Origin of the sequence: Pseudoalteromonas sp. 0802 (assembly GCF_013350085.1) — a bacterium.
GTDB lineage: Bacteria > Pseudomonadota > Gammaproteobacteria > Enterobacterales > Alteromonadaceae > Pseudoalteromonas.
In genome coordinates, this window is sequence record NZ_JABVXE010000002.1 from 518,236 (window position 1) to 633,578 (window position 115,343).

A 115,343-nucleotide genomic window follows, 5' to 3' on the forward strand; every position below is an offset into this window, starting at 1 on the left:
TATTGTGGCCGAACTTAATAACTCTAAATTGCCCGTTCATGTTGCTGAATTAAAGTTTGCACTTGATAACGTACCCGCATACGTTTACATAAAAAATGAGCTCGGGCATTACGTTTATGCTAATAAGCTTACCTTGGGTTTATTTGCTTGCTCTGAGCAAGAATTACAGCATAAAAGTGATGTGGACTTTTTCCCAATTCCTGACGTAAAAAAGCTAGCAAAAATAGACAAGCGGGTGCTCAGCGGTGAGCGTACTCGTGAAGAAGTTGAGCTTACCTTTCCTGACGGACACCAATATATTTTCTGGGAAGTGAAAACCCCTATTATTTGCGACACAGAGCCTAATAAAGTCATCGGCATTTTAGGTATTGCAACAGACATTACCGAACGAAAACACCTTGAAGAACAACTCCTCTATGCTGCCTCCACCGACCCGCTAACTGAACTTTTAAACCGCCGCTATTTTTATATTCGCTTATCGCTTGCGTTACAAATGAGCAAGCGCGACCAAAACTATGGTGCAGTAATATTTATCGACCTTAATAAGTTTAAAAAATTAAACGATCAATATGGCCACAATACCGGCGACGCTTATCTTGTTGAGATTGCTGAAAGAATGAAAACCGTTGTGCGCGAAAAAGACTGTTTAGCCCGCATTGGTGGCGATGAGTTTGTTGTATTACTTGAAGGGCTAAGCCGAAATGAGCAAACAGCCAAACAAAATGCCTATCGCGTTGCCGATAAACTGCAAACAGCCATCGAAGTTGAGTTTATTCACCAAGATCTTAACTATAAGGGCTCAGCCAGTGTTGGCGTCACCATGTTTTTAGGTACACAAAAAACAGCCGATGAAATTGTGGCGCAAGCTGATCAACACATGTATTTGATAAAACATGCACTGAATTATTAATACAATGCATAAAGAATAAAACTGCACTTAAATAGGTAACGATTACAAATCAATAGCGTGCTTTGCTTTGTGGTGGTAATCTGAGCAGTGAAAAATAATATTAATTGTATTAAGGAAAGTACATGGACCCCGTTTCTAGCATTTTAGACCTTTTGTTAAATGTAGAAGTCTTTCTTCTAATTTTTGTTTTAGTGCTACTAAAAAGTAGCGTTAAATTTGTGCCGCAAAATCGTGCCTGGTTAATCGAGCGTTTTGGTAAGTACCATTCGACCAAAGAAGCCGGCTTAAACTTTATTGTGCCATTTATCGACCGTATTGCCGCTGACCGCAGCTTAAAAGAACAAGCGCAAGATGTGCCTTCGCAGTCTGCTATCACCAAAGATAATATCTCGCTTATCGTCGATGGTGTGCTGTATTTCCGCGTGCTTGACCCGTATAAAGCTACGTATGGTGTTGATGACTATGTATTTGCGGTTACTCAGCTATCGCAAACAACGATGCGTTCTGAACTTGGTAAAATGGAACTAGATAAAACCTTTGAAGAGCGCGACATGTTAAACACCAACATAGTTACCGCGATTAACCAAGCATCTGAGCCTTGGGGTATTCAGGTTTTACGTTACGAAATTAAAGATATTGTGCCACCTAATTCTGTAATGGAAGCCATGGAAGCACAAATGAAAGCTGAGCGTGTAAAACGTGCGCAAATTTTAGAGTCTGAAGGTGACCGTCAGTCTGCCATCAACGTGGCTGAAGGTAAAAAGCAAGCCCAAGTCCTTGCTGCCGAAGCTGAAAAAGCCGAGCAAATTTTACGCGCTGAAGGTGAAGCGAAAGCGATTATCGCCGTTGCTGAAGCACAAGCAGATGCACTGCGTAAAGTAGGTGAAGCCGCCGATACAGAGCAAGGTCAAAAAGCAATTCAACTCGACCTAGCCACTAAAGCCATTGCCGCTAAAGAAGCAATTGCTCGTGAGTCATCTGTGGTATTACTTCCTGAAAGTGGTACTGACGCAAGCTCGCTTGTAGCTCAAGGTATGTCTATTATTAACTCTTTGAATAAAAAGCAACAAAGTTAGGTGGGCTGATGGCATTTTTAGATACCCATTTAGCCGAAGCACTGATGATTATAGGTGTTATCGCGCTAATTGTTGAAGTTGCTGTACTGGGTATGAGTACCTATGTACTACTGTTTTTAGGCTTATCTTTATTTGCCAGTGGCTTACTAATGAATATAGGTCTACTTGATACGACTTACACTACCGCGCTTTGGAGCAATATCGTGTTTACTCTTGGTTTTGCTCTCGTGCTTTGGAAACCTCTCAAACGCATGCAGGATAAAACCGATACTAAGCCGATACATAGCGATTTTGCTGAGCTTACCTTTGTCGTTAATGCCGATGTTGATGATAAAGGGTTAACCACACATCAGTATTCGGGTATTACATGGCAATTAAAAAGTCAGTCTCCCATTGCTGCTGGTAGCACAGTAAAAGTAACCGACAAACAAGTTGGTGTACTTTGGGTAGAGGCAGTATAACTCAGCAATAGCTAAATCTCATTTAGAGTCAAAACTCTATTTAGTTTTGTAACCGTGTTTGCTATGGTTAGAAGCACTCACGGTTACAAGCAAGGTTGCGAAAATGAACAATAATAAGGCACTCGTTGTAGAAGGTGGCGCAATGCGTGGTATTTTTGCCACTGGCGTACTAGATGCTTTTATTCAAGCCAATTACCAACCTTTTAATCAATGTTATGGTGTTTCTGCCGGAGCCACTAACATTGCTGCCTATTTATGCGCCCAATACAAACGTAACCATGCAGTGATTACCGATTACTCTTGCCGACCTGAATTTATTGATTTTGTTCGTTTTATCAAAGGTGGCCACCTGTTTGATTTAGACTGGCTATGGCAAGAAACCATCCGTGATATTCGTCTAGATCTCGACACCTTCGAAAAACAAGCCAGTGAGTTTTATATAGTCACAACCAATATACAAACTGGACAGGCAGAGTACTTAAAAGCAAATGCAACACTTCTAGAAGAGCAATTAAAAGCCTCTTGTGCGCTGCCGATTGCTTATCGAGAATTTCCTGTTATCAACAATTTGCAACTCACTGATGGTGGCGTGGCAGATTCTATTCCTATTCGTAAAGCATACGAGATGGGTAATAAAGAAATCACCGTTATTTTATCTCAGCCTCTTGGCTATAAGAAAAAGCCTTCAAAAGCGCCTTGGTTCGTTAAACGTCTTTATAAAAACACCCCTGCATTAGCAGAAGCCACCTTAAGACGCGCAGAAAATTACAATCAAAGCATTGATTTTATTACCAACCCACCAAGCGATTGTAAAATTAATATTATTGCACCGCCACCCAACTTTGCTGTTGGTCGAACAACAAAATCATTTGAAAAACTCAGTGCGGGCTATGAAATGGGTTTAAATGCGGGCTCAAATTATTTAACTCAAGTTGCCTAAGCTAACGCTTTAAAAACAGGAACAATTTTTAAGCGTTTTTGATGGCATTGGCTATACTTTTAAGAGTTATGTTAGCCAAGGATTGACCATGAAACTCCCCCTACCTTTTTTTATTGCCTGCAGGGTTTTAATACTCTCTTTTCTGTGTTTATTTTCATTTTTTAGCCAAGCTATTGAGTGGCCTCAACAAGTGCAAACATCACAAGGCACACTCATTGTTTACCAGCCACAACCCGAGAAACTAAACGGTAATACTTTAACAGCCCGTGCAGCAATGTCATTTTCGGTTTCAGGCAATGACGCCGTGTTTGGCGTATTTTGGTTTAGAGCTAAATTAGATACTGACCGCGAAAACGATACCGTCACCGTTCGCAATATGACAGTCACCGATGTACGCTGGCCTGAATCAAAAGATGCAGGAGAACAAAAATTTACTGCTGTCGTTAATGAAGCAATAAAAGCCAGTCAATTCGAAACCTCGCTTTCGCAACTCACCGCCAGCCTTGAAAGTGCAGAAGCAGCAGAACAAAGTTTAACGCAGTTAAAAACCGACCCTCCAACGATTATTTTCAAAGAGCAACTGTCGGTATTATTGAGTTTTGATGGTGAACCTAAGTTTAGTAAAATTGAAAACAGCCAATATGAGCGTGCTTTAAACACCGCCATGACAGTGATTAAAGATAGCAAAAGCAAACTTTGCTATCTCACCGATGGGCAATTTTGGTATCGGGCAAAACAAGCCAAAGGGCCTTATGAATATACTCAGTCGCCACCGGCTGAACTTGTAAAAATGCTTCCTAAAGATACCGAAAGCTCAGATCTAAGTGCACCACCAGCCATTGTTGTAGCCACTAAACCCACCGAACTTATTGCAACTGATGGCGCAGCTAAATGGAAAAGCTTAACCGGTGGCGAGCTCATGTATGTGTTTAACACTGAAACCCCGTGGCTACGTGAAATGCAAACGAATAACATGTATGTCTTGTTATCTGGGCGCTGGTATCGCGCAAAACAACAAACAGGCCCATGGACATTTGTACGCGGCGACGAACTACCCGAAAGCTTTACCAATATTCCACCTGAATCAGATTTAGGGGGCCTCAGAGTTTCAGTTGCTGGCACTGAAGAAGCTGACGAAGCAGTATTAGATGCAAAAGTGCCGCAAACAGCGGCTATCAGCCGTAAAGACACCAGTTTAACTGTGTATTATGATGGCAAACCTAAGTTTGAACGTATCCCGGGCACGCAAGTTTCTTATGCCATTAATACGGATGCACAAGTGCTGCAAATTAAAGGCAAATATTATGCAGTCGATAATGCGGTGTGGTTTAAGGCAGATTCCGCACAAGGGCCTTGGCTTGTTGCTGATAGCATTCCAAAAGATAACATCGCAAAAATCCCTCCAAGTTCCCCCGTTTACAACGTCACTTATGTCGAGATATACGAGTCAACTCCTGAGGTTGTGTACGTTGGTTATTACCCCGGTTACATGTGGTCATACCCTTATTATGGCGTGCCAGTGTATGGAACGGGTTGGTATTACCCGCCATACTGGGGCGGTGGCTACTACTACCCTCGCCCACCAACTTGGGGGTTCAATATTGGCTATAACAACTGGACGGGTTGGTCGTTTGGCTTAAGTTGGAGCAATGGCTTTTTAAATCTAGGTATGAATTGGAATGTTGGATGGCCAACCCATTATCGACCTTATCATTGCTGTAATGGCTGGTATGGGGGTGGTTACCGCGGCCCAGTTATTATTAATAATGGCAACATCAATATTGGTAACAAAATTAATGTCGGCCATAAACCTGGCCACCATAATAAACAACCAAGGCATAATATTTATAAACGCGATCAGAGTAAGTCTCGTCTCGCTTCAAAGCAGCAAGTGAAACGCGATTTAAAAACAGCCATTAGCCAACGCGATAAAGCAAACAACGTGTTCGCCGACCAAAAAGGTAACGTGCTCAAGCGTGATGCCGATAAATGGCAACAACGTGTTGAAGGTAAATGGCAAACTCTCCCCGCTGATAAACAGCAACAAATCAAAGATCGGGCACAAAATATTGACCGCCAACAAGTGCAAAATAAATTGCAAAGCATAGATAAGAGTAAAGCGAAGCAAACATTACAGCAACGCCAGCATACTCAAAATAGGCAACAAAATCGTATGCAGCAATTAAATAGGGCAAATAGAGCACGTCAGCAAGGTATGCAGCGCCAACAGATGCGCCGCAATACACAAAGACAGATGCCTCGGCAAATGCCTAATCGCGGTCATTAATGTACAAATAGGAACAAAACAAAGCCAGTGTAAATACTGGCTTTGTTATCTTAACCAGAGCCAACGCCCCTCTGTGGCTACCTTTAACTCGTAATAGATATGTCTCTTAAGAAAAAGCCTGCAAAACAATTGCAAAAACTTGCTTAAAACTATTTCTCTATTAGTTTTAATACTAAGTCCTTACAAAATTTTGCACGCTCATGTTAAATAACTACACCGTTCGTACGCGATTAGCCGTCTTGGCTTTGTTACCGGTTACAGTTTTTGTGATCACCTCTATTTTTACAATGTCTATTATGTCGGGCATGGTAAAAGGCATCGACAGTTTGTATGACGATAGAGTCATCCCCCTTGAGCAGATAAAATCAGTATCGGACAATTACGCAGTTAGCATTGTTGATCTATTCCATAAATACCGCGCTGAGCAAATTTCAAAAACTGACTTTCTATCCGCCGTTGAAAATGCAAAAAATGTTGCTGATAGCAAATGGAAAAGCTACTTAGGGACCAAGCTAACCACAGAAGAGCAGCGCTTAGTTAATATCGTGGAAAAGAATCTAGCTGTAGTAGAAAGCGAACTAAGCACATTTTTAAACCAAGTAAAAAGTGACCAACTTAAAGCAGTACCTAACGAGGTATTCGTAAAAAATCTTTACGGTGTGTTTGACCCTCTCAGTGAAAGCTATCAAGGGCTAATAAGCTTACAAATCAATGAGGCTAACAAGTTCAAAAACGCCGCAGATAAAGATTTTGCTCAAGTCAGTATCGCTATGACTGCCTCTATCACTATATTAATAATTTTATTATTGGCTATTGCCTTTATTATATACCGCTCTATCCATAACCCATTGTTGTCGCTAAGTGAAACGATAGGTTCTATCTCAGAAAATGCCGATTTGCGTCTGCGCGCCAAAACCCATGGTAATGACGAAATAGCCCAAGCAGCAAACCACTTTAATACCATGATTGAACGCATTCATGCACTTGTAAATGATGTAACCAGCGCAACCCTCACCCTTTCATCCGCTGCAGAGCAAATGAACTCAATTAGTGACCAAGTTGCAAGCACTGCCACAGAGCAAGAACATCAATCGGCGATGATTGCCACCGCTATTACGCAAATGAGTAGTGCCATTGAGCAAGTGGCCGCAAATGCATTATCAACATCAGAAAAAGCCACTCACACTGATAAAACAGCCAAGCTGGGTCAGCAGTCTGTGCAAGAAAATATCGACGCAATAAACCGTCTATCACATATCGTTAATGCGAATACAAAATTAATCAATGAATTAAATACACAATCAACCGATATCAATCAAGTCGTTATGATGATCCAAGGCGTTGCAGAACAAACCAATTTACTTGCATTAAATGCGGCCATTGAAGCAGCACGGGCAGGTGAGTCGGGTCGCGGTTTCGCAGTAGTAGCCGATGAAGTAAGGCAGCTTGCACACAACACGCAAAAAGCCACAGCCAGTATTAACGAAATGATCAGTAAACTACAAACAATGGCGCAGCAAGCCGTTACCGCCATGGGCAATGCAGACGAAAGTGCTAAACAAAGTGTTGAATATGCAGAGCGCTCATCACAATTACTGACTGAAATTACTCAAGAAATGGCTCTTATCGCCGATATGAACAACCAAGTATCCACCGCAACGGATGAGCAAACTACTGTTGCTAACGAACTAAGTTGTAATATTAATGAATTTAGTAGTAGCATTTCACTGGTTAGCGAAAGCTCGCAACAAAATGCACAAGCCAGCCAAGAGTTGGCCTCACTGGCTTCGCGTCTACAACAGCAGGTGCATGTTTTCAAAGTATAGTCGTATAAACCTGCGCTCAAAAAAGGACTTAAATTAATGAACAGAGCAATACTGATATTTTTAATGGCATTTGCTCTGTCGAGTCTACAAGTATTAGCTAATGAACAAATTGTTATTCAGCTTGCTAAACCTAGCTATAACGATGCGGCGAAAAATCAATATATTCACGATATTCTCGACAAAAGTTTTGCCGCAATGGATGCGGATGTAGTGCTGCTATACAATGTTAAGCCAATGAATAACAAACGTATTGTAGAGCAGCTGAGTCACAATAAAACAATTACCTTAGCATGGCTTTCTTTACCTCACGAGCAAGCTGATTCTCTCGTTAAAACGACAATCCCACTCTATAAAGGGTTACATGGCAAGCGCTTACTGATTATTCGCCATGAAGATCAAGAAAAGTTTAGCGGCATTAAAACCCTTGCTGAATTAGCTCCCTTGGTTGGCCTACAAAAACAGAGCTGGTCTGATTATACCGTACTGAAAAACAATGGTTTAACAGTCAATGGCGAGCTTGATTACCCAGGGATGGTAAAAGCCCTTGAAACTGGACTCGGTGATTACTTTCCACGCTCAGTACTGGCTATTGGTAGCGAACTAAATAAACTAAAGCAGTTCAATTTTGTTATTGCACCAAACATTATGTTGCAATACCCCAGCGACTATTACTTTTACCTAAGCAAAGAAAATCAACACATTAGAGATATGCTAGAACAAGGTATGCAAAAACTGCAGCAATCAGGTGAACTTGAGAAGCTCTATTTGCAATACTTTGGTGATGTTGAAAAACAATTTTCTTTAAAGCAACGTCACATCATAACGCTAAAAAATAAGGAGTAAGCATGCTAAAAGCGCTGCTAATTATCATTATGACATTGGCGATTTTTGCTGCGGGTTTTATAGCTGGAGTGTACAGTTTACCTATTTTAACTGAACAACCAGCACCCGATATTGCTATTTTGAAGCAGCACCAAGGTCGATCGCAGTTTAGTGCAACGTTTAAGCCCGATCTCAAAGGCTCAGATCGCTTGCATTATGGTGATGGCAAGGTGTATCTAACGAATGATGCTATTTCTATGCAGGGCACGTTATCACCTGGGCCTGACTATCAACTTTATCTATCACGAAACTTTATTGATAACGAAGCCGATTTCTTAGCACAAAAAGGCACAATGCAGCGTGTTGCAGGAGTGCGTTCGTTCAATGGCTTTAAATTAGTTGTACCACAAGGTATCGATGTCAGTGATTACAATACAGTAGTTATTTGGTGTGAAAGTTTTGAGGAGTTTATTACTGCAGCGCAGTATCAATAGCTGTACTAATAAAAAACAAAGCCGCCTTTGGAGAGGGCGGCTTTAAAGCGGCAACTATGGGTGTGAGCTGCCTAATCAAGAGTCATTGTTTATGCAACTAATTAGGCTGCATCTTCTGTGCTTTGAGTCTCATCGCTGTGGCGAATTAAGTAATCAAATGCACCTAAACTTGCCGTTGCACCACTGCCCATAGCAATAATGATTTGCTTAAACGGCGTTGTTGTTGCATCACCTGCCGCGTAAACACCCGGTAATGATGTTGCACCTTTGCTATCAATTTCGATTTCGCCAAAGCGAGTCAGTGATAACGCTGAATCTTTTAACCATTCAGTGTTTGGCACCAAGCCGATTTGCACAAAGATACCGGCAAGCTCAAGTGATTTTTCATCGCCAGAGATGCGGTCAATATAGCTTAAGCCTGTTACTCGTTTACCATCACCCACAACTTCTGTCGTTTGCGCGTTTTTGATAATTGTAATGTTGTTTAAGCTATTTGCTTTACGAATAAGTACTTCATCAGCACGTAAGGTATCAGCAAACTCCAGCACGGTGACATGCTCAACAATGTTTGCAAGGTCAATTGCAGCTTCAATACCTGAGTTACCACCGCCGATTACTGCTACCGCTTTGCCTTTAAATAACGGACCATCACAGTGAGGACAATAAGCAACGCCATGACCACGATACTCTTTCTCACCGGGTACATTCATTTCACGCCAGCGTGCACCAGTTGCTAGTACCACTGATTTAGCATTTAAAACCGCGCCATTTTCTAGCGTAATTTGATAATTATCTTGCTTAGTAAGCGATGCCGCACGTTGGTTTTGCATAACATCAACATCGTATTCTTTTACGTGCTCTTCAAGTTGTGCAACCAATCTAGGGCCTTCGGTCGCTTTAACTGATATAAAGTTTTCAATTGCTAATGTGTCTGATACCTGACCACCAAAACGCTCTGCAACCACACCCGTATTTAAGCCTTTACGTGCTGAATAAATTGCCGCAGAAGCGCCTGCAGGGCCACCACCAACAACAAGTACATCGAATAACTCTTTATCGTTCAGTGCTTCGGCTTGGCGTGCAGCCGCTTTGGTATCTACTTTATTTAGAATGTCGGTCAGGTTAACAGCGCCTTGGCTGAATAACTCTCCATTTAAGTACACAGCCGGTACTGCTAACACATTACGCTCATTCACTTCGTCTTGGAACAAGGCGCCATCAATCATAGTCGCCGTAATATTTTCATTGTGTGCCGCCATCAAGTTAAGTGCTTGCACTACTTGCGGACATGTTTGACAACTTAATGAAATATACACTTCAAAGTTAAGCGGCCCAGGCAATGATTTAATTTGTTCAATTTCAGTCTCTGATGCCTTGCTTGGATGACCACCAGTGTGAAGAAGTGCAAGGATCAAGCTTGTGAATTCGTGGCCCATAGGCACACCCGCAAATGTGATTTGCGTATTGTTAATAGGTGAAGACACCACCATAGACGGACGACGTACGTCTTGGTTAGGGTTATCTCGCACCGAGAATTTGTCGCTTAACGATGCTAAATCGTTCGCTAAGTTTTTAAGTTCTGTTGATTTATTGCTGTCATCCAAGGCGATAAGCAGCTCAACAGGGCTGGTAATAGAAGCAAAGTGGCTTGTTAATTGGTTTTTGATATTCGTATCTAACATGGCTTAGCCCTTGAGTTCAGAATAAATAATCTAGAAAAATTTTAGGGATAACTGCCCATCACCCGCTAATGTGCTTAATGTGAGTTGTGATGGGCAATTAGGGTTGCATTGAGATAGCAAAGCAAAGCTTTGCTATCGTTTAATGCTGTGACAAATTAGATTTTGCCAACTAGGTCTAGTGAAGGAGCAAGTGTCTCTTCACCTGGCTGCCATGATGCAGGGCATACTTCACCGTCGTGGTTAGCAATGTACTGTGCAGCTTGTACTTTACGTACTAACTCTTTCGCGCTACGGCCGATACCTAAGTCGTGAGTTTCGATTACTTTGATTTCGCCTTCAGGGTTCATTACGAATGTACCGCGAAGAGCAAGACCTTCGTCTTCAATCATCACACCGAAGTTACGAGTAATACGACCTGTAGGGTCACCAATCATTGGGAATTTGATTTTACCAATTGTGTCAGACGTATCGTGCCATGCTTTGTGAGTGAAGTGCGTGTCAGTTGATACTGAGTAAACCTCAACACCCATTTCTTGAAGCTGCTCGTAGTAATCAGCAACATCACCAAGCTCTGTAGGACACACGAAAGTGAAGTCTGCTGGGTAGAAGAAGAAGATTGACCACTTACCTAGCACGTCTTTTTCTGTTAGTTCTACAAAGTCACCGTTGTGGTAAGCTGTTGCATTGAATGGTTGTAGTTTTGTGTTAATTAATGAAGTGCTCATAATATTCCTCATTGATGTATTTAAAAAAGTTTAATTAACGCAGCCTTGCGTCTGCTTGGTTAATACAATAGAGGTGTGAGCGATTAAAATAAAATTGATTGTTTAGATTAAATTGATTTATTTTTTAGATTGAAAGGTTGGGAATACCAAAAACTATAAAGCCCTCAATCACTTATGTAATCAAGGGCTTTCACTTCAGGGAATAAAATTACTTACTAAAACCATATAAACTCTTTGGTTTAATGTAGTTAGGCTCAATTCCTTGCTCTTTTGCGGCTGCTAACATCACTTGCTCAATCCAACCTGCATCCATAATGTTCATATAGTTACCATCTGGGTCAAAGTTAATGTTAGATCCCATAACCACCATAAAGGTATCGGTCACTTCAGTATTGTCTGCTGGTACTTGAAATTGATGAATAGAACCGCCTGGCTCAAACAAATAGCTACCAGCCACTTGTAAATCGTCAGGGTATTCTGTGTAGTGCCAGCTGCCTGCTAAAGTATATAAATGTACAACCCCAGTATGAAAGTGCTTTGGCAAAACCGTACCCGGCTCAAATAAAACACGTAATACCCATACCCCATTTTCAGAATCCAGCATGAGTGGATAAATGTGCACGCCTGGTAAAGCGTTTTTAATTAGCTTTTCATCATTTGTATGAATAGTCAGTAAGAAATCTTGATGATTAATAATATCTGGTAATGCCATATGTGTGCCCTCTTTTCACTTGCTTTCAATAAGTTAACTAGTTGCCTTTAATTTGCTGTGGCGGTATCTGTGCGTGGTTCTTCTTTACACAGCCCTTGTTCATACGCCCACTGCAATGCATGTTGCATACCTTGCTGTAAGGTAAATTCAGGTTTATAACCAAAAATGTTCTGCGCCTTTTCATTACTGTACGCTGCACTTTTACGACTTAGCATGCGCATGGTCGACGGATTGATATCTGTGGTTTTACCAACAAGGTGATAACACCACTCAATGAACCCTGTTAGCTTTAACGCTAAAGCCAAATTCACTACTGTGACGTGATTTTTCCCTTGTGCCTGTGCCAAGTAATTAAAATAAACTTGATTAGTCACTTGCTCAGGGCCTGATAGATTAAAAATTTCACCGCTTGCATCGTCGCTCATGGCACTTTGGTAAATGCCTTTGACTAAATCATCAATATAAACAGGCCCAAACATGCCCTCTGGTACCATGAACTTGCCTTTGGCAATTTCTTGTAATGGGTAGGCAATCCAAGGTCTTGAACCGGGGCCATAGACATCGCCAGGGCGAATTATTGTGACATTGAGTTTTTTACTGGCGTGATAGCTTAGTGATAAATGCTCGCTCATCATTTTCGAATCGTTATAGGCTCTGCCATCAGGGAACAAAGGCGCATCTTCTTTAATATCAGTTTGCCAATCACTACCATAGACGGCGGTCGACGAAATATGAATAAAGCGCTTTACTGTGTTTGCAGCCACCGCTGCATCGAGTAAGTTTTTCGTCCAACCCACATTCGCCTGCCATGTTTGTTTATAGCTAAACGCATTTGAAACAATTGCCGCTGTATGAATAACTAAATCGCATTCATTCATTAATGAGCGCCAACTCGCTGGCTCATTCAAATTACCAGCAACAATGTTAAATTCTTCACAGGGTGTTAAATCAACGCCGCATACATCGACCCCATGCGCTTTAAAGTAGCGTGCGAGAGTGCGGCCAATAAAACCATTGCCGCCACTGATAAAAACTTTTGAATAGTTCATTGTGTGTTCCTCTAAGCACGTTACAGCCTTAATTGCAGTCAACAGGCCAATCAGTTAATACATTGTTAAACTTTAATGACCTGTATTACTTTACTTTTCACGCAATTTTTTTTACTTTTTACGCCAGCGCACTAGAAAAGAGCACATTATGCCCCGTTTAACACAAGCACCTGATCTTATTAGAGTATCTGCTCTACACGGTTATATTGAACTGATCGAAAGTAAATTGGTGAACCCTGACGCACTATTATCGCGCGTTGGTTTAGACAGAAAACAACTACAAGATGCCAATAACTTTGTGCAGTATCAGCAACTCATTCAGCTATTAGAGATCACCGCGAAAGAATTAAACCTTCCCTATTTCGGGCTAGAGTTAGGCCGTTGGCAAAGCTTGAATATTTTAGGGTCTGTTGGTTATTTGATGGGCAATTGCGACACCCTTGAAATGGCGCTAAAAAATTTAACTAAGTACTATCATGTTCATCAAAATAGCGCTGACTTACTCCTTGAAGTAGACCAAGACTATGTAAAGCTATCGTTTTTTGTTCGCACGAGCCTAAAGGTGAGCGTTTATCATGGTGCCGACTTAGCTTTAAGCGTCGGGGTCAATTTATTAAAACAATTAACCGATGATCAAATAAAACTCCACCGCTTGGAGCTTCCCCATAGCTGCGATGAAAATCCGAGTGTTTATCGTCAAGCTCTTGGCCAAGTTCCGGTATTTAACTGTGCACACACCGCAGTGGTATTTGAAAGGAAATACCTAAAGCTCCCTATTAAGAACTCAGATAAGCAATTGTTTTCTATACTTAGCCAACAGCTTGGACAGCCAGCAGACACAAAACGCGAAAACATTGCAGATCATGTTGAAGTACTGATCAAACAATACTTACTCCACGAAGAATTTGGCGTAAACCTAATAGCCGAAAAGCTATCAATGAGTGCTCGCAGCTTGCAGCGTCACTTAACAAAGCATGACACAACGTTTCGTGAATTAGTCGATGATGTACGCTGTAATCTGGCACATCAATATTTAACTGAATCTAGCCTCAGTTTATCGAACATCTCAGATATCCTAAGCTTTTCTAATTACAGCGAATTTACTCGCGCTTTTAAGCGCTGGTATGGCATTCCACCAAAAGATTATCGTAAGACACACTCGAGTTAATGGCGTAAAAAGTTAAAAACGGGTCGTTTAAAGCTAAGTTTTCTGTTAACAATTTATATATATTGACTAGCTAGTTTCGCTAATTAGTGGTCGTGCAATGTTAAGAAGAGTGTTTATTACCGGTGCCAACAGTGGCATTGGGTTCGAATTGGCAAAGCAATATATTAGCCGTGGTGACGATGTCGCTTTATTCGATTTACATTTCAACGAACAAACAAAACAATCGTTAAGTGAGCTTGCTGATGATTACCAATACATTGAGTTTTTTGCTACGCATATCTGCGATAATGAAGCGCTGCAAACTCAAGTAAATAATGCAATCGCAGCGATAGGGAATCCTGATTTAGCTATTTTTAGCTGCAATATCAATGAGCAACTAAGTAAAGAAAATAGTATTGCTTGTCAGCACTTTGCAACACTAATAACGCCACACTTAAGCATGAATGGCCACCTAGCAATTACATCCCCCCTTATTGATGCAACTAAATTTACGCCAGAGCCAAACGCCTTGATTTTAGCCAAAAAGCTACGCAAGAAATTTAAGCCAAACAACATAAAAATCAGCTTAATTTGCTCAAGCAAAACATCTAAAGCCATAACAAACCCAGCCAATACTGCAAAACACATTTTGCGCAGCTTAGATAAACAAAAATTAATGGTGATCCTAAACTTACAATCTAAACTAACCTATATCATGAGTCGTTACTTACCGAATTGGATAATGGGTTCTGTGATGGATCGCCTCATAAAACAACAATTAATAAGAACAACACGCTAAGGAATCCCCATGAACACACATGATAACCTAACGCAATTAATTGAGCATACGTGTCAGACTTATGCCGAACTTCCAGCCTATAACAGTGCGGGAAAAACGCTCAGCTATGCCCAAGTTGAACAACAGTCTCGTTACTTAGCACAGTGGTTTCAGCAGCAAAGTGGCCTTGTTGCTGGAGACAGAATAGCTATTCAACTACCTAATATTGTTGATTACCCTATAGTTACCTATGCAGCATTTCGTGCAGGTTTAATCGTAGTCAATACCAACCCGCTTTATACTGCCCGTGAAATGCTACATCAGTTTAATGATGCAGATGTTAAAGCCATTGTTATTCTTGATGCTCTTGCCGATAAATTAGCAACGGTTATCAATGATACATCAATCAAAACCGTTATTGTTGCAGCGGCTGTTGCTGAGCCAACATTGCAAGAGGGTCAATTTTCGTTAAACGAACTCATTCGCCAAGGTGAAAGACTCGCCCCTCTTGATGCTCATCAAGCAAGTCGTGATGATATTGCTGTTTTACAATACACCGGCGGTACCACAGGGGTTGCCAAAGCTGCGATGCTTAGTCATGGCAACATTTTAGCCAATGCCGAGCAAATGAATGAGCGCTTTGACGATATTTTAAAGCCAGGTCAAGAAACCGGTATTTGCCCGCTTCCGCTTTATCATATTTACGCCTTTACAGTGAATATGGTTGGCCTATTTGCCATGGGGCAATTTAACGTACTGATCCCAAATCCTCGTGATTTAGATGCGTTAGTAACACAAATCGAACCATTTGAGATTAATTACTTTTCAGGTATTAACACCTTATTTATTGGCTTGTGTATGCACCCAGGGTTTAAAGCACTGAATTTTTCAAACCTAAAAATGACCGTTTCAGGGGGCGCAGCTTTAACACATGCTGCAGCTGATGCGTGGATGAGCACCACAGGTTGTACAATCACAGAAGGCTATGGCTTATCAGAAACCTCGCCTGTTGCAACGTTAAACGACTTTAAAAAAGAAGAAATTGGTAGTATTGGCCGCCCACTCTCAAACACTACTGTGGAAATTTGGGATGAAAACGACGAGCCTGTTGCAGATGGTGAGTCAGGCGAAATTGTTGTTAAAGGCCCGCAGGTGATGATGGGTTACTGGCAACGCCAAGACGAAACCGACAAATGTATGAAACGAGGTTTTTTCAAAACCGGTGATGTGGGTCTAAAACTACCAAGTGGTAATTACAAAATTGTAGACCGTTTAAAAGACATGATTATTGTCTCTGGCTTTAACGTGTACCCTAACGAAGTTGAAAACGTACTTTGTCAGCACCCGGCTATCTGTGAAGCAGCCGTTATTGGTGCAAAAGATGAAAAAACCGGTGAGCGTGTCTGTGCCTACATTACCTTAAAAGAGCAGGTTGATGAGCAACAAGTGACTGACTATTGCCGCGAAAACTTAAGTGCTTACAAAGTGCCTAAATCAATCATTTTTATGGAACAATTGCCTAAATCGACGGTAGGCAAAATTCTACGTCGAGAATTACGCCAATAATAAAGCGATCGTTTTAGCCGCCTAACTGGTATAAAATAACTACGAGTTATTTTATACCAGTTAGGCAGCTTTAAGGTCATTATGGAAAAGTTTATTAATCACATTCAACTTGGTTACTTAGGTTTACTGCCGTTTTTAGGCTGCGTAGGTTGGCCACTTATTGCAGGAAGTAATGCCGTCAATTTAGACTTTTTCACTTTTTATAGCATCGCTATTTTAGCCTTTATGGCTGGTAACTTATGGCATGCAGGTCAGCAAACGCATGCTGATGCTATAAAAGCAATTGTTCCTATCTTACCGATTGGCTTTTTAAGCTTTTTACCAGCAACTTGGACACTGGCTTGGCTCGCAGCAAGTTTTTGGTTAGTGCTGTTATTTGAAAAAAGCTCACCGCAGTGGCAAACCTATCACGTTGATTATCAAAAAATGCGTTTTGTTTTAACGTCAGTGGTGTTTGTATGCCACATATTTGTAATTGGCATGAGTATCTATCCTGAGTAGCCCTTTTCTTGCGTTTGCGGTAACATCCGCGGCTCAGTTTTTTAAGGACTTGCTATGATAGATCAACTGCGCGCTAAACTAGACCACCTTGGCGAAAATTACGTAGAAAAAAACGCCCACTTTAAGGTAAAAGTGATCCCATTTTTTTGTGCGATTCACATTAAAAAAGATCATAAAAACCAAGGCAGCTTAAAGCTATATTCTAATCAGTTGATTGAAATATTTTTAGCTACCATGTTCTTGTTATTCGGCTTAATGCTTTTTGACACAGACGCAGGTTTTACCCATGGTCCTATTCATATCGTTATTGCCGTATTGATTAGTTTTAACTTAATCTTTAAGCAAATAGCCATTGAAGGGCTTAAAACTCGCTTAGCCCTTTGCCCTGAAATCGCACAAGAAACAACGCCAGCACAAGGCAAATAACAACATGTTTTTAGACCCTAGTTGGCGCATATTAACGGTTGGCGATGGTGATTTATCATTTTCACACTCTATTGCGCGTTATATAAAACCGGCCAAGCTTGTTGCTTCAACTTATGATGATGCAAACACCATAGAACAAAAATATACCGACAATGCACTTAGCGCTTTGCAACAACTTAACATTGAAACACTCACTAAGTTTGATGTAACAAATCCAGACTCGTGGCAGCGCTTAGGTGGCGCTTGTTTCGATGTGGTTATTTTTCAATTTCCACTGATACCTGCATTTAAAGGTGAAGCTGCATTTAAAGCTAATACCCAACAAGGTGGTATGAATGTATTAAACCGTGCTTTGTTGCATCGCTACCTAGACTACGCAAGCCAGTTCGCATTAGATAAAAACGGCCCAATGCTCTGCTTCATCACCTCTAAAGATGTAAAACCTTACCGCGAATGGAATATTGAAGGCAGCTTAAATCAAGGGCTAAACTGCCATTATCTTGGCCAAATGCCATTCGATATTAACTTATTCCCAGGCTATAAAATTCGCAATGTAGACCGCGATAAACACGTTAAAGACACCAGTGGCATTACCTATGTATTTAGCGAAAAAACTGACAATAGCATTACTGAAAAGCTGACTTTACCCGCTTATTTAGGTGATAAACACTGTGCATTATGCCGAGTAGGCCCTTATATGGCACAAGAAGATGAAGACAAACATTTGTTAAGCAAAAAACATAAACAAATGGAAAAGTTTGAACAGGATTGGCAAGCATGGCTTGCACAAAACAACGAGGAGTAACCATGAACTTTGTGATTGTAGGTACCAATTTTATAAGCGATACACTACTGAGTGCAGCTAAACAAATTGAACAATTCTCCTTATATGGTGTGTGCTCTCGAGAGCAGCAAACAGGCGAAGCTTTCCTTGCAAAGCACGATGCTCAAAAGGCTAAGGTGTTTACCAATATTGAGCAAGTATGCCAAGACCCATTAGTCGATGCCGTCTACATTGCTGCGCCAAATAGCTTACACAAAGACTATGCTGTAATGTGTTTAAAAGCCGGTAAACATGTTTTAGGTGAAAAGCCTTCGGCTGCTAACAGTAAAGAACTAGAGGCCATCATTCAGGCGGCCAAAACACATCAACGCTTATACATGGAAGCGATGATGACCACCCATTTACCAAACTTCGCACGCTTAAAAAATGCCATCGCAAAGATTGGCACACCCCGCAAATATATAGGTCAATATAGTCAGTACTCATCACGTTACGATAAATATAAAAATGGCGAGCGACCAAATACTTTCTTGCCAGAATTTGCTAACGGTGCATTAGTCGATTTAGGTATCTATCCGCTATATATTTTACTCGCATTATGGGGCGCGCCTCAGAGTGTAAAAGCCAGTGGCGTGTTACTTGAAACCGGTGTTGATGGGGCCGGTGACGTATTATTAAATTACACTGATAAGCAAGCGGTGATCAGCTATTCTAAAATCTCGCAAGGCGATAATTTTACTGAGATCCAAGGTGAAAAAGGTCGTATTCGTATCGAAGCAGTCTCTTTATTAAAGCGTATGCAATTTATCGGTAACGATGGCACGGTTGAAGAACTCTCTGAGCCATTTGATGAACACTTTATGCGCCATGAAGTAAGCCACTTTATTCAAGCGGCCAATGCCGGACAAATTGAGTCTTCAGTTAATACTCATACGCTGTCAAAACAAGTTATGGCGGTGCTTGATGAAGCGCGAAGCCAGCTTGGGGTTGTGTATCCTGCAGACCAATAAATTTAATTTTCAAGGGCAGTTGACACTGCCCTTGTCATTTTAAGCCTCTTCATTACAAGCTTAAATGATGACCTCTAATTAACTTACTCGTAATTTTTATTGAAATTAGATTTTTGTACTATGGTTAATAATATTTACTTTCAATGAGAAGGGTAATATTTTGACTATTCGCTTTTTACTCAGAGCTGTTTTCGCAGCAACCATTGCCCTTGCAGCAGGCCTACTCCTCATTATTCTATTTTTGCAATCAGGCCAAGACGAAAGTATGGAGTCGGCCCAACAGCGTTATGAACTGAGTCATCTTGCTAAGTTTTCATCTTCAAATTCGATTCACCTTACAGAACTTGCTCGTCAACATGTTGTAACCTTAGATCCTCGCTATGAAGCTGAATACCATCAACTTGTTGATCAAATTCAAGGCAAAGCAGCTTGGCTAAATGGCGAAAAGAAAAGTTATGAACAGCGTTTAAAGGCCTTTAATGTAGCTGCTGAGGATTTAGCCCTATTAAAAAAATCTAACGATTTATCACTCAAATTAGTTGAAACAGAAGAAAAGGCATTTGGCTTAGTCAGTGATTTACTTGGCCGTGATACAAATAACTTAACCGTCAGTGAGCACAAAAGGTGGGTACAAGCTATCGAACTTTTAACTAATGATGCTTACATGGCCGAAGTTGAGAAAATTCAGCAACCTGTACAAGCATTTTTAAGTTCAATTGAGAAAAAAAGTGCGGCTGAAGTCAAAAGCAATCACGATCGTGTGGTCACCTTAAGTTTAATTAGCACCGTGTTAGTCCTGACTATTATTGCTACCTTGATAGTGTGTTACTGGCAATTAGAGAAAAAAGTAATTAAAGCAACCCATGCCTTAATTGATGAAGCTAAGCGTATTTCTGAAGGGGATCTATCTCGCTATATTGACCACAAAGCCGATGACGAAATAGGCCAGCTTGCGAGCAGCTTTAATATTATGGTTGATAAACTGTCTCAGCTTCTTAAAGAGATACATGATCAATCAGAGCAAGCGCAAGTGGCAGCAAAAAGCCTAGATGAAATTTCACAGCAAGCTAAAACGCTAAATGATATTCAAAGCCAAGCGATTGAGGTGATTTCAAGCTCAGTCTATGAAAACTCAACGGCCGTTAAAGAAGTGTCTCAAAACTGTGCAGAAGCGGCAAGCAGTGCCACCGCAGCTAATCAGAAAACCCAAGAAGGTCTACAGGTTGTACAACAAGGAGTTAGTTCTGTTGAGTCAGTGGCCGATACACTCACCAAATCACTAACAGACCTTAACCAATTAGAAGCATCAGTAAATGAAGTCACGGTTATTTTAAGTGTTATCAGTAATATAGCCGAACAAACTAATTTATTGGCACTAAATGCCGCAATCGAAGCTGCAAGAGCAGGTGAACAAGGCCGGGGTTTTGCCGTTGTTGCTGATGAGGTAAGAACTTTGGCTAGTCGCACGCAAAGCTCTACTCTTGAGATCCAAGATAAAATTGACTCATTGCAATCTGCAACCAATGCTGTGACGCAGAGGATACGCTCTAGCGATAATCAAATTAAAGAAGCGGTGATAAACTCAGAAAAAGTGGGCCATATGCTCGATGAAATTAGCGTACAAGCAAAAGCCATTTCTGAGGCCAATATGACCATTGCTTCTGCATCTGAACAGCAATCTCAAGTGACAGAAGAAATCGCCCAGCGCTTAAACGAAGTACAAGATACCAGTCGAAAGTCGCAGCAACAAACGCAAAGCATTTCGGACTCATCGAGTAAGCTGGCTAACTTGGCGAATAACTTAAACGGGCAAATTAATCGCTTTAAATTAAGCTAGTCGCTGATCCAGCTCAGCGACTAGCAATTAGTTTAAAATCGGTAAGTAACAGATGCACCGATAGTTTGCGGGTTAACCACTGCCACATAGCCTTGTGGGTAACGACCACTGACAGGTTCTTGTGAGGTATACGCTTCTTCATCTAAGGCATTGTTAATGAAAGCACTTATCAACCATTGTTCAGTATCATAAGTCATCGATAAACGCGTAATGGTGTAATCACCTGCTACGCGTTCTTCTGTGTTTGTTAAGTCGCCATAAAACTCATCAACATAATTGGCGCTTAAATTCACTTTTAGACTATCGGTAAACCAATGCGACAGACCTAAACTTGCCGTTAACTCCGGTGCAGAGTTTAAATCATTGCCAATGGCATCAGGAAAGGCTGATGATTCATCAATTTTAGTTTTCAATAAACCGAAACCGCCATGTAACTGCCACTGATCGCCCAACATGCTGTAAGCTTCAACTTCTAAACCATAGCTATGAGCATCTTCAATATTAGTGATTTTACGCTCAGAGCTAAGCGCTTGATAGCCGTTGAAGTTATTGTAAAACATATTAGCACTGATATTCATGTCGCCATTATTTAAAACGCTGCGCGAACCAATTTCATAGGTATTAACGGTTTCTTCGTCGTAGTAGTAATAATCTTCAGCGGTAAAATCGAGTGCGCCACCACCCGCGTTGTAGCCACGACGAGCACTGGCAAATAGCGTCGTTTCGTCACTAATATCATATTGAATCGCGAGCTTTGGTAAACGAAGAGTGTGTGAATTATCAAGTTGCTCAACGAGCATATCACCACGAAATGCCATATTGAAATTACGTAATTGTTCTTCACGCTCAATGCGCAGACCCGCTGTTAACGTTAATTCGCGGCTTAAGTTAAAGCTTGTTTCACCATAAACTGCGGTCGATTTACTGCTATCGTCGCCGTAATAGTTGGTTGCTCCCACACTTTCAAAATCTTGGTCACGATCAAAGTAAGCAAGACCAACAAAGCCTGAGTAAAAATCATTGCTTAAACCAAAGTTAAGCTTGGAATCGACAGTGATATTACTCTCATCCATTGATACGTCAGATTCTGCGCTTTCAAGTGGCTCGTATGCTTCAAATCCCCATTTGTAATCCATGTAAGCAACTAAAACATCTAACGATAAATCATCGTTAATTTTGTAATCAACATTTACTTGCGTGGTATCAGATTCAGTATCCATAATACGTTGATATAGCGGCTCATAATCAAATGGCTCATCCGCTAAAAAGTATTTACGACCCGAATTACCTTCTTCACTGTAAGTTGAATAAGTTAGCTGTACAGCAAGATCTTCATTTGGTGTGTAAAGTAACTTAGCGCGTGTGCTGCTGGTATTTAACTTGTTTAATTCACGATCAGTTGGATTTGTTTCGTATACCGATGGATTTGAAAACGTTTCGCCATCAACATACTGAGTTGATAACCGAAATGCTAATACATCTTCAACTAACGCCCCTGATACCACTGCGGCAGTATCTAGGTAGCTATCTTGGTTACGATAACCAACGCGCACTGCCCCTTCAAATTCTTGAGTAGGTGCTTTAGTTGTCATGTAAACAGCGCCCGCAATACTATTACGACCATTACTGGTTGATTGCGGCCCTCGGTAAACCTCAATTTGCTCTACATCCCACAGACCCGTATCACCGGTTAAATCTGCAACAAACGGTTGGCTAACACCATCAATCAAGGTTGAAACACGGGCCTTTGAACCACCACTAAATGAGTTAAAACCCGTTGCACCACCATTACCTGATACGCCTCGCATATCTGGCACCGAGCCGGTTAAGACAACGACGTTCGCCATTTCTGACAGCGCTTCAGATATCGAAGCAAGTTGACCGTTTTCTAAAAGCGACTTATCAACAACCGCCACTGACGACATCGTCTCTTTAAGTGACTTCTCTGTTTTTTCACCTGTAACAACAATGGTATCCATTGATTTTCGACTGTTTTGATCGTCGTCAGCCCATGCTGAACCTTGTGTAACAAGTAATGATGCAAGCATAACTTTGGTGAGTGAATTAAGTTTAAATGCAGTAGCCAATGTCCTTTCCCCGTAAGAGATTATTAGAATTAAACAAATTGAGTTTGATAAAAAAGCGCTAGGAAATTAACACAAGCTTAATAATATTGCAATTGAGTTTAGTTATCATTTACAATTAGATTTAACATCAACTAAAACTATAATCTTATGCTCATTTTTACCGTTACCCTGCTTGTCGTTTTAGCTGTCAGTATTTTCTACTTCACCAGAAAGCAGCAGCGATTTTTTAAAAAACCAATAAAAAAACAATGGCGATTACTTTCATTTGCGTTAACCGTTTGCGCATTAATTCTTGCCTTTAAACAGCTATCAACCACTGCAGCCGTGTTCTTCATCATCTTGAGCATCATGCTAATGTTGATGCTGATCCCTTTTATTAGCCTGCTGAAAAGAAAAGGATAATTCATGACACGCTCATCTAAACGCCAACCAACTTGGTTAGGGAAAACCCTAGCGGGTGCATTTTTAGGGCTAGCCCTCTCATTTATTTTCGTTGCATTTTTTGCTTGGTATGGCCCAGGAGGCATTGATGCTCGCGATAAAGTGCAATTTAACATGTGGATGATCACGCCTGTTTGGCTAACCATTTTTAGTTTTAGTTATTTATTCAACTCGGCAAAGCAAGCGTGGCTTGTGCTTGGCAGCTTAACTGTGCTGCTTTATGGCGTGTTTTTTATGCTAAGGAGTGCATCATGAAAGTAAGATCGGATATTCTTCGCACCTATCAAGGTGTACACACATGGACAGGCATCATTGCAGGTTTAGTGCTGTTTATTGGTTTTTATGCAGGCAGTTTGACCATGTTCAAACACGAAATCCAGCAATGGGCAGCACCTATTCAAGCTCCTAAAATCACCAGCTCTGATTATGACTACCAAACCCTAGTAGATACGGCAATTAATGAACATGGCGAACAACTTGCTAAAGGCTTTAACCTTGATTTACATACCCAAGATGCACCTCTTTCGTGGTATATCAAAGGCAATGCCCGAGGCATGGAGCTTGATAAACAACTCAACTTCGCCCATCTAAATGCTGATGGCAGTTTAAACGTCAGCGCACAAACCGAAAACGAACTTGCCGATTTAGTTGATTATTTACACCGTACAGCTGGTTTTATAGGCGAAATTGGCCATGACCAATCTGGTGTTTATATTCTTGGCATTGCCTGTGTTTTGTACTTTTTAGCTTTGGTCTCTGGGGTAATTATTTTACTGCCGACATTAGTTAAAACCTTTTTTGCACTGCGTAAAGAAAAAGGGCCTAGTCGATTTTGGCTCGATAGCCATAACCTTATTGGTATCGCCAGTTTACCGTTTCATTTAGTCATTGCATTTACTGTGGTGGTGTTTGCGTTTCATGATTTTATTTATGGTGGTTTAGCGCAATTTTATGATGGTAAGCCATTGTTTCAGCGCCCTACACCTGCCGCGCAAAGTTTTCATTTTGAAAACTTACCACGTGTAGATGAGCAAGTACTTGCAGCGAAAAACTATGCCCCTGGCTATGAGCCAATCCATATTCGCTATAGTAATTTAAATTCAGCATCACCTTCTGCGGTGTTTATGATGAGTAACAATAATGCGGTAGTACGTGGCCCAGATACTGATTACTTATTTATGAACCCGTACACATTAGAAGTGGTTAATTCAAGCTATCCGCAAGGCGAAGATGCGGTGTGGGGTAACATGGTTGCCAGTATTTTCTCACTCCATTTTGGTACCTATGGTGGAGACTGGGGGCGTTGGGGCTACTTTATTATGGGATTACTTGGCGCCTTCTTATTCTATTCGGGTAATCTACTGTGGATAGACAAACGCTTTAAAAAAGATCCCAATAAACGCAGTACCTTGTTTATGGCTAGGCTCACTATTGGTGTTTGTTTAGGGTCTATGATAGCCGTCGCTTTCACACTCGTTGCTGCCAAATGGCTATCTGCTCTTGTGAGCAACACAAACTATGCCACCCTGTACAGTTACTACGCAGCATTTTTTGCTTTTGTGATATATAGCTTCTTAAAGCCTGTACAAAAGGCAACCACTGCTGGCTTTTACATGCTAGCGAGCCTGTGTGCGTTAATGGTGTTATCTACACTTTTAAAACTTGCCTTAAGTGACGTTAATTCGCTTTTTTACTCAAGTTATATGGTTGATATTGTCGCTGCTATATTTGCTGCTATTTTCTTTAACATAGCCAAACGCCAGCAACAAAAACAGACCACGCAAACCATCATGCCGGCCTTTGAACAAGCAAGCCAAATTTAAGCATTCTGAGTATGGGTATCAAAGCAATTTGATACCCATACTTTTGCTTTATCGAAAATCTGTGTCCGTTTAACGAAAAACATTTCTTCTCCAATAAAACATCAGTAGAATCGCCGCAAACTTGAGCTATTAACTTTCATAAGGACAGTGATGCAGCGCACCATTCCACCGTTTTTTATTGCTGTTATTTGCGTGCTCCTCGCAATGGTTACCATTCAATCTGGAGCCTCTGTTGCAAAGCAATTATTCCCTTTAATTGGCCCTGAAGGCACCACAGCACTGCGCTTAGGCTTTTCAGCAGCTATTTTGTGCCTTGTGTTTAAACCTTGGCGCGCATTTCCGCCTATTGGACAACGGATGCCTATCATCGTTTATGGCTTGAGTTTAGGTGGCATGAATATTCTGTTTTATTACGCGATTGAACGTATTCCTTTAGGGATAGGTGTAGCGCTAGAGTTTACTGGCCCCCTTGCGGTTGCTCTTCTTTCGTCACGTAAAAAACGCGACCTATTTTGGGTAGCCTGCGCCATTGCTGGCATAATTTTATTACTCCCAGATATGACAGGCGAAGACAGCCTCGACCCAGTTGGCGTTATTTTAGCCCTTGCGGCGGGAGCGTGTTGGGCGTTTTATATATTGTTTGGCAAAAAGACCGGAAACCAAGGTTCAGGCGGAATGACCGTTGCCATGGGTATGAGCGTCGCCGCGATTGTACTTGTGCCTTACGGCGCTGCTTCTCAAGGAGTTGCACTATTGAGTTGGGAAGTTTTACCGCTCGGTATTTTAGTTGCAGTCATGTCAAGTGCACTACCCTATACGCTAGAAATGGTGGCACTACGTAATATGCCAGCGCAAGGCTTTAGCATTATGATGAGTTTAGAGCCGGCGGTTGCAGCATTGGCTGGCTTTATAATCCTAGGTGAATTTTTAAGCGTGTGGCAGTGGCTAGCTATTTTATTAGTGATTACCGCCTCGGTTGGCAGCTCAATGTCGAGCAATTCAGAAGATCAGAAAAGTCAGAAAAACAGCTAATTTAACATTTTCTATGCATTTTTTAATACTTAAAGATTAAATTTTAGACTCAAAAACAGCTTTTATCGGCATTCGTAAAGTGAGGGTTCTCACTATAATGCTCACTATTAATACAAAGTGGTCTTATCTCTTTGTGTCGCAACAAACCTAATAGTGGGATTTACTTATGTCGATAAAAACTAACTTGTTAATTTCAAGCCTTGCAGTTGCAAGTACATTCGCTGCATCAAATGCTATGGCAGCAAGCTGTCAGGGCGAAATTTTTGCAATGAACTCGGGCCGTGGTGAAACCGGTGTTGTATTTAGCCTTGACGAGCAAAACAAGTCGGCTACGGCACATTCAATCGCTCAGTTTAGCTCTGCAGCGATTGCCTATGATGCTTCAACAAATCGTACTTATTATGCTTCTTCACCTATTCCGCTACAGTACAAAGTTGATGTAAGTCACCTAGACATTAGTGATGAGCAGTTTTCTCACCTACCAATTCGTGCAGATAAATTCAAATATAGTCGCTTGGCCTACTTAGATCATGCGACAGGTGAACATGTTGTTGTTGGTACAACTAAATCTGTAATTGGTATGACCTATGATGCAAGCTCTGATTCATTACTTGCAGTAAGTTTTACCAAGCTTTATAGCATTGATAAAAACACTGGCGAAGCAACTGTGCTGGCTGATTATAGCGACCTTGATGGCTTGAGCCGCGCTGATTTAGTCGTTAAAAATGGCGAGCTTTTGCTAATAACCACAACCTCAGTTTACAGTATTGACCGCACAAGCTTTGCGGCTACCGAGCTTTCAAAACATGAGCTAATCGCGGTAGGTGGTGCGACAGTTAATAACAATGGCGACCTTGTGATCAGCCGCTCTGTCATCAATGACCATGGCGATAAAAACGAATCTAAGCTATACCGTTTAGATCCGTACTCAGGCGAAACCTGCCTTGTAGCAACACTACCAGTTCGCATTAACGACTTAACGACCAATACGCAAAATGCTGTAGCATGTGATGTAGAGCCTAGCTGCTCATTACCGAGTGAACTAATCCCTTACTATTCAGAAGCAGTGATTAAACAGCTAGATAGCAACTGGAAAAGCTATGACTTTGGTGATCAAGAATTTACCGCACCAGCTGTATTTACCTCTGCGCCAACATTTAATGGTAAACACGGTGGTACAAACCGTTTAACTGACGTATCACCAACGGGATATTCTGTATCTTTCCAAGAGTGGCAATTTCTGCAAGACGGCCAAGGTCACCCTAATATTGAGTCGTTTGACTTCTTAACAATGGACGAAGGTCGCTACACAATGAGCGATGGTACTATCGTTGAAATTGGCAGCTTTATTTTAAACGATACTAAAGCTTATAAAGCGGTAGAATTTAGCGAAGCATTTACAGCAAAACCACATATATTCTTGCAAACACAAACTTTTAATGGCCCTCATACAGTTTATACGCGCGTTGCAGGCTTAAATAATGCAGGTTTTAGTGCCGCATTTTATGAGCAAGATACTCTAAATGAAGGCCACCGTAATGAACGTGTTGCTTACTTTGCGATTCTTCCTGGCTCAGGTACAACGGGTACTCTTGAGACTCGCGCAGGTAACAAACAATATAGCCTGTATCAAGCCGGTATTAACCATGAAGGAGCTCAAATTGGTGAGCACTTCTATTTCTTACACGAAGAGCAATCTTTAGATTCTGAAGTGGTTCATGCCAAAGAACAGGTACAAGTAATGGATATAGAGGAAGTGAGCCTTGCTCAATCTATTACAAGTAGAGGTCCAGATAACTTTAGTATCCGCAGAAAATAAATACTCCTAAATCTAGGCGCCTCGAGGCGCCTTTTTCATATCTAATTAGTAATACCAATCCACAATAATACTTAATCATTTTGAGGGATTAAACCTGTCGCTACCTGCGTTAAAATTTCTGATTTACGACTGCATGGATGCAGAAGGTAGAGCAATGCAGGAGCAATTGCCGAGAACAACTAAATAACGAAATTTTTGCCTTGTTACCAACGAGGTTTTATTGCCTCAAAATAGACCACTTAATTAAGCGAATTGGTATAAACTTGCCTTTTCATACAGACAAAACTCTCCGACATAATTTGTTACATTTATTTGTATTAACATACCACTTTTGCGGTGAATAGTGATGATAACTATTATCAGTTGTGATAACTTACCCGCCAATTGTTTCCTTATTGAAAACAATAACCCTATAAAAATTTGCTAATAACACGCGGAGATAAAAATGAAATTCACTCAGTTGCCTATTGCAACCGCTATTCTTTGTGCACTTTACCCTCAAATCAGTTTTGCAGAGCAAACGACTGACGTAGAGGCTAATCTCGAAAAAATCGAAATTGTAGGTATTCGACAAAACCGTATTAGTGAAGGCGCGACAGGTTTAGCGCTAGAAATTGATGAAACTCCGCAATCAATCAGTGTGATCTCTGCTGAGCAATTAAAAAATTATTCTGCTTTTAACATTAATGATGCTTTACGCTTAGCGCCAGGTATCAATGTTGAAGAATGGGAAACTAACCGTACCAACTATACATCACGTGGTTTTGAAATTAAGAATACACAAATCGATGGGGTTGGCTTACCGAATGACTGGGGTATCGTTACCGGCGCAATGGAAGCTTACGGCTACGAAAAAATTGAAGTGATTCGTGGTGCCAACGGCTTACTTACTGGTGTAGGTAATGCATCGGGCACGCTTAACTATGTACGCAAACGCCCTAAAAACGAAAACGGCGGCGAAATCGGTGTCTCTGTTGGCTCATGGGATTTTAAACGTTTACAAGCTGACTACTCACTATTATTAACCGAATCAGGTAGTTGGGCTGCTCGTTTTGTGGCTGCCGCAGAAGGCAAAGAATCATATCTGGATGGTCTTGAGAACAATCGCGAGTTTTTCTCTGCGGTGGTAGATGGTCAGCTTACTGATAACTCAACGGTTACTATCGGTTACTCATATCAAGACGCAGATACCGATGGCAATACTTGGGGTGGCCTTGTTTATAACTATACAGATGGTACGCAAGCTAAATGGGATGTCAGCGACACAACCACCCAAGAGTGGACAATGTGGGACACCATTAACACCTCTGCATTTGTTGAATACAACTATGTTTTTGCAAACGCATGGCAGCTTCAAGCGAGCTACAACTTCCGTGGTTTTGAAGAGCAAGACAAACTATTTTATGCCAGTGGCAGCATTGATAAAGACACCAATCTTGGCCTAAGTGGTTGGCCGGGTCGTTACGACAGTGAAGTAGATGCTGATTTATTTGAAATCAAAGCATTTGGTGCCTTTGAACTGTTTGGTAAAGAGCACCAAGCAAGCTTTGGTGTAAGCCATGCAAAAAGTGATGATGTGATGTATCAACACCCGTTTGATTTTGATAATACACCAGCTTATGGACCAACTCCTGCGTTTCCGTACGATTTAGATGCGATCCCTGAACCTGAATGGTTAACGCCGGTTCTGTATTCAGATATTGAACAAAAGCTAACTCGTTACTTTGGCTCTGCTCAGTTAAATATTACTGATAAATTATTTACCGTGGTTGGTTTTAACGCTATTGAATTTGAACGCTCAGGTATGAATGCCGGTGCATCAATCGATAATGACGAAAGCGAAACAAGCCCATATATCGGTTTTACCTATAAGTTAAACGACGATTTAAACTTATATGCTAGTTACTCAGATATTTATCAGCCGCAAGAGCAAGCTGATTACAACGGCCAATACTTAGCACCTACCAAAGGCACTAACTTTGAAACTGGTGTTAAGGCTTCTTGGTTTGATGATGCCCTAATGACAACATTTGCCTACTTTACTGCAGAGCAAGATAACTTTGCGCAATATGCGGGCCTCACTGAAGATGGTATTTATTACTATGAAGGCGTGTCTATTGAGTCAGAAGGCTATGAATTTGAAGTCACTGGTAAAATCACCGACGCTATGAATATCGTCGCATCTTATACACATATTGATGTTACAGATGAAAATGGTGATGACACCAATAAATGGGCACCTCGAGATGTTGTTGGTGTAACAGTGGATTATGAATTAACAGATGCAATGGTTGTGGGTTTAAATGGCCGTTGGCAATCTAAAATCGAAAGCACTGATTACAATGTTAAGCAAGGTAGCTACGCGCTGCTAAACGCCTTCGCGCGTTGGAATATTAATGACCAAGTTGCAGTTCAAGCAAACGTTAATAATATTACTGATGAGCAGTACATCAATAGCTTACAAACTGTGGGTTATTATGGTGCGCCAACAAACGGTAGCCTAACTCTGACCTATAAGTTCTAAACGCTGTTTAGAAAAAAGTGTCGCCCGTTTGGGCGACACACATCTATTAATTAGGGCAATTACCTAATTCATAATACCCAGCACTAGTTTGCGCTAAGGTACTGGTATAAAAAGTGTTATAAAGACCTAGGTTATCACCTGAACCCACCGCATAGGCGTAAGAGCCATTTGTCGTTGCGCGATTTGCTTGCACATGCGCATAGTTGCTTGAGGTGGTTTCAGTGCATTGGTAATCACCATTCGGGGTTGAGTCACACGCATCACCCACACCATCTGCATCACTATCTAGCTGATCACTATTGGCCACCAGCGGGCAGTTATCTAGGCTATCACTGACACCATCGCTGTCGGAGTCACTCGTTTCACCATCAGGAGTGCTGTCACACACATTACCGATCCCGTCATTATCGTTATCGGCTTGATCAGCATTCGCCACATTCGGGCAATTATCTGCGCCGTCGAGCACACCGTCGTTGTCTGCGTCATTAGTCGGTTCTGTGGTGGTTTTGCATGCCTGTAATGGCCCTGCACAACTTGAGTCATCATCAGCAATCCACTGACATTGATTTGTGCCCGCTGAATATTCACGCATAGTAAATGGGGCAGTTCCAAACGCTAAATAACAGGCAGAGTAACCTTCGCCCCAGCTAATATGGCCTTCGTTGATATGAAGATTGTAATCGCCTGTCACGCCAGCATCGATGACAAAACTAATGCTATCTGTTGATGTCAGCGCAGTATCATCAGTTGCGGTGATCACTGCGCTATTATTGCCACCAGCCAAATTGCATTGCTCAGCAAAGTACTCTAGCCCATTCACTGTAGCCGTCACATCACCATTGCTAAAACTGACCACGACAGTGCTTAAATTTTGATTATCATCAATCACCGTGCCGGTTACCGTAGCGCACTGCCCGTTTACACTAGCCGCAGTGTCACTCAGTAGCGGTGCTGTTGCCGCAGGCTCTGGTCCAACGCGTACCGTAAGATTAGCTTCACCACCTTGTTTCGCTTCATTATCTGTGGCACTGACACGCACTTCATAGAGTCCATCGCTGAGTGCACTTGTCACCCCGCTAAAAGTATTATTCGCATCGACTTGCACGTTCAGTGACTCAATTAAGCTTGCCGCGCCACCGGCTAGGCTATACACGTTAATATCAACATTCGTTACACTGCCTTCTGGGTCGACTGCACTGCCTGTAATGGTGAGCTGATTATTACTGTCTGTGGCAGTTAAATTACTAATTTCAGGGCCTGCATTACGATCAACTCGTTTATTATTAGCCGCGAAGTACTCACCGAGATAGGTTGCAAAATTAATACTGTTTGCCGCCACATAATCGCCAGACGCACCTTGCCCGCCCGACCACGAATGATCCAAATTATTAAACCACAGCATAGCAACCCGATTGTCTTGCCAAAGTGACTGCTCAGCGGTACGCGTTGCATCATCACTTATTGTCATCGTGCCTGAAAGTTGATTAACCCCATAAAGGGCAGCAAAGCCATCTGCATTTTGCTGGTTGTAACAGGTATTGACTGTGGTATCGGCCGTACCGTGACCAATCACCGCTATTTGTGTGGCAAAATGATCTTTATAACTGCCAGCATAGCTTTCACAGCGGGATACAAAGGTGTTTTCAGACACTGTTTCACAGGTCGAAATTGCCCCACTTGAACTTGTGCCGATAGTTGGCCCGGCGCTTGGTGCAACTCCGGCAAATACATCAGGCGCCACACAAGCCGTTTGTGCAGCCATTGCAGCTCCAGATGATAAGCCTGCAATATACACTTGTTTAGGGTCAATATTACGCGCTGCATCACCACTTAATGCATTGGCTAAATTAATTAAATTCTTATAATCGCCAGAGCTTCTATTGATTGCTCCTTGCCAATATGACCAGCAGCTATAGCCTGCTTTATTCATAGCATCAGGAACGGCTATTACCATGCCATGGGCTTCGGCTGCATCCTCAAGATTCGCAGTTAAGTAGTTATTAATGGGTTGTACGCAGCCATGTAATACCAGCATCAAAGAATGGCCATTGCCTATGCTTGATTGCGAATCAGGAGTGTAAATATGAACATTATTAAAACCACCAATGCTGACATTTTGCTGCCAACTCCCTGCAAAACTTGGCTGTGAGAAAATAGCAGCACAGAGCACTGCGAGCGGAGTAAACGACGCTGATTTTCGTTTACATAATTGTGTTACTTTTTGCATATATCGCCTTTATAGTCGTTATCATTGTTGTCTGTCAGTTGATGACTAACTCAATGTAGTAGAACTATTTAAAAAGCGACCTATAACTATAGTGCTATACAGCCATTAAAAAACAACCCAAAGGTAGCACCACTGGGTTTATTGTTATTTTCAAAACTAAAACCAATTTCATTAACAAAGCCAACGGAACTCGTTGGCTTTGCTTTTGCTAAGGAATGGGCTTAAAAATTAAACCCGACTGATAGCCAATAACGGCGACCATCTTCAACATATCCGTATTCATCTTCGGTGATTTCTTTATCAAACAGATTGTAAACACCAAATCCTAACTTAATGCTGCGGCTTAAATCGTAGTTACCACCAATATCAGCCAAGGTGTAATCTGGCGCAATTAAGCTGTCTTGCGACGGGCCTGTTGTCGGCTGGCTTTCTTCGCCGCGGTAATGAACACGCAGCCAGGTACCTAGCTTATCAACCGGGCGCCAATTAACTGAAGTTTGTAAAATATGCTTAGGTAATTGGTTAAGTGGGCTGCCTTTGTATTCACCGGTTTTTTGCTCAGAATCGGTGTAGGTGTAGTTGGCACTGACATCAAGCTCACTGGTAATGTCGTAAGATACTGATAACTCAAAGCCTTGCGTAACGGCTTCATCCACATTGACATAGGTCGTTGGCATTGAACCAAACTGGTTTGGTCCATCAGTACACTGAGTGAGTGGGCACGAAATACGGGTAATTTTATCTTCAAACTCGTTGTAAAATACGGTGCTTGAAAGCGATAAATCACGGCTGGCATCATAGTAGATACCCATTTCGTAGTTTACTGATTTTTCAGGGCTTAAATCTGGGTTACCGTAAATATTACCACCTCGACTCACTTGCCCCCAGGCCGCGGTAGATTGACGAATATTTGGCGCTCTAAAGCCTGTAGAGATCCCCCCTTTTACCGTCAACGATTTAGTCGCTGTATACACACCATACAAACGTGGGCTGAAATGGCCTGAAAAATTGCCATCATGGTCATAACGAAGACCGGTAGTGAGTTTAAACTGCTTGGTTGCAGCCCATTCATCTTCTGCAAATACTGACCACTGCTCGTTCTCAACGTGCGTTAAATCACTAATGCGGTTACTGGTATAATCGTCCAGCTCTTCTTTTAAATATGACGCACCAAATGCTGCATTATGATTGGTAAACGGTAAAGTCCAACTTGTTTGCGCATCGGTATTTTCGACGTACATTTCACGAGAGGTATTATCGAATTTATCGTACTTTAAGTAACTGCGTGATGAGCCAAAATCATAAAAACCATTATGGCTTAGTGAGTAGCTTTCTTGGTCGTACTCTGTGGTTGATGACTCTGGGCAACCATTACGGCCACAACTTTCACCTTCTGCTAAAGGAGCAACTGTTTTACCTAATGTTTCGTCGAGTTTTTGTTTTGCAGAGCCTACTTCAAGCATAATTTCATGGCTATCAGAGGGCGTTAAGATAAACTTTGCTTTGATATTGCTTTGCTCTTTACCACGAAAACCGGCTTCGAAATCGTCTTCGTCACGCTTTGAAAACTGACCAGATAACTGCATACCTAATAACTCAGGAATTAAACCACCCGCAGTGAAGAAGCTGCCTTGGTTGATATTACCCGATTCACTTGATTCTTGAATCGTGCTATCTAAACGCAGTTCGCCGTACCATTTTTCAGGTGTTTTACGGGTAATAATATTGATAACACCACCAATTGCATCTGAGCCATATAGTGAAGACATAGGACCGCGAATAACCTCGATACGCTCAATTGCTGAAATAGGTGGAGTCCATGCCCCTTCTACACCTGGGCCATCACTGTTTGGACGAGTTTCGCGTGAGGTTTGACGCTGGCCGTCAATTAAAATCAAAGTATATTGACTTGCCATCCCGCGAAGACTGATATCTTTTCTGTCGCCACCACCTGTGACAACTACACCGGGAACGTCGGTCATTGCATCGGTTAGATCTCGGTAAAAACGTTTTTCAAGCTGCTCACGGTCAATAACACTGATACTGGCTGGCGCCTCTTTAAGCATTTGCTCGTAACCGGAAGCCGATACAACTATTACTTCCATGTCTTGTTTTTTGTCATCAGCGTATGCAAAATGGGAAAGACCTGCTAACACAGCAGCGGTGAGTGGTAAAACAGAAGAAACAACCCTCGTCATAATAATACTCCGTGACTTTTTGTTTATAAATGATAATAATTAGCGTTTGCATACTAATGAGAAGTCCCGATTTTCACAATTTACGATTTCTTAAAACTGAATTAAGAAGGCCTGAACCATGAATTCCAAGCTGATAAAAACATTGCGTGTATTTTCTCGTACTGTTGAAACAGGCAACATGAGCAGTGCAGCTGCAGAGTTATCGATGACCACATCGGCTGTCAGTCAACACATTAAGCAATTAGAACAAGAAATCGGATTAAGCCTATTTAACCGCAGCCCGCGCGAACTGACTTTAACCGAAGCGGGCCATCTGTATTATCAAAGCTGTTTAAAAATACTGGCACTGGCGGATCAGGCCAGTACGCAATTGCAACAATTACAAAATAAGCCTAGTGGCGAGCTCAAATTAGTTGCGCCAGTGGGGTTTGGCGGTGGCCTATTAAGCGAGCCATTAGATCGCTTAATTAACGAGTTTGATGATTTACGTATTCAGTTAATTTTGACTGATGAGCCAATAGATATGATCAAATGCGGCGCTGACCTAGCGATTGCGATTGGCCCATTAACTGACTCAAACCTCGTTGCTCGTAAATTAGCAACTTGGCCGTTAAAGCTATGTGCTCATAAAGACCATGCAATTAGCAAACTCGATAAAGCCAATTGGGAAGACCTTGGCAACTTTGCCCGTATCGCCCACAGCAACGCCGACAGTAATGCGTTTAACCCGTCAACGCTGGCAAGCAAGCCGTTACCGAAAGCAAAGATCACCGTAAATAATATGCAAAGCTTAATTAAATTAGTGTGTGATGGTGTTGGCTATGGCGTATTACCAGAGCCAGAAGTCAGGCATTTACTAAAATCGAAAGAGCTGGTTGAAATCGCACCTGAGTGGGCAATGCCAAATTACACTGTTTATGCCGTAACACCAGCCAGAGACAGCTTAGCGGCAAAAACAAAAACTGCCATTGATACATTAAAACTGTGTTTTAACCATGTGTCTAAGCAAGTTGAATTAGTTGATTAAGACGCTACAAGGATAATACCCATTTGCCGTATTCGGATGGGTATCATCCAAATTAGTATTAACCTAGCGCCAGCCAAACGCCCACACACATCATTAACGCGCCAGCAATACGGTTTAACCACTTCACATTATCGCCTTTATCCAAAAACAGCCTTAAGCTTTTACCCCCTGTTGCGTAAATCAACATACAGATAAATTCGCTCAGCATAATAATGCTCACTAATACCGCAAGCTGAGGGGCAACCGCTAAATCAACATTAATAAACGGAGGCAATAGAGAAATCATAAATGCCCACCCTTTTGGGTTTGCAATGGCAGTGATATAACCCTGCGAAAATAATTGCCCACGACCAATTTGTTGCTGTGTATCATCGTTAGGTTTAAAGCTGGTTTTAGCGCGCCACATATTAACACCTAAGTATATTAAGTACGCGCCACCTAGGTATTTTAAAAAGGCAAATAACTCAGGGTAATTAAGCATAATACTGGCAACCCCTATCACCGCAGCAATGGCTACCGTGGCAACGCCTAACACCTCGCCTACCATCATCCAAAGCGTACGTCTAACGCCCACACTCATCCCCAACGTCATAGCGAGCGTCATACACATACCGGGTGTAATAGAAACAAAGAAAAAGGTCGGAATAAAAACCGCGAGTACTGCTAAATCGAGCATAAATGCAATCACATGTTTATTGCTTAAAAAGAGAAAGCGATTAAATCACATTCACTTAAATAAGCAAACAAACACGCGATTGCTAACAGGCTTATAAAAACATACCGCCCGATGCTTCTATTCGTTGCCCGGTTACCCAACGGTTTTCATCACCGAGTAATTGCGCAATCATAGGGCCAATATCATCGGCTTGGCCAACGCGTCCCATGGCTGTAAATGAACTGACTAATTGAGCTACATGCTCATTATCACGGACAGCACCACCGCCAAAATCAGTGGCAATTGCACCAGGTGCGACAACATTCACGGCAATATTGCGACCAGCAAGTTCTTTTGCCATGTATTTGGTTAATACCTCAACGGCCCCTTTCATGGTGGCGTAGACCGCTTTTCCTGGTAATGCAAAACGTGTCAGCCCTGAAGATAAGTTAATAATACGCCCGCCATCATTGATCATCTCATGCAATGTTTGCGTTAAGAAAAACACCCCTTTTACATGTACATTCATCAAATTATCAAACATAGCTTCACTGGTATCAGCAAATGCACTGTCACTACCATGGCCTGCGTTATTAATTAAATAATCAAATCGAGATGTTTGCCATTGTGTTGCCAAGGTACTTTCAAGTGTTTGTTTAAATTCAGCAAAACCTAAAATATCGCTCACATCAAGTTGAATGGCGACGGCTTTTGCCCCCAGTGCAGCTACTTCTTCTACAACCTGCTGTGCTTCATCTTTATGACTTCTGTAAGTAAATACGCAATCAATGTTCTTACGTGCCAAACTTAAAACTGTATTTTTACCTAAACCGCGATTACCACCAGTGATCACTGCAATTCTATTGCTCATCATGTTTACCTTTTGCTTTGAAGTAATTGTGAGCAACCAGTATATTTACACTGCAAATTCAGATAAACCATGTAAAATTGAATTAACTGTTCGCAAATAACAAACAATCATGAATGAACTGAATGCCATGAAAACCTTTGTTCAGGTTGCAGAGCTAAAAAGCTTTTCAGCTGCAGCACTTGCACTGAGCATGCCTAAATCATCTGTCTCGCAGTTGGTCAAACAACTCGAAGATACGTTAGGTGCTCGGCTTCTAAACCGCACAACAAGACGAGTTACGCTGACCAACGAAGGCACGGTTTTTTATCAGCGCTGCAAAGATATGCTTGCTGATATAGACGAACTACAAACCCTATTTCATAAAAAAGACGAAGCGTTATCAGGGCGTCTTAGAGTAGATATGCCACAGCCAATTAGCAGACGTTTAGTGCTACCGAATCTAGACAGCTTTTTATCTGCACACCCGCAATTAGAGATTGAACTGAGTAGTTCTGACAGACGAGTTAACCTAATTGAAGAAGGCTTTGATTGTGTAGTGCGAGTCGGTAATTTAGAAGACTCATCGCTGATTGCGAAAAAAATTGGCCACTGCCCGATGATTAACTGTGTAAGCCCAGGTTATATTAAAAAACACGGCAACATCACAGAACTTAGCGATTTAGCCGAGCACTACATTGTTCGCTATAGCCAAACACTCGGCCAACTTGACCCCGGCTTTGAATACCAAGATACACAAGGCGATTGGCAAACTCTCGCCATGAAATCACAGCTTACAGTTAACAATACGGATGCCTACAAAGCAGCGTGCTTAGCAGGGCTTGGCCTTATTCAAGTGCCTCGTCATGGAGTTCTTGACGAGCTCAGCCGTGGTGAACTTATCCAAGTTTTACCTGACTATAATTTGCCGCCCATGCCTATGAATATCGTCTACCCAAATCGACGCCATTTACCAAGGCGTACCCGAGTGTTTATTGATTGGTTAAGCGAGCAATTAAAACCGATTATCAAGCAAAAATGATAAGCGTTCATCAGCTTTAGATGGCGTTAACTCAATGATTTCAGATTTAACTACATTTTCGATTACAAAAGGATCTTCAGCGACAATTTCTTCGATCTCCTGTTTTGAAACATCGACTGCAATAATGCCGCCTGCGTTAGGCTGCAAGCTTCCAGATAATACAAAAATACCTTTATCAAAGCCTATCTGAAGCCACTTTTTATGGCCTTCCATGAAATCTTTAGCTTGAGATTTATTATCAGAAAACGTTAGTTGAATTATAAACATTTCATTATTCCTTTAATGTAATACTTGAATTTACTTTCAAAATGCCAGAGCTATTTTAAAAATCATATTTAGGCGCAAGCAAACAATCAAAACCCCACCTAAAGCAATGAATTAACTTACTTTTCTGACTCCCTTTGAGAGTATATTGTGATGATAGAAGTCAGCATTTCGTTAATATCTGCATGCTAACCCTAGCCCTAAGCAGGAAAATAAATGTTAAAGTGTAAACTTGTATTAGAATCTAGATAGAAAAAATAGGTCAAAATCACATGTCTTTATCGAGCATTACTTTGAAATTATAGCTCAGCTATGTGCGAAAGAGTTTCTGGATGACGCTGAACCAGCTTTAGAAGAGTTACTGCTTGCCCATTTGGTGCACTTCGCCCCTGCTCCCAATTTTCTAAGGTGCGAGATGATGTGTGCAGCAAACGAGCAAAGACCCCCCGAGACATATTAAATTGCTCACGAATACTTACAATTTCATCAGGTGAGATGTCTAACTCACTTATGTCGTTAATTTGATGCGTTTTAAGAGTTAACTTGCCCTCTGAGTGCTCTTTAGCCTCAACAAGTGCAGAACTTAACTCTGCAAATAAATCACGACTGCTCATTACGCCAAATCTCCATAAAAGCCTTTAAATGTTTCTTTTGATCTGCTGTTAAATCAGACATTTCACTCTTACCATAAATGGTCAACAAGTAGAAACGATGTTTGTCATCAAGAAAATAATAAACAACACGAAAGCCACCGCGTTTGCCCTTACCTTTGCCAGCAACTCGCACCTTACGTAAACCACCTGTACCTTGAATAACATCACCCTGTTTAGGGTTAGACATTAATTCAGCTTGGAAAACCCTAAACTCTTCATCGCTGAGATACTCGTTACGGTACTTTTCAAATATAGTTGATTCAACAAATACACTTTTCATTGGCAAAGTATACGCAAACAACGTACAGATAGCAAACCTGTACGTGATTAACGTAGTTTTAGTATTTATAGCTAGATATCTTTGCTCGAATTTTCTTGTCGGTATCTGGAATTATAAACATGAACAACATTTCCTCTTATTTGCTTACCGCTTATCTACGGATAAGAATATGCAAGTAGGCAATACAAAAATCCCCGCTATAAGACGGGGATTTTTAATATTTTACTAATTACTGAGTAACACCTTCAGCGGCAACTGGCTCTGCGGGTTTTTCGTCACTTAATAAGTATTTATCTAACCACTGCTCTTGCTCCCAAAGCACATGCAGCAAGCTCTTACGGGCACGATAGCCATGCGCCTCATAAGGTAACATTACTAAGCGGGCTTCTTTACCTAGGCCTTTTAATGCAGCATACATACGCTCACTTTGCATTGGGAAGGTACCCGAGTTTGGATCTTCTTGACCGTGGATCATCAGCATAGGCTCATTGATTTTCTCAGCGTGGAAAAACGGTGACATAGCCGCATACACATCTTGCGCTTGCCAAAAATCACGCTCTTCACCTTGGAAACCAAATGGCGTTAGGGTGCGATTGTAAGCACCACTGCGGGCAATACCGGTTTTAAATAAGTCGCTGTGCGCTAATAAATTCGCCACCATAAAGGCACCATAAGAGTGACCAGCAATGGCAATTTTGTTTTTATCTGCCACACCTTTTTCAACAAGTACATCAACCGCTGCCTTAGCACTTGCCACCAGCTGCTTACGGAATAAGTCGTTTGGCTCTTTACCATCAACACCCACAATTGGCATTTTCGGGTCGTCAAATACAGCAATACCTTTTGCAAGATAAGGCATTGGCCCCCAATAACCGATATAAGTAAACTCATAAGGCGACTCGCGCATTTGTGACGCAACGGCTTTATCTTTATATTCAAGCGGATAAGCCCACATTAGAACCGGTAACGGGCCTTGAGTTGAATCATAACCCGGCGGCAAATAAAGCGTACCACTAAGCTCAACACCATCATCACGCTTGTATCGAATTAGCTCTTTAGTCACCCCTTTAAATTCTGGGTAAGGGTGCTCAAAAGTCGTAAGTTGAGTCAGGGTTTTATCGTCTAAATCACGAATAAAAAAGTTAGGTTGCTCAGTTTTAGATTCGCGAATAGTAATTAAACGCTCGCCTTCATCATCAAGCATGGCACGCACACGCTCATAGTATGGCGCTTCTGATTGCCAAATGCGTGTTGTGGTATTGGTTTTTACATCATAACGGTCTAAAAACGGAATATTGCCCTTTTCAGATGCACCATTACCGCGTAAGAAAAGATAACGCCCGCCAACAACTTTTAATACATCAGCGCCTAAATCATTTTTTTCATAAATTGGGTAACCTGGGTTTTTGTAGGCATCGTTATAGCTGCGCTCAGAAAATAACACGCGATTTTTATCTGCATTACGTGGTTGAATAACAAATGTGCGAACTTGTCGGTCGCTAAAGCGCCATTCAGATAACAAAGCAACATTACCGTTACCCCAAGTTATTGAGTCAAAACGGCGTTCAACTTTAGCAAATAACTTAGCATCACGTTTAAATGGTGCTCTTAGGCTATAAAGGTAATCGTGATGAGGCACGTCGGTTTTCATATCACCGCCGTCTTGTGCTTCTGCCCAAATGACTTCAGCGCCTTGATCTGCTCGCCATTGAAATTCGCGGCGACCAGTACGCACACTGTCATAACCTTGTGGAATGTTATCTGCTAAAGGCTGCTTCGCAAGCTCTGCTAGCGTATAGCCACGCATACCCCAAATTTGCCAAGTCGCTGCAAATCGGCTGTAAGGCACTTGATAAGAAAAAGGCTCATCAATCATGCCAACCAAAATATTGGTTGAATCAGGTGAGACCGAAAACGATTTAATTAAGCCCGGTTGACCAATTGGTTGGCCTTGACCACTAAGCGGAATATAAGTCAGCTGGCTTTGTGCAAAAAACTTAAATTGTGCTTCATCATATGGGCTAGTTAACAAGTTTTGATAAGTACGCGCAGGCGCTTTTTCACCACTACTTTGCTGAATAACTGGTACAATCTGCGAGCTGTCGTTGCTGATACGTGCTTTACCAATATTAACCGCTGCATTAGCTACAATGGCGCTGCTATCTGGCAACCAAGTATAAGGCGTGCGCGTTAGCACTGAATTAAGTGGTGTATCACTTAACTGGCGGGCTTGCTTAGTACTTACATTATAAACCCATAAGTTAGCACTCGATGCTTGCTCAACCACAAACGCCAAGTATTGACTATCGCTTGACCAACTTGGTGAGCGTAAAATGCCATTAGGCAAACCAGATACAACAATTTCAGAACCGGTTTCAACATGCTTGAGCACTAACGATGTAAACTTATTACGCACTCGTGAGCGCGAAAAATTAGCAGGATTAAGCTTAATACCCGCAAGTTTCAACTCTTCTTTGGCTAAGTCTTGTAAGGTATCGATGCGTTTTCTATCAAATAACGCCAGCCACTGGCCATCATTCGATAAATAACTACTCGGTGCAAGCTTAGCATCAACCACAGCAGCCAGTGCGGGCGATGGAGTTTGATAACCTTGATTAGCAAAACTGGGTGTGCAAACAGCTGCGCCAATAACTAGCGCAAAAAGCAGTTTAAATGCTTTCATGTTCGTTCCTTTTTCGTTTTTATTTTCGATTCTGTAAACAAGTAGAACATGTTTGCAGCATTTCATAAAGAGTTTAGGCCCTTTTGGCAGCCAATCAGTGACTTAAACAGCTAAATTACGCTAAAATAAAAGCACTCTATTCGCCACTTCTTGCTAATAAAAATGAAAAAATCGACAGGCAAAGTCACAATTTGGGATGTAGCTGAACAAGCACAAGTTTCAAAATCAACGGTGTCTTTGGTCCTTACCAACAGTGATAAGGTCAGTAAAAAAAGTAAAGAAAAAGTACTGGCTGCCATTGATAAGCTTGGCTATGTGTATAACCGCGACGCTGCAGCACTACGCAGCAAGCGCTCAAACCTAGTCGCGTTGGTTATAAATGACTTAACCAACCCGTATTCAGCTCAGCTTGCTGTTGGTCTCGAAAAACACATCTTTGAGCTTGGCATGCTGCCAATGCTGGTGAATATTGCGGAGTGTGTCGAAAGGCAAACTCAAGTGGTGAAAACCCTAAAAGAATACAACGTATCGGCGTTTATTATGTGTCCGGCTCCGGGCACACAGCAGCAGTGGCAAGATGATTTAATAAATAGTGGTTTTCCGGTTATTAATATCATGCGTGAAATTCCCTTTTCAGCAGCGCCGTGTATTTTGCCTGATAACAAAAAAGGCACACATATTTCGACCAGCCATATTTTATCGCAAGGCATAGAAGAGGTAGCCTTTTTAGGTGGCACGGCAGAAATATCTGATTACCATGAACGTTTGAGTGGTTTTTTAGCTGCGCTTGAGCAATTTAATATAACTGACGAAAAACCCGTTATTCAAGCGCCGACAAACCGCCAAGGTGGCCGAGAAGCCTTCAATACCCTTATAAAACAAGCGCCAAATACCAAAGCCATTGTCTGTTTTAATGATGTGATTGCTTACGGCGCGATTGAAGCTATGCGCCAACACGGCCTAGAGCCGGGTAAAGACATCAAAGTTATTGGCTTTGATGACCTAGAAGATTCGCGCTTAATGCTGCCATCTCTTTCAACCATCGCCATTAATGCCGATGAAATCGGTAAACGCACCTGTCAGGTGCTAAAAGAACTATTAGATAAATCAACACCGCCAGTTCGCACCTTGGTGGATGTTAACTTAAAAATACGAGATTCAAGTCAATGAAAAAAGTGTTAGTGATCGGCTATGTATGGCCTGAGCCTAATTCGTCGGCAGCCGGCACCCACATGATGTCACTCCTGCGCGCCTTTCGTGCAGAAAACTGGCAAGTCGAATTTGCAAGCCCTGCGCAAAAAACTGAACACATGGTGGATCTCAGCGAAGATGGCATTACCACACAGGTCATTGCATTAAACTGCTCTAGCTTTGATGAGTACGTACAAGCATATAACCCTGATATTGTGATGTTTGACCGCTTTATGATGGAAGAACAGTTTGGTTGGCGAGTCGACAAATACTGCCCTAACGCTCTTAAAGTTCTCGATACCGAAGATTTACAGTGTCTAAGAAATGCCCGTCACGACGCTCATAAAGCAGGCCGAGAATTCAGCCATAGTGATTTACACAGCGATATTGCCAAGCGAGAAATCGCCGCTATTTTACGCTCAGACATTAGCTTAATTATCTCGCATTACGAGATGCAGCTACTCAATGACGTTTTCAAAGTCGATAACGCCCTACTTCACCACTTACCATTTTTGGTTGATTTACAGCATATCCCCACCAGCACCAAAGCATTTTCAGAGCGTAAACACTTTATGACCATAGGTAATTTTCGTCATGCGCCAAACTGGGATGCAGTGTTGTACTTACAACAGATTTGGCCGCTGATCCGCAAACAATTACCCGATGCCGAACTCCACATTTATGGCTCTTACCCGCCACCAAAGGCAACAGCACTTAACAATCCAAAAACCGGCTTCTTGATCAAAGGCTGGGCTGATGATGCTTATCAAGTGATGGAAGATGCCCGAGTATGTTTATCGCCACTGCGTTTTGGGGCTGGTATTAAGGGTAAGTTACTCGAAGCGATGATCATGCAAACGCCGAGCGTAACAACTCCTATTGGCAGTGAAGGCATGCATCAAAATGAGCCTTGGTCAGGCGCAATCTGTGAAGATGCACAGCAATTTGCAGATTCAGCAGTCGCACTTTATCAAGACGAAGCGTTATTTACTCAGGCACAGCAAAATGGCCAGCAGTTATTGCAAAAATATTATGATAAATCAAAACTTCAGTCGCAGTTAATCGCTAAAATCACCGCCATTAGTGAGTCATTAGCGCAGCATAGACAGCAAAATTTTACCGGCCAAATGCTCAAACATCACACCATGCGTTCGACCCAATACATGGCGCAGTGGATTGAAGCAAAAAATAAGTAATTTTGCCGTAAATAACACTAGACATAGCAGCTTTTGTCGCTAAAATCGCGCTGGTCAATTTAAGCGATATAGTCTAGCTATTAGACTATATCTTATTGAATTTTGGTCTATCCTTAACTGAACAATTTAACCTTTGGTTCAAAACGCCTTTGAAAACCGCAACGTTTACTGAAAAACGAAAATTTATCGTGAAGCTTGGCAAAATGCTTCATAAATACGGTACACCTGCATACCGACTAGAAGCGCACTTAATGGAAGTTGCGACTTACCTCGGTTTGAAATCATCTTTTGTTATGTCGCCAACATCAGTCACCTTTGTTATTTGGACAGATGGGCACGAAGAAGAGTACACCCATGTTGCGCGTGTTGATCCGGGCGATCATGACTTAGGCTCGCTTGCAGATACCGATGACTTAGTAAACAAAATGCTTAATGGCGAGCTGACACTACAAGAGGTCGATAAACAGCTCGATATTATTTACACCATGCCAAACCCATATAATAAATTTATGACTGGCGTTGCGTTTGCAACCTCAGGTGGTGCATTTGCCATGTTGATGGGTACTAGCTGGAATGATGTATTTTGGTCAGCACTTATTACCTTAGTGGTGTATTTATTTGTACTTTGGTCAACACGCTCTAAACGTGTTGCCCATATGCTTGAACCATTAGTAGCCATTGTATCGGCGATTATAGCCTGTGCTATTAGTGTCTATATTGACGCCCAAATTAACATACGACTAGTGGTACTTTCTGCCATCATTGTGTTTATACCCGGCTTAGCATTAGCCCTAGGTTTGGCAGAGTTAGCGGCAAGGCATTTAGTATCTGGTACGGCTCGGGTGATGGACTCATTCATGCTGCTGTTTAAGCTCTATTTTGGCGCTTTTATTGGTATCGGCATTGGTTTTGCTATTTTTGGCCAAAGTGACTTTGTGCAACCCGAGCCTTTACCTAAATGGACAGCTTGGCTAGCTATTTTCATGCTGTGTAGCAGCCTAATCGTGATTTTTAGAACCAAGCTAAAGCATGCAGTTTGGTCTATTGCATCTGGCTTTATAGCATATGGCACAAGTATTGGTTCAGCCATGTACCTAGACTACACATTAGGCACATTTGTAGGCGCATTAGCCGTGGGCGTTTTTAGCAACTTATTCAACCGCGTTGTCAACGCTCCAGCCTCTATTGTAGCCATGCAAGGTTTAATTGTATTAGTACCTGGTAGTAAAACCTATATTGGCTTGAACTCACTTATTGAAGGCCAAGATTTCGTTTATGCAGACCATATTGGCCAGCAAACCTTTTTGATTTTCATGTCATTAGTGGCGGGGCTTATCTTTGCTAACGTCGCGCTGCCACCGAAGAAAAGTTTATAACTTACTAAGCCCGAGTTTCTCGGGCTTTTTTATACCCTCGTTTTAATAAGCCGACTTTGCTTATCAGCAACAAACTGATATAACTCTAAGTGCATGTGGTAAAAATAAAAAGGATTTATTCAGTGATGAGATTGGCTTGGCTGTTATGCAGCTTTTTCGCATTTAATGCGTTTGCAGAACCCCAGTGTATTAACTGTCATCAAAGCCAAGTTGAAGACTGGCAAACATCCCATCATTTTCATGCTATGGAAAAAGCCACTCCCACTACGGTGCTTGGTAATTTCAACGAACAAACCCTCGACTATCAAGGCCAGCAAGCGCGCTTTTATCAACAAGACCAACAACTTTTTATAAGCATGCCAAACCTTGATGGCAAGCTGACTGATTACCCTGTTTTATACACATTTGGCTATGAGCCATTGCAGCAATACATGTTTGATATGGGCAAAGGCCACATTCAGCTGTTTCCATTTGCATGGGACTCGCGCAGTAAAACAGACGGCGGTCAGCGCTGGTTTGTACTGCACCCGGAGCAGAAAAAACACGACCTATTTCACTGGTCGCAAAAAGGCCAAAACTGGAATCACATGTGTGCCGATTGCCACTCAACTGATTTCAAAAAGCAATTTGACCTTAAAACGAATAGCTTTGATTCGAGTTATTCAAGCATTAACGTGAGCTGTAAAGCGTGTCATGGCGATCCACAAGCTCATTTAAAATGGGCTGATGGCGATAGCAGTATTGCCGATAAGGGCTTTACTCATAATATTAAAAAGCAAACTCCGCTTTTTACCCAAAAAGCCGATGGCAGTATGCAAAGCGTGCAGCCACTGGTAAAAAGCGAGCAAGTGCAAGTGTGTGCAACCTGTCATGCTCGCCGCTCACAGCTTGATGACCGCAAAGACCCTCATAGTTTTTTACAAAGCTTTCAAGGCTCATTACTCACTCCTGAGCTTTATCACGTTGATGGCCAAGTGTGGGACGAAGACTATGTATGGGGTTCATTTTTACAAAGTAAAATGTTCAATGCAGGGGTGACCTGTAGTAACTGTCATAACCCTCATTCGGGTAAATTAAAGCTACCGGGCAATCAAACCTGTACGCAATGTCATAGCCAAGAGGTGTTCGATACGCCGAAACATCACGGTCACAAAGTGGCAAGTGCAGGTGGCCAATGTGTTGATTGTCATATGCCTGCCACCACCTATATGCAAGTTGATGCAAGGCGCGACCACAGCTTTCGGGTACCACGCCCAGACTTAACATTAAAAACCAATGCCCCAAATGCTTGTAATAGCTGCCATGAAGATAAGACGCCACAGTGGGCAGTTGCCAAAATAAAAGACTGGCATCCAAATTCAAAACACCTTGGCACTGCTCATTTTTCTGAGGCGTTTTATGCCGCCGATAACCGTTTACCTAATGCCTCAACCATGCTGACCAAAATCGTGCAAGATAAAGGCTTTCCTGAGATTATTCGCGCTTCAGCATTAAGCCGTTTAGCCGCAAGCCCAGATAACAACGCTGTCGTTGCGATTGCTCGCTCAGTAAAAGACAGCGAGCCATTAAAACGCCAAGCCGCTATTGAAGCGGCCATGCCATTTGATATCAATCAGCGCTGGCGCTTATTAAACCCGCTTTTAGATGATGAGCATTTACCAATCAGAGCTGAAGCAGCAAGAGCACTTGCAGGTATGTTAACTCAGCCGTTCCCTACGGGTCTTAATGAGCAAGACAGCAAACGCTTAAATACAGCCCTTGATGAGTACAAAAGCATTCAAGAGTACCAAGCAGAGCGTGGCTATTCCCATACCAATTTAGGTAATCTGGCGCTCACACTACAAAAGCCAGCGCAAGCTAAAGCACATTATCTACAAGCAATCAGTGTTGAGCCTATTTTTGCTCCTGCTTATGTCAATTTAGCTGATTTATATCGCAACCAAGGCGATGAAAAAGCAGCGCAAGCTATCTTAAAACAAGGCTTAGACGTTAACGCAGAAAGCGGCGATATTCATTATGCCCTGGCAATGAGCCTTATTCGCACAAAGCAAAAAGACACCGCCCTTACTCATTTACAAAAAGCAGCGCAGTTTGCGCAAGAGAATGCCAACTATCAGTTTACCTACGCGTTACTGTTACAAGATTTAGGCAATATGCCAGCTGCAATATCAGCCCTTGAGCGCGCTTTTAATCTAACACCTAATAACCCAGATATCAGCTACAGTTTGGCGCAGTGGTATGTGGCAGAAGAAAACTACAACCAAGCGCTGTTTTATGCCAGAAACCTAGCCCGCTTGGTACCGGGTAACCAGCAAATTGAGCAGTTTGTGAAACAGCTCGAAATGATGAATAGTATTAATCATTAAGCATTAAAAAAGGGCCAAGTAGGCCCTTTTCAACTTAACTTATGATTAGTAATTAATGACCATAGTTTAGTGATTTTGCTTTTTCGATTGCTTCATTCACGTTAAGAGACGCTGACTCTTGACGCGGTGGGAACTCTACAAAAGATTGTACATGTTCGTTTAACTTAGCAATGATTGGCTGTAGCAACCAGCTCTTACGCATGATTTGATGGAAACCTGTTACTCCATCATAGTGCTCTAATGGATCTTTACGTAAGTTAAATAGTTTAGGCATGCTATGAGTTACCATGTCTTCGTAATATAAGCCATTTGGTTTAGTCGCAAAGTGCATTTTCCATGGACCAAAACGCACTGCTGTAAGCTGAGACTCATAGTAATAGAAGAAATAATTACGCGCAGACTTATCAGCCTTACCAGTCCAGTATGCTAGGTTGTTTTCACCATCAATATAAACTTTGTCTGACTTTTTAAGCTTTTCACGTAAGTTCTTTTCGCCTAATGCAGCCGCAACTGTAGGGAAAACATCTTCATGCGATGAAATACCATTTAGCTTTAAGCCTTTTGGAATTTTGTTTGGCCAACGAACTAAGAAAGGCACACGTACGCCACCTTCCCAAGTTGTCATTTTTTCACCGCGGAATTCAGTTGTACCTGCATCTGGCCAGCTTGATTGCTCAGGGCCATTATCACTGGTGTAAATAACAATGGTGTTATCGGCAATTTTTAGCTCATCAAGTTTATCAAGCAGCTTGCCAACATGGCCATCATGTTCAATCAGGCCACTACCAAATACGTCTTCTTCAGAGCTAATACCCGTCGCTAAATGACGGCTTTCTGGTTTTAAGTGAGTGTAAACATGCATACGGCTAGACGCATGCCAAATAAAGAATGGTTTTTTCGCCTTAACTGCACGTTCCATAAAGTTAAGTGAGCGCTCTAACACTTCTTCGTCAAAGGTTTCCATACGTTTACGAGTAAGTGGGCCGGTATCAATGATTTTGCCATTGGCGTAAGATTCGATCACACCACGTGGACCAAACTTTTTCACAAACTCAGGATCTTTTGGGTAATCCGCTTGTTCAGGCTCTTCGGATACATTGAGGTGGTACAAGTTACCGTAAAATTCATCAAAGCCATGCTTTGTTGGTAAGTGCTCATCTAAGTCACCTAGGTGGTTTTTACCATATTGCGCAGTCATATAACCGCGATCTTTTAAAAATTCAGCTAGCGTAGGATCAGCTTCTTTTATGCCAAGTGGGTTACCTGGTTGGCCCACTGTTGTTAAGCCTGTTCGAATTGGTAATTGCCCCATTAAAAACGCAGCACGACCCGCTGTACAACTAGGTTGTGCATAGTGATCTGTAAACAATGCACCTTCGTTAGCAATGCGATCAATATTAGGGGTTGGGTAGGTCATACCGTGCGAGTATGCACTGAGTGAGATTGGCGCAACGTCATCAACCATAATGGCTAATACGTTCGGTTTATCTGCAGCAAGGCTTACCGTTGAAACCAAGCCACAGATAGCCGCCGCTATTAGTTTTTTCATAAATCATCCCTTTTCATTAATAGTACTTTTTACTCTAGATGAGCAGTTTTCAGTATAGATTAAAAAACAAACCAGTCTAGTCTCTAAAAGCGGCAAAAACGATTTAAATCAAATTTCCACAAAAATCACACATTTTCATTAACCAGTTGATAAATTAATATAAATTGTTACTAAAGTGCTTTTTGAGAGCTTCGTTGTATTTGCTGAGGCTTGTTCGATTTTTGTTCTCGCATTTGTCACTATTTTTATGCTATTTTTATTTTAGAAAGGAATAAATTGATGCCTCTTTAGAGGCTGAAGTCGAGAATTTATTAAGCTAAAAGTATCTAATTTCAACTTATATAAACTAAAAAAACATTAATTTTTCAAACTTTTGTGTAAGGAAAACACATGACTTCTCTTCGATTCCCCTCTTTACTAACGCTTATGATTGCAGCCTCGAGCCATGCGGCTGAGCAAAAAGAAGTACAAGACATGTCAGACCCTCTGGCCGTTTATACTCAAGTAGGAGTTGGCGCTACAAATAAAGGGCTCAACTTTAAAGTTGGCCAAGCATACGATACGGGCATAGCAACAACTGCTGGCATGAATGTTTTTGAAGTAAAAGGAATATATGGCGATGCGCTGGGCTGGGAAAGCGATAGCAAAACGACAGATTCAATTGACTCATTTCGCTTTCGGAACTTCTCTGTTGATTTAAGCACTATGAGTGCAACACAGATTGATGCCAACTATAACCTAAATGCCAACCTTGTTGCTGACGAAAGCATGGATGTTTCGTATAGCTATATAAAAGCACTAAAACCTATGGGGCGTTTTACGTTTTACCCGTTAGCTGGTGTGGGTGCATCGCTCGGTGAAAATACACTAGAAGATGATGGTAGTCGTGACAGTGGTTATTCCATTATTGGAGCCTATGGTTTAGTGGGTATGTATGCAAAAATTACTATTAACGATAAAATTTGGCTTAACTACAATCCATTTTGGCTAACAACTATCGGCGGTAGCGATAACTATAAAGACCACTACTACGGTCTAAACCAAAGCCATATTTTGACTCATGAATTTGCAGCAAGTTACCAAATTAACCCGCGTATGAATCTACGCTATTTCGCAAACTGGAATGAAAACGTTGATTTTATGGATGGCGATCATCGTCTCGAATTTAATTATCAGCTATAAATTAAAATTTGAAATATCAAGAAACAACAAGGTAAAGGATTAAGTGAAAAAAGTTGTACTAATAAATATGCTTACAGCAATTTTGCTAAGCACACAAAGCTTTGCATCAAGTTACGATGAATATGCAATAAAACCTGCAGAGCAGCAATTAAGTAATCAACAGCAAAAAGTTGATGAGCCCATTTCATTTTTACCCATACCGACTTTTATTACAGAGCCAGCTGTAGGGCCAGGCCTTGGTGTTGTTGGCCTTTTTTTTCATGACAACGAAAAGAAAGCCAAAAAGAAGAAAAAAGAAGGCTCTACCCTACCACAAAGCATTAGTTTAGTGGGCCTAATGGGCACTAAAAATGGCACCAAAGGCGGTGCTGTTGGCCACATTACCTTTTGGGATGAAGACCGTATTCGCTATCAAGGGATTGTTGGCTGGGCGAGTATAAACCTTGATTTTTATACCTTCGACGAGATCAAGCTACTCACACCATTGTCGTTGAATATTGAAGGCCCAGCGGTGTTTCAAAACCTTAAGTTGCGCTATGACGAAAGTAACTTTTTTTACGGCTTTAAACAGATTTATCGTAAAGTAGAAATAAGCTTAGCCGAAAACCCTATCGAAGATTTTCTGCTCGAAAACGATATTATCAAAGACCACCTTTCACTTGATGTAAATACGTCAGGTATTGGCCCATTAATTGAGTACGATAGCCGAGATAACCCCCTAAACCCTGAGCGAGGCTTTAACTACAAGGCTGAGTATTTATATTATGATGAGGCAATTGGCAGTAAGGTTGATTACACGAGCTTAAAGCTTACCGCCTTAAATTACTGGCGTTACACCAATAAATTCAACTTTGCCCTGCGCATGCAGTATGACTCAGTTAACAACCGTGGTGAAAAACGCTTACCAGTATATATTCCGCCAAGTATTAGTCTTCGCGGTGTGTCTGCAACTCGCTATCAAGGTCTCGATGTATTTGTTACCGAAGCAGAAGCGAGCTATAAAATCACTCACAAAATAAAGCTCAATGTGTTTACTGGTATGGGCTGGGCAGCCGATAACTTTTCTGACTTATCGAAAGCTGAAACCATAGATACTGTAGGTGCAGGCTTTCGCTATTTAATTGATGAACATTACGGTATTAGTATCGGCTTAGATGTAGCCCATGGCCCTGAACAGAATGCAATTTACATTCAGGCGGGTTCTACTTGGTAATCCAAACTAATACTTTTGTTATTATTTTAACGACCAATTAAACCTAAAGATTGAATTAATTTATTTCACTGCTATCATCAATAGCTCAATAAATATTCAGGGATTGAACGGATGCATAAAAAAGTATCAACCAATCATTATCCATTCAAAGATTTTAAACCCCATGGTCTCGTAGAGTTTTATCAACGTGAGCATGTGCTTTTAACTACTGCCACAGGGCCTTTCAACGAAGAGATTATTGACGCGCACTCTTTTATGCAAAAAGATTACATCAACAAACTCAGCGCTGATTATGGTCAATGGTTTGAATTGGTTGAGTTTGAAAATTCATGCATGGCAACCCCCGGGGCACTTGAAAAGCTAATGGTGTATTTTGTTGAGCTTCGACGTAAAGGTATTGCGCCAGCCAAAACAGCCTTAGTGATAAAAGAAGGGCTTGAAGGCGGTAGCTTGTTGAGTGATACCTACTGCAATTTGTATAAACGAGCTGGCATGGTAATGAGTGTATTTAAGTCAAAAACGGCGGCTCTAAACTGGTTAGCAGAAGAGCCTGCTACAGAATTAGCTTGTTAATATACAATTTAATTTAAAAAGTGTTGCTCTTCTTCACGTAAGGTCAACACTTCAACTCCCCTCAGGGGTCTACCAAACGCTTTACTAAAGATAATGCTTAATTACAACTCAGCAATCATTTTAACGAGCGCTTGTGTGGTCCATTCAAGTTCATTGAATTTAATATCAGGTTGATAGTAAAAGCCTTTTTTTCTGGGTCTATTTACATAGACCTTTATCGGCAGAATCACTTTAGCAAAGCCTGAAGGTAAGGTTTCGAGCCTCACTTCCATGTAGGTAGAGTCTGTACTACTTGGTGCGCCAACTAATTGTGTGTTTGCAAAAAGCTTAAAACTATCCAGCGCATCTAAACAAGCACTGGCACATTGTCCTGGCACAATCACATAAACAGGTGTAGTAAACTGACTGGCGCTTTTTGGCATTGCTTGTTGCTCTGCTGAGACTATCTCGACATAAAATTGTTCACCCTTTTCATAAGCAGCTTGCATACTTTTGTGGGTTCTCTTTAACCATTGATGCCAAGGGCTAGCTTTATCATAGCTTGCGACTACATCGCCAAAATAGTCAGTATTACCTTTAGAAGTTCGCCACCACACTTGGGTATTTTTGTGTAACTCATAGCGACCATATTTAAACTGTTCACTGCCCCAAAGTGCTGAGGCTATTTGTTCACTCCACATTGATGAGCCACCTTGATTATGGCGAAGATCAAGCACCACAGCTTTAGCTTGCATTAACTTACTATGTTGCTGTTCAATGGCGCTCAGCATTGTTTGATAATCTGCTTGCTGCTGCTCATTGGGTGCATAAGTTGGCATGCTGATCCAAGCAATATCCTCTAAAGGCCAGTTGAGCTCAATTGGTAACTTATCGCCGTTGTAAGCATTTTTAAGTTTTTCTTTGACACTATCAGGCCTAATACGCCAGTTTAACTTTAAGCTGTAAGTAGAGCCGTCGGCTTTTTCAAACGTGCAGCTTTCAAGTGGCGACAAAAACGGGTTTCCATCATCAACCGTTAGTCGCCAGCCATGGTTCCACCAACTACCGGGTTGTTCTACTTCGCCGTAATAGCGAAAAACACGCTCAACGAGCAAAGTATTAATTGCAGTATTATCACAGCTTACGAGCTTATCGCCTTTGGCAACCGTATCTAATTCACTGTAATACACTTTCAACGCATCACCCCGCCAAACTGTTGAAAAGCCCGGCCAACTTCTTTGTGGCTTTAGTTCTCTAGGTAGGGTATCAACCGCTCCAGCATGACCATCTTGTAGAACAGTTCTAAAACGTGCAATAGCCGCAGCAAAACCTTGTGAACTATGCGCTTTTACAGCCAGCTTTAAGCCTTCTTGCTTTGCTTTTTCGAGCTGTTTTGCAAAACCTGGGTTACGTACATCATGCATCCCTGGGTGATTGATAACCGACAACTGATAAGCCGCATCAACATCTTTTATAGCAAGTTCAGACCAATTAATTTCAGAGTGAGTGACTGTACTGCCCTCACCGGCGCGAGATAAGTTCACACCAAAAGGGCTAAAGTTTAGAGCTACAAAGATGACTGATGAGTAAAGCGTCAAGCGTTTCATAAAAATCCATTTTAAATAGTTATTATGTTTAAAAAACACCCTATTTAATCACTAAGGCATTGTTGTGGCAATAAAAAACAATTCACATGCTAATAGATTAAAAAAATTCATCTATCAGGTTTATTTTAATCGTTTGTCGGTTTAGAAGGATTACTCTAAAGTTAACCCATCAGCGCTTTTAAGCTAAACAGCTTCACACCATTGAAAGTGTTTGCGCTAACCGAATTGTTGTCACAAAAAGTCTAGCTTGTGTGTTCTCTGGGCTTTTTATATACCGAGTTACTGCACACGCGGTAACTCAACCAAATTGTTGTCAAAAGCTTAGCTTGTGTGTTCTCTAAGCTTTTTTATTCCGAGTTACTGCACTTGCGGTGACTCAACCAAATTGTTGTCAAAAGCTTAGTTTGTGTGTTCTCTAAGCTTTTTTATTCCGAGTCATTGCACTTGCGGTGACTCAACCAAATTGTTGTCAAAAGCTTAGCTTGTGTGTTCTCTAAGCTTTTTTATTCCGAGTTACTGCACTTGCGGTGACTCAACCAAATTGTTGTCAAAAGTTTAGTTTGTGTGTTCTCTAAGCTTTTTTATTCCGAGTCATTGCACACGCGGTGACTCAACCAAATTGTTGTCAAAAGCTTAGTTTGTGTGTTCTCTAAGCTTTTTTATTCCGAGTCATTGCACTTGCGGTGACTCAACCAAATTGTTGTCGAAAAGCCTGGCTTGTGTGTTCGCCGGGCTTTTTTATGCCCGCTATAAAATAAAAACGCCACTAGATGTGGCGTTTGGGTAGTTTCGACAACAATAAGAAATTGCTTTTAAAAGAAGCCCAGTGGATTCTCACTGTAACTTACTAATAGGTTTTTAGTTTGTTGGTAATGATCAAGGGCGAGTTTATGTGTTTCGCGGCCTATACCTGACTTTTTATAGCCGCCAAACGCAGCGTGTGCTGGGTACATATGGTAGCAGTTAGTCCAAACACGGCCCGCTTCAATCTTACGACCAAAGTGATAAGCACGGTTCATGTTTCGACTCCACACACCAGCACCTAAACCAAATTCTGAGCTATTAGCAAGGGCTAATGCTTCGTCTTCATCTTTAAAAGTCGACATTGAAATTACCGGCCCAAAAATCTCTTCTTGGAACACGCGCATGTCGTTAGTGCCTTTTAATAGTGTTGGTTGAATGTAGTAACCGCCGTTAAACTCATCAGACAGTTGCTCCACTTCGCCGCCAGCGAGGACTTCGGCCCCTTCTTTTTTACCAATTTCGATGTAGCTTAGAATCTTATCAAACTGAGCTTGTGATGCTTGAGCACCCACCATGGTTTCAGTATCAAGTGGGTTACCCCGTTTAATTTGCAAAGTACGGGCAAGAACACGCTCAATAAATTGCTCGTAAATATCTTCTTGAATAAATAAACGCGATGGACACGTACACACTTCACCTTGGTTAAAGTACGCAAGTACGGCTCCTTCAATCGCTTTACTCAAAAATTCATCGTCTTTTTCCATTACATCGTTAAAGAAGATATTTGGCGATTTACCACCTAGCTCGACCGTCGAAGGAATAATATTATCAGCAGCACATTTTAAGATATGTGAACCCACTGGCGTTGAACCAGTAAAGGCAATCTTCGCGATTCGAGTACTGGTTGCCAGCGCTTCGCCCGCTTCTTTACCATAGCCATTTACCACATTTAGAACACCTGCAGGCAACAAGTCACCAATCACTTCAAGCAACACTAATATAGATGTAGGCGTTTGTTCAGCTGGTTTTAAAACAATACAGTTACCCGCAGCAAGGGCTGGTGCAAGTTTCCATGCCGCCATCAACAATGGAAAGTTCCAAGGAATAATTTGCCCTACTACACCTAGTGGCTCATGAAAATGATAGGCCACCGTGGTTTCGTCTATCTCACCGATTGAGCCTTCTTGCGCGCGCACACAACCTGCGAAATAACGAAAATGATCAGCCGCTAAAGGCACATCTGCCGCAAGTGTTTCACGAATTGCTTTACCGTTATCCCAGGTTTCGGCCACTGCCAACATTTCTAGGTTTTGTTCAATACGATCGGCAATTTTTAATAAGATATTGCTACGCTCGGTGACCGACGTAGTTCCCCATGCCGCTTTTGCATCGTGGGCTTTATCAAGTGCCAGTTCGATATCTTCTTTTGATGAACGAGGTACTTTACAAAACACTTTACCGTTTACTGGGCTGATGTTTTCAAAGTATTCTCCTTTTACAGGGGCAACCCATTGGCCACCAATATAATTCTCATACTGCGCTTTAAAGTTAACTTTTGCGCCTTCACTACCTGGATTTGCATAAATCATAATGTGTTCTCTCTTCAAATTGTTGTGTTTTATTTAGCATTGACTAAATCATGCGGTAGGTTATTGTTTAATGAACCGCTAACAATTGAAGTTAGCTCAGTTACTGAAAACACACTTGATTCCTAGTCCAGACTTTTTGACTATTTGTCCAGAATTTAGGACGACAGCGAGGCAACAATGAACACATCAGTTAGTAACAGAAGTTTAGATAAAAAACGACAACGTATTGATGTGCTTATTGAAAATAAAGTCAGTTTTGCGGGCGAACATGCCGAATTAAGTATTTACGACACCTATTTAGATGCCCAAAAAGTGGCGTTACATTCCACTGAATTATTATTTTGCGGCATGATCAGCGGTAAAAAAATCATGCATGTCGCCGACAGTGATTATCATGAAGAGTTTTTACCAAACCAGTCATTTGTACTTGCCCCAGAGCAAGGGGTGCTAATCGATTTTCCCAATGCATCTCTTAATCAGCCAACAACCTGTTTAGCGATTGAAATCAGTACCGATAAAATAAGCCAAGTAGTTGATGCTCTTAATTTTAACCAACAAATTACCCAGGATGACTTTTTTCAATATCAAGCCAAGTTAGTGCACGCCCAGCATAATACGCAAACTCAACAACTGCTTGAGCGAATGATCACCCTATTTAGTGAAAATGAACAACACCGCGATTACTTAATTGATCTATCACTCAATGAACTCATAACCCGTCTGTTACAGCAGCAAAGCCGAGACTTAATGATAGCAAGTTGTAAGCAAGGCAAGCTCGCAACCCCATTAAGCCATGTAGTAAGTTATATAGAACAGCATCTTGCTGAGAATATTGATATTGATGTGTTATGTAAGATAGCGTGTATGAGCCGCAGTAAATTTTATCAGCAATTTAAGCTGGCATTTGGTGTTACACCCGCTCTTTGGCAACAGCAATTACGCTTACAAAAAGCGTATAAACTACTTCAAAAAGGTGAAGCGATTAGCCAAGTTTGTTATCAATTAGGCTTTAATAACCCAAGCCATTTTAGCCGTGTGTTTAAACAAGCCTTTGGCGCAACACCTAAAAGTATCGCTAACCATTAAGTTCTGGTTTGCGATGAGAATAAACACGATAGGTCAAGGCAAGTAAAATACAAATAGCACTAGGCACATAAAGCGCCGCAAAGCTCATTTTTGCAAATAACCATGCCCCTACTAAGCCGCCAAGAATAAACCCTAAAATGATTAGGCCGAACAGTTTAGCCTTACGTTTATCAAGTGCCTCGCCACGTAAAACGCGACCAAACATAATACCTAAATCAGTGAAGATACCCGTTACATGGGTGGTACGAACAATTGCACCACTGTAAGTTGTTGCTAAGGCGTTTTGTAAACCACATGCCGCAGACGCTAAAAAGTGCCCGTAACCCGAGCCATTAAACAATAACCAAAGTGCGCCCAGTAAAAGCCCTGCTTCAATCAATAATGCCGTGTCGTAATGACGACCTAGTTTAAGTGCTGAACTATGCAACAAGAACCCAGCAATACCAGACCCAACTAAAAATGACAGTAATACACCTAATAAATGTAAAGCATCAAGGCTATTGCCATGCATGAGGTCTGCGCCAAGCAAGGTTGCAGTTCCTGATAAATGGGATACCGCTTGATGCTCAAAGCTAAGTAAACCAACCGCATTCACACACCCAGCAACCAGCGCCAAAATAAATGCGCCAATCTCAACCCATTTTGGTAACTTAGAAATCACTCACTATTCGCCTTTTTCTCACACTCGTACTCATTCTTTTATGGTACGCCTATTTTTATGACTAAAAACACTTTTTTTCGACTCTTTATATGGTAATTTACCATTAAGTAAATCGATTAAGAACCTACAATGACAAAGCCAAAAACTTGGACGCTAAAAAGTATTGCCAAAGAGTTAGGCGTTTCAAATGCCACCGTATCAAATGCGTTTAATCGTCCTGATCAATTATCGAAAGCACGCCGCGAAGAAATTTTGGCGGCCTGTAAAAAGCTCGGCTATTTTGGCCCAAACAAGGCGGCGCAATCATTACGCAGAGGCACCTTTAATATTGTTGCTTTAGTATTGCCAGACAGCGTTGAATATATGGTATCAGATCCGGTTGCTAGCAGCTTTATGCGCGGTGTATCGGCGGTGCTCGAAAAAAATGGCATCAATCTTTTATTGTTTTCAGGTAACAACGATAACCTAAATAGCGTAGTCGATTTTGTTGATGGCTTTATTTGTTATGGTCGCCCACGTAATAAACAACTTGTTGAACAGTTAAAACAGGTTGCCAAACATGTGGTAACGGTTGATTTTAACATCGGTCGTGATGCCTCTGTAAACGTTAATAACCAACAAGCCAGTTTCGATATCGCCAAGCATGCACTACAAAAAAACGATGATCGGGTTGCTATTTTAGGCCTGCGCTTACTCGATAACGACGTATTATGCCGAGTATACGAACATCATGAGTTTGAAGCCGGTCAGTCGATTGCTCATCAACGACTGCGCGGTTATCACCAAGCAATCAGCGATGCTGGCATCACCCTGGGTGATGATAGAACATGGAATATTCCAGAAAGCAGTGAACGCTTTGCCAGCATTGCCGCCAAAGAAGCGCTTAGCAGCACTCCAAGACCAAACGTACTGTTGTGCATGAGTGATTTAATCGCCCTTGCCGCCATGCGCGAAGCATTAAAAATGGGCTTATCGATCCCTGAAGATGTCAGAATTGTTGGTTTTGATGGCATAGATGAAGGCCAACGATTTGTGCCAAAACTCACAACTGTCCATCAAAATAGCGAAGAAAAAGGCCGCATTGCTGCGACCTTGTTTCTATCGAAAGAGCAGCAAACAGCCGAAATCGACTATCAACTGCAATTGGGTCAAAGTAGTTAAGCTAAAAAGTCAGCCAAATCAACAATGTTCTGTTCGCCGTCTCGGTGATCAGCAATGATCACTTCGCGGCTAGCGAAGTCAACTTTTAACTCGATTGAGCTGGTATCATCATGCCAGCTTAAACGACACACACTGCCTTCACCTTTCGCAATAAACTCACCGTTAAATGCTGGATGCTCATTACGTAATTGAATCAGCTTGATTAAACCTTTCACCACAGGTTTAGCAAGCGCAGCATCAATGTCTTGCGCATTTAAATAAGGGCGATTGATATCACGACCTACATTGGTACGAGCCAATAATTCCATATCGTTTTCACAAGCGAACAGGCCACCATAATAAACTTGTGGAATACCTGGCGCGAAGAACTGAATTGCACGCGCTAATAAGTAATCAAAGTCATCTGCGCCCAAGGCATTATAGTATGTGCAGTTAACTTGGTATAAATCGACATTACTTGCTGCTGCACCAGTTGCTAAGCGGCTTTGCCCTTCACTCTTTTCATGAATGGTTTCAACCAAGTTATCAATTTCTGCTGCGTTTAATAAACCCGGTTTATCACCCATTGGGCCTGCGTCAATGATGCCAATACCATCATGGGTATCGAGTACCGTTAAACAGTTTCGCGGCGAAATAGTTAACCAATTCAGTAAAGCTTGCGCATCATTGCTAAACAAGGTGTGTAAAATAAGCGGTGGTAAAGCAAAGTCATAAACCATATTTACACGCTTTGCGACTTCAACCTGAGTTTGGAAATGGCTGTGGATCTCGGCAATGGTTTCCATACCCGCTTCATTAGCTTGTGCCGAAAGCTTATTTAAATACTCAAAAGTTTCATCCAACATAAAGCAGTTTGTGCCAGCTTCTTTAATCGCATAGCCTGCCGCATCTAAACGAATAATGTTGACATTATTATCAGCAAACTTGCCAAGCACCGTATTTAAATACTCGATACCCGCCGTTGATTTCACATTAATATCAATTTGGTTATCGGTAAATGTGGTCCAAAAATCATAGGTTTGGCCATCACCACACGCAATAGGTGTAAAGCAGCTACCCGGACGCGGACGGTAAATCGCTTGTTGCTCAACCTCAGACATGCCATTTGGGAATACATCGTCTTTAGTTAAAAATAAATCCCAAAATTCAGATTGCTTGCCTTTAGCGAGTACATCTTTAAATTGGAAAGATTGTGCTGAAACGTGGTTAACAATTAAGTCAGCCATAAGGTCATAGTTTGCACCAAGCACGTTAATATCGTCCCAGCTACCAAGGCGCGAGTCTACTTCACTATGATCAATAGGATCAAAGCCAGCATCACTGCCATCAATCGGATTATAAAATGGCAACAAATGTACACCTGCAAACACATTGTTAAGTGGGCCATTTAATAAATTACTTAATTCATCAATACCTTGACCAGTAATACGGTCTGCGTAGGTGATTAATTGCACTTTATTGTTGATCATAATTGTTAATACCAAGTTGAAACTTAATCGATTAAGATATATCTTTAACCACGACAGCAAATTATTCAAGCAGTTTTTATAGTTTTTATACACTAATATACATAGTAAAGGCGCAGACCTTTCGGTGGGGATACAACAATGAATAGAACACACGATCCTTTGCAAACCATTAGATGGCTGACATACATGATGTTTTTTATGTTTGCGATGACCTCTGATGCGGTTGGTATGATCATTCCTGAGCTTATCGAAGAATTTAATTTAAGCATGACCCAAGCCAGTGCCTTCCATTATGCACCTATGGCACTCATTGCATTCAGCGGCCTATTTTTAGGATTTCTTGCCGACAGTTTTGGCCGCAAACAAACCATCATGCTGGGGCTCGGCATATTCACTATTTGTTGTTTTCTGTTCGCCGTTAGCAGTAGTTTTAGCATATTTGTAGTGTTACTTAGCTGTATTGGTCTTGCTATTGGGTTATTTAAAACCGGTGCTTTGGCGCTGTTAGGTGATATTTCTAAAAACAATTTAGAGCACACAAAAACCATGAATTTGGTCGAAGGCTTTTTTGGTGTTGGCGCCATTGTAGGCCCTGCCCTTGTCAGCTTTTTAATCACCCAAAAGGTAAGCTGGACCTACCTTTACGTTATCGCTGGGGTTTTATGTTTAATTTTAACCTTAATTGCTTGGCGTGCAGATTACCCTAAACCTAAAAAGCTTGAAGAACACGCTAAACCTGCCTCTCTTGCAACCACCATGAGTATGATGAAAAATCCATATGCACTGGGCTTTTCGTTAGCGATTGCCCTTTATGTTGCAACCGAAGTGGCTATTTATGTATGGATGCCTACTCTACTTGGCGATTACAACGGCCCGTGGCAATTACTGGCAACCTATGCACTGACCTTATTTTTCATTTTACGCGCTGCTGGGCGTTTCTTAGCGGTATGGCTGCTGAACCACTTAAGCTGGCAAGCGGCAATGCTGTATTTAAGCTTAGGAATTGCACTGTGTTATCTAGGTTTAATTTTCGGCGGCGTTGATTGGGCGGTGTTCTTACTCCCTTTATCTGGGCTATTCATGTCGATGATCTACCCAACTTTAAACTCAAAAGGTATTTCTTGCTTTGCGGTGCAACAGCACGGTGCAGTTGCTGGGGTTATTTTGTTTTTTACTGCCCTTTCTGCGGCAGCAGGCCCATTATTAATGGGTGTGATCAGTGACTACTTTGGCCACATTCGTTACGGCTTTTATCTCGCAACAGGTTTCGCATGTATACTGTTTTTAGCCATGCTATATAACTACTTACGAAACCCTGCTGAGCAAGCTTTAGCGCAGCACAGTGCATTAAGCCACTAAATAAAAATCGTTAAAAATCAATTATCGAACATAAATTGTGCAAGTTTTTCGCTAAAAAGACTTGCACTGTGTAAAATTATTGTTATCTTTACTTAATCGATTAAGATAGCAATTTAGACAACAAACCATCTGGGATTGAGACGAGGCACATTATGACAACACACAAACATGCCCTTTATACATTAAGCGCGCTTGCATTAGCAGTAAGCCAAAACTTACAAGCAGAAGAGCAAGCACAACCTGAGGCTAAAAAAAGCGGCCTTGAAACTATCGTTGTAACCGGTGTACCACGCCGAACAACCATCATGGCATCAAGCTCATCGGTTAGCAGTGTTACATTAGCTGAAATTGAAGTATCAACACCTCGTTCTACTGCAGAAGCATTTAGAACAATCCCGGGTGTTCGTTCAGAATCAACTGGTGGTGAAGGTAACGCAAATATCGCGGTACGTGGTTTACCGGTTGCATCGGGCGGTGCTAAATTCTTGCAACTACAAGAAGATGGCTTACCTGTAATGCAGTTTGGCGATATTGCCTTTGGTAATGCAGACATTTTCATGCGCTTAGATTCAACAGTGCAAAGTGTTGAATCAATCCGTGGTGGCTCAGCATCAACAGCAGCAAGTGATGCCCCAGGTGGTATCATCAACTTTATTTCAAAAACGGGTGAGAACGAATCAGGCAGTGTATCGACCACGGTAGGCCTTGATTATGATTCAATTCGTACAGACTTTGAGTATGGTACTTACCTAAACGACAGTGTGCGCTATCACATTGGTGGCTTTGTTCGCCAAGGTGAAGGCCCACGTGAAACCGGATATACATCAAATAAAGGTGGCCAAATTAAGGCAAACCTAACCAAAGAATTTGATGCTGGTTATGTTCGTGTTTACTTTAAACACCTCGATGATAAGAGCGTAGGTTACCTACCTATGCCTATGTACTCAGATGGTGATTCAATCCCAGGTTTCGATGCACAATCAGATACGCCGCATTCAGCGCTTTTCACACAAACTCTACGTTTAAATGGTGATAACCAAATCAGCACAGGCGATATGACCGACGGTATGAACCCAGTTGTTACCTCAGTGGGTTTTGAAGCAGCATTTGATTTAGAGAACGACTGGCGCATCGAAAACCGCTTTAGAACATCATCAGTAAGCGGTAACTTTATTTCTCTTATTCCAGCTGAAGTCGCATCTGCAAGCTCTATCGCTTCTAGTATTGCTGGTGATGGTGCATCGCTTGTTTATGCAAATGGTGGCTCAGCAGGCGAAGCTTACGGCGATGACGATTTAGCAATGCGTATTCACACATTCGATGTAACGCTAAATGACATGGGTTCAATTGTTAATGATCTTAAGTTAACTAAGTCGTTCTCTGATGAAACTAGCGTTACCTTTGGTTACTTTGCATCAAGCCAATCGATTGATATGTCGTGGCTTTGGAACTCATATGTTATGGAGCTAAAAGGCGACAACGCTGCATTACTTGACGTTTACGCTGCAAATGGCGACAGCTATTCAGATAATGGCTTGTACGCTTATGGTACACCTTACTGGGGTAACTGCTGTCAACGTAACTACGACACAGAATACGAAACACGCGCACCTTACATTAACTTAGCTACTAAGTTTGGCAATTTAAGCATTGATGCAAGTGCTCGCTATGATTCAGGTGAAGCGCGCGGTAACTACGCAGGTGCCGTAACATCAACAATTGATATGAATGGCGACGGTACCATCTCAATTCCTGAGCAAAGTGTTGTTGGTATTGATAACGCGAACCCAAGCATTGTTAACTACGACTGGCACTACAGCTCATACTCAATTGGTGCGAACTACCAAATTGACCCAAGTTTTGCGACATTTGCCCGCTTAAGTAAAGGTGGCCGCGCAAATGCAGACCGCTTACTATTCGGTAAAGTAGAAGCAGATGGTTCGGTTGCCGAAGCCGATGCAATTGATGAAGTAAATCAATACGAAATCGGTGTGAAAAAACGTTTTGATTCACTATCAGTATTTGCAACTGCATTCTACGCAGAGACTGAAGAGCAAAACTTCGAAGCAACATCACAAAAATTCTTTGACCGCGAGTACGAAGCAAAAGGTATTGAGGTTGAATCAACCTACTACGTAGGTGATTGGGATTTCCGTGGTAACTTTACTTGGACAGACGCAGAAATTGCTAAAGATGCGTTATCGCCAGAGTTAGTCGGTAATACACCACGTCGTCAAGCTGACCTTATTTACTCACTAATGGCAACTTACAACTTTGATAAAGGTGCTGCTGGTCTAAGCTTTATTGGTACAACGGATGCTTACGCACAAGACAGTAACGACCTTGAGTTTGATGGCTATACACAAGTGAATGGTTTTGTAAGTTACAATTTATCTGAAAACTTAAGTCTATCGCTTAACGTGAACAACCTGTTCGACACCGTAGGTATCACCGAAGCAGAAGAAGGCTCAGTACCAGATAACGACATTATCCGCGCCCGTACTATTAACGGCCGTACAACGTCGCTTACTTTAAAATACTCTTTTTATTAATTACTCTCCTCCCTCGTTTTAGCCCAGTTTTTACTGGGCTTTTTCGGCTTTAATAGTCAGCTTTTTCTACTACACTTAATCAAATAGTCGTAATTACCCTCTTTCTAATAAAAAACACTGATAATAAGTTAATACTTTGATCTATAATCAGGGTTGGTATAAGTATTAACCATATGAATTAGGAACATACATGTTTGTCTCTAGCAAAAGCCACTCTTTACTCCAAGATCAATACAACGCGCTATTAGCTGAAGTTGAGGCACTTAAAGCCGACAATCACGTATTACGTGACGAAAACGAACGCTTAGAAGCAAAATTACATCAGCAAGCTGATGACGCAGACCAACTGTTCCTTGCTAACTTATTGAATAGTTCGATTGAATGTATCACGCAAATTGAGGGCGTACGCCAAACTGTACTCGACTCATACCTTGTTATCGAAGAAGAAAGCCAAGTTACTTTACAAATAAGCCAACTACTAAACGACTCAAATAACGCCCTGCAACATATTGTCAGTGAAATGGCGAGTATGGCAGGCAAAATGGGCAGCATGACCAGTAACATTACGGGTCTGTCTGATATGGCCGATAGCATCAACACCTTTGTATCAACCATCTCTAAAATCTCTGATCAAACCAACTTACTTGCGCTAAATGCCGCAATCGAAGCTGCCCGTGCTGGTGAGGCTGGTCGTGGGTTTAGCGTTGTTGCCGACGAAGTTCGTACACTTGCAACCAACACCAATAAATCAGCCCAAGAAGTATCTGATCTGGTAAAAGAGATCATCAATAAAACTGGCGAAACGGTGACCTCGGTTGAAGATATCCAGCAAAATAACACTCAGCTTTCAACCAGTTTTGATACGCTAAACAATGACTATGGTTCTATCATGAATCACTGTAGCTCAATGAAAGAAACCATTATTAATGCAGCCACACGCTCATTTGTGCAAACCGTAAAACTGGACCACATTGTTTGGAAAGGTGAAGTTTACTCAGTTGCAAATGGCACAAGTAATAAGTCGATTGATGACTTTTCAGATCACACCATGTGCCGATTAGGTAAATGGTATAATTCAGAGCAATCAAATGGCTTCAAACAACATAACGCATTTCGTCAATTAGAAGAACCGCACCGTGAAGTTCATCGCAATGGGGTTGAAGCATTAGTCATGCTGCAAACTGGCAATAAAGACGCAGCTATTAATCACATTAATAAGATGGAAGCAGCCAGTGAACGAGTCATGCATTTACTGGATCAAATCGCTAATGGCTAATGGCTAATGGCTAATGATTAGTTACTCATAATCAAAAAACCGAGCTCAATGCTCGGTTTTTTATCTATTTAAGCTAGTTATTCAACTAGGCCTTCTTGCAGTACTGGCATAACAGCTCCTTGCTGCTCTTGGCGCTTTACATAGCTAAACAACATTAAGCAGCCAAGGGCTAAACTTGCAGCTATCATAGAGCCAAGGGTTGCAAACCTAAAACTATAAAACTGTGCAACAACCCCTGCTGCCCCTGCCCCGCACATAACACCCAGTTTAATGGCGTTCGTGTAAAACGCTGAGGTAAACCCTATTCGCTCGGGAAGCTGATCTTGTAATACGGTTAAGCCAATGCCCGCAAATATACCGTAAAATAGCCCATTTAAAACTTGCAACGCGATTAAATGCCATACTTGAGTGGCATAAAACACCCCTAAATAAAATACAATGGCACAACAAAATGCCACCGCAAGCATCGCAACTTTACTGTATTTTTTAGCAAGCTTTGCCCCATACAGCATGATAGGAATTTCTAACAGTGCCACCACACCCATAAACAGCCCCGGTGTATGTTCAGCAAACCCTAGTTCTGTAATGCTATAAAGCGGCAAGGCCGATGAATACATAATATTGCCCGTTGAACCAAGCATAATAGCTAAACCCAACAACCAAAATGATAAACTCGCTGCGGCTGCAGGCTCTCTGCCATGTTGTGATTTTTTAGCGCTGTAGTCAGGAATAAACTTAAATGCAAAGATAAGTGCAATCAAGGCACACACCGCAGCAAAGTAAAACGAGCGGCTAAACTCGCCTCCAGCGGCTAACAAATAACCAAGCGGCGGGCCGCCGACCCAAGCAAAGGAAATAGCCGCACGTAAACGGGAATTAAAACTGGTAATGTCGATGTTCTGTTGACGCCCCGCCCATTGTCTTGCCACGGTCATCATTTGCGGAATTGCCGCATTGCCCATCGCAAGAAACAACACGCCTGCGAGTAATACTTGCCAAAATGCAGTGGCATTCGCAAAGGTCACTAACGCACACACCATACCTGATACAGCCACCATAAATAACTTTCGCGCACTGGTGCCTTTATCTGCCATGCCACCTAACCACTGACTAATAACTAAGCCAGTAATGGTGACCGCCACCATATAAACACCTAAATACACGGGCGGTGTTTGCAGCCCTTCGACAATGAATAAGCTCATCAATGGGTTAACAAATGCCCCCATTAACCCGGTTAGCATACTTAGAAGAATAAAAATTACACCATGCTGTTTCAGCAATGCTTTCACTCACAACCCCACATTAATACGACACGTGAACAGATATTTAAAGGGCGCAAATTATACACAGTTTTAGCGAAAACTTCATTTTGTAATACAAATAAAATTAAGCCCACCATCGATAGTCAGAACCTATCAAGATAATAGAAACAATCAGTTTTACCAAACCAAAACACCTTCATATAATGGCTGCAACAAAACGCCAGTACCTTGGTGACTTATGAAGAGGTTTATTATGAAATTTAATCGCACACTGACTTTAAGCGCACTTGCTCTTGCAATCAGCCTTCCTGCATCCGCTGCTACACTTACCAAAGACAATGGTGCAGCTGTAGGTGATAACCAAAACTCTATTACAGCTGGCCCGCGTGGCAGCGTTTTACTTGAAGACGTTCATCTAATTCAAAAACTGCAACGCTTTGCTCGCGAACGTATTCCTGAGCGTGTTGTTCATGCTCGTGGTACAGGTGCACATGGTGTGTTTGTTGCCAGTAAAAACCTTGAAGACCTAACCATTGCTGCGCCGTTTGCACAAGCAGGCAAAGAAACAGAGGTATTCGTTCGTTTTTCATCGGTTATTCACGGTAAAGGTAGCCCTGAAACTCTACGTGACCCACGCGGTTTTGCTACAAAGTTCTATACAGATCAAGGTAACTGGGACTTAGTGGGTAATAACTTACCTGTGTTCTTTATTCGTGATGCGATTAAGTTTCCAGATATGGTGCATTCATTAAAACCATCTCCGGTTGATAACATTCAAGATCCAAATCGCTTTTTTGATTTTTTCTCACATGAACCAGGTTCAACACATATGCTGACATGGGTTTATAGTGACCATGGAACACCAGCAAGCCTGCGTAAAATGGATGGCTTTGGAGTGCATTCTTATAAAATGATCAACAAAGACGGTGACGTAAAATACGTAAAATTTCACTGGCTTAGCCAGCAAGGCATTGAAAACTTAAATGCTAAGCAAGTTGCTGAAGTACAAGGTAAAGATTTTCAGCATTTAACCCGTGATCTGTACCAAGAAATCAATAACGGTAATTTCCCGAAATGGGATTTATATATCAAAGTACTAGACCCATCTGAACTGGATGACTTTGATTACAACCCGTTAGATGCAACAAAAATGTGGTTAGGTGTTAAAGAGACCAAAGTGGGTACCATGACACTCAACCGTATGCCAGGCAACTTCTTCCAAGCAACAGAACAAGTCGCTATGGCCCCTGCGAATATCATACCGGGTATTGAACCATCAGAAGATCGTTTGTTACAAGGTCGTGTGTTTTCATATGCCGACACCCAAATGTATCGTTTAGGTGCAAACCACCAGCAGTTGCCAATTAACCGCGCCAAAGTAGAAGTGGTTAATTACAACCAAGACGGTCCGATGAACTTTGGTCATACCACCAGCAATGTGAACTATCAGCCAAGCCATGAAAACGTGCAAGAAAACCCAATTGCTCGTAAGGCACAGACTAAGCTGGCTGGCTATGTACAGCAAGCAGCCATTAAAAAGCAGCAAAACTTTGCTCAAGCTGGTGTGTTATATCAAAGCTTTTCTAAACAACAGCGTACAAACCTGATCAACAACTTAGCGGGTGATTTAGGGAAGGTAAAAGATAGCAAGGTAAAGCACATTATGCTCAGCCACTTTTACAAAGCAGACACCGAATACGGCATGCGCTTAACCAAAGCCGTCGGCGGTAACCTAGCGACCGTGAAAAAACTAGCAAGCTCACTTTAATTCACTCTCCCAACCTTGATGAGGAAGGCACGTCCTTCCTCTTTTTTTAGGAGTTAACTATGCGAATTTTTACTTTCTACTGCTGAGCCTTTTATTAACATGCAACCCAGTTAATGCTGATCAGCAAACAGACTCACAGACGCAATATCAAACCTTACTTGCCTATTATTTTGCTGCTGCGCGAACCGCAGAGAACGACATCATTGAACAATTTGTTGAGGCCGGATTACCAATCAACAGTGTTAATGAAAAAGGCTATACCGCGCTGATGATTGCCACTTATCATGGCCACAAACAAACGGTAAAGCAACTATTAGCATTAGGCGCCAATGCTTGCCTTGAAGATAAACGCGGCAATACCGCATTGATGGCCGCTATTTTTAGAGGTGAATTTAGCATCGCTAAAACATTAATGAAGCAAGACTGCGACACAGAGCATGCGAATAAAGCAGGGCAAACCGCCGAAGCATTTGCAGCACAATTTGGTCAACAGCATGTACTCGCTTTACTTACGCAATATAAGAAGGCAAAACAATAAAAAAAGCCCAGTGGGGAAACTGGGCTTTGAGCAGTGAAACAATGTTAGTCGAAGGACACTGTCACTGGGTTAGAACAAACAGTATCAGATACACAAACTTGATATTCATAGCTTGGTAACTCAGCTTTACGCTCTACATCGCGATAGAAACCACGATCAGCTACTGTTTCAAGTAGTTCACCATTACGGTAGATGCTTACTTGATCAGCCACAGTTTGCCAGCTTAAATCAACACGCATAGTACCTAAACGTGTTTTGTTAGCACGTTTAACCGATAGCTCAATTTCAACATCAGATACCACAACCGTTTGCGTGAACGTATCTGTTTGACCTTCGCTATCTGTCGCAGTTAGCGTCACTTCATAGCTGCCTGCTTGTGCGTAAGTATGCATAGGATCAGCATCTGTTGATGAAGCACCGTCACCAAAATCCCACGCCCAAGCAACAATATCGTCATTGCTATCTGTGCTGGTATTAGTGAAAGTGACATCTAAACCTGATGTTTCAAATGCAAAGCCAGCTTGTGGAGGCTGCGAGCTCACTTCACCAATAGCGCTAAACGTCAGTGACCAGCTGTTTAAAGTACCGGTATCAGCAGACAGTACATCTTTGACATTGAGTACCCAATCACCTGTCGCAACTTCGCCATTAAAGTTAGCCAGCGAGTAGCTTTGTACTAGATCATCAGCACCACCGCCAGATTGGCTGTGAAGTGTTGCAGTTGTTCCTTGCGGCGACGTTAATGTGACGATTAAATCACCAATGTAAGTATGAGTAATATCAATACTTGCATCCGTTGAGAACACAGTAAGTTCATCAGCTACAGTAATCACCGAATCAATACCCGTGTCATTGTTATCAGGAATAGACACTGGTGTTTCATTTGAGAAAGTAAAGTCATTTAAGCCAACAGGGTTAACAAACAGTGACGCACTGCTTTGTTTAGCTAACTCACCTGATGTTGCATCAACAACAAAACTATAACTGCCCCATGCTGTTGCTTCTTGTGTTGGCACCGTTAGTGTAACTACATCTCCAGGTACAGCTTCTGTTTGCGATAGTGTTGCGCCCGCTAAATCAGCTTGAAGTGCTAGGCTAACGACACCATCCCACTGGGCGATTGAACCAATTTCAAAGGTATATGTTGCAGTTTCACCAGCAGTAATTTGCTGTGAACTTGGCGACACTGAGATTTTGAAGCTTGGAGTTGGATCTGCTTGCTCAAGTGCTTGATTCACATTTAAGCGATTGCCAGACACTGTTTTGCCTTGCAGCGCTTCATTTTGGTCGCCGCTATTCATTAGCAACTCTTTAAGTTCAAGCGCTGATAAATCAGGGTTGATCGAAAGCACTAATGCAGCTGCACCAGCAACATGCGGTGTTGCCATTGATGTACCAGAATAGCTAGCGTAACCATTGCCCGGTACCGTTGATAAAATTGCACTACCTGGTGCGCCTAAATCAACACTTGTTAAACCCCATTGTGAAAAGCTCGACATGTTATCTCTGTTGTCAGTACTGGCAACTGATAATACGCTGTCATGCTCGTAGTTAGACGGATAATGAGGGTTTTGATCGTTATCAACCGCATCGTTACCCGCTGCTGCTACAAATAGAATATCGGCTTGTTCACTTGCCGTAATAGCATCTGCCAGTGCTTGGCTAAAGCCACCGCCACCCCAGCTGTTATTTAAAACACGTACATTTACGCCTTGGTTTTTAAGATCAACCATATAATCGATACACTTAATTGCATCAGAAGTTGAACCTGTACCATCTGCACTTAAGAACTTACAGCCCGCAATTGATACCTCATGGTTCACACCAACAACACCGGTGCCATTGTTACCTGACGCACCTATTGTGCCCGATACGTGAGTACCATGGCCTTGGTCATCCATTGGATCACCTGAGTCGGTAATCGCATTAATACCGTGCACGTCATCGATGTAACCATTACCGTCATTATCGATACCATCACCCGGAATTTCGCCAGGGTTGATCCATGCGTTATCAGCTAAATCTTCGTGGCTGTAATCAACACCGGTATCAATTACACCAACAACAACTTCGCGGCTACCGGTTGAGATTGACCATGCTTCAACTGCATCAATGTCAGCATCGGCGACACCACCTGTTTGACCTTCGTTGTGTAAACCCCACAACGAAGAAAAATCAGGATCATTAGGTACACTGGCAATCGATACACGGTAGTCAGGCTCTACATATTCAATAGCAGCATGGTTTTGTAGACGCTTGATAGCTTCTTTGCTGCTCATACCTGCAATTTTAAATTTAGCTAAACGGCCAGACAAAATAGCTGAATAGTTATCATCGACACCATCTTTGTTGATATCGCTGATGGTGGCTTTAACTAAGCTACGAGCATGGGCACGCATTGCAGCAGAGGTGCCTTTTTTATACATAACAAGTACAGAGTCTTCACTTGCACCAACGACGGTTGTTTTTGCTGGTGTGCTGATTTGTGCAGCACCTAAACATGGTAATAAGGCTAGGCTTAATACAGATAATTTAGTTTTCATATTTACTATCCATAATTTGTTGAACTGATCGAATCACTATGATCCGACCACCAAAGCTCATTACTTCTGAATGATGAATATCACGTGGCATATTTCATAAATGGCAAATTGCAGATAACAGGCAAGAAAAAAAATGATGCTAAGTTTAAATCCATACTTTTTTGCTGATTGAATCAATAAAAATACGTCCAATTCACACTTTTTTGTGAAAAAAGCACCCTTAATGATCCATTAATATTTCCCCAACTTTTTTACTGCTTTTAAATCAAAACCCATACTAAAACCTAAACAAACACACATAACTAATTGAAAATAAATAATTTATAAAAACCACAAAAACTGATGATTTTATATTATTCCAAATCTGTCTAAAGTAATTTTCTTGTTATTTGTACGACCTCAGAGTCACAACTAACAAAGTTGCTTCATTCACTTCTGATTGTTAGCTAACAGTTGAATATCACATAAATTAACCCGGCAAGGCATGCTGGTACATGGTTCTAAAAGAGAAAATAATAATTTTAGAGCTTTGATTAATAATAATTTAAAGGAAATAATCATGAAGTTAAGAAAGTCTCTACTTACCTGTGCAATTACTATTGCGTTAGGTTCAAGCTTTGCAGCAAGTGCAAACACAGATGATAAAACACAATCTAGCACTGAGCTTGCAAGCCAAGTTTCAACACTGGGTGTATCAAACTCAATTACCCTAGATCAAGTATCGGTTACCGGTGTTGGTAACGATGCGGTTATTGCTCAACAAGGTACAGGTCATCGTGCAGAAACTGTCAGTGTAGGTGATGGCAACATGGTTGAAGTAAGCCAAGCACAAACATCTAACTTATCTCTTATCTACAACACAGGTGACGATAATACTGTTTCGCACAGCCAAAACGGCACCATGAATGGCGCATTGTCTGAAACCGTTGGTGTTGGCAATGCTATTCGCGTTGAGCAAGAAGGTGCAGGATTCTTTGGTGTTAACAACGAAGCTATCAACGTCATGGTTGGTGATGAAAATAGCGCAACTGTAACGCAAGGTGATGGTGGCCATTGGTTCTACAACTTTGATTTACAGGGTAACAGCAACACAATCAGCGCAGAGCAAAGCGGCTTACTAAATGAAGCAACGTTTAATGTAATTAGAGGTGATGACAACAGCATCGAAGTAATGCAAGAGGGTGTTTTCAATGCGTTTACCTCTGATGAAGTAATTGGCAACGGCAATGAAATTACTATTGACCAAACAGGTTTCTTCAACAGCGCTGAGCTTACTTCGCTGCATGGTGATTATAACGAAGTTGAGTTTGAGCAAGATGGTGACTCTAACAGCGCATTAGTTGCAGAAATCACAGGCAATGACAACGAGGTTAAGTCTGATCAAGAAGGCAACAGCAACAGCTTTGAGTCAGGCGTGATTGTTGGTGATGGCAATACATTATTGGTCAATCAAAAGCATGACAGCAATACCGCTGGCTTAGATGCTATTGGCAATGACAACGAACTCACTGCATTCCAAAATGGTAACGGTAATGATGTGTACTTAGGTGCTATTGGCGATAGCAATGAGTTTGTTGCTAACCAAATTGGTGACGCAAACAGTGCTCACGTTGCTAACTTCAATGGTAGCGACAACAACGTTGATATTGCTCAAGGCGGCAATGAAAACACTGTACTAGTGCAGTCTTCATACCCAGACGACTCACTCTCTTCAAACGATAATGACATTGCAGTTAATCAGCTGGGTGACCTTAACGAAGCGGCATTAACATTCGCAAGCGTGCTTGATAGCAACAACAACCAAGTTGCTTTCACACAAGTTGGTGAACTCAATGCCATCGACCTGATTCTGGAAGGTAGCAACAACTCTGTTGATATTAGCCAAACAGGCTCAGAAAACTTTGTTGTAGGTATCGGTGAAAGTGCATTCTTGCTAGGCGGTGAGGGTAACTCACTGGTCGTTGTACAAGACGGCAACGCAAACCTTGTTGAAGGCTCAATGATTGGCTCTAACAGCACAGTTGTTATCACTCAACTAGGTGATGGCAATACCGCAACTGTAACCCAAGAATAATCGCTTAAGAGGGAGCCTTGCTCCCTCATTCCATTATGAAAATAAAAAACTTACTACGCATATGTTGCATCGTGCTTGCAGCTCAAAGTACGGCTAGTTATGGCGAAGACCTCGAAATCGATGGCTTAGTACTCGATAGAAGTATTAGCCGATTTGGCCATCAATTTTATTTTGAGTTTGCCAACCTATGGCGCGATCTACCTTCAACAGCAGGTTTTAATATCGAAATAAAAGAAACGGTATTACCCCGAGCGGGGACTCGACTTGTCTTAAAAATGAATAACCAAATAGTGTACGTCACCTATCTAGGACGTCGCTTAGAGCCATTAGATGAACGTGTAAAACAAGCCATGTATAGCGTGATGGATGCCATGGCACGCAGTCAAATGCAGCAATCAACACCCGATATGGCAAAAAATGGATGGTAAAATGAAATACTTAACAACACTAATAATAATCCTCTGCCCTCTTTCTAGTTGGGCAACCGAACTCGTTTATACCCCAATTAACCCAAGCTTTGGTGGCAGCCCATTAAATGCCAGCATGCTACTTAATAAAGCGCAATCACAAAACAAGCACAAAGCGCCGGTTATCGAACAAACCTACGGGGAAAAATTTCAAGATTCGTTAGAGCGTACCTACTTAAATAGAATGGTACGAGAAATCACAGATATGGCATTTGGTGACGAAATCGACGACAGCATCTTTAATGGTGACTCGACCTTTATGACAGGTGATTATGAAATTCAAATTATCACCAGTACCAGTGACACAATCACCGTTAGAATTACCAACACCTCTGATGGCACAGTGACAGTAATTGAAGTACCGAGGTTTGGATAATGAAGACACTCACATTAGCAGCAATGGTATTACTTCTGTCGGGTTGTTCATCAATGGGCAATTTAATCCCGCCGACCAAACAGCTGGCAGACTCTCTTGAGCCAACCGAAACATTCCAGGCTTTGCAGGCCCTTCCTCAACCAATGGGAAGCATTCCTGTGTCAGTATACTCATTTCGTGACCAAACTGGGCAATACAAACCACAGGCAAATGTAAGCTCATTTTCTACCGCAGTAACACAAGGTGCTAACTCTATTTTAGTGCAAGCATTGCATGAATCTGATTGGTTTATTCCGGTAGAACGCGAAGGTCTACAAAATATCTTAACTGAGCGTAAAATAATTCGCGCTGCGCAAGCCGAAAACGATAAGCTACCTGAATTACCACCGCTCACGACAGCTAAAATAATCTTAGAAGGCGGTATTATTAGTTACGACACAAATATCAAAACCGGCGGGATTGGTATGGAATACTTCGGGATTGGCGCATCAGAGTTATATCGTGAAGATGCAATCTCAATTTATTTACGCGCTGTCGATGTTCGCACAGGCCAAGTTTTGTTATCCGTTGCGACAAGCAAAAAAGTACTCAGCCAAGAAATGCGCGCAGGCTTCTTTCGCTATGTGAGCTACAAACGTCTTGCAGAAGCAGAAGCCGGATTCACCGACAATGAGCCTATGAGTATTTGCGTCACGCAAGCAATTGAAAAAGCGCTTAGCGACCTTGTATTAAAAGGTATTAACAAAGGCATTTGGTCTGCAAAAACGCTCTAATTTAATGAGTATATTATTGTGGCGCTGAACATCACAGCGCCCAATTTGAACTTTCTGCTTAATTATCCATCGAAATAAATACTTATAGCATTCAGTCAATTAGGTTTTATTTATGAAATGGATTACCTTCTCCAAATGCGCTTATTCTCTTATTGTTTTAGCCGCACTGATTACCCTGGTTATCACCATTGATAATTTTGACAGTTCAAAAAGCCTGCCAATTGGCTTTGTTTTATGGGGTATTTCGCCCTATTTATTAATGGCGTGGATGGTTGAACACAGTAAAACAAGAGTGACACAAATCGCCACGTTTATTGTCACTATTATGTGTGTCTTATTTGGTACTGTGACCTTAGGTTCAATCTATTTTTCTCATGATGCACAATCAGCACTGGTGTTTCTTTTTGCGCCATTATGGCAATGGCTGGGATTATTAATACTGTGTATTCCACTGTACTTTATGAATAAGCTCACATCTAAATCGAACTGAGGCTCGAATAATGGAAGCTCAACGGAAACACGATTTTGAAGGCTACTTGCTTGAAGTTGGATTTTTAAGCATCGAGCAAGTGCTAAACCAGCTTTAATAGCAAACACTACCACTGGGATTAAACTGGCTATAGTTTGTCACTGTGTATTTTGTAAAGACAAACTCACTGCCATGTAATTTTGTGCCCAATTAGCCAGCTCCACGCGGTTACGCGATGCCGTTTTCTTGAATGCACTGTACAGGTGGGTTTTAACTGTATGATCGCTGATATTTAAACGCTCTGCGATATCTCGATTACTCGCACCTTGGGCAAGTAAGTGAATCACTGATTTTTCTCGTTTAGTCAGCAAGCTGAGGTCAATATCAGTATTTACCGAATCGTTACTAGCATTAAATTGGCTGCGAGACATTGCAGACAGCATATGGTTAAAGGTAGTAGAAATACTCTTACGGCTAAAAAACAGCTCGCCATTGATCACTCTGACCAGCCCTGCAAAAATATCTTCAGGTGATTGATCTGCAAAAAACACCCCTTTAATGCCATTTAAAAGTAAGTTTTTTTCGCAAATTGCATTAGCGTCCGCATTAAAAATAACCACTAAATGTTGCTTAGCAAGTTGCACTAACTCTGCAGGTAGTAAGTCTTTCCAATGTGCGTCAGTGCTATCAATCAAATAAAGGTTAAACTCTTCGCGCATAGACTCTTGAGGCAAGCTTGCATCAACTTTCACACGCATAAAAAACGCATCGAGTATTTTAATTAAATATTGATAATTTTGACTGCGGTTTTGTAACCTTGGCTGTGTTTTTAGAAATACAGAAGTTGGTTGAATCATCTCATTTCTTCCTTGAAACATTTTATTCACAATACCCAATTTGGATACATGATTCAACCATTTATAAGCCTTTATTTTGGCAATTTACAACATCTTCAACCAATTTGGATGGCTAGACACTTAAGTTAACAGAATGTAAACGATCAATACTCACATCTCCCCTTTTACAGCGAGTCATCAAGTAGTTTGTAAAAACGTGAAGTTACACCATTCGTCCAACCGAATCCTTGTTGTACTGTGTATTCGCCACCACCCGCACGGCTAACTAATTCACACACATTGTATTTTTCAAGGAGGCACTTATCTTCTGCAAAACGCATTTCGATCATACTCAGCCAGTTTTTTATGATCGCCTGTGCCTCGCTGACAAAGCCATACTCTGTTAAACCTTTTACAGCGAACCATTGTAGCGGCGCCCAACCGTTAGGACTATCCCATTGTTGTGATGTGCTACACAATGTTGTCACTAAACCACCGGGTTTTAAAAACTCATTCATCAGTTTTTGCTTCACTTGTTGAGCTTGTTGTACAGATGCAGCGCCTACAAACAAAGGAACAGCCATTGCCATCGAATCGACACTGCTTTGCTGATTGAGCCTAATGTTGTAATCACGATAAACACCCGCCTCAGAATTCCAACAATAGGTATTAATTGCATCTAAGCGCAGTGTAGCCAGCTCAGCAATCGACTGGCTCTTTTGTTCTTTACCAAGTAAACGGTAAAAACGAGATAACGTATGCTCTAAGTTATACAGTAAGCTATTCAAATCAACCGGTATGATATTGGTTGTTTCAATGCTTTTTAAGTCATTATGATCACAAAGCCAACGGCTACTAAAGTCCCAGCCAGACTCGCATGCAGCGCGAATATGTTGAAAATAACTTTGTTGCTGCTCAGTTGTTAGCCCTTCAGCGTCATGTAAATCTTCTTTTAATGATTCTGGACGAGGTGTTGCCGCACTATCCCAATAGCGGTTTAAAATAGCCTTATTAGGCATTTTTACAACACGCCTAATAGCAGGCGTTTCACTGCTAAGATCGTTACAGCCTTGCATCCAAAATTGATACTCAGCTTCAAGTGCTTTTACCGCGTTTGCCAGCCAAGTTAAATCTGCTTCTTGTTTATATTTAGCGTCCCATAGCATCGCTATCATTAACGCCAAAACAGGTGGTTGCGAGCGAGAGCTATAATAAACTCGGTTACCATTTGGAATACAGCCATTACGTTCTTGTAGGTCTATAAAGTTATTAACCATGGCTTCAATGGTGGCTAGGTCGCCAATATCTTCTAGACCCAAAGCTGTAAAATAACTATCCCAATAATAAATTTCTTGAAAACGACCACCCGGTACAATGTAGTCAAACTGCAAGGGCATTAGTGAGCTTGCTAAATCTGTATCAGCATTGCGATGCAAATGCGGCCATAAATCAAGAATATACTGTTTAACCGAAGTGGTATCTAATTTCGCAGTCGGAATAGACTGATCAGCAAACAAAAAGTTCGACATAACAAATTCGCGCAGCTCATCACCTTTTAAAGGGCCTACAAGTTGATACAACTCACAAGCACTTTGCCAAGATAAATTTGGCACTGCATCGGCAAACATTTTTGAATCAGCAAACACTTCTGCTAGCTGTACGTCTTTAAATAATTGGCTATTAACGAAGTTCATGACAATCCCTTATTCTGCGCTTGAAGCCGCTTGATACTGTGGTTTTAGGGTAATTTTCTTAAAGATTGAAACGGTGATTAATAGCAAGGCTATTGGCACTAATGTGAGATAAAACGCATGCTGACCGCTAAATTTATCGAATACAAAGCCCGTAATAATTGAGCCTGTTGTTCCACCTAATGCTGAAAAAACCACAATTAAACCTGTCATAGCCGCATGCTTGTGCTTAGCAAGTGAACTCAGCATCACAGAGTTAAGTAACGGGTAAATCGGTGCCATAAAAAAGCCAATCAACGGCAGCATGTATGCTGCAAAAGGCACATCAAACACACTTTTCACTTGGCTACCATCAACATCGTGAGTCAAAGGCAGCACCAATAATACGAGCACCCCCATAGCGACCAGGCAGCCCATTAATAAACTAAACCAACTAATAAACCTAAGTACTTGCCCTGCTACCAAACGACCAAGCGCTAACGCAGCTGCAAACAAACTGGCAAGTTGGATACTGACATCAACAGGCAATTTTAAAACTTGGTTATTAAAGGTCGGCAGCCAAGTGCCCACGCCTTGCTCAATTAGTACATACATAAATGCACTAACAACAAAAATAAGCACAAGGGGTTGGTAAGTCAGCTTTAACATGTCAATAAAATCATGAAGCTGCGATTGCTGATTAGTTTTTAACTCTGGCGATTTTATTGGTGCCGCAAGCACAGAAACAAACGCCACCGCAACAATCGCTGCAAGCAAGTAATAAACATTCAACCAGTGGCTACTTTGCGGGTCATCAGCGTCTATAAATAACGCAAAAATCCAATAACCCGACAGCACGCCAAGCATAAACACCCCTTCAATGGTGTTTAATAACGCTGAATGTTTATTTGCATTATCAGTCACTTGACCAATAACAGAGTAAACAGAGATTTTCATTACTGCAAAGCTGCAACCAATTGCGGCAAAGAGCGCTTTTAATACCCAAAAGTCGGCAATGCTCGGAACAACCAAGCACATCACTGCAACCAGTAATAAAGCGCCAAGCATGGCAATTTTATAGCCTATACGAGGGATAAATGACGCCACTAAAAATGACACAATGGCAATACTAAGATCCTTAAATCCTTCAAGAACAGACGCCTGAGTTTTGCTTACATCTAAGCTATTGATTGCTTGTAAAATAACAGTGCCCACACTATTGAGCATAATAGCAAAGACAAAATAGCTGCATGCCAGCGCGATAGTTATTCTTATAGGATTCATTCACTTCAACCTATGATTATTTTTATTCAGTCTAGTTTAGCGCAAAACAAAATGCAAACGTTTGCATTTAAAATTACACATATTGCTAACATTCAAAAGGCTTAGCGCTGGCTCGACTGCCTATTTACTAGTTCTATTTCAACAACTTGAGATTCTACCGACTGCCCTGCTAACTGGGCTAACAACTTTTCAACAAGAATAACTGAAGCGCGTTGAGTATTTTGTTTAATACTCGACAAAGAAGGATGACTGATATCTGCCATGGCAATATCATCAAAGCCCACAAGGGCAACGTCGTTTGGAATACTAATGTAACGCTCTTTCAGGGCTTTCATCGCACCAAAAGCCACCATGTCACTACATGCCATAATGCCATCAAAGCACAGCCCTTTTTCTACCAACAATTGGTTAATTCCTTTATAAGCAGCACTACTAGTAATATCGATAGAAACCACGTGAGGAGTGGCTTTGGCTTCATTAATAGCATCTAAATAACCACGGTGGCGTTCACTAATTTCAGCGTGCCCAGGGTCACCTAAAAACAAAATATTTTTATCGCCATTTGCCAATAAGTGCTCAGTCGCTAGGCGACCACCTAAATAATTATCGCTGCCAACAATTGGGTAACTGCTGGGTGTTTTTGGATCGCCCCACACAACTAGAGGAACACCAGCACTCGCTGCAGCTTCAATATTTGCTTGGCTTTTACCTTGGCCGACCACAATAATGCCATCGGCGCGGCGGCTATTAATAAAGTAATTTGCCCAATCATCGCTGGCCATAAACGAATTAGAAAGTAATAACTCTAAGCCAAATTTATTTAGTGCTAAATTTATTTCACCAACAATTTTAAGTAAGAAAGGGTCGTTAATAGACTGTTCTGTATCACCATCGAGGTTAATAATAACCGCAACAACATTGGTTTTTTGGGTGCGAAGGCGGCTAGCAGCCGTGTTTAAACTAAAGTTATGTTTTTTTGCTAACTGTTGAAGCTTGTCGCGAGTTTCCTGTTTTATCAATGGGTTATCATTGAGCGCACGGGAAACTGTCGACGTAGAAACACCGGCTAATTTCGCAAGATCAGCTAACTTTAATTTTCTATCATTCATGATACTGAAACACTGCTTTCCTTTAAAACATATGCTGGCAATATACCACCATTTCGACCAAATCGCTGCGCCAAAGAGCATAATATTTTTTCAGTAAGCAAAACAGACCAACTCACCCTGTGGGTAAAAAAAGGACAAAAAATTGAAAAAACAAATTGCAAACGTTTGCATAAATCTTTATGGTTTATAAAAGCAAGGTGTTAACAATTGCAAAATATTCGCTAATACATTGCTTTCAACAACATAAAAAATGGGAACACACAATGACAACTACATACACACGCAGTGCGCTAGCCTCTGCAATTTTGCTAGCTTTGAGTGGCCAAACAGTTATGGCCGAAGAGCAAACTGAGCAACCAGCTAAAGAAAAAGTAGAACGAATTATTGTATCTGGTACACCTGCAGGTATTGGCGTACGTAAAATTGATGCTGGCTATGCAGTAACCAATATAGATGCAGATCAAATTGTTAAATTATCGCCAAAAAGTACAGCTGATTTATTCAAAGCCGTGCCGGGTGTGTGGGTAGAAAGCTCGGGAGGTGAGTCTGGCGCGAACGTATTTGTACGTGGTTTCCCTGGTGGTGGTGATGCACCATTCTTAACATTAAGCCTTGAAGGTTCGCCAATTTACCCTGCGCCTACTTTGTCATTTTTAGAAAACTCGTCGTTATTCCGTTTAGATGAAACAATTGAAACGATGGAAGCATTACGCGGTGGTCCAAACCCTGTTGTATCAAATGGCCAACCAGGTTTAACAACTAACTTCCGCCTTAAACGTGGTAGTGAAGATACCGAAGGTGTATTCAAATACACAACTTCAGATTACGACTTACAACGCATTGACGCTATGGTTAGTGGTGAGATTTCTGATGACTTATTCTTCATGGTGGGTGGTTATGTTAAAAGCTCTCCAGGTATTCGTGATGCTGGATTCACATCAGAAAAAGGCAGCCAGTTCACAATTAATATCACTAAAGAATTAGAAAACGGCACCATTAATTTATACACCCGTCAAACCGACGACCACGGTGCTTGGTACTTACCAACACCACTTAATGTTGACGGCGTTGACGCAAGCTACACGCAGCTGGGTACTTTAAATCGCCAAGCGACTATCTACACAGGCGCAAATAATGACGAGCAACAGATCGACTTAGGTGAAGGCCGTGGTTGGAAAGGTCATGTTTCTGGCGGTAGCATCAAACTTGAATTCGATAACGGTTGGAGCTTCACAGATCGCTTCAACATCACCAAAGGTGATGCAAACACGTACGGCTTAGTACCGGCAGGCTCTGCAACAACCGTTGGTGCGGTGGCTGATAACGGTGAAACAGCAACAGGTGCAGTAACTGGCACAGAATACGATGCAGACACAGCGGTTCAACAACTTGGTCGTTGGGTGGTATTAAAAGAAATTAGCGCATTCACCAATGATTTAGCATTTGCTAAAAAGCTTGATAACTTATCACTGGCCTTTGGTTATTACACAGCCAGCACATCAGCAAATGACTGGTGGAGCTTAGGTAACACAGCGTATCACGTCCTTGAAGCAGGCGGCGAAATGCTAGACGGCATCGAGTGTAATGCAAGTGTTGATGGTTGTGACTTCAACTACGATATCAACTCTACAGGCGATGCACGTACCAATGCCTTTTACACAACAGCTCAATATAAATTCAACGATGACTTTACGCTTGATGCCGGTGTTCGTTTTGAAAACCACGAAGTGGAATACTCGGTTGATGAAGGTCTTGATGGCGTAATCGACAAGTCTGTTCAATATGACGAAAGCAAAACATCGTGGACAACGGGTATTAACTACTCAATTAACGATGACATGGGTGTATTTGCCCGCGTAAACCGTGGTTACAAAATGCCTTACTTTGACGACTTCCGCGATAACTTTAGCGCATACGAAGGTGGTGAAAAGTTAATTAAAGAAGTAACACAAGCCGAGTTTGGTTATAAGCTATTAACTGATAGCACCGATTTCTATGCAACATTCTTCACTAACGAAGTAAAAGGTGACACCTTTGTTCGTCGCCCTGGTGTACCAGCTGAAATCTTAACCAACGAAGCATACGGTATTGAGCTTGATTATAACTACAACCACGAATCTGGTTTCTCAGTTAACTTAAACTCAACGCTTCAAGAAACAGAAATCACAGAAAGCCCAAGCAACGAAGGTAACGAAAGCCAACGTCAGCCAAAATGGCAAGTACGTGTAACACCAAGCTATGACTTTGAAGTAAGCGATATGTATGCAACCTTATACGGCACAATCTCAGCGGTTGATGATCGTTGGGGCGACAACGAAAACACGGTTGTTTTAGAAGGTTACGAAAAAGTAGACATAGGTTTAATTGTTGAGCCTATGGAAGGTATTAAAGTGCAATTAGCAGTTGATAACTTAACTGACGAGCAAGGTATCACTGAAGGTGACCCTCGTAATGCTGATGCACCGAATGGTCGTTACATTATGCCTCGTACTACACGCTTAAGCATTAGCTACGAGTTTTAAGCGATTCTCCCAAACCCCTTGATTTAAAGAATCAATACCCAAGCCACAGTGTTTTATAACCTGTGGCTTTTTTGTTTTACAATCAAGAACTGTAAGTGCTCTGCTAAAGACTTATGTGATTCAAGAATTAAATGCACACCTTCTTGCTGACTAGGCGTAGCGATTGCTGTGATATCCAAAAACAGAGTTTGCTGTTTCACACACACTTCAGAAAAAGCCTCAACTAGCTCGCTAGACTTTGCAGCCGCTCCAGCATAAATAGATTGATACGCGCCAACCTCATACACCGCCGGCGGGCTTAGTATCATTATTTTGGGCAATTCGCGGTGCAAATAGTAGTTTTTTATATCTAAAATAAGTGCTTCGAGGGCATTGGCAATATCAGCAGCCGACAGTGCAAAACGGCGCTTTAAATCATTCGTGCCGAGCTGAATAACAATCACATCTAAATGATAAGCCGCTAAGTAAGGCTCTAGGTATTTTATGCCCAGTTTATCACCACTGAAAGGCGGGTCGTTCACCAGTGTACGATTGGGCTGGCCGGCTTCAATAACTTGGTAGCCGGCACCTAATTTAATACCCAGTAAACTAGGCCAGCGCTCATCGGCTGCAAAGCGCTTACCATCGACGGGCGAAATACCATAGGTGTTTGAATCACCGAAGCATAAGATATTCATTAAAATGGATTCAATGTGTAACCTTGTTGCTGCAACTGTGCATGCGCCGTCATTGCCGATAACGCCATTTGCACACCAGGAATAAGCTGTTGCTGCTTTACCTTCATGTGCGTTGCAGACTGCCCACACACATACACAACGGTATTATGTGCCAACAATTGTGAGATCAATTGCTGATTTTTATTGTCACTGTCAAAGCGCTGTTTATAAAAACTGTTTTCCAGTACATCAACACTTGCGCCACCATGCACAACTAAAGCAAGTTGAATGTTCTCAGGCTTCACACCATGGGCTATATGCATATTAATGAACCGGGCTAATGAGTTCATTTTGTTATTCTGCGCCCCTTTTTCTGCCGCATCAGCTACATCAAATGCCACTTTAAAAACCGTTTGATCAGAGATTGGTGCATGGTTTGGCACATCATAATAAAAACCAAAACCTTTGATAGCAGGCTCAGCTTGCTCTGCATGACTAAACGAAGATAATAAGGCTAAAGATAAACCTAACAGTGTTGATTTCATAAAAGTTCCTGTTGTTTTTTACTCTAGCCTACCTTGTTTAAACCCGTTTAACTAGCATCAATATGTTGGTGCGCTTTAAAGGTCATGCCTAAGTAATTAAAGGTGTTTTTAAACATCTCGATAAACGCGTTAGGTGCGTGAGCAGATCCTGCATTTGAGAGCAATGAAAACTGCTTTTCACGCAGTGTTCTCAGTTTTGGCCTGAGTGTTTCATCATCCATGTAATCAGTGATCCGGTCTAAAAACGCTTTAAACTGCGGTGTGGTGTTATACCAATACACAGGTGATGCCAGCACCCAGTGTTGATAATTCAACAGCGCTTCAAATACCGTATAAAAATCATCATTTTTATATTGCTTATCGTAGCAATAAGGCGAGATAACATAGTCATCTAGACATACCACATCACCACCATATTGCGCTTTATAATCATTAACTTGTAAACTCGTATTACCCTTTTTTCGCGCACTTGAATAAATAATTACCGTATTTGTTATTGGTTTTTGTTGCATGACTATCACTCCTTTTTTATGATGTGCGCAGCGTAAAACCTCAAGCTAACTTTAGGTCAACACCTTGGAGCAAATTATGTCAGATAAGAAACTTATTGATGCAAACCTAGCGGTTGGCTTTGTGGCAAAACGCAGTGGCGTAAAAGTTTCGACCTTGCATTTTTATGAGTCGAAAGGGCTTATTCGCAGCTGGCGTAATAACGGTAACCAGCGCCGCTATAAACCCGATGTATTGCGCCGAATTGCCGTAATAAAAGCTGCGCAAACCATGGGGATAACTCTTGAAGACATTAAACAAACGTTAAGCACCCTACCCGAGCAACGCACACCCACTAAACAAGATTGGGCAGCTCTTTCAAAGGTATGGCAAACTCAACTAGATGAACGAATTCAATACATGCAGCGTTTACGCGAGCGCGTTAACGGTTGTATTGGCTGCGGCTGTTTATCAATGGCAAAATGCCCTATCTACAACAAAGACGACTATTTAGGTGAAGAGCACAGCGGCGCTGTGCTTTTAGAAAGAGATTAAAGTTTAACTTTGCTCAGCTCACACATACCGTAAATAGCAAACGTATGCTCAGGCGCCTCCGCTATTTGAATATCAACTGTTTGCGGGCTTTTTGAGAGCTCGCAAACAAGATCGCTAAGCAACCCTTTAAGAGTATTACTATTTTCATGGATTGAAATACTTGTATACCAAAGCACAATACCTTCTGGAGTGCCATTTTCAAGGTAGATATGTTGAATAAGCGAGTCATTATCAAACATATTTGCAGGCTTGGCCGTTCTTATTAGCTTTTCATCAAAGCGAAAGCGGCCATTCTCATCAGTTATCGTCTCATCAATATATTCTTTACCATAAGTAAGCGAACGGATTACTTTTTGCTTTGCTACCGGCTTACCATTATCAAGTAAAACCCCTTGAACTAGAGCCGATAACAAAAAATCACTTTTATTGAACAAACCAAACATGCCTGCGAATACCTCAGTTGAAGTAAAAAGAAAAATAGCGACAAATGCTAACCTAACAAAGTTCACTACCACACGGCTTCTCTATTCACTTGGCAATCGACTGGATCTAAATAAGGTTTTAGCTCCTCAGGGAATCCGTGCTTTTCGGTTATGTCTTTATCAATTTTGAAGTAATGCTCTATCGATTGATATAAGTGAGTACCAAGCGGGATAGATGTATCCATAAAGGTCATGGCTGTGGCATATGCCAGTGAATCCCATTCACGATTTGAACCACCTACATAAAAAGTGGGCTTAGTGAAGCAATAATGTTTAGGGTATTTTAACGGCACCATGAGTGACACAAATACACGTGAGCCACCGCGGGCTGAACCGACATTACGCTCATTTGCGCCATAGCAAACAATGTCTTCGTACGGTAAGTAAAACGGTTTTCTAAACAATGTATGCGGAGTTTTTACAAGGCCAGTATGGCGATTAAAGTAAAAATTATCTCGGTGCGCTAATATGGCGCGGTGTTTTAAAGTAAAATAACCCAAACCAAAGAGCGTCACATAGATTGAGGCCATAATCCAAAAATATTCAAACCCATTCGCAATTAACGCATATACATGAAATAAGAAAACCATAAAAGCGAGTGTTTCAAAGAAAAAGCCAAGTGCTGTAAATAAGTTAGACCAGCCTCCGAACCATGAAATAGCCAACTGCTTACCATCATTCTCTACCCAATGCCCCTCAAGTGTTGAGCCACGATTAGGGGATTCAAGCTCTGCTGCATATTGATCAGTAAAACGCTTACTTTTAAAGGTACGAGTTTTAAAGCTGCAGCCATTGAGTGCTTCTGCTTTTTTTAATCGCGTTTCATAACTGTCTTGATGTAAATAGTCTCTTGGTAGTTGTTCATTATAGGTTTGACTATTCTTACGGTACCTACAACTATTTTCGGCTCTCCTTCTATTTTCTGCAGCTTTTTCAGGATTATCTCTTCTAAATTCTTCTAATAGCACCTCAGCTTCTTCATCTAACGCCAACTGTTTAATGGTTTTATCTTTTGCTCTTGTTGGGTCTCTGCCAGGGTTTTCGGCGCACCACTGGTTAATTGCGTTAATGCGGTTTTCTCTTTTTATTTTTTCTCTTTCTTCACGAGTTAAACCGTCGTTTTGTTCAGCAATATAGCGTTTAAGCTCCTCATCACTAATAAGGTTATCAATTAAGTCATCCAGATTACTTGATTTTACTGAGCTTTTATCATCGCTACTCATAGTCATTGCTATCTACATTCCTTGTTTTTAACCATTCCACTTTAAATATCTCAGACCCTAAACACCCACTGCTATTTGTCTTAATAAGGTTTTTGTTAATCGCTTCCAATAAGGCGTTGTATCAGGCTGATTTAAGCTTTCGTCAATTGGCAATTTTTCCCAAGGCTTAGTGATTTCTTCGTTTGCCCAGCGATTAAGGTTAGTAAGTGAGCTATATTCAAATTCATTTAGAGCAATATACTGTTTAAATTTTTGTGACGCTTCGATTGCGCTGGCATTCATTTTTGCGAATCTATACGAAATAGACATTGATATCCTTATCTTTCAATGTTGCCCTAACAGTCAGTATTTACAAATCAATCATTAAAAATGAGGTGAATTTTTGCCACGCTGTTTTGCCAAACTTAATCTCACTTTCAGGTTTTATATTTTCTGCGTATTTCCAAGGAAACTTAAAGATTTCAGGTGGATTGAGCTTTTTGATTGGCTTACCCATCAGTAAATTATCTAGTTGCTCCTCATTATCAAACTCTTTACTTAACTTCAGGGCTTCTTTGTTCATTTGTTTAGCGAACTTGCGCTCAACACGGTACCAAAAATATTTTGGACGACCATTCGCTTTATCAAACTCTGCAGTTGTTTTATCAAACTCTCGATAATATTCAAATTGTGGGATATCAGCTAAAGGTTTTGTGGTATCCATGAAATTTTCAATCAGTTCCAACTCACAAAACACATCATAAATATAAGTTGGGCCTGTATAATCAAACAGTTCATCTTTTTTATAATGCAGTAGTGTAAAGCCTCTAAATGGGAAACCACTATTAGGGTTATGCACGACACGATAGTGTGCATTAAATTCATCATATTTTAAGCCAATTAACTCTTTACCATCTGAGCTAGGAACCTCAATATTACCACTTGATCGATTAAAAAATGTTTGTAATTTTAATTTTTTAAATAATCGACTTTTTCTTAAAAAAATACTAACTAACTTTGAAATTAGCCAAACTAAGAAACAAATTTTTATGAGATCAAAACTAAGCTTCTCATTTCCAAGTAACCATGCTAACAGTGGCATACTGATTAATAAAAAGATTACAGATAAATGTATATATATCCAAGCTACAATTAAAGAGGTTTTCCAGTTAGTTGGTGTTCCACCAATACCTAGTTTTAGGTGTGTATTGTCTTTTGCAATAGTATTATAAGCTCTAATTGATTCCCCATTTCTATTAAGCCGATCACTCTCTAATTGAAAGTCACTCCAAGCATTCATAACGCATTGTTCTTTTGGAAAAATAGGCATCTTGCTTTGTTCTTTACAAAAATATGAATTCCTTTCTTCAATAAATCGCTTTGATACTATTTTTTTTCTACCCCCTTTATAGCAACCATCTAAGTACGCCTTATACATATTCTATCTCCTTTATTATCCATGCTTTATCTGGCTGCTCACCTTTATCCCAGTCATTACGTTCATCACTATCTACATAGGGCAAGGTCACATTATTATCTAAGCGATATTGAACTTTTACTTTCCAATCAACCTCAAAATTTTTTGGCCACATAGACAAAATTGGTATTACATATTTATATCCGGTGATCGAGCCTGACTGAGTCTTTTCTTTTTGGGTGATTTGCCAGTTTTTATGGTCTCGGCGAAACTCTTGTTCAAAATGAAGGACTCCTTCATCTTCAATCTGGTAAACTTGAACAAGGATCTCTGATTGCCCTAGTGCAAAATTTGGTGTGTCTACATCAATGATTAGCTGGCAGTGCGCACTATTTAGCCTGTGGACCGATAAGTTCACGCTAGGGCTCATTATTGTTCCAACTAACGAGGCATAGCACTCTTTTGAATTTTTGTCCCACTTTTCGTAGTTACCAGTACATCGATCGGCTACATCCTTAGCAAATGGGCCATTCTTAGCCCACGTTTCTAACTCATTATCCGTAACTAAAATTGCAACTACCGCAACAATAAGACCTAAAGCGATAATTGCCCACCCCAATGGTGTAGTAAATAGAGCAACACCCAAATAAATAAAACCAGCAATAGCAATAGCGCCACTTAATGCATGAAAAAAGGCCGCATCCATATCATTTTTTTGTACAGACTTTATAACATCCATTGAAGTCACTGTAAGAGTTATAACAATCCCTATAACACCTAAAACTTTTGATAGGGTTGTTCTTGTAAAATATAATGCTCTTGGTTGATTCATTAAGTTTTTAAAGGATGTACTTCGCATTGTTCCTATTTCAACCATAAGGGCTGCTAAACTTTGGATTGTATTTACAGAGTCAATAACAAATTTACCATCGACTTTATCCCCTGCCTTAAACTTCTTGATCATCTCATTGGCATTAAACATTTCAAATGCCAACATAACCATAGGTAAGTTATGCTCTAAAACACGTAATCCCTTTAATTTAACAGTATCAACCGCACCTAATTTAAAGTTTGGATCGTCATAGTACATTGCATATTTATGTGATTTAGGCACAACCACTAGTTCACCGTCTATTGAGTCATAGCGACCAATAAGATCATGATAATCAGTCCAGTTTTTAGGATTAAAATAGCCTTTATTACTACCAAAAGCTTTTGGATCTTCAGCGGCGATGACTTTGTTATCGCTATCTAAAATAGTCACTGCGTGAGGGGGAGGATTTTTCACGTTTTCTCGTAATTTTGCGCGCCTCTGTTGCCTGTTAAGTTGTGTGCGCTTATAGTTTGTCACAGCGATTACCGAAGGGTTATCACCGAGTACAGCACCGGCTTTCTTTATATGTAGGTCTGCAAAGTCACTAATTTCTATTGCTTTATTGTATGACACCATTAAGTTTCTGAGCTTTACCATATGCGGTTTTAATACCCCATTTTGATACTGGCTAGCTACACGACCCCATGCACCGGTTAAATAACCAACTGCGTCTTTTGCTTTTCCGAAAAACTCTTTCAACCCTTTATTTGCTAATAAGCTTTCTTCCTCTTTTTTCTCTTCAATGAGCTTTTTATGGATCCGCTTAAACTCTTCAAACCTAAACTTTGCTTCTCCATTATTCTTCTCATTTTTAAGCTTCTTAAGAACAACGCTACCGGGCTTAGTTATGTCATAGTGCTGTTCGGGGATCATAAAGCAATCAGACATCCAATTGCTTTGTTCAAATGTAGTTTTTAAAAACTGTTCTATAGAGCTAACCGCTCTTTGCACATTTTTTTTACGTGTTTTTTCAGACTCGAGTTTCGCATTCCAAGGCCTGAAAACACCGGTGGAAATATCATCAATACTCAGAATATTTAATACATTTGTGACGAAATTAAAACCAAATAGGTAGTCAACATCCTCTAAAGCCACCCAGTCATTCATAACTGGAGCCATGCCTATATAATCTGTTTGGTATTTAGATAGTGGGCGTTCTTCGTGGTTATCTTGAATAAAATCAACAAATTCCTTTTGTGCTACTGGTAATAACATTAGGAGTCGCTCAAGCTCAGTACTAGATAAATATTTTTCTAGGTACTCTTTATCTATATGTTTTGCACCACTTCTTAAAAATTTTGCGCCTGATGATTGATCTTTATAACCCGGTTTTTGTGTTTTAATTGGCACAGACGACATGCGATGTGGAAAGAAATAGTGATCTTTCATTACCTTTTCATGCAAGTCTTCACTGAACATAGCTTGGTAAGCTAACACTCCGGAATCATAGTGCTTCTTGCTTGTGAGCTTTTGATTTTCAATTTGTAATTGTAAAAAAAGAGATTGGCACTTATTTAATAACCCTAAGGCTATACCAGCAGGATCATGAATAAAAATTTGCTTTTCATCATCAGCCTCATCTAGATCAATACGTTGGCAACGGGCAGACCTTAATCTATTTGCTAAATTTTGATCTTCAACTTGAGTTGGCGCTTTTGCGTTAGCACCTCTTTGTCTGGGGTCATCTTTATACAAACCTCCAAGGCTCACGATATACTGCCACGACCATTGCACGACTGAGTATGCAATCTCTACTGTAGGGGTTTCTAGTGCGCTAGGCTCACAATTAAGTCCATTGGTCTTTTTGGGAATAATAACGGTCTGAGTTCGTATGCCAGATGCTTTACGCTCGTTTTTACCAAACTCACGACCTAAATCAATTTCTGATAAACAACCATTATCTACTGCTGCAATTTCTCGCCATAAATGACCATTTACAAATATATAGTAAAAACCATTAGACTCAGATACAGGCCTGCCATCCTCCCCTAGTATTTGAAATTGTGCGGATCTAGCCTTTGATTTATCAAGAGATGGTTCTGTAAATAGCTTTAATTTTACGTTTATAAAATTAGGTTTATTCTCATCATCTGGCGGATTTTCTAAGGTATATGACTCTGTATATCCAAGCGGTAGTAATGAACAGCCATCAATGCCTTTAATTTCTGAATCTAATTTAAATAAGCCCATTTTACTCACCTGCTATGAAATTAATCGACGAATTTTCACCACTAGAATGGCGCTTATCAGCGATTGATGATCGTTGTTGTGATCCACCTTTAGAAAGCACTATTTGCCCTAGTGTCGCATCGTTGCAATCAACGCCTTTCACTAGTAGAGAAGCTTCATTCCCAGTACCAAGATCTTGTAAACTATCCCTAACTTGCACTCTAAGTCCCCTTGGTGCGGGGCCGCCAGACTGCATAAGTGGCATGGGTGGGGTATTTTTATTATTTGATATCATCGGGTCGCCTTGGCGAGCCGCAGGTTTGCCTTCAATCATTACGTTAAATGACCCCATAATAAATTCGGCTTTACCGTCGTTCGTTCCGCTAGCGATACCTTTTTTATCACCTGGAGAGTCACCCGAGCTTTGAGAAAAGTAACTTTTTACATTAGCAGCTCCTTGACCATTCACTTTGACTGAACTTGCAACAGAGGTAACATCACTTGATTGGGCTTTATTGCCATAGGGAATAGGCACAACGCTGGTGCCAATTGTGGTTAAACACACATCGATTGTTGTTAGCTTACCACCACTATCTTGATGCACAGCGGTGCGGCCATTAATAAGTACATTTTGCCCAGAGACTGTAGCGGTTTGCGGTGCCTCTGATTCTGTATCTTTAACTAATTGCTGCTCTGTACCTGCTTGCCAACCTAAATGATTCGACACTAAATCTAAAAAGGCACGAGGGTTATCGATTGGTTTGTTAACGTCCATATTGGTCTGCGGTTCGTTCCACGGCAGAATTGGCTGGTTTTTCTCGTTATCCCATTGTGGTGGCGGAATAATGTAATCTGGAATAAACCGATTAACCAGTTCACCAAGTGTATGCTCTCGGTACTTAGGTCTGGTAATTTCATCTAAAAAAGCAGATTCGCCTTCAGAGCGGTCCGAAAAAATAGCAATACCATTGGCTTTGCCAAGTGCACCATTGCTGCGTGCACTATTGGTTAGACCTAGTAATGTCGGGTTATTATGGCGCCATGTAACACTGCCGCCGCTTCGTACGTCAGCAGTGAGTGCGTCTATGTCGTATTGTACGCTGCCTGATTCTTTGCCAGCCATGGCATTTATATATGACATTTGCTTTCACTCCTTGAAATCTTAAATAGCTGTTCTTTTGGCTGATTGAACACCACAAAAACTTGTTCAGTGTCAGCCATCAGCGGGTTATGCAAATAGCTTCCAGCTAATGCAAATGCCGCAGCTTGGTTTGCCACGCCTTGATAACCTACTACGGTATTTAGTTCGGCAAACTCTATTAGTTCATCATCATTTTTATAGTGTTTTTGGGTATAGCTAAACCACAGTTTTTGCCATTCATATGACTGCATGCCTGCAAAAATAAAGGTATCACTAACCTGTATGTTTGCGCTTTGAAGCTGAGTAGGCATTGACTCATCAAAAGTCGTGGCTTTTAAACAACCGTGTCTGTGTACCAACAATGCATAGCCACCTTCGCCATTAATTACGCCGCTAGGGCCATTTACAACTTGTACTGTGTGGTGTTTGGCTTGCTCAGACACGTATTCAAAATCATTACACGAATCAACGGCAACTACGAGGGTATCGAGGTCGGTTGCTTCGAGCTGCCAATCACTTATCTGCTCAAAAGCAGGTGTTTGCTCAGGCATTGCGTCAGTCAATAATTCACTTAATGTGTCATCATCAATCAGCGGCTCGCCATTACTGGCGTGCGGTAATATAAACTGAACTTTATTGACCCTAAATGAACAACAAAGTTTTTTTAACTCAATATTTTCAATAATATGAGACAAAATTAGTAAGCAACGAGTTTGCCTATCAAGCCCTGCAAGCTCAGTCAGTTCTACAAATACATAAGGGGCATCTAAACTAATATCGCAGCGGATCAGCGCTTTGCTTGGCTTTGAATACAACATTTGGTTTGCCACTGAAGTATAAAAGCTTTCGGTATAGCACCCCGCGGCATTAACATGATAAAGAGTATCAAACTGCATCTTTACCTCCTTGCTCAGCAACAATTATATTGCTGCTACTTGCCACGTTGTCGCTGTTGATATGCCCGCGCCATAACAGCGAAAAGCACTGTGCGTCCGAATCAATCACTAAGGTATCGCAGTGCATGTCGATATCATGCCTCGTTAACGTATTAGCCACTTGCACTAGTGGCTTAAGCACAGGGAGCTCTACAGTTTGTTGCTGGCCATATTCTTGTAATGGATATAATCCGCTTAACGAAAACGCCCAGCCTTTTGTAAACACTTGCTTTGTTTGTTGATCTGCCGGGGCTGTGTTGTAAAAGTTGCTAGCCAATGACGTTTTGAACGGGTACTTACCAGCCATAAGTGCTTGTTCGTCAATATCTGGCATTAACTCTATACGCGGTGACCAATGACTCGGAATTGCCGAAAAGCCAGCAACGCTTACTCGATGGCTTGGTTTTCTTAATACCTCGTTGGCATACTCTATCGCAGGTAAAGGCTGCCCTACTGCGTGCTTGTTTTTCAGTTTAAAGCCAACACCTATAGGGTTTTCGAGGCTGTAATCGCTTTGATCATGATGTGCTTTGCCCCCAAACGCACGGCTATAGCAAATAGCTGTTGGCGTAATTGGGCTAGGATCTGTTGCGACAGGGCCAAGCAGTGAACGGCGCCATTTACGTTCGCCAGTAAGGCGTAATCGCTTTTTAATTATCGGTGTGTCGTTTGCAGTTAAACCTAGCTCAACCTCAATAACACGCGCAGTTTTGCCCTTTGGCGGGTACGCAGTAAAGTTGCCATACACTTCGAAACCTTGCTTAAATGCCACTTGTTCATTCACTGCCACCAGCGGCTCGCTAGTCGGATCACCGCTATATTCGTCGGCCATGACGATTTCAACACACGGTTCCATTAAGCTGGTATTGCCTTTTTCATCAAACTCAAAGCTTTGTTTTACCAAAACAACATGAGACGCAGTGCCATCTGCTTGCCAACCTTCAAACACGCTTGCTTGCCAAGGAGTAAAGTTATGCAGCATGTTGTGCTCCTGCTATTAACTTTTGCCATTGAACTGCTGATTGCTGAGTATGATAAAGGCCACAGGCCAGTGTTAATTCAAACTGAGGGGCAAATACTCGCTGTACAATCTCGCCTGCCAATTCTGCTAAGCCTTGCTCTGGCTGCGCTTTTGTAAAACTCACGCCTTTTAAAACACACTCTCCTTTGCTTAAAGCCAGTGCTTGCCTAACATGCTCTGCATCATGCAAGTTTATACCGGCTTGCACATGATGCTGATTTTGCGCACTTACCAGTGTTAAGGCTTCTGCTTTTGCAAGTGGTCTATCTGTTAACGTTAACCAAGCCTGATAAGCTGCTTGTTGCGTTTGCGCTACGCCCATAAGCTCTATCACCAATACCAGCGCTGATTTATACACAAAGTGGCTTAATACGGTTTGGCAAAATTCTGGGTGCGCTTTACAAAATAAAGCACAAGGCTCATGCCAGCGACTATCGTCAACCAGCCCAGCTAATTGTAATAACTGCGCTTTTTGTGAAGGCTCGCTAGTACACGAAAACACTTTAAATACTTTATCACTAAGGCTATTATCGCCTTGGCAATAGCAATTGACTAAAGCAGCATACACCAAAGTAAAATCAGCATGAGCGAGGGCTTGTTGTAACTCGGCATCATTTAAAGGCTGCGAAAACAAAATAGTTTTAAGCTGCTGCGGTAATGACTCTTTACCCTCTAGCACTGTAGCTCTGAGTGCTTTTTGTTCTGGGATAGTCCAATACCTAAGTTGCTGCGATAACAAAGTATAAACAGGCAGAGCTTGCTGCTTTTTAAGCGCTAAAAAATAATCACTGTTGTCTTGCTCTGGTGCAGCCATTAAACGTGTTGCACAAAGCGCAAAAATGGCGTGCTGGTCGCTCGCTAACGCGATCTCACAAAAATCATCACAGCTAAGTTCAGCAAGGTCATTAAAGCTGTTCCCATTGAAGTAGTCGCACGGTGACTGCTGCTTAAGCGATGCCAGTACATAAAGGTGATTAAGCACTTGATGCTCTAACACTTTTTGCCTTGCAAGACTATACGCCCCTGACGCAAGGAGCTTTTCTCGGTGCGCCATTAAGGTGGTAACGCGCTGTTGATGCTGTTTTAACTTAGAAACCGCTGCAAACATATTAATTAAGCCTAATCGGCCAACCTGCCAAGGTAAGGTCTTGTTGGCTATTTGCAGTAATATCTTCGCCTTCAAGCACGATAGTGCCATCGGCAAATACTTCGATGCTGCCCTTTGCGGTTTGCAAGCTAACGCTTTGTTCTGCGGCAATAATAATATGCCCTGCTTCGTTGCTAATGTGAGCCGCCGGAGATTGTTCAGGTGCGGCTAAAAGTGCCGTTACAATCACACCTTGCTCACTGTGTAGCACCACAACTTGGCTACCTATTTTGCAACACGATACATGGGCAGCTTGTAAAGCAACATCGTAACGAATGTGATTAATAACCACGCTCAGGGCTTTACCCTGAGGTGACACTTCACTGACCTCTGCGAGGCTTTGTTGCTGATCAAATAACTGAGTTACTGTGGCTGTCATTTTCAGTCCTTGAAATTAGTTATTACTTATTGCATTGCCTTTAATAGCAATGTTTCTAGCCGATAGAGTGATATTGGTGGCATCGATAGTTAAGTTACCCGCGGCATCAATCTCTACACTTGCACCACCTTGGCTGAGCTGGATCGAACCTCGACCTTCGCCTTTGATGGTGATATTTGCCCCGCTTGAGAGATTCAAATCACCATTTGGCGCTTGAAATTCAAGGTTGCCATCGACCGAGTAGACACTAAAATCTTGCTCACTTTGCAAGTTAAGTTCTTGCGCTGCTTTAAGTTCGCTACTGCCATCAGTCGCTTCGATACGGGTATCGGCATCAGACTTTAATGTTAAGTCAGCCGCAGCCGTTACCTTAATATCACCCTCGCGTGTTTGAACTTGTAGGGTGTTTTCAACACGATTAGTAAAATCGTTGGCAGCGGTAAAAATGGCGTCATTCTCAGCAACAAATTGTAGGTTCTCTTTGGCTGAAATTTTGACGTCACCTTCCACTGATTTGAGTGTTGCTTGATGGGCATTCTCGGTGGCATCTAACAACAATTGGTTTTTATTTTCTTTATTTGCAAGGCTAATTTTTTCTTCACCGCTTTTGTCATCCATGATCAAGCTATGCCCAGCACGGGTGACAAGCTTATTCTCTGTCGGATTTTGGCTGGTAACCGGGTTCGGGCAGCTCTGATTATAAAGCGCTCCTAAAATAATCGGCCTATCTAAGTCGCCATTTTCACCGGTTACTAACACTTCGGTGCCCGTCGTTAACGGAAAATGCATACCATGACCACTGCCACCATACTGCTGTAGTAAGCGCGTTGGGCGGCTTTCTTGGCCTTCACCGTCTTGGTTAAACGGTAAGCGCACTAAGTAGTTGCCATCGTCGTCAACCTCTTGCTCAATGGTGGCATTAAATGTTGCAAATACACGACGAGCAGGAGACAGCTCTGCTCTAAACTCAACGGATGCAGGCAATAAATAAGCTTGGTTTTTATAGGTTAACCCTTTAACTTGCGAGCCATACTCTACTGCTGCAGATTGACTGCCTTTGTGATCAACACGCGTAATTAAATACAGCCCTTTATGATCAGGGTGATCATACACTGTCAACAACATACCGGGTCTTAAGGCACGGCAATCAGTATCAATAATTAATTGTTCACGCTGACAATCAAAGGCTTGTTGACGTACTTTAGCCAGCGAATTACCTATATTGGCATTAGGAAAGTTATCTGCATAATGACTATCATCACCAAACCCTGGGTAACTGGTATTATTTGCGGTCGACACATTTAAGTTACCTTGGGCTTTGTAGTTGTAATCATTGAGCGACACACTTTGTGGATGCAGCTGTGCTTTACGGCTTATTGCAAAAATGGTTTCGCTATTTCGAACTTGCCCTGATGGCGGCACATAGCTCAGGCTTACATCATCACATAAGGACGAAAAGTCTTTACTGCTATTACATACTTTGAAGGTGCAATCACCCCCTGTTTGCTCTACAAAACCATACACAAAGCCATACTTACGCATCAAACGTGTAACAAACTCATAGTCTGTTTCGTTGTATTGAACCGTCATTTCAAGGGTTGGGCCCGACGCTTGAATACTAAACTTTTGCATTGGAAAACCAGCTTTAGTAAATACGCTTTTTACTATGGCAGCTGGATCCATCATGGTGAAAACACGGTTAGAGTGTTGGTGCTTCAACAAGGTTAAATAAGAACTCATGGTCAGCGTATAGTGATAACCCTGATGGCTTTGCCCATGTGCAGTAAAAGCACTGATGATCCCAGAAATCGTGCGGTCGCTCATTGACCACACTAAATTGAGCTTGGCATCTTTACCTAACAGCATCTCGGCACTGAGGTGCTCTTGACTTAACACTTGAATAGAAAAAGCAAAGTCTTCACATAGGCTGTCATTGCTTGATTCAAAATCGGTCACCGAAACCATGCCATCCGGTAACCCTTGCACGCTGACACTAAAATGACTGGTGTTGGCTTTTAGTTCATTTAGGCTATCCATGAATCCCATTGTTCAAATCCTTTATGCTTGGTCCGCAAAGGTTGCGGTAATTTCATCATTCTCATCAACAGCTAGAGTGAGAATATCTGGCATGTCATCCTCTGCCATAAACTCTAAAATTGATTTCGCAATGCCTGGCAATATTTGCTGCTCTATCACTGCATTTACCATGCGCGCACCACTGTCTGATAACTGGCACTGTTCGGTCAGTTTGTTAAGTACGGTTTCATCAACACGTAGCTGCATTTTGTGATTATTCGCTAAACGCTTGGCAATACCGTCTAGTTTCAAACTGACAATAGATTGCAGTGCCTCTTTATCGAGCGCTAAATAAGGAATAACTTGCATTCGCGCTAACAGTGCTGGGGCAAAAAATTGCAGTAGCTGCGGCTTAATTAGCTCTGTTAGTGCTGTAATTGAAGGAACTTGCCATGGACTGCCGTCTTCATTTAAAGGGGCTTGTTCACTATTCAATGCTGCATTGATTTGGTCTTGATTTTCAATGTCGGCATGTTCATCGTCAGTCGGCTCAGTTAAATCAATAACATTGGGTGGTGTGCAGGCGTCAATAAGTTCAGCGGACCCTAAATTTGAGGTCATGATGATCACGGTATTTTTAAAATCGATTTCGCGACCTTCGCCATCGCGCATACTGCCGCGCTCAAAAACTTGATAGAACATGTTTAGTACATCTTTATGCGCTTTTTCTACTTCATCAAGTAAAATCACCGAGTACGGACGCTGCCTTACAGCCTCCGTTAATACCCCGCCTTCGCCATAGCCAACGTATCCCGGTGGCGAACCTTTAAGCTGCGATACTGTATGCGCTTCTTGATACTCGCTCATGTTAATGGTGGTTAAAAACTTCTCACCACCAAATAATTGCTTGGCTAAACATCGTGCAGTTTCGGTTTTACCCACCCCTGAAGGACCAGCTAATAAAAACACACCAAGCGGTCCATATTCATTGCTTATGCCTGCCTTACTTACACGCAACGTTTGGGCAATTTTCGCAATGCCTGACTGCTGACCGATCACTTCTTGGCCTATGGCTTTTTCAAGGGTAATCAAATTGCTTATTTGGTCTTTCACCATCGCGCCAACAGGTACGCCTGTCCACTGCGAAATAATTTGCGCAACGGCATCAGCATCGACTTCACTGTAAAGGCCATTATCTTGGGTGTTCTGCTCTTTTAGCGTTTGTCGTAAGTTAAGTAACACTGAGCTGTCTAATTCATTTTGCGAATTAGCTTGCTTAAACTCATTGATTTGGCCTAATGTCGAAATTTGTGACTCACGCGCACTCGTCAATGTTGCTAAGTTACTCTGCGCTGCATTTAGTTCTTGTTGTAAGTGCAGCAATTTGTCCATATCAACCGCCAAACCTTGCTCGCTTTCTGCTGCAATGCTTTGGATACGTGTTTCTAGATAATTAATGTGCTCACGCTCAGCTTCAATGGCTGCAGGATCGGTAGCAAACGACATTCGAACTCTTGCCGCAGCGGTATCTAGCACATCAATGGCTTTATCTGGTAGTTGACGACCCGTGATATAACGTGACGACAAGACCACTGCAGCTTCTATAGCATCATCAGTTATTTGAATGTTGTGATGTTGTTGATACTTATCTTTCAAACCCGCTAACATTAGCTGAGCTGCTTGCTCCGTTGGCTCATCTACTTTAATAAGTTGAAAACGGCGCTCAAGTGCAGCATCTCGCTCAAAGTATTTTTTGTATTCACTCCACGTGGTTGCAGCGACTGTGCGTAACTCACCTCGGGCAAGCGCAGGCTTTAGCAAGTTAGCCGCATCACTCATACCAGCATCGCCACCAGCACCAATTAATGTGTGGGCTTCATCAATAAACATGATGATAGGGGTGGTTGAGTTTTTTACTTCATCGATCACAGTTTTTAAACGGCGTTCAAATTCACCTTTAACCCCTGCACCTGCTTGCAATAGGCCCATATCTAACACCAGTAATCGTACACCTTTAAGATCATCAGGAACCTGACCATCAACAATACGCTGAGCAAATCCTTCAACTACCGCAGTTTTGCCTACCCCTGGCTCACCCACTAAAATTGGATTGTTTTTACGACGACGGCAAAGCACATCAACCATCATGCGAATTTCGTCATTGCGCCCAAGCACAGGGTCAATTTTGCCTTGTTTCGCTTTCTCGGTAAGGTCTTCACAATACTCATCAAGGGCACCACCTTGACCACTTTGCTGCTCAGCAGCAGTATGCTGAGCACTTTGTTTTGCCTGTGGATTTAATCGCTCACTTGAGTTTTGGCAAAGCTTATCGAGGTTTTCAGCCATAAAACGGGCGTCAATCTTTTCAAGTAACGCAGGCAATTGCAGCACAGGGCTGTATGGCAATAACTCAGTTAAGGCATCAATCAACGCAGCGCCGGTGATCCAGTCACTTTTGTGCTGTACATTTGCACTTAACCAAGCTCGCTCAAGCCACTCATAAAGTCGACGAGAAAAAACAGGCTTACTCTGGTTACCCGCAGGTTGGCGGTTTAAAAAGTCGAGCAGCTCATGCCACACTGCGTCTTGATTAATATTAAAAAAGTGAAAAATATGCTCTAAATCGCCGTTACTACCTTCTTCCATCAACTTAATTAATAAATGTTCAGGTAACACTTCATAATGACTACGACTGCTTGCAAACCCTGCCGCTGACTCAAGTGCTGTTGCAGTATGGCCATTTAGTTTGTCGATAAGCTGCTTTATGCCTTTTGCATCCATGTTGTTTTCCTTAAATCCTGATTACTTTTAATGTTGATATTGTTGATGTGTGTAACTGTGCACGCTGATATTTGCTTCAGCGCAGCCTAAATAAGAGTTGTGACCGAGTAGCAAATCGTTTTGCCCTAAGGCTTGCTCTGTTACTGCTTGATTAGCCACCTTAATTTGACAAATCCATTGCACATTACTAGGTAAATGAGTGCTTAACATGGCAGCCATTTTCTTGCCTTGTGAGTGCTGAGGATTAAGCGCTATCGCGGTATCAGAATCCACAGGACCAATCACTATGGTCAGTACGCTACCACTGACTAATACGCGCTCGCCAAGAACCGCTGACTCGCCTAACACCATCTGTTGATCTTGACCAAATGAACTTGGCGAGTCTATTTGTTGCCAATTTGCACGGGTGTCATCCACAGTCAGTTGCTCAACCTCTAGTGAGTGGCGAAGTAATTGCGCTAAACCCGCTGCACTGGTTTGTTTTAAACTGGCGATACCACACTGAACTTTTTGCTCAGTTTTGGTTGATAAGATGGCTTCGATTAAATGATCGAATTGCTCTGCACCACGGCCTTCAACATTGATGTGCGACTTTTTCCATGCTTGGAATAATTGGCAATAAAGTACATGGTTAAACATGTCTAAAAACTGTCTTACTCGACCACCACTTTCTTGATCACTGGCTGCCTGTTCGAGTAAATAATGTGGCATAGGTGCATCTACACCATACAAGCCTAAAAATGATGTCGATAAGCTTAATCGGCCACGACCAAGGTTATCTAATTCGCAGCTGCGAACATCCGTGGCAGGAAAGCCAAGTTCTTTATAAGGCTTAAAGATAACTCGCTCGCTAATCCCTTTTTCAAGCTCTGAAGGTGTTGCCCAATGTTTTTCAATTAGGCTCATCGCCTTAAACAAATTAAACTGCCAAGGAGCTGCAATCAGCTTTTCTATTGGTTCAGGTAACTTTGCCCAAACAGGGTGATTTATTGACTCGTGCATATTCATAACTGATAACTCTTGCCCGGTTCAATTTCCCAGCAGTGGGTTTTATAACTTGGAATCGCATTGACTCGGGTTTGCACGCTCTCGTTAATTGGCGCATACATTAAAAAGAATTGATGCAGCATATTGCAAAAGTGGTACAAGTCGGCATCACAAACAAATTTGCTTTCATCAATATCAATCAGTACATCAACACCTTTAATAAAAATGCCACGCTTAATTTGACTAATCGGTGTTGCGGTAATTTTTTGAATGCTATCAATACGTAATCGGTTTTCAGCTTTTTGTGACCAATCAAATAATACCAGTAAGCGTTTTAATTCGGTGACTTGTGTAATCTGTGAAAACTTCACATTTAATAGGCTTATTAACTGCCAATGCTTTGGTTGTTCAGGGCATGGCAAATAGTTAGTCGGGCGAATTACATTTTCTACATTGGCAATGCTTGGCATATCTGGGCCGCCAATGTTTAAATCGCCCTCTTGGAGTAACTGCCTTGGCCAACCAGCATTAAAAACGGTTAAATCAACCGATAAGGTTTCTTTTTCTTCTTCAAGGTTAAATGGCAGCTGTAAATAGTGGCACGGCGCAGCCCCGCCCACATCTTTCGTTAAAACGGTAAACAGTTTCTTTTCGTCTTCAAATACGCTTTGATATCTGGGGGTGTAATCATACGATTTGCCACTTAACGAGTTACGTCCTTTAACCTCATTAACGGTGTAACTGAAGATATGATCTGTTCTGTTTTGATCAGCGGTGATCATATAATCAGTGCGGTTTGACTCTATGCGTATTGGCTCTGCAGGTTGTGCAAACAAATTAATAGCTGGCACGCAATTGAGTAAAATATTATCGCGGCTTAATTGATGACCCGGCGGTAATTTACTACTGCCTCTAAACACTAGCTCAAATCGATCAATATGCTCAGGTAAGGTCAGATCTTTTAAACCATCAAAGCGCATAAAGTAAAAACGGTCTTTCGCGTTAAAGTAGTCTAACAGCAGCGCATAGCCCGGATGGCTTTGTTCTGCATGCGGTAATAAAGCGCCATCTATATCTAAATAAGTAGCACTACAACCTTTTACTTTTAACTTTTTATTATGTTCAAAATGCGAGGGGCCAAAATCAAGCTCTGTAAACTGCTCTGCTGTTTTTAAAAGCTTAAACAAAGAACTACATAAAGGCGTATCACCACGTAAGTAAAACTGTAAATTTGCAAGGTCGTAATTTTTGCGCTCACCTTGGCAAACAAAACGTAGGCCAATACGTAGCTCAGACCCTAAATGCGACTCTTGATAACGCACATGCTCAACATCAAGGGGACTAACTTGTAGGTCGTGCGTTGTTGTAAAGGTGATATGTTTTTTATCAACCACTGACTTATCAGCGCTTAGCGTCAGCCCTTTTTCAATAAGATGTGATTTTTGCATTGCCAGCTTAGGGCTAAACTTTACAACCGTGCTTGATGGGTAATAGCTCAATAATATAGGGCATAGCTGACGCAGCACTTGCTCTGAGACCTCAGGAACAGACTCATCTAAACGCTTTTGCGTATGCGCAGTTAAATAGGCAACACCTTCTAGTAGTCGTTCAATATGGGGGTCACGATCTTTTAGCGCATCGATATTTAACATGCCTGCGTGCTCAGGGTAATGCTGAGCAAACTGTTTGCCGGCTTGGGTTAATAAGCGCATTTGTGCATCAAAATACTGTTGCATTGAACTATCCTTTTACGCTGAATTAATCAAACTGCTTGGCATGCTCTGCCACATCGGCTTTACCACCCGACTCAAATCGGGTGTTAAGTTTGATACATTGTCCTGAGGTTAAAAATGCTTGTATATCAAGCCTAATCACGCAATTTTCTTCACGAATTTCCATAGGAATGACATTGGCATAGCGAACTCGTGGCTCGTATTTTTCTATCAATTTTTTAACTTCAAACGCCAAGGTGTGCTGTGAATACGGAAGGCCCTCGTAGATATCTTCGACATCAGGCAACCCATAATCGGCCAAATGTTTTAACACGCCACGACGCGCATTAAGTAATTCATTTAGATGTTTGCAGACACTGTTTTGCTCATCAGTTTGAAAACCTTGATGACCATTTCGTGTGACTGGTTGAGTTAAAAAATCGAATAACGCCATAAACTTACCTCTAAGAAAAGGATATGCTTTCGCATATCCTTTAATTTTGCTGACTTATCGACCTTCAGTCCAAGAGTCAGAGAACTCGATGTTGCCATCAAGGTAAGTCCACGTAATGCGCTTATAACGTAGGCTAACTGTTTCAAGGTGCGGGTAACGCTCCTTGTCTAAGTCTTTTACGTTATGCATTGTTGGTAAAATTGAGGTGATTTTTACATCTTCCAACTTGTGGCAGAAATATTCACGCTCGGTCCCTGTGTCATCAATACGGTACCATTTAAGCTCAAGTTGCTTAAGTGTTTGACCGTTTGAGCACGCTTTGTACAGGTAAGGTGTTGCTGCATCAACCGCTTTTGTAATAACAAAAGGTTCGTGCTTACGAGTACCTGTTAATTCGCCTGTGTCGTTATCTGTAGGAATGCGAAGTTCATGATCAAAGTGTAGGATCTCAATTGAACCTTCACGCTCTGCAACAGTTACAGAACCTTTGATGTCATTACCTTGGTCATCCTTTAACCACATATACGCTGGAATTGCCATTTCATTATTCTCCTTTTAGAATGAATTGTTTCCTGTTAAATGGCATAGGCATAAACAACCTTGTTTATGCCCCCCAAAAAGCCCGATGCTTCATGCCACTGGGGAACATGTCCCAAGTTGGCTGCAACCAACTTGGGGCCATTCTTTTACACCAACCAGCTACTCACCAAATTGACGTCTTTACACAGCCTGCTTAAATCCGTTTCATCGGCGGCTTGGCAGTTCATTTTTCGCCAGGCATTTGCCCAACAAGCGCAAGGCGAACATCAATACCTTCAACTTGGAAGTGCGGCACAATGTAAGTGCTCACGCGGTAATAACCTGGGTTACCTGGGATCTCAGATACCGTTACTTTTGCGTCTTTGAGTGGATGCGTTGCAATTAACGACTCATCTGGGTTATTCATCTTCGTTACTAACGCACCTAACCAATCGTTTAACTGCTGCTCTAGCTCATGACGAGGTTTGCTCGAACCAATATTTTCACGCTGCAATACTTTTAAGTAGTGAGCAATACGCGATACTAAGAAGATATAAGGTAAACGCGAGTTAATACGGGCGTTTGCAGTTGCTTCAGCTGTTTCAAGTACTTGCGGCTTCTGGGCACTATTTGCCGAGAAGAAACACGCAAAGTCAGAGTTTTTGTAATAGCTAAGAGGAATAAAGCCTTGGTTAGCAAACTCAAGCTCTTTGGTCTCTGAGATAAGCACTTCTGTAGGGATTTTAGTTTCAGAGCCTTTACCTGCTTCAAATGAGTGCAATGGTAGATTTTCAACTTTACCACCTGATTGCGGGCCACGAATATTCACAGACCAGCCATTATCATGGAAGCTACGAATAATGTTGGCAGCAAATGCAAATGTTGCATTACCCCATAAATAGCGCTCGTGGTGCTGACTGTTCACATCTTCTTGGTAGTTAAAGTTACGAATTGGGTTTGTTTCACCATACGGTAAACGTAGTAAGAAACGCGGGAAAGCAAGACCAATATAACGAGAGTCTTCTGACTCGCGGAAGTTTTTCCAGCGTAAGAATTCAGCACGCTCCATATAAGAGCCAATATCTTGAATTTTAGATACTTCGTCTAATGACTCTTTTAAGAAAAACTTAGGACCTACGCTGCCCATAAATGGACAATGCGCCGCTGCCGAAACGCGCGATATTTCTTGGAGTAGTGAAACGTCTGGCGCTGAGCAATCAAACTCAAAGTTAGACACCATAGTCGATACAGGTTCGCCACCAGGGGTATCATAATCTGATGTGTAAACATGCTTATATAACGCTGATTGTGTTGTATCTGGCGCTTCTTCAAAATCATCACGCAATGTTTCTTTATCAACATCGAGCATTTCAATTTTAATATTCGCGTTATTTGGCGTGCGGTTAATTAAATAACGCAGTGAACGCCACGCTGATTCTACTTTTTGAAAATCAGGGTGATGTAAAATTTGATCCAACTGCTGCGAAATAATGGTGTCTACTTTTGCAATATAATCATCAAGCAATAGCTTATCGATGCGAGTTACCGCTTCGCCACTGGTACCCGCCATATCTAAAAAGACATTAATAGCAGCGGTAAGACGCTCATTCGCACGTGTTTCTGCTAGATTACCTGCATCTCTAAATGTATCTAGTTTGATTTCATCGCCTACAGGGGCAATATCAACCATGTTACATAGGTTTTCATAAGTTGATAATGGCGCTTGCTCTACCGTGTGAGCAGCTACATTTAATTGTTCTTGCATTGACATAGCGGCGTCCTTATTCCGTCACAGGTTGTTTTTCATCTTCAGAAGCAAGCGGCGCTATTTCATCTAGCTTCGCTTTTAACTCATCAAGTTCTGGTTGGTTTTGTAAAACACGTTCCAACTCTTTTCTAAGTGATGAGTTATCAAGAAGGTTTGATTTTAAGTCACGTAATAAATTACGCATTGCCATCATTTTGTTTAATTCAGGCACCTGTGCAGCAACCTGCTCTGGATCGAACGATTTAAATGAATCAAACTGCAAATTAACATTGATATCACCGTCGCCTTTAATCTTATTTGCCACCTGAAAGTTCGCTTTTGGCGCGATATCTTTCAGCACTTGCTCAATGTTATTTTTATTGATCGTCACGCGTTCGCGCTCAGCAAGTTCTTGGCTATTCTGACCATTAGAATAGTCACCAATAACCAGCATTTTTAAAGGCAATTCGCTTTTTTGTGATGCCCCATCAGTATCAAGCTCTAACGATATGTTGATCCGAGCTCGTGGGATCTCTTTTTGAAATGTATCTGTCATGTTTCTTCCTTTGCAGTTTGTTTGTCTAACGACTAAATTCCAATTAGGCGTGTTACACCCACGCTATTGCTTGAGCCGGGTTTGTAACCATCATTCGCTGACTAATTTGCTTAGCAGCTAAACTCATGTCATCACTCTCTGTCTGAGACAAATTGGCATAACATTGCTTGGCGAAACGCCATACTTCCATGCAAAACTGTTGTTGCCACTTCGCTAATTGATAAGTTTCAATTTGCTCGAGTAATTCGGTTAAAATTGCCAATGCGTGCTCATAATGTTCTGCTTTAAGTAACAACTTAGCTTTAAGCAATTGACTTTGAGCTTGGTCGAATCCAGTTGGCGTACTTAATTGTGCAACCAAGCTAAGGGCTGCACTTAACTGCCCTTTTGCAACTTGCTCGCTTAAGGCTATGTAATGCTCGTCAAATGGATTTGCTTGCACTTGAGTTGTTTCATTTTGCGAAGCATGTGAATTGGCAATGTCTAATAACGCTTCTTTGTTCTGTGGGCTGCATAACCCCGAACCATCGTCATATTTTAAATTGGTTAATAACGGAAATTGACTGACTAAAGAGACTAGCTGTTGCTCTAACCACTGTACTAATTTTGCTTTATTTAGCTGTTTCAGCGCTGACAAAGTAAGCATTTGCAGATTCAAATTAAACTGCATAGCGCCTTCCATAAACAAACCCTCAGCAAGTAACAATGCTTGCTCTGCTTGTTCAGTTGCCAGTGCGTTTTCAATGGGGGCGAAGGCAGCCGCACGCGGTGCTGGCAGTCTTGTTTTGCCATTTTCATTGGTAGGTAACGCTAATCCAGACCAACGTGCTGCACGCGAGAGCTTTAACACCCGTTCAATGTTGTTTTGTTCTTTATCAAAATTAAGCAGCTCACGAATTGCGGCTAGGTAAGCACTATCGCTGGCAATGTCAGCCACTTTAGGTGCAGTGGTCACTGGTTTTGCCTGAACAACTTGTTGCGCTACGGGCTCAGTCGTTGGCTCGCTGACCACTTTTGTCTGGTGTGTTTCAGGCTCTGCTTTAACTTCTGGTTCTGGCTTAGCGACAGGATTGCGAATTACTTGCTCTTTTACCCACTCATTTAGAGTTGATAAAGGCCCTGAGTCAGCATCAAGTACAGGCACTGAAACCTGATTATATTCAGCTAACACAGTCTCTAATTCAGCCCATTGCTCAGGGCTCGATGATTGAGCTTGGGCAATTCCTTTTAAGCGTTCTTGCTGCTGTAAAAACCACGTGTTAACCGCACAACGCATACGTGCTTTTAAAGGATGAACCTGTTCACTAAACTGACTTAATAGTTGATTAAACAGTTTTAAAGAATGGGTTAAACCCACCACGCCAAACTCACTGGTCGCCGCAAGGCACAAGTAGCTCACTAAACGTAAATCTTTACTTTGGTTTTGCAAAAGATCGGTGGCTTGAATAAACATGACTTTAAAATCAACTTCGCCCACACCTGATGATGAAGCTTTAAGTGCTTTAAAGGTTTCTTCGTATTTTAGATCTTCACCACACGCAAGCCCCGAAAGTGGCTTACTAAGCTCTTCAAGCCACAGCTCCCAGCTGTTATGGGTATGCGGATTAACTACACTCATGCTTTGCACCACCTTCTGAGCGCATCGTAAACACTCACATTGTCCATATCAGCAAAATTAAGGCTGTATTCGCTCGGCACTTTGTCTAGTGACAGATTTACTAAATCAATAATGTCTTTTGACTTATCCTCAGCAAGCCACACTGAACCAAAATAAGATGCCGGTACAGGGCGGCAAAACACCGTTAGGCTAGGTTGCGAACTTTCATTTCCTAGCTGGTAAAAGAACCAAGGTTGCCAATTATGATCGGCAACGATCGAAGCAATTAAATGTAGCCAAAAACCTGCAACCAGGGCACTTTCGTGACTAAAGTGTGGCATGGGTAGACGAATACCAAATTGTGTACGTAGGCAACCTCTATTCGCAATCGACTTTAATACCGCTGAAAGCTCTTCAATTAAAACCGCTCGGTGATGAATGTCGTTGATCCCTAAATGCTGCCAAACCACACTCATCGGAATACTGCGTAATTTATCAAGCTCTTGATTTAGATTTGGCTGCTGCTTTAATGCATCAGCCACTTTACTATACGATTTAGCTTGCTCAGCCATCGCATCAATTGAATGTGCTTCAACGATGCGCTGATTAACCCCTAAAAGGTGCTCAATGACATGACTTGCATATAAAAATAGAAAAGCAGGGTGGCGTTTGTAAGTCTCAAGTCCGCTATGGATAAACGAACTAAACGGGTAAAAACGACCACTGCTATCAGTGCTTGGCTGTAAAACACCTAACAAACTACTGTCGTCACTATTACCAGATACAAAAAATAACGAAGAAACACCATTTAATGCAGTTGTTTTACCGCCAATAACACCTCGGTTTATATGCGCGAAACCTTCTTGCAACCAATGGTCTAGTGCTACTGATTCCCTAGAAGATATATTTAACTTTACAAAGTCAGGCCTAACAGGTGTTTTACCCATGTACCCGTAGGTAAACTGCTTAACCAGCGTTGGCGACTTTTTCTTGGTGAACAAATTAAACATACTTGCCCCTATTGAACCGAGGCTCTACTTGCTTGCGCAAGTTGTGGCTTAGGTGCAAACAACGAATTAGGCAATGCAAAAGAGGTCAACATGTACTTTGAAAAAATACCGCTATTGCGACCAGACTTTAATGAGAACTGGACTGTTAAACTTTGCTCTGATTTATCAACTAATTCCCAGGTAGCAAGAAACTCTGTACCCTTAATCCATTTCACATTTGCTTCGTTAAGTACTTTTAATAAAGCCCATGGACCATCTTGCTCAATAGTGACTCTTCGTCCGGCGTTATCTAAACCATACAAAATAGCTTTTTCTGCTGCGCCTCTTCCTGGCCATGAGAAATTACGCCACTCTTCCGGTTCATTTCTATAGCGATAACCTTGCTCAGAGAAACCTAAATACGTTTCGCGAATGCCTTTTTGTGGTACAGGCATCATTTGGAAGTTAAAACCAGCCGCGTCTGAGCCGTTCAGGAATAAAGAGCGTGTTACTTTATTTGCTTTTGTTAAACCGTCTAATAGCTCTTGATTAAAACCAATCCCCACACCGTTCCATTGCTTTTCTTCCCATACACCTCGGCGTACTTTCATAAATGGTTTAAGTTGGCTATTAATAAAGTTCCAAAGCACCCCAGTTTCACTATTTAAGAACTCAGAAACATCGGCAATAGCAGCATCAGGGCCAGTCAAATTGAATGGGTACTTGCCAGCAATGCTGTTGCTATACATGGTATAAACTTGGTTTTCCCACTCTTCATTTAACTGGCTACGTGCTTTTGCCATGATACTTGCAATACCTGACTGCAATGGTGCTTTAAATAGCACGTCAAGCGTGTCTTTTGTTTCTGGGTCTAGCGCTCGAGTTTGGCTTTCTATAATGATCCAAGACGATTGCAATGCATTATCTTGGCTATTTCCAGACAATAAGTCTTGTACAAACACCATTGCTTGAGCATCATCTTCATTGCTAGCAGCCATCGCTTTTATATCTGAGTGAATGCTGCTCAAAGAACTAATGTACTGACTCATATAATCAGACATCTGCTTATCTTCATCATGCTGCGAGAAGCGACGCAAGTCAGCAAAACGCGTTTCAAGTTCAGGGGCTCTAACAGTACTAACTTGAGAAAAGTCAGGGCGCTCTGCAACTTGTTTTGCTAACTTTCCTTTGGCCACTTTTTTAGCCGCCGTATCTGTTGCACCAGAAAGAATGGTCGCTATTTTGTCGTTGTTTGCACTAACCGCAGATGGTTTATCTGCAACAACGATGTTGTCATTCACCAACGTCATCAGATCAATGAGTGGTCCATCAGTAGACGAAAGGCGAGCAAAATTAATACTGGCATCATTTAAATCTCTAAAAGTAGGCACTTTTATACTGTTCAAAAACGCAAACCATGTATTGCCATAGTCTGTAAAGTAATAACTACGCATTGCTTTTGCCAGTGCATCAGCTTGGGCTTCATCAACGGCATTTTGACCGCTTTCATTACTTGTGCCCATTACCCAATCACCAGAGAATACCAGTCGAGAAATACGTTTAATTTCTGGATAAACATATTCTTGCCAACCTGCATTGGTATACACATAAGGAATACTAAAGTTGCTTTTCAGTACATCGCGATTTTTCGCAGCCATAAACTGTTTAAGCTGAATCGCTTTTTTACGCTCAGCAAAGCTACTAATAATTTGTTGATATAGAGGTTCGGCTTCTGGTTGTGTGTTCAGGCTATTTCTTGCATTCAGTACAGCCGTTTCATTATTTTGCCAAAATAAAATTTCACCTGGGTTTTCTAGATCTGTGCTTATGTTCGCTAAATATAAATCAACTAAATCGTTTAATTGTGAGGTGATCGGTGAGTCAGCTTGAGCATCAATCTCAATGTTAAAGTGCTGGCTAATAAAACTAAGTAGCTGCTGCTTGGCAAACTCATTGTCTTTGTGTTCAGGGTGAGCACTTAACATCAGATGTAATTTCAAAGCATCGTAATATGCCTGACGACTTGCTGCGCGAGCATCGGCATCATCTGCTGACCAAATAGCTTCAAACTCTTTCAGCTGCGCAAGCGTTTGTTTTTCTGCAGGAAGGGTGATCAACTGATTTAATTGATTAAACAAAACCTGCGAAACACTAGTTAGAGTTTCGTCACCCTCGTAAATGCCAAAAATGAAATACCATGGCAACTGCTTTTCATAATTATTAAGCGATTGATAATGTTCAAATAAATCAAGTGTGGCTGCAAGTTTTTGCTCGTCTTTAGCTTTATTTACATTCGCTTCTACAATCGCTTTAACACGGGCTTCACCTTGATTCAACAACAACTGGTTACTTGTATATGAAGTAATGAGTAATGCTGTCACGGCGGCAATACTTGCCAAACCTGAAGTCACTGTTAAACCTTTTAACCAGCGGCCAACCAAGCGCTTTTTGCGGTTACCACGAGTTAGGTCTTGCAACTTGAAAATCACATCATTAAAAACACGATTGATAAAGTAGCTTTGCGTAATGCTTTCTTGTTTTTGCTCAACAACGACAGCACCAAATTGATCCCTTACCCCATTCGTAATACGTTCAATTGGTGTGCCCTCTTGCGTGCCAGAGGTAAAATATACACCAGCAAACCAAGGAACCTCTTGATACGGATTGGCTTTAAATAACAAGTTTACAAACTCAGTCAACTTTGTTGATGCTGACTTAAATTGATTCGGGAAATCTAAAATTAACTGCTTACGGTGTTCATTACGTTCGCGAGCAACCTTGCTCAAACGTTGCTCACAAAGGCGTTGGTATAACTCCTCCATGCGCACTTCAAACATTTCAGCCGGATCATTTTGTTGATCTTCACTAATATCTAGTAAATAAGCACCAAACACTTGCTCACGTTCTTTTTCTGTTAAGTCATTAAAAAATGGCTCAAAGCCGCTGATCAAGTCTGTTTTAGTAAAGGTTATATAAACCGGGAAGATCACCCCAAGTTGAGTAATAAGCTCTTCAATACGCTCACGAACTAATTTTACGTGTTGACGAATTTCTTCACTATCTGAGGTTAAAACATCTGCAACACTAATCGCGACCATCACACCATTAATAGGCAATTTAGGACGATATTTTTTGAGCAAGCTTAAAAAAGATAACCACTCTTTGTTTTCAGATTGCTCTGTTGTGTAACGCCCTGCGGTATCGATCAGAATTGCTTGATCTGAAAACCACCAGTCACAGTTACGCGTGCCACCAAAACCTTGGATGTGCAGTTCATTTGAATTTGAGTATGGAAAATGCAAGCCAGAGTTAGCAAATAATGTACTCTTCCCAGTGGCTGAAGGACCAATGATCATATACCAAGGTAGTGCATACAAAGCTGTATTACCACGGTATCCTGCGCCAAGATGGGAAGCTTTTAACGAGCTTAATGCTTCTTGCATCTTTTCTTTTATTTCATCAAGTTCAGCACTTGAACCCGCATTATGGCTCGCAAGTTCAGAGGCTAGCTTATCGCCCGAACGCTTTGTCCATAACCAACGGATAAAAATAAAAACGATAAAAACTGCTGTTACCGCAGCCATCGCGATAAGCTTTTTATCTGTCGTGTCTAAACCAACGATTCGACCAGCAAACCAAATAATACTGAGCACAGCAATTAAGCCAATTAACTGCCCTGTTGCTCTTGATGACACTAAGCCCAGTAAAAAGTGCACTAGGCCGCTTTTGTTCACTCTTCCTTGCATTACTTTTCCTATCGAGTCTCGTTGGTTTTACTTAATTGCGTAAGTACTTCTACTTGATTATCTATACGTTGGCTGCTCTGAGTTGCTTGCTTGTTAATAACAAAATGAAAACCAGCAAAAAGCGAAACAATCGATGCCAAGCAAATTGATAAAATCACCCAATAAGGAATGTTTCGGCCTACCTTCATTGCAAACCCTTCAAGTGGCGCGCCATTATCAGATAGTTGCCCTCGTGGAGTACCGCGTACATCTTCTATTTGCGCACGTACATCAACAATTAAGGCTTTAAGTTGCTCAATTCCTTTCACTTTGTAGATACCCTCAAAGCCAAGTTGCAAACAAATGTAATACACTTCTAATGCTGCAAACTTTGGCTCACCTCCGGTACGAAGTTTTGCTAATCGCTCAAAAAACTCTTCACCCGCTCGATTATTACCAAAAAATTCAAGCTGTAAGGGTCTCGACATCCAATCCATTCGAAAATGCGCGCCAGAGCTCATTACAAATTCATCACACATTGCAGTCAGGGCAAACTTAACTTCCTGCATAACACTGGTTGTTACTTGCTGGGTATAACAATTACGTTCAAACTCATCAAAACTCGTAAGTAACTGCTCTCGAAAATCGTTTAGTTCAAGATCTGTCGATTGCTTTAACTTTAAAGGCGCAAGCGCGTTTATCACTGGCGCAATACAGGCGATTAAATCAAGTTCGTTTTTTGCTTCTTGCATTGTCTTGCGTCCTAATTTCTTGCCACTGTAACGATTTCGAC

Annotated in this window: 93 protein-coding genes and 1 pseudogene (1 of these 94 running past the window's edge); 44 read left to right on the plus strand and 50 right to left on the minus strand. The window is 41.6% G+C overall.

What is annotated here, in order from left to right:
- The first annotated feature begins 4 nt into the window (after positions 1–4).
- The 8 genes from HUS61_RS07130 (at position 5) to HUS61_RS07165 (ending at position 8,816) form a co-directional block, all read left to right on the plus strand.
- Positions 5–910: a GGDEF domain-containing protein gene (locus HUS61_RS07130; protein WP_175081649.1), complete on the plus strand. Its 906-nt coding sequence runs from the start codon at positions 5–7 to the stop codon at positions 908–910.
- A gap of 122 nt (positions 911–1,032) precedes the next feature.
- On the plus strand, positions 1,033–1,986 hold the full coding sequence (locus HUS61_RS07135; RefSeq protein WP_054562473.1) for a slipin family protein: 954 nt from the start codon (positions 1,033–1,035) through the stop codon (positions 1,984–1,986).
- 8 nt (positions 1,987–1,994) lie between these two features.
- Positions 1,995–2,447 (plus strand): NfeD family protein, encoded by a 453-nt coding sequence (locus HUS61_RS07140; protein WP_175081650.1) that lies wholly within the window; start codon positions 1,995–1,997, stop codon positions 2,445–2,447.
- Between the two features lie 103 nt (positions 2,448–2,550).
- Positions 2,551–3,387: a patatin family protein gene (locus HUS61_RS07145; protein ID WP_175081651.1), complete on the plus strand. Its 837-nt coding sequence runs from the start codon at positions 2,551–2,553 to the stop codon at positions 3,385–3,387.
- Positions 3,388–3,475: 88 nt separating this feature from the next.
- Positions 3,476–5,674 carry a carbohydrate-binding family V/XII gene (locus HUS61_RS07150; protein ID WP_175081652.1) on the plus strand — a complete coding sequence of 733 codons (2,199 nt, stop codon included), beginning with the start codon at positions 3,476–3,478 and terminating at the stop codon, positions 5,672–5,674.
- Between the two features lie 200 nt (positions 5,675–5,874).
- Positions 5,875–7,500: a methyl-accepting chemotaxis protein gene (locus tag HUS61_RS07155; RefSeq protein ID WP_175081653.1), complete on the plus strand. Its 1,626-nt coding sequence runs from the start codon at positions 5,875–5,877 to the stop codon at positions 7,498–7,500.
- A gap of 36 nt (positions 7,501–7,536) precedes the next feature.
- Positions 7,537–8,343, plus strand: a complete 807-nt coding sequence (locus HUS61_RS07160) for an ABC transporter substrate-binding protein (protein WP_175081654.1) — start codon at positions 7,537–7,539, stop codon at positions 8,341–8,343.
- 2 nt (positions 8,344–8,345) lie between these two features.
- A complete protein-coding gene (locus tag HUS61_RS07165; protein WP_058584713.1) occupies positions 8,346–8,816 on the plus strand; it encodes a DM13 domain-containing protein in 471 nt (156 codons plus the stop codon).
- Positions 8,817–8,917: 101 nt separating this feature from the next.
- Here HUS61_RS07165 and ahpF read toward each other — a convergent pair whose 3' ends face one another.
- The 4 genes from ahpF to HUS61_RS07185 all read right to left on the minus strand — a co-directional run bounded on the left by ahpF (position 8,918) and on the right by HUS61_RS07185 (position 12,984).
- Entirely contained in the window at positions 8,918–10,498 is a 1,581-nt protein-coding gene (gene ahpF / locus HUS61_RS07170; RefSeq protein WP_175081656.1) for an alkyl hydroperoxide reductase subunit F, read from the minus strand.
- Between the two features lie 155 nt (positions 10,499–10,653).
- Positions 10,654–11,223: an alkyl hydroperoxide reductase subunit C gene (gene ahpC / locus HUS61_RS07175; RefSeq protein ID WP_054553958.1), complete on the minus strand. Its 570-nt coding sequence runs from the start codon at positions 11,221–11,223 to the stop codon at positions 10,654–10,656.
- Positions 11,224–11,431: 208 nt separating this feature from the next.
- Entirely contained in the window at positions 11,432–11,935 is a 504-nt protein-coding gene (locus HUS61_RS07180; RefSeq protein WP_054562481.1) for a 2,4'-dihydroxyacetophenone dioxygenase family protein, read from the minus strand.
- A gap of 47 nt (positions 11,936–11,982) precedes the next feature.
- The gene (locus HUS61_RS07185; protein WP_175081658.1) at positions 11,983–12,984 is read right to left on the minus strand and encodes an NAD(P)-dependent oxidoreductase; all 1,002 of its coding nucleotides are present in this window, start codon (positions 12,982–12,984) and stop codon (positions 11,983–11,985) included.
- A gap of 148 nt (positions 12,985–13,132) precedes the next feature.
- On the opposite strand from HUS61_RS07185, the gene HUS61_RS07190 reads away from it, so the two are divergent.
- The 8 genes from HUS61_RS07190 to HUS61_RS07225 all read left to right on the plus strand — a co-directional run bounded on the left by HUS61_RS07190 (position 13,133) and on the right by HUS61_RS07225 (position 21,033).
- A complete protein-coding gene (locus tag HUS61_RS07190) occupies positions 13,133–14,152 on the plus strand; it encodes an AraC family transcriptional regulator (protein WP_175081660.1) in 1,020 nt (339 codons plus the stop codon).
- A 97-nt stretch (positions 14,153–14,249) separates the two neighbouring features.
- Entirely contained in the window at positions 14,250–14,930 is a 681-nt protein-coding gene (locus tag HUS61_RS07195) for an SDR family NAD(P)-dependent oxidoreductase (protein ID WP_175081662.1), read from the plus strand.
- A 9-nt stretch (positions 14,931–14,939) separates the two neighbouring features.
- Positions 14,940–16,475 (plus strand): AMP-binding protein, encoded by a 1,536-nt coding sequence (locus tag HUS61_RS07200; protein WP_175081663.1) that lies wholly within the window; start codon positions 14,940–14,942, stop codon positions 16,473–16,475.
- Between the two features lie 81 nt (positions 16,476–16,556).
- Positions 16,557–16,976, plus strand: coding sequence for a DUF3429 domain-containing protein (locus HUS61_RS07205; protein WP_175081664.1), 420 nt, complete (start codon positions 16,557–16,559; stop codon positions 16,974–16,976).
- A 54-nt stretch (positions 16,977–17,030) separates the two neighbouring features.
- A complete protein-coding gene (locus HUS61_RS07210) occupies positions 17,031–17,402 on the plus strand; it encodes a hypothetical protein (RefSeq protein ID WP_130167665.1) in 372 nt (123 codons plus the stop codon).
- A gap of 4 nt (positions 17,403–17,406) precedes the next feature.
- Positions 17,407–18,207, plus strand: coding sequence for a class I SAM-dependent methyltransferase (locus HUS61_RS07215; RefSeq protein ID WP_175081665.1), 801 nt, complete (start codon positions 17,407–17,409; stop codon positions 18,205–18,207).
- 2 nt (positions 18,208–18,209) lie between these two features.
- On the plus strand, positions 18,210–19,196 hold the full coding sequence (locus HUS61_RS07220; RefSeq protein WP_175081666.1) for a Gfo/Idh/MocA family protein: 987 nt from the start codon (positions 18,210–18,212) through the stop codon (positions 19,194–19,196).
- A 160-nt stretch (positions 19,197–19,356) separates the two neighbouring features.
- Positions 19,357–21,033 (plus strand): methyl-accepting chemotaxis protein, encoded by a 1,677-nt coding sequence (locus HUS61_RS07225; RefSeq protein ID WP_175081667.1) that lies wholly within the window; start codon positions 19,357–19,359, stop codon positions 21,031–21,033.
- 32 nt (positions 21,034–21,065) lie between these two features.
- On the opposite strand, the gene HUS61_RS07230 is transcribed toward HUS61_RS07225, so the two are convergent.
- Positions 21,066–23,081, minus strand: a complete 2,016-nt coding sequence (locus HUS61_RS07230) for a TonB-dependent receptor (RefSeq protein WP_175081723.1) — start codon at positions 23,079–23,081, stop codon at positions 21,066–21,068.
- A 444-nt stretch (positions 23,082–23,525) separates the two neighbouring features.
- Between HUS61_RS07230 and HUS61_RS07235 the strand changes: the two genes are divergently transcribed.
- The 5 genes from HUS61_RS07235 (at position 23,526) to HUS61_RS07255 (ending at position 30,759) form a co-directional block, all read left to right on the plus strand.
- Positions 23,526–23,816: a hypothetical protein gene (locus tag HUS61_RS07235; protein ID WP_175081668.1), complete on the plus strand. Its 291-nt coding sequence runs from the start codon at positions 23,526–23,528 to the stop codon at positions 23,814–23,816.
- Positions 23,813–25,384, plus strand: a complete 1,572-nt coding sequence (locus HUS61_RS07240; protein ID WP_175081669.1) for a PepSY domain-containing protein — start codon at positions 23,813–23,815, stop codon at positions 25,382–25,384. Before HUS61_RS07235 ends, HUS61_RS07240 begins: the two co-directional genes overlap by 4 nt.
- A 150-nt stretch (positions 25,385–25,534) precedes the next feature.
- On the plus strand, positions 25,535–26,416 hold the full coding sequence (locus HUS61_RS07245) for a DMT family transporter (protein WP_175081670.1): 882 nt from the start codon (positions 25,535–25,537) through the stop codon (positions 26,414–26,416).
- Positions 26,417–26,582: 166 nt separating this feature from the next.
- Positions 26,583–28,235 (plus strand): hypothetical protein, encoded by a 1,653-nt coding sequence (locus HUS61_RS07250; RefSeq protein WP_175081671.1) that lies wholly within the window; start codon positions 26,583–26,585, stop codon positions 28,233–28,235.
- A gap of 445 nt (positions 28,236–28,680) precedes the next feature.
- Positions 28,681–30,759 carry a TonB-dependent siderophore receptor gene (locus HUS61_RS07255; RefSeq protein WP_175081672.1) on the plus strand — a complete coding sequence of 693 codons (2,079 nt, stop codon included), beginning with the start codon at positions 28,681–28,683 and terminating at the stop codon, positions 30,757–30,759.
- A gap of 46 nt (positions 30,760–30,805) precedes the next feature.
- On the opposite strand, the gene HUS61_RS21525 is transcribed toward HUS61_RS07255, so the two are convergent.
- Together HUS61_RS21525 and HUS61_RS07270 are read right to left on the minus strand one after the other, a co-directional pair.
- Entirely contained in the window at positions 30,806–32,986 is a 2,181-nt protein-coding gene (locus HUS61_RS21525; protein WP_220094646.1) for a PHB depolymerase family esterase, read from the minus strand.
- 221 nt (positions 32,987–33,207) lie between these two features.
- Positions 33,208–35,184, minus strand: coding sequence for a ligand-gated channel protein (locus HUS61_RS07270; RefSeq protein WP_175081673.1), 1,977 nt, complete (start codon positions 35,182–35,184; stop codon positions 33,208–33,210).
- A 118-nt stretch (positions 35,185–35,302) separates the two neighbouring features.
- Between HUS61_RS07270 and HUS61_RS07275 the strand changes: the two genes are divergently transcribed.
- Positions 35,303–36,211, plus strand: coding sequence for a LysR family transcriptional regulator (locus tag HUS61_RS07275; RefSeq protein ID WP_058584682.1), 909 nt, complete (start codon positions 35,303–35,305; stop codon positions 36,209–36,211).
- Between the two features lie 58 nt (positions 36,212–36,269).
- Here the strand turns inward: HUS61_RS07275 and HUS61_RS07280 are convergent, their stop codons facing one another.
- Positions 36,270–36,887 carry a LysE family translocator gene (locus tag HUS61_RS07280; protein WP_054562642.1) on the minus strand — a complete coding sequence of 206 codons (618 nt, stop codon included), beginning with the start codon at positions 36,885–36,887 and terminating at the stop codon, positions 36,270–36,272.
- 91 nt (positions 36,888–36,978) lie between these two features.
- Positions 36,979–37,740, minus strand: a complete 762-nt coding sequence (locus tag HUS61_RS07285; RefSeq protein ID WP_220094647.1) for an SDR family NAD(P)-dependent oxidoreductase — start codon at positions 37,738–37,740, stop codon at positions 36,979–36,981.
- Between the two features lie 106 nt (positions 37,741–37,846).
- Between HUS61_RS07285 and HUS61_RS07290 the strand changes: the two genes are divergently transcribed.
- Positions 37,847–38,755 (plus strand): LysR family transcriptional regulator, encoded by a 909-nt coding sequence (locus HUS61_RS07290; protein WP_175081674.1) that lies wholly within the window; start codon positions 37,847–37,849, stop codon positions 38,753–38,755.
- Here HUS61_RS07290 and HUS61_RS07295 read toward each other — a convergent pair.
- The 4 genes from HUS61_RS07295 to HUS61_RS07310 all read right to left on the minus strand — a co-directional run bounded on the left by HUS61_RS07295 (position 38,729) and on the right by HUS61_RS07310 (position 42,635).
- Entirely contained in the window at positions 38,729–39,022 is a 294-nt protein-coding gene (locus HUS61_RS07295; protein ID WP_175081675.1) for a YciI family protein, read from the minus strand. The two genes, HUS61_RS07290 and HUS61_RS07295, sit on opposite strands and share 27 nt — an antisense overlap.
- Before the next feature lie 296 nt (positions 39,023–39,318).
- A complete protein-coding gene (locus HUS61_RS07300) occupies positions 39,319–39,633 on the minus strand; it encodes a DNA-binding transcriptional regulator (protein ID WP_062565786.1) in 315 nt (104 codons plus the stop codon).
- Positions 39,620–39,952, minus strand: a complete 333-nt coding sequence (locus tag HUS61_RS07305) for a type II toxin-antitoxin system RelE/ParE family toxin (protein WP_175081676.1) — start codon at positions 39,950–39,952, stop codon at positions 39,620–39,622. Before HUS61_RS07305 ends, HUS61_RS07300 begins: the two co-directional genes overlap by 14 nt.
- A 229-nt stretch (positions 39,953–40,181) precedes the next feature.
- Positions 40,182–42,635 carry a prolyl oligopeptidase family serine peptidase gene (locus HUS61_RS07310; RefSeq protein ID WP_175081677.1) on the minus strand — a complete coding sequence of 818 codons (2,454 nt, stop codon included), beginning with the start codon at positions 42,633–42,635 and terminating at the stop codon, positions 40,182–40,184.
- 162 nt (positions 42,636–42,797) lie between these two features.
- Between HUS61_RS07310 and HUS61_RS07315 the strand changes: the two genes are divergently transcribed.
- The 4 genes from HUS61_RS07315 to HUS61_RS07330 all read left to right on the plus strand — a co-directional run bounded on the left by HUS61_RS07315 (position 42,798) and on the right by HUS61_RS07330 (position 48,764).
- Positions 42,798–43,805 carry a LacI family DNA-binding transcriptional regulator gene (locus tag HUS61_RS07315; RefSeq protein ID WP_062565789.1) on the plus strand — a complete coding sequence of 336 codons (1,008 nt, stop codon included), beginning with the start codon at positions 42,798–42,800 and terminating at the stop codon, positions 43,803–43,805.
- Complete coding sequence (locus HUS61_RS07320) at positions 43,802–45,022, plus strand: glycosyltransferase (RefSeq protein ID WP_175081678.1); 1,221 nt, start codon at positions 43,802–43,804, stop codon at positions 45,020–45,022. Before HUS61_RS07315 ends, HUS61_RS07320 begins: the two co-directional genes overlap by 4 nt.
- Positions 45,023–45,171: 149 nt before the next feature.
- Positions 45,172–46,398: a threonine/serine exporter ThrE family protein gene (locus HUS61_RS07325; protein WP_082401625.1), complete on the plus strand. Its 1,227-nt coding sequence runs from the start codon at positions 45,172–45,174 to the stop codon at positions 46,396–46,398.
- 125 nt (positions 46,399–46,523) lie between these two features.
- Entirely contained in the window at positions 46,524–48,764 is a 2,241-nt protein-coding gene (locus HUS61_RS07330; protein ID WP_175081725.1) for a CDC27 family protein, read from the plus strand.
- Between the two features lie 52 nt (positions 48,765–48,816).
- On the opposite strand, the gene HUS61_RS07335 is transcribed toward HUS61_RS07330, so the two are convergent.
- Positions 48,817–50,313, minus strand: a complete 1,497-nt coding sequence (locus tag HUS61_RS07335; RefSeq protein ID WP_058584678.1) for an arylsulfatase — start codon at positions 50,311–50,313, stop codon at positions 48,817–48,819.
- A gap of 390 nt (positions 50,314–50,703) precedes the next feature.
- Between HUS61_RS07335 and HUS61_RS07340 the strand changes: the two genes are divergently transcribed.
- From HUS61_RS07340 to HUS61_RS07350, 3 genes are all read left to right on the plus strand, one after another.
- On the plus strand, positions 50,704–51,495 hold the full coding sequence (locus HUS61_RS07340) for a hypothetical protein (protein ID WP_175081679.1): 792 nt from the start codon (positions 50,704–50,706) through the stop codon (positions 51,493–51,495).
- A 43-nt stretch (positions 51,496–51,538) separates the two neighbouring features.
- Positions 51,539–52,708, plus strand: a complete 1,170-nt coding sequence (locus HUS61_RS07345) for a BamA/TamA family outer membrane protein (protein ID WP_269407246.1) — start codon at positions 51,539–51,541, stop codon at positions 52,706–52,708.
- Between the two features lie 111 nt (positions 52,709–52,819).
- The gene (locus HUS61_RS07350; protein WP_058584677.1) at positions 52,820–53,281 is read left to right on the plus strand and encodes a hypothetical protein; all 462 of its coding nucleotides are present in this window, start codon (positions 52,820–52,822) and stop codon (positions 53,279–53,281) included.
- Positions 53,282–53,382: 101 nt separating this feature from the next.
- Here HUS61_RS07350 and HUS61_RS07355 read toward each other — a convergent pair whose 3' ends face one another.
- Together HUS61_RS07355 and HUS61_RS07360 are read right to left on the minus strand one after the other, a co-directional pair.
- A complete protein-coding gene (locus HUS61_RS07355; protein WP_175081680.1) occupies positions 53,383–54,867 on the minus strand; it encodes a S41 family peptidase in 1,485 nt (494 codons plus the stop codon).
- A gap of 812 nt (positions 54,868–55,679) precedes the next feature.
- Entirely contained in the window at positions 55,680–57,200 is a 1,521-nt protein-coding gene (locus tag HUS61_RS07360; RefSeq protein WP_058584675.1) for an aldehyde dehydrogenase family protein, read from the minus strand.
- A gap of 177 nt (positions 57,201–57,377) precedes the next feature.
- Here HUS61_RS07360 and HUS61_RS07365 point away from each other — a divergent pair, with 177 nt between their 5' ends.
- The gene (locus HUS61_RS07365; protein WP_175081681.1) at positions 57,378–58,286 is read left to right on the plus strand and encodes an AraC family transcriptional regulator; all 909 of its coding nucleotides are present in this window, start codon (positions 57,378–57,380) and stop codon (positions 58,284–58,286) included.
- Here the strand turns inward: HUS61_RS07365 and HUS61_RS07370 are convergent.
- The gene (locus HUS61_RS07370) at positions 58,276–58,947 is read right to left on the minus strand and encodes a YoaK family protein (RefSeq protein ID WP_175081682.1); all 672 of its coding nucleotides are present in this window, start codon (positions 58,945–58,947) and stop codon (positions 58,276–58,278) included. The genes HUS61_RS07365 and HUS61_RS07370 overlap by 11 nt on opposite strands.
- Positions 58,948–59,076: 129 nt before the next feature.
- Here HUS61_RS07370 and HUS61_RS07375 point away from each other — a divergent pair, with 129 nt between their 5' ends.
- Entirely contained in the window at positions 59,077–60,108 is a 1,032-nt protein-coding gene (locus HUS61_RS07375) for a LacI family DNA-binding transcriptional regulator (RefSeq protein WP_063529444.1), read from the plus strand.
- Here HUS61_RS07375 and gtfA read toward each other — a convergent pair.
- Complete coding sequence (gene gtfA, locus HUS61_RS07380; protein WP_175081683.1) at positions 60,105–61,577, minus strand: sucrose phosphorylase; 1,473 nt, start codon at positions 61,575–61,577, stop codon at positions 60,105–60,107. The genes HUS61_RS07375 and gtfA overlap by 4 nt on opposite strands.
- A 138-nt stretch (positions 61,578–61,715) precedes the next feature.
- Between gtfA and HUS61_RS07385 the strand changes: the two genes are divergently transcribed.
- The 3 genes from HUS61_RS07385 (at position 61,716) to HUS61_RS07395 (ending at position 66,764) form a co-directional block, all read left to right on the plus strand.
- Positions 61,716–62,936 carry a sugar MFS transporter gene (locus tag HUS61_RS07385; RefSeq protein WP_175081684.1) on the plus strand — a complete coding sequence of 407 codons (1,221 nt, stop codon included), beginning with the start codon at positions 61,716–61,718 and terminating at the stop codon, positions 62,934–62,936.
- 152 nt (positions 62,937–63,088) lie between these two features.
- On the plus strand, positions 63,089–65,488 hold the full coding sequence (locus tag HUS61_RS07390) for a TonB-dependent siderophore receptor (protein WP_175081685.1): 2,400 nt from the start codon (positions 63,089–63,091) through the stop codon (positions 65,486–65,488).
- Positions 65,489–65,678: 190 nt separating this feature from the next.
- On the plus strand, positions 65,679–66,764 hold the full coding sequence (locus HUS61_RS07395; RefSeq protein ID WP_175081686.1) for a methyl-accepting chemotaxis protein: 1,086 nt from the start codon (positions 65,679–65,681) through the stop codon (positions 66,762–66,764).
- Positions 66,765–66,841: 77 nt separating this feature from the next.
- Here HUS61_RS07395 and HUS61_RS07400 read toward each other — a convergent pair whose 3' ends face one another.
- Complete coding sequence (locus HUS61_RS07400; RefSeq protein WP_282658781.1) at positions 66,842–68,053, minus strand: sugar efflux transporter; 1,212 nt, start codon at positions 68,051–68,053, stop codon at positions 66,842–66,844.
- Positions 68,054–68,279: 226 nt separating this feature from the next.
- On the opposite strand from HUS61_RS07400, the gene HUS61_RS07405 reads away from it, so the two are divergent.
- Entirely contained in the window at positions 68,280–69,794 is a 1,515-nt protein-coding gene (locus HUS61_RS07405; RefSeq protein WP_175081687.1) for a catalase, read from the plus strand.
- A 133-nt stretch (positions 69,795–69,927) separates the two neighbouring features.
- A pseudogene (locus HUS61_RS07410) lies at positions 69,928–70,332 on the plus strand (ankyrin repeat domain-containing protein); the annotation flags it as partial.
- Positions 70,333–70,376: 44 nt separating this feature from the next.
- Here the strand turns inward: HUS61_RS07410 and HUS61_RS07415 are convergent.
- Complete coding sequence (locus HUS61_RS07415; protein WP_175081688.1) at positions 70,377–72,875, minus strand: S8 family serine peptidase; 2,499 nt, start codon at positions 72,873–72,875, stop codon at positions 70,377–70,379.
- A 559-nt stretch (positions 72,876–73,434) separates the two neighbouring features.
- On the opposite strand from HUS61_RS07415, the gene HUS61_RS07420 reads away from it, so the two are divergent.
- From HUS61_RS07420 to HUS61_RS07440, 5 genes are all read left to right on the plus strand, one after another.
- Positions 73,435–74,949: a curlin gene (locus HUS61_RS07420; RefSeq protein WP_175081689.1), complete on the plus strand. Its 1,515-nt coding sequence runs from the start codon at positions 73,435–73,437 to the stop codon at positions 74,947–74,949.
- 35 nt (positions 74,950–74,984) lie between these two features.
- Entirely contained in the window at positions 74,985–75,377 is a 393-nt protein-coding gene (locus tag HUS61_RS07425; protein ID WP_055021612.1) for a curli production assembly/transport protein CsgE, read from the plus strand.
- The gene (locus HUS61_RS07430) at positions 75,367–75,792 is read left to right on the plus strand and encodes a curli assembly protein CsgF (protein ID WP_054562528.1); all 426 of its coding nucleotides are present in this window, start codon (positions 75,367–75,369) and stop codon (positions 75,790–75,792) included. Before HUS61_RS07425 ends, HUS61_RS07430 begins: the two co-directional genes overlap by 11 nt.
- On the plus strand, positions 75,792–76,565 hold the full coding sequence (locus tag HUS61_RS07435) for a CsgG/HfaB family protein (RefSeq protein ID WP_175081690.1): 774 nt from the start codon (positions 75,792–75,794) through the stop codon (positions 76,563–76,565). The genes HUS61_RS07430 and HUS61_RS07435 overlap by 1 nt, the downstream gene beginning before the upstream one ends.
- A gap of 112 nt (positions 76,566–76,677) precedes the next feature.
- Positions 76,678–77,055: a hypothetical protein gene (locus tag HUS61_RS07440; protein ID WP_175081691.1), complete on the plus strand. Its 378-nt coding sequence runs from the start codon at positions 76,678–76,680 to the stop codon at positions 77,053–77,055.
- Positions 77,056–77,192: 137 nt separating this feature from the next.
- Here the strand turns inward: HUS61_RS07440 and HUS61_RS07445 are convergent, their stop codons facing one another.
- The 4 genes from HUS61_RS07445 to HUS61_RS07460 form a co-directional block, all read right to left on the minus strand.
- Positions 77,193–77,891: a helix-turn-helix transcriptional regulator gene (locus tag HUS61_RS07445; protein WP_058584663.1), complete on the minus strand. Its 699-nt coding sequence runs from the start codon at positions 77,889–77,891 to the stop codon at positions 77,193–77,195.
- Between the two features lie 164 nt (positions 77,892–78,055).
- A complete protein-coding gene (locus HUS61_RS07450; protein ID WP_175081692.1) occupies positions 78,056–79,564 on the minus strand; it encodes a trehalase family glycosidase in 1,509 nt (502 codons plus the stop codon).
- A gap of 9 nt (positions 79,565–79,573) precedes the next feature.
- Positions 79,574–80,824, minus strand: coding sequence for a sugar MFS transporter (locus HUS61_RS07455; RefSeq protein WP_063701326.1), 1,251 nt, complete (start codon positions 80,822–80,824; stop codon positions 79,574–79,576).
- Positions 80,825–80,925: 101 nt separating this feature from the next.
- The gene (locus HUS61_RS07460) at positions 80,926–81,933 is read right to left on the minus strand and encodes a LacI family DNA-binding transcriptional regulator (RefSeq protein ID WP_175081693.1); all 1,008 of its coding nucleotides are present in this window, start codon (positions 81,931–81,933) and stop codon (positions 80,926–80,928) included.
- A 263-nt stretch (positions 81,934–82,196) separates the two neighbouring features.
- Between HUS61_RS07460 and HUS61_RS07465 the strand changes: the two genes are divergently transcribed.
- Positions 82,197–84,455, plus strand: coding sequence for a TonB-dependent receptor (locus HUS61_RS07465; RefSeq protein ID WP_054562535.1), 2,259 nt, complete (start codon positions 82,197–82,199; stop codon positions 84,453–84,455).
- Positions 84,456–84,508: 53 nt separating this feature from the next.
- Here the strand turns inward: HUS61_RS07465 and HUS61_RS07470 are convergent, their stop codons facing one another.
- Genes HUS61_RS07470 through HUS61_RS07480 form a run of 3 tightly spaced genes read right to left on the minus strand, consistent with a single transcriptional unit; the run spans position 84,509 to position 86,168 of the window.
- Complete coding sequence (locus HUS61_RS07470; protein WP_175081694.1) at positions 84,509–85,132, minus strand: SGNH/GDSL hydrolase family protein; 624 nt, start codon at positions 85,130–85,132, stop codon at positions 84,509–84,511.
- Complete coding sequence (locus HUS61_RS07475; RefSeq protein WP_138624998.1) at positions 85,132–85,656, minus strand: DsrE family protein; 525 nt, start codon at positions 85,654–85,656, stop codon at positions 85,132–85,134. The genes HUS61_RS07470 and HUS61_RS07475 overlap by 1 nt, the downstream gene beginning before the upstream one ends.
- Before the next feature lie 47 nt (positions 85,657–85,703).
- Positions 85,704–86,168, minus strand: coding sequence for a flavodoxin family protein (locus tag HUS61_RS07480; RefSeq protein ID WP_175081695.1), 465 nt, complete (start codon positions 86,166–86,168; stop codon positions 85,704–85,706).
- A 76-nt stretch (positions 86,169–86,244) separates the two neighbouring features.
- On the opposite strand from HUS61_RS07480, the gene soxR reads away from it, so the two are divergent.
- Complete coding sequence (soxR, locus tag HUS61_RS07485; RefSeq protein WP_054562542.1) at positions 86,245–86,700, plus strand: redox-sensitive transcriptional activator SoxR; 456 nt, start codon at positions 86,245–86,247, stop codon at positions 86,698–86,700.
- On the opposite strand, the gene HUS61_RS07490 is transcribed toward soxR, so the two are convergent.
- From HUS61_RS07490 to tssK, 23 genes are all read right to left on the minus strand, one after another.
- Positions 86,697–87,143, minus strand: coding sequence for a DUF6795 domain-containing protein (locus HUS61_RS07490; RefSeq protein WP_250660866.1), 447 nt, complete (start codon positions 87,141–87,143; stop codon positions 86,697–86,699). The genes soxR and HUS61_RS07490 overlap by 4 nt on opposite strands.
- Positions 87,144–87,208: 65 nt before the next feature.
- A complete protein-coding gene (locus HUS61_RS07495; RefSeq protein WP_258535949.1) occupies positions 87,209–88,411 on the minus strand; it encodes a hypothetical protein in 1,203 nt (400 codons plus the stop codon).
- A gap of 51 nt (positions 88,412–88,462) precedes the next feature.
- Positions 88,463–88,714: a hypothetical protein gene (locus HUS61_RS07500; protein WP_138624994.1), complete on the minus strand. Its 252-nt coding sequence runs from the start codon at positions 88,712–88,714 to the stop codon at positions 88,463–88,465.
- 40 nt (positions 88,715–88,754) lie between these two features.
- Positions 88,755–89,822, minus strand: coding sequence for a hypothetical protein (locus HUS61_RS07505; protein WP_063704456.1), 1,068 nt, complete (start codon positions 89,820–89,822; stop codon positions 88,755–88,757).
- Positions 89,815–92,865, minus strand: coding sequence for a hypothetical protein (locus HUS61_RS07510; protein ID WP_063704454.1), 3,051 nt, complete (start codon positions 92,863–92,865; stop codon positions 89,815–89,817). The genes HUS61_RS07505 and HUS61_RS07510 overlap by 8 nt, the downstream gene beginning before the upstream one ends.
- Before the next feature lies 1 nt (position 92,866).
- Positions 92,867–93,985, minus strand: coding sequence for a DUF4150 domain-containing protein (locus tag HUS61_RS07515; RefSeq protein ID WP_175081697.1), 1,119 nt, complete (start codon positions 93,983–93,985; stop codon positions 92,867–92,869).
- A complete protein-coding gene (locus tag HUS61_RS07520) occupies positions 93,973–94,881 on the minus strand; it encodes a hypothetical protein (RefSeq protein WP_175081698.1) in 909 nt (302 codons plus the stop codon). Before HUS61_RS07520 ends, HUS61_RS07515 begins: the two co-directional genes overlap by 13 nt.
- Complete coding sequence (locus HUS61_RS07525; RefSeq protein WP_175081699.1) at positions 94,871–95,902, minus strand: DUF2169 domain-containing protein; 1,032 nt, start codon at positions 95,900–95,902, stop codon at positions 94,871–94,873. The genes HUS61_RS07520 and HUS61_RS07525 overlap by 11 nt, the downstream gene beginning before the upstream one ends.
- A complete protein-coding gene (locus tag HUS61_RS07530) occupies positions 95,892–97,139 on the minus strand; it encodes a hypothetical protein (RefSeq protein ID WP_258536473.1) in 1,248 nt (415 codons plus the stop codon). The genes HUS61_RS07525 and HUS61_RS07530 overlap by 11 nt, the downstream gene beginning before the upstream one ends.
- On the minus strand, positions 97,051–97,467 hold the full coding sequence (locus HUS61_RS07535; RefSeq protein WP_055197332.1) for a hypothetical protein: 417 nt from the start codon (positions 97,465–97,467) through the stop codon (positions 97,051–97,053). The genes HUS61_RS07530 and HUS61_RS07535 overlap by 89 nt, the downstream gene beginning before the upstream one ends.
- 15 nt (positions 97,468–97,482) lie before the next feature.
- Positions 97,483–99,504: a type VI secretion system Vgr family protein gene (locus HUS61_RS07540; RefSeq protein WP_175081731.1), complete on the minus strand. Its 2,022-nt coding sequence runs from the start codon at positions 99,502–99,504 to the stop codon at positions 97,483–97,485.
- 21 nt (positions 99,505–99,525) lie between these two features.
- The gene (gene tssH / locus HUS61_RS07545) at positions 99,526–102,264 is read right to left on the minus strand and encodes a type VI secretion system ATPase TssH (protein WP_175081700.1); all 2,739 of its coding nucleotides are present in this window, start codon (positions 102,262–102,264) and stop codon (positions 99,526–99,528) included.
- A gap of 27 nt (positions 102,265–102,291) precedes the next feature.
- A complete protein-coding gene (tssG, locus tag HUS61_RS07550) occupies positions 102,292–103,272 on the minus strand; it encodes a type VI secretion system baseplate subunit TssG (RefSeq protein ID WP_175081701.1) in 981 nt (326 codons plus the stop codon).
- Positions 103,269–104,987, minus strand: coding sequence for a type VI secretion system baseplate subunit TssF (tssF, locus tag HUS61_RS07555; protein WP_055197340.1), 1,719 nt, complete (start codon positions 104,985–104,987; stop codon positions 103,269–103,271). Before tssF ends, tssG begins: the two co-directional genes overlap by 4 nt.
- Positions 104,988–105,009: 22 nt before the next feature.
- The gene (gene tssE, locus HUS61_RS07560) at positions 105,010–105,417 is read right to left on the minus strand and encodes a type VI secretion system baseplate subunit TssE (RefSeq protein ID WP_054554066.1); all 408 of its coding nucleotides are present in this window, start codon (positions 105,415–105,417) and stop codon (positions 105,010–105,012) included.
- Between the two features lie 54 nt (positions 105,418–105,471).
- Entirely contained in the window at positions 105,472–105,957 is a 486-nt protein-coding gene (locus HUS61_RS07565) for an Hcp family type VI secretion system effector (protein WP_054554067.1), read from the minus strand.
- 223 nt (positions 105,958–106,180) lie between these two features.
- Positions 106,181–107,707, minus strand: coding sequence for a type VI secretion system contractile sheath large subunit (gene tssC / locus HUS61_RS07570; protein WP_063704429.1), 1,527 nt, complete (start codon positions 107,705–107,707; stop codon positions 106,181–106,183).
- A 10-nt stretch (positions 107,708–107,717) separates the two neighbouring features.
- Positions 107,718–108,239, minus strand: coding sequence for a type VI secretion system contractile sheath small subunit (tssB, locus tag HUS61_RS07575; RefSeq protein ID WP_054554071.1), 522 nt, complete (start codon positions 108,237–108,239; stop codon positions 107,718–107,720).
- Between the two features lie 52 nt (positions 108,240–108,291).
- A complete protein-coding gene (locus HUS61_RS07580; RefSeq protein ID WP_175081702.1) occupies positions 108,292–109,857 on the minus strand; it encodes a TssA family type VI secretion system protein in 1,566 nt (521 codons plus the stop codon).
- Positions 109,854–110,846, minus strand: coding sequence for a type VI secretion system-associated protein TagF (gene tagF, locus HUS61_RS07585; protein ID WP_055197346.1), 993 nt, complete (start codon positions 110,844–110,846; stop codon positions 109,854–109,856). The genes HUS61_RS07580 and tagF overlap by 4 nt, the downstream gene beginning before the upstream one ends.
- 8 nt (positions 110,847–110,854) lie before the next feature.
- Positions 110,855–114,571 carry a type VI secretion system membrane subunit TssM gene (tssM, locus tag HUS61_RS07590; RefSeq protein WP_175081703.1) on the minus strand — a complete coding sequence of 1,239 codons (3,717 nt, stop codon included), beginning with the start codon at positions 114,569–114,571 and terminating at the stop codon, positions 110,855–110,857.
- Positions 114,572–114,579: 8 nt separating this feature from the next.
- Positions 114,580–115,302: a type IVB secretion system protein IcmH/DotU gene (gene icmH / locus HUS61_RS07595; protein ID WP_054554075.1), complete on the minus strand. Its 723-nt coding sequence runs from the start codon at positions 115,300–115,302 to the stop codon at positions 114,580–114,582.
- An 11-nt stretch (positions 115,303–115,313) separates the two neighbouring features.
- Positions 115,314–115,343, minus strand: partial view of a type VI secretion system baseplate subunit TssK gene (tssK, locus tag HUS61_RS07600; RefSeq protein WP_258535952.1) — the final stretch only. 1,293 nt of this gene lie beyond the right edge of the window; 30 of the gene's 1,323 nt are visible here — the last part of the coding sequence; its start codon lies off the right edge, out of view; the stop codon is at positions 115,314–115,316.

What these genes read in the sequence shown, in the direction of transcription:
- HUS61_RS07135 (WP_054562473.1), top strand. Translation starts at nt 1,033, where the DNA reads ATGGACCCCGTTTCTAGCATTTTAGACCTTTTGTTAAATGTAGAAGTC.
- HUS61_RS07140 (WP_175081650.1), top strand. Translation starts at nt 1,995, where the DNA reads ATGGCATTTTTAGATACCCATTTAGCCGAAGCACTGATGATTATAGGT.
- HUS61_RS07145 (WP_175081651.1), top strand. Translation starts at nt 2,551, where the DNA reads ATGAACAATAATAAGGCACTCGTTGTAGAAGGTGGCGCAATGCGTGGT.
- HUS61_RS07150 (WP_175081652.1), top strand. Translation starts at nt 3,476, where the DNA reads ATGAAACTCCCCCTACCTTTTTTTATTGCCTGCAGGGTTTTAATACTC.
- HUS61_RS07155 (WP_175081653.1), top strand. Translation starts at nt 5,875, where the DNA reads ATGTTAAATAACTACACCGTTCGTACGCGATTAGCCGTCTTGGCTTTG.
- HUS61_RS07160 (WP_175081654.1), top strand. Translation starts at nt 7,537, where the DNA reads ATGAACAGAGCAATACTGATATTTTTAATGGCATTTGCTCTGTCGAGT.
- HUS61_RS07165 (WP_058584713.1), top strand. Translation starts at nt 8,346, where the DNA reads ATGCTAAAAGCGCTGCTAATTATCATTATGACATTGGCGATTTTTGCT.
- ahpF (WP_175081656.1), bottom strand. Translation starts at nt 10,498, where the DNA reads ATGTTAGATACGAATATCAAAAACCAATTAACAAGCCACTTTGCTTCT.
- ahpC (WP_054553958.1), bottom strand. Translation starts at nt 11,223, where the DNA reads ATGAGCACTTCATTAATTAACACAAAACTACAACCATTCAATGCAACA.
- HUS61_RS07180 (WP_054562481.1), bottom strand. Translation starts at nt 11,935, where the DNA reads ATGGCATTACCAGATATTATTAATCATCAAGATTTCTTACTGACTATT.
- HUS61_RS07185 (WP_175081658.1), bottom strand. Translation starts at nt 12,984, where the DNA reads ATGAACTATTCAAAAGTTTTTATCAGTGGCGGCAATGGTTTTATTGGC.
- HUS61_RS07190 (WP_175081660.1), top strand. Translation starts at nt 13,133, where the DNA reads ATGCCCCGTTTAACACAAGCACCTGATCTTATTAGAGTATCTGCTCTA.
- HUS61_RS07195 (WP_175081662.1), top strand. Translation starts at nt 14,250, where the DNA reads ATGTTAAGAAGAGTGTTTATTACCGGTGCCAACAGTGGCATTGGGTTC.
- HUS61_RS07200 (WP_175081663.1), top strand. Translation starts at nt 14,940, where the DNA reads ATGAACACACATGATAACCTAACGCAATTAATTGAGCATACGTGTCAG.
- HUS61_RS07205 (WP_175081664.1), top strand. Translation starts at nt 16,557, where the DNA reads ATGGAAAAGTTTATTAATCACATTCAACTTGGTTACTTAGGTTTACTG.
- HUS61_RS07210 (WP_130167665.1), top strand. Translation starts at nt 17,031, where the DNA reads ATGATAGATCAACTGCGCGCTAAACTAGACCACCTTGGCGAAAATTAC.
- HUS61_RS07215 (WP_175081665.1), top strand. Translation starts at nt 17,407, where the DNA reads ATGTTTTTAGACCCTAGTTGGCGCATATTAACGGTTGGCGATGGTGAT.
- HUS61_RS07220 (WP_175081666.1), top strand. Translation starts at nt 18,210, where the DNA reads ATGAACTTTGTGATTGTAGGTACCAATTTTATAAGCGATACACTACTG.
- HUS61_RS07230 (WP_175081723.1), bottom strand. Translation starts at nt 23,081, where the DNA reads ATGCTTGCATCATTACTTGTTACACAAGGTTCAGCATGGGCTGACGAC.
- HUS61_RS07235 (WP_175081668.1), top strand. Translation starts at nt 23,526, where the DNA reads ATGACACGCTCATCTAAACGCCAACCAACTTGGTTAGGGAAAACCCTA.
- HUS61_RS07240 (WP_175081669.1), top strand. Translation starts at nt 23,813, where the DNA reads ATGAAAGTAAGATCGGATATTCTTCGCACCTATCAAGGTGTACACACA.
- HUS61_RS07245 (WP_175081670.1), top strand. Translation starts at nt 25,535, where the DNA reads ATGCAGCGCACCATTCCACCGTTTTTTATTGCTGTTATTTGCGTGCTC.
- HUS61_RS07250 (WP_175081671.1), top strand. Translation starts at nt 26,583, where the DNA reads ATGTCGATAAAAACTAACTTGTTAATTTCAAGCCTTGCAGTTGCAAGT.
- HUS61_RS07255 (WP_175081672.1), top strand. Translation starts at nt 28,681, where the DNA reads ATGAAATTCACTCAGTTGCCTATTGCAACCGCTATTCTTTGTGCACTT.
- HUS61_RS21525 (WP_220094646.1), bottom strand. Translation starts at nt 32,986, where the DNA reads ATGCAAAAAGTAACACAATTATGTAAACGAAAATCAGCGTCGTTTACT.
- HUS61_RS07270 (WP_175081673.1), bottom strand. Translation starts at nt 35,184, where the DNA reads ATGACGAGGGTTGTTTCTTCTGTTTTACCACTCACCGCTGCTGTGTTA.
- HUS61_RS07275 (WP_058584682.1), top strand. Translation starts at nt 35,303, where the DNA reads ATGAATTCCAAGCTGATAAAAACATTGCGTGTATTTTCTCGTACTGTT.
- HUS61_RS07280 (WP_054562642.1), bottom strand. Translation starts at nt 36,887, where the DNA reads ATGCTCGATTTAGCAGTACTCGCGGTTTTTATTCCGACCTTTTTCTTT.
- HUS61_RS07285 (WP_220094647.1), bottom strand. Translation starts at nt 37,740, where the DNA reads ATGATGAGCAATAGAATTGCAGTGATCACTGGTGGTAATCGCGGTTTA.
- HUS61_RS07290 (WP_175081674.1), top strand. Translation starts at nt 37,847, where the DNA reads ATGAATGAACTGAATGCCATGAAAACCTTTGTTCAGGTTGCAGAGCTA.
- HUS61_RS07295 (WP_175081675.1), bottom strand. Translation starts at nt 39,022, where the DNA reads ATGTTTATAATTCAACTAACGTTTTCTGATAATAAATCTCAAGCTAAA.
- HUS61_RS07300 (WP_062565786.1), bottom strand. Translation starts at nt 39,633, where the DNA reads ATGAGCAGTCGTGATTTATTTGCAGAGTTAAGTTCTGCACTTGTTGAG.
- HUS61_RS07305 (WP_175081676.1), bottom strand. Translation starts at nt 39,952, where the DNA reads ATGAAAAGTGTATTTGTTGAATCAACTATATTTGAAAAGTACCGTAAC.
- HUS61_RS07310 (WP_175081677.1), bottom strand. Translation starts at nt 42,635, where the DNA reads ATGAAAGCATTTAAACTGCTTTTTGCGCTAGTTATTGGCGCAGCTGTT.
- HUS61_RS07315 (WP_062565789.1), top strand. Translation starts at nt 42,798, where the DNA reads ATGAAAAAATCGACAGGCAAAGTCACAATTTGGGATGTAGCTGAACAA.
- HUS61_RS07320 (WP_175081678.1), top strand. Translation starts at nt 43,802, where the DNA reads ATGAAAAAAGTGTTAGTGATCGGCTATGTATGGCCTGAGCCTAATTCG.
- HUS61_RS07330 (WP_175081725.1), top strand. Translation starts at nt 46,524, where the DNA reads ATGAGATTGGCTTGGCTGTTATGCAGCTTTTTCGCATTTAATGCGTTT.
- HUS61_RS07335 (WP_058584678.1), bottom strand. Translation starts at nt 50,313, where the DNA reads ATGAAAAAACTAATAGCGGCGGCTATCTGTGGCTTGGTTTCAACGGTA.
- HUS61_RS07340 (WP_175081679.1), top strand. Translation starts at nt 50,704, where the DNA reads ATGACTTCTCTTCGATTCCCCTCTTTACTAACGCTTATGATTGCAGCC.
- HUS61_RS07350 (WP_058584677.1), top strand. Translation starts at nt 52,820, where the DNA reads ATGCATAAAAAAGTATCAACCAATCATTATCCATTCAAAGATTTTAAA.
- HUS61_RS07355 (WP_175081680.1), bottom strand. Translation starts at nt 54,867, where the DNA reads ATGAAACGCTTGACGCTTTACTCATCAGTCATCTTTGTAGCTCTAAAC.
- HUS61_RS07360 (WP_058584675.1), bottom strand. Translation starts at nt 57,200, where the DNA reads ATGATTTATGCAAATCCAGGTAGTGAAGGCGCAAAAGTTAACTTTAAA.
- HUS61_RS07365 (WP_175081681.1), top strand. Translation starts at nt 57,378, where the DNA reads ATGAACACATCAGTTAGTAACAGAAGTTTAGATAAAAAACGACAACGT.
- HUS61_RS07375 (WP_063529444.1), top strand. Translation starts at nt 59,077, where the DNA reads ATGACAAAGCCAAAAACTTGGACGCTAAAAAGTATTGCCAAAGAGTTA.
- gtfA (WP_175081683.1), bottom strand. Translation starts at nt 61,577, where the DNA reads ATGATCAACAATAAAGTGCAATTAATCACCTACGCAGACCGTATTACT.
- HUS61_RS07385 (WP_175081684.1), top strand. Translation starts at nt 61,716, where the DNA reads ATGAATAGAACACACGATCCTTTGCAAACCATTAGATGGCTGACATAC.
- HUS61_RS07390 (WP_175081685.1), top strand. Translation starts at nt 63,089, where the DNA reads ATGACAACACACAAACATGCCCTTTATACATTAAGCGCGCTTGCATTA.
- HUS61_RS07395 (WP_175081686.1), top strand. Translation starts at nt 65,679, where the DNA reads ATGTTTGTCTCTAGCAAAAGCCACTCTTTACTCCAAGATCAATACAAC.
- HUS61_RS07405 (WP_175081687.1), top strand. Translation starts at nt 68,280, where the DNA reads ATGAAATTTAATCGCACACTGACTTTAAGCGCACTTGCTCTTGCAATC.
- HUS61_RS07415 (WP_175081688.1), bottom strand. Translation starts at nt 72,875, where the DNA reads ATGAAAACTAAATTATCTGTATTAAGCCTAGCCTTATTACCATGTTTA.
- HUS61_RS07420 (WP_175081689.1), top strand. Translation starts at nt 73,435, where the DNA reads ATGAAGTTAAGAAAGTCTCTACTTACCTGTGCAATTACTATTGCGTTA.
- HUS61_RS07425 (WP_055021612.1), top strand. Translation starts at nt 74,985, where the DNA reads ATGAAAATAAAAAACTTACTACGCATATGTTGCATCGTGCTTGCAGCT.
- HUS61_RS07430 (WP_054562528.1), top strand. Translation starts at nt 75,367, where the DNA reads ATGGATGGTAAAATGAAATACTTAACAACACTAATAATAATCCTCTGC.
- HUS61_RS07435 (WP_175081690.1), top strand. Translation starts at nt 75,792, where the DNA reads ATGAAGACACTCACATTAGCAGCAATGGTATTACTTCTGTCGGGTTGT.
- HUS61_RS07440 (WP_175081691.1), top strand. Translation starts at nt 76,678, where the DNA reads ATGAAATGGATTACCTTCTCCAAATGCGCTTATTCTCTTATTGTTTTA.
- HUS61_RS07445 (WP_058584663.1), bottom strand. Translation starts at nt 77,891, where the DNA reads ATGATTCAACCAACTTCTGTATTTCTAAAAACACAGCCAAGGTTACAA.
- HUS61_RS07450 (WP_175081692.1), bottom strand. Translation starts at nt 79,564, where the DNA reads ATGAACTTCGTTAATAGCCAATTATTTAAAGACGTACAGCTAGCAGAA.
- HUS61_RS07455 (WP_063701326.1), bottom strand. Translation starts at nt 80,824, where the DNA reads ATGAATCCTATAAGAATAACTATCGCGCTGGCATGCAGCTATTTTGTC.
- HUS61_RS07460 (WP_175081693.1), bottom strand. Translation starts at nt 81,933, where the DNA reads ATGAATGATAGAAAATTAAAGTTAGCTGATCTTGCGAAATTAGCCGGT.
- HUS61_RS07465 (WP_054562535.1), top strand. Translation starts at nt 82,197, where the DNA reads ATGACAACTACATACACACGCAGTGCGCTAGCCTCTGCAATTTTGCTA.
- HUS61_RS07470 (WP_175081694.1), bottom strand. Translation starts at nt 85,132, where the DNA reads ATGAATATCTTATGCTTCGGTGATTCAAACACCTATGGTATTTCGCCC.
- HUS61_RS07475 (WP_138624998.1), bottom strand. Translation starts at nt 85,656, where the DNA reads ATGAAATCAACACTGTTAGGTTTATCTTTAGCCTTATTATCTTCGTTT.
- HUS61_RS07480 (WP_175081695.1), bottom strand. Translation starts at nt 86,168, where the DNA reads ATGCAACAAAAACCAATAACAAATACGGTAATTATTTATTCAAGTGCG.
- soxR (WP_054562542.1), top strand. Translation starts at nt 86,245, where the DNA reads ATGTCAGATAAGAAACTTATTGATGCAAACCTAGCGGTTGGCTTTGTG.
- HUS61_RS07490 (WP_250660866.1), bottom strand. Translation starts at nt 87,143, where the DNA reads ATGTTTGGTTTGTTCAATAAAAGTGATTTTTTGTTATCGGCTCTAGTT.
- HUS61_RS07495 (WP_258535949.1), bottom strand. Translation starts at nt 88,411, where the DNA reads ATGACTATGAGTAGCGATGATAAAAGCTCAGTAAAATCAAGTAATCTG.
- HUS61_RS07500 (WP_138624994.1), bottom strand. Translation starts at nt 88,714, where the DNA reads ATGTCTATTTCGTATAGATTCGCAAAAATGAATGCCAGCGCAATCGAA.
- HUS61_RS07505 (WP_063704456.1), bottom strand. Translation starts at nt 89,822, where the DNA reads ATGTATAAGGCGTACTTAGATGGTTGCTATAAAGGGGGTAGAAAAAAA.
- HUS61_RS07510 (WP_063704454.1), bottom strand. Translation starts at nt 92,865, where the DNA reads ATGGGCTTATTTAAATTAGATTCAGAAATTAAAGGCATTGATGGCTGT.
- HUS61_RS07515 (WP_175081697.1), bottom strand. Translation starts at nt 93,985, where the DNA reads ATGTCATATATAAATGCCATGGCTGGCAAAGAATCAGGCAGCGTACAA.
- HUS61_RS07520 (WP_175081698.1), bottom strand. Translation starts at nt 94,881, where the DNA reads ATGCAGTTTGATACTCTTTATCATGTTAATGCCGCGGGGTGCTATACC.
- HUS61_RS07525 (WP_175081699.1), bottom strand. Translation starts at nt 95,902, where the DNA reads ATGCTGCATAACTTTACTCCTTGGCAAGCAAGCGTGTTTGAAGGTTGG.
- HUS61_RS07530 (WP_258536473.1), bottom strand. Translation starts at nt 97,139, where the DNA reads ATGGCACTATCGTGCTTGAAGGCGAAGATATTACTGCAAATAGCCAAC.
- HUS61_RS07535 (WP_055197332.1), bottom strand. Translation starts at nt 97,467, where the DNA reads ATGACAGCCACAGTAACTCAGTTATTTGATCAGCAACAAAGCCTCGCA.
- HUS61_RS07540 (WP_175081731.1), bottom strand. Translation starts at nt 99,504, where the DNA reads ATGGATAGCCTAAATGAACTAAAAGCCAACACCAGTCATTTTAGTGTC.
- tssH (WP_175081700.1), bottom strand. Translation starts at nt 102,264, where the DNA reads ATGGATGCAAAAGGCATAAAGCAGCTTATCGACAAACTAAATGGCCAT.
- tssG (WP_175081701.1), bottom strand. Translation starts at nt 103,272, where the DNA reads ATGAATATGCACGAGTCAATAAATCACCCTGTTTGGGCAAAGTTACCT.
- tssF (WP_055197340.1), bottom strand. Translation starts at nt 104,987, where the DNA reads ATGCAACAGTATTTTGATGCACAAATGCGCTTATTAACCCAAGCCGGC.
- tssE (WP_054554066.1), bottom strand. Translation starts at nt 105,417, where the DNA reads ATGGCGTTATTCGATTTTTTAACTCAACCAGTCACACGAAATGGTCAT.
- HUS61_RS07565 (WP_054554067.1), bottom strand. Translation starts at nt 105,957, where the DNA reads ATGGCAATTCCAGCGTATATGTGGTTAAAGGATGACCAAGGTAATGAC.
- tssC (WP_063704429.1), bottom strand. Translation starts at nt 107,707, where the DNA reads ATGTCAATGCAAGAACAATTAAATGTAGCTGCTCACACGGTAGAGCAA.
- tssB (WP_054554071.1), bottom strand. Translation starts at nt 108,239, where the DNA reads ATGACAGATACATTTCAAAAAGAGATCCCACGAGCTCGGATCAACATA.
- HUS61_RS07580 (WP_175081702.1), bottom strand. Translation starts at nt 109,857, where the DNA reads ATGAGTGTAGTTAATCCGCATACCCATAACAGCTGGGAGCTGTGGCTT.
- tagF (WP_055197346.1), bottom strand. Translation starts at nt 110,846, where the DNA reads ATGTTTAATTTGTTCACCAAGAAAAAGTCGCCAACGCTGGTTAAGCAG.
- tssM (WP_175081703.1), bottom strand. Translation starts at nt 114,571, where the DNA reads ATGCAAGGAAGAGTGAACAAAAGCGGCCTAGTGCACTTTTTACTGGGC.
- icmH (WP_054554075.1), bottom strand. Translation starts at nt 115,302, where the DNA reads ATGCAAGAAGCAAAAAACGAACTTGATTTAATCGCCTGTATTGCGCCA.